The following is a 96,026-nucleotide window of genomic DNA, read 5'->3' as shown; positions in this document are numbered from 1 at the left end:
TATAAATCATAATTGGCACTGGCTTTACAAGCACCCTGTTGAGTTCTCAAAGAACAACCACACACCGACCAGAAGCCCCACCTCAGTGGAACCCCAACCGGGGCTTTTCGTACCGTGTCCCCGTCGCTCTCGCGCCGGGCACTTTTACTACGTTACCTCACCGTCTTCGCCGTGTCAAACCGTGTGTCCCGGTCTGTCATGCTTCGTACGGCTTAGCGCCGGCGCACTCACGCAGCAGCAAGCCGCTGCGTCAGGTCGTCGGATTTGGCAGGCCGGCCGCTGCGGTTTCCCGCAGTCTCGCCCGGTTCCCTGCCGGTCGTGAACCTTACCCGGTCGGCTTCGCTGCACCAAATCCGCCTCGCGGCCGATCCGGCGAGCACCGCCCGGACCGTGTCTCGCAGGAGCGAACTCCTCCGTGACCCGGTTGCCAGTTCGTTTCGGGGCCCCAGGACTTCCGTCCCGTTTGCCCCGTTCCGCGCTGGCAGAGAGAAAGTTACGCGTCTGCGGGTTTGATCGTCAAATCCGCGGGTAGCGGCGCGCGTCACACTCGCGTCGTCGACCGGTTGCCGAGCGCGCCTGAGGCCCGATCGGTTCTGCAACAGCCGCTGCCACCGAGAGGCGGGGCAGGTCAGGACGCCGGCCGTCGGCGGGCGGCGAGCCAGGCCCGGATGCCGAGGACACCGGCTGTCGTCCCGATCGCCAGGGACGCCGCGATCAGCAGTGCGTGCACCCACAGGAAGCTGGTGGCGGAGCCGTCGCCGACGGTGCCGGATGTCCAGGACCGCGGGTCCTGCCAGATGGCGACCGCGAACCTCGGCCAGATAACCCAGGTCCAGACCCCGACCCCGACCAGGAAGACAGCCCACCCTCGCGACAGCACCATGGCTGCCGAGTATGCCAGCGCACCTGTTCACCTGGCCGTTCGCGGACACCCGCCCGCCACCACGTCGGCACGGAAGCGCACACCCGCCCGCCACCACGTCGGCACGGAGGCGGACACCCGCCCGCCACCACGTCGGCACGGAGGCGGACACCCGCCCGCCACCACGTCGGCACGGAGGCGGACACCCGCCCGCCACTGGGCCGCGATCGACGACGTGACGGGTCAAGGTTCGTCGGTTCGTTTCGATGCCGGCGCGGTGGGCACTGCAGAACAGGACGGCTGAGGACCATCCCCCGGAGGTGCCCCATGCAACCCACGATCTTCAATCCCTGGGCCTGGCGCGACCCGTCCGCCCTGGCTGGCGGATACAACGAGACCACCCCGTCGGTCACCCCGCCGGAAGGCCCGGACGGTGGCCACGACGGTCCGGACGCTCCCGGCCCCGGCACGCCTGTGGACCTGGTGGGCTACCACGTGCAGGCCAGTGACGGACGCATCGGCACCATCGACGAGGCGAGCAACGAGACGGATGCCGGGTACCTGGTGGTGGACACCGGCCCCTGGATCTTCGGTCAGAAGGTGCTGCTGCCCGCCGGCACGGTGGAGCGGGTGGATCACCAGGAACGCGTCGTTCATGTCGACCGGACCAAGCAGCAGATCAAGGACGCACCGCCGTTCGATGCGGATCCGGCCGACCCGGAGTACCGGGACCGCGTTGGCGCCTACTACGCCGCCAGCCAGCTTCCACTGCCCGGTGCCGCCCCGCGGGTAATGTGAGGCCGTGGTTCGGACGGGCAGTTGCGCAGCGGAGGCGGTCGACACGGTCGACGGCCTCCGCCTCGCCGCGGCGCCCGATGTTCCGACCAGCTCCGGCGATGGCCGTGAGCAACTCCTGAGTGTCCTCCGTGCCGGTGGTCTGCGGTTCCGCGCCGGCGCGCGATGGCGGACGGCTCGCTGAGCCGATCCCGCTGACCGAGGGGGCTGACCTGCCCCGCTCGGCGCGCGCCCACGCGTGACCCACCAACGGAACGAGAGGCATCACCATGTCCGTCGCACGAATGCTCACCGGCGACCGGCCGACCGGCCGCCTGCACCTTGGCCACTACGTCGGCAGCATCGCCAACCGGGTACGGCTGCACCGGCGCTACGAGAGCTTCTTCATCATCGCCGACCTGCACATGCTCACCACTCGCAACCGCCGCGAGGACATCGACCAGGTCTCCGGCAACGCCCGGGAGATGGTCACGGACATCCTCGCCGCCGGCGTCGACCCGGAACGGGCCACCTTCTACCTCCAGTCGGCGATCCCCGAGGTCGGCGACCTCAACACCCTGCTCCAGAACCTGGTGACGGTTCCCCGGCTGGAACGGGTGCCGTCCCTCAAGGACATGGCCCGCGACGCCGGCAAGGAGGAGATGCCGTACGGGTTGCTGGGCTACCCGGTGCTTCAGGCCGCGGACATCCTCTGCGTGAAGGGCGAGGTGGTCCCGGTCGGTCGGGACAACGCCGCGCACGTCGAGGTGACCCGGGAGATCGCCCGGCGGTTCAACCACCTGTACGGCCCGGTCTTCCCGGTGCCCGAGCTGATCGCGGCGGAGACGCCGAGCCTGGTGGGCACCGACGGGGCGGCCAAGATGAGCAAGAGTCGAGGGAACACCATCGCGCTCTCCGATGACGCGGCGACGGTGCGTCGCAAGGTGCTCGGCATGTACACCGATCCGAACCGGGTGCGCGCCGACGTGCCGGGCACGGTGGAGGGCAACCCGGTGTTCGCGTACCACGAGGTTTTCAATCCGGACCGCGACGAGGTGGCCGACCTGGCCCGGCGTTACCGGGCCGGGCGGGTCGGCGACGTGGAGGTCAAGCAGCGGCTGATTGCCGCGCTGGAGGGGTTCCTGGCGCCGATTCGGGAGCGTCGGGCCGAGATCGAGGCGGACCGGGGGTTGGTGGACCGGCTGATCGTCGAGGGCACGGAACGGACCCGCGAGGAGGTACGCCAGACCATGGTCGAGGTACGCCGGGCGATGGGGCTGACCGGCGCGTACCAGCAGGTGCGGCGGCGGGCTGAGCGGAGCCGGCGCCGGACGGACGCCTCGACCTGAGGCCGGGGCGTCCGGTCGGCGACGTGACGTCGGGTCCGCTGCGACGCCGTCGGGGTGTCAGCGGATCCGGACGTCAGCCAGGTCCAGGGTGATCGGCGTCCAGGAGAGATCCGGGGTGCGGTCCTCCTGGCGGATGTGGATCCGGCGTCGCGTCGGCACGACCAGCCCGTCGACCTCGATCGCCCCGCTCACGTAGTGCGCGGTCGGGGAGGAGCCGTTGACCACCGGCTGGTAGTCCATGCGCCGCAGCAGCCCGCTGTCGTCGAAGTAGTACAGCTGGGTGTCGTTGTGGGTGTCCAGGCTCTCGGGGTACGTGACGCGCAGCCCGCGCCACGACTCGCCGCCCTCGACCCACGGCTCGACCTCGTGCGCCTCGACGCCTGGCCAGGTGAACAGGAACGGCTCGACGAGGTAGTGCCAGGTGGCGTAGCCGCGGAAGTAGGCGGCCTGGGCGAGCGTCCACTGGCTGTCCCGGGTGTAGCCGGCGAAGCTGGCCCGGGGGTTCGTCAGCTCGTCGATGAGGCTGCCGTCGGCTGCGGTGACGGTGACCCGGTCGGTGTCGCGGTCGTACTCGGTGACCCGGCCGGTGCCCTCCTGGACGTGGCGGATCCGCTCCCGGTGCAGGTCGGCCTCGACCAGTTCGGTGCCGTCGAAGTCGGGGCGGCCCTTGAACGCCCAGAACGGTCCGCCGTAGGTGAGCCGGGTGGTGAGGGTCGACGCGGCGTTCCAACGGTCGAGGCCGCCGTGTCGCTCCATCACCTTGACGAGCAGTGCATCCATCACTTACTCCTAAGTTAGGACTAGATGGTTCGACGTTAGCACTGTTCGGTGGACGCCGACTACGATGGCGATGTGACTCAGCGGACTTACCAGGACGCCTGCGGGGCGGCGCGCACGATGGACATCGTCGGCGAGCGCTGGGCTCTGCTGATTGTCCGAGAGCTGGTCTTCGGCCCGAAGCGTTTCGGCGATCTGCGGGCCGGCCTGCCGAGGGCCAGCCAGAACGTGCTCAGCCAGCGCCTCCGGGAGCTGGAGCAGTCCGGCATCGTCCGGCGGGTGCAGCTCGGGCCGCCGGCCAGCGTGCACGCGTACGAGTTGACGGAACGCGGTCAGCAACTGGAGCCGACGTTGATCGAGTTGTCGCGGTGGGGGGCCGGCCTGCCCGCGGAGCCGGACGTCGAGATGAGCACCGACGCGTTCATGCTGCTGCTCAAGGCCCTCTACCGGCCGCCGGCCGACGCGCCCGTGACCACTCGCCTCCGGTTGCAGGTGGGCACCGACGCCTTCGAGGTGGGGGTGGCACCGAGTGGGGTCAGCGTGGCTCGTGGCCGGTCCGGGCAGGTCGACGTCACGCTCACCGGCACGGTGCACGCGCTGCGGGACCTGATGTTCGGCGGCACGCCGCTGCGATCGGCGGTCTCGGCGGGCGATATCGAGGTGCACGGCGACATGAGAGCGGCCGAGCGGTTCTTCCTGCTCTTCAGAGCGACGCCGGGCGGGTAGACCGGATGGGCCAGCGGCCCAGATGGCGCAGAATGCGAGTATGAGGAGGATATTCGACATTCGTCCGGTGCCGGCGGGGGTGACGCACCGGACCACGATGTTCGAGATCTTCTTCGACCTGGTCTTCGTCTTCGCGCTCACCCGGGTCATCACGTTCATGGCGGTGTCGCCGAGCGCGCTCACCCTGGCCCAGGGGCTGCTCCTCCTGCTCCTGCTGCTCTACTCCTGGTCGCCGTACATCTGGGTCGGGAACCTGGTCCGGCCGGACGTCGGCCCGGTCCGCGCCATCACCCTGGTCGCGATGGCAGCGATATTCGTGGCCGCGCTGGTGTTGCCGGACGCGTGGCAGCAGAGCCCGGAGCTGTTCGACGCGCCGCTGACGCTGGCCCTGGCCTACGTCGTTGGCCGGGCCGTACAGCTCGTGATTCTGTTCTGGGCGAGCGCGACGAACCCTGCCTTGCGCTCGACGCTGCGGTTTTTCACCGTGCCGGTGGTGCTGGGCTGGATCCCGCTGATCATCGGCGCCCTGCTCGGCGGTGCGGCCCAGACGGCGCTCTGGACTGTCGCGTTTCTGCTGAACATCGGCGGTGCCCGGATCGCGTCCACCTTCCGGCCGTGGCAACTGCGCAGCGTGGACCACTTCAGCGAGCGGTTCGGCCTGGTGCTCATCATCGCGTTGGGTGAGTCCCTGATCTCTGCCGGCGCAGGCCCGAGGGCGATGGCGCCGGTCGGCTCCGCCCTACTGGCCGCACTGCTCGGCCTCACCAGCACGGTCTGCCTGTGGTGGCTCTACTTCGATCGGCTGGCGTCCGCCGCCCGGGAGGCGGTCAGCAACGTGCCGGGTGAGCGACGAGCCCGCGTTGCCGGCGACGCGTACGGGCTCGGGCACTCCACGCTGATCATCGGCGTCATCTACGTCGCGCTCGGCATCGAGGAGGTGATCGCCCAGCTCACCGAGGGGTCCACGTATCCCGGCCGGCTGGGTTGGGAGGCCGCGACCGCGCTCTACGGCGGCACCGCCCTCTACCTGCTCAGCAGGTTGGTCTTCCGTCGGCTGACAGTTGGCGCGGTGCACCCGGGGCAGGTCGTCGCCGCGCTGCTGTCGTTGGCCCTGCTGCCGATCGGCCGATCCCTGCCGCCACTGGCGGCGCTCACCCTGCTGACCACCTTCCTGATCGGGGTCACCTGGTTCGAACGACGAATGGACCGACGTGACCTTGCGACGGGTGGACCGACGTGACCCGGCGTCGTGAAGTCCCGGCCGAAAAACCTGATCCGCCGTGTCGATATCCGCGGGCCTCGACCGTCGTCATGCTGTACGGCGACACGCCGCACCGAGAGGAGCCGAACGTGAAGTACATGCTGCTGTTCATGAGCCCCATGGTCGACGGGGAGGTCGTCGACAACGGGTGCAGCTTCGAGGACTGGATCCGCTACGACCGGGAGATGAAGGACGCCGGGGTCTGGGTCTCCGGGCACCCCCTGCAGGACCTGACCACCTGCACCACCGTGCAGGTCGGCCCGGACGGCGACCGCACGATCACCGACGGGCCGTTCGCCGAGACCCGCGAGCTGCTCGGCGGGTACGACATCATCGACGTGCCGGACCTCGACGCCGCGTTGGACTGGGCGGCCCGCAGCCCCGGGGCCGTCGGCACCGGATCGGTCCAGGTCCGTCCGATCGCCGAGATCGACGTGCAGGTCTGACCGTGCCGGGTGAGGCGGCAGCAGTCGGGTCGTCGGTGGAGGCGGTGTTCCGGGAGGAACGCGGCCGACTGCTCGCCTCGCTGGTGCGCCGCTTCGGCGACCTCGACCTGGCCGAGGAGGTCGCCTCGGAGGCCATCGAGGCGGCGCTGACGCACTGGCCGACCGATGGAGTCCCGGGCCGGCCCGGCGCCTGGCTGCTCACCACGGCCCGGCGTCGAGCGGTGGACCGGCTGCGTCGCGACCGGGTGCTGGCGACGCGGCTCGCCGTACTCCGGGCGGAGGCGGAGCGGGCCGACCACGCGCCGCCCGCCGACGCGGACCGGGACCTGCCCGACGACCGGCTGGCGCTCTTCTTCACCTGCGCGCACCCGGCCCTGGCCGCGCAGGATCGCGGCGCACTCACCCTGCGGTTCCTGGCCGGCCTCACCACCACCGAGGTCGCGCGGGCCTTCCTGGTGCCGCCCGCCACCATGGCCCAGCGACTCGTCCGGGCCAAACGGAAGATCCGCGACGCCCGCATCCCGTTCCGGGTGCCCGGCCCCGACGAGCTGCCCGGTCGTCTGCCCACGGTGCTCCAGGCCGTCTACTCGGTCTTCACCGAGGGGTACGCGGCCAGCTCCGGCCCGGATCTGCAACGGATCGACCTGGCCGAGGAGGCCATCCGGCTGGGCCGGATCCTGCGGCGGCTGCTGCCGGCCGAGCGGGAGGTCGCCGGGCTGCTCGGCCTGATGCTGCTGGTCCACGCCCGACGGGACGCGCGTACCGGGCCGGACGGCGCCCTGGTCCTCCTCGACGACCAGGATCGGGGACGGTGGGACCGTCCGATGATCGAGGAGGGGTGCGCCCTGGTGGTGGTCGCGCTGACCGGCCGGGCGCCCGGCCCGTACGGGGTGCAGGCCGCCATCGCCGCGCTGCACGACGAGGCCGCCGACGTGGCCAGTACCGACTGGCCGCAGGTGGTTGCGCTCTACGACGTGCTGCTCGGCCTGATGCCCTCGCCTGTCGTCGCGCTGAACCGGGCCGCCGCGGTGGCCATGCGGGACGGGCCGGAGGCGGGGCTCGCGCTGCTCGACGAGTTGGCCGACGATCCGCGCCTGCGCGGCCACCACCCCTATCCGGCGGCGCGGGCCGCCCTGCTGCGCCGGCTCGGTCGGTACGACGAGGCCGCGGCCGCGTACCGCAGCGCGTTGACGCTTGTCGGCACCGAACCGGAGCGCGCGTACCTGCTCAGCCAACTTGAAGAAGTCACGACCGAGTGAGCTGTGTACCCTTCCCCGGATGAGTCTGCCGCTGCCAGCCGGTGAGTTCGCCGCGTACCTGTTCGACTGCGACGGCACGATCGTCGACTCGATGCCGCTGCACTACGTGGCGTGGCAGCGGGCCCTGCACGACTGGGGTTGCGAGTTCCCGGAGGACCTCTTCTACGCCTGGGGTGGGCGGCCGACCGCCGACATCATCGTCGCCCTGAACGAGCAGCAGGGGCTGGCCATGCCGGTGGCGACAGTTGTCGAGCGCCGGGAGAGCTACTACGAGGAGCTGTTGCCGCAGCTCGCCGCCGTGCCGGAGGTGGTGGCGCACATCCACGACGCCCACCGGCGGGTCCCGTTCGCCGTGGTCTCCGGCAGCACCCGCGCCTCGGTCACCGCCTCGCTCGACGCGCTCGGCCTGCTGGACCGGTTCGACGTGCTGGTCTGCGCCGAGGACTACACCCGGGCCAAGCCGGACCCGGAGGCGTTCCTGCTCGCGGCGGAACACCTCGGCGTACCCCCGGGGTCGTGCCTGGTCTTCGAGGACACCGACCTGGGCATCCAGGCCGCGACGGCGGCCGGCATGGCATCGGTACGCGTGCCGCAACAGCGCACGGCGCGCTGAGGTCTCAGGACACCGTCAGCAGCAGCTTGCCGGCGTAGGAGGTTTCCAGGCGCTGGTGCGCGTCGCGGACCTTGCCCAGCGGGAACTTCTCCGCGACGTGCACCACGAACGGGCCGGCCTCGATGAGTTCGTTGAGGCGCTGCAACTGTCGGGGGGTCGATTCGCCGTCGTACGCCCGGACCACCACGCCCGACCGTTCCTGCGGCTCCGGCTGCACCCCGTGGGCGAAGGCGACCACGCCACCGTCGGTGAGTGTCTCGGTGAGCCGGTCCAGCGTCTTGCCGCCGGCCATCGCCAGGATGGCGTCCACCCCGCCCGGTGCCGCGTCCCGGATCCGGGCGAGCACCTCGGTCAGGTCGGCGTGGCCGTCGAGGGACACGTCGGCGCCGAGCCGGGTCACCAGCGCGACGCCGTCCGCCCCGGACGCCACGGCGATCACGTTCAGGCCCTGCCGCTTGGCCAACTGCACGGCCAGGTGACCCTGGCCGCCGCTCGCACCAAAGATCAACAACCAGGAGCCGGCCGACAGGCTGACGGTGTCGAGCCCGGCCAGCGCGGTCAGCGCGTCGGTGGGCATGGCCCCGGCGTGCTCGGCCGGTACGCCGTCGGGCACCTTGGCCGCGTACTCCGCCCTGACCGCCGCGTACTCGGCGTAGAAGCCGCCCTTCGGGCGGGTGGTGGCGGAGACGTAGACCAGGTCACCGACCCCGACGTTTGACACCTTGCTGCCGGCGGCGAGGACCGTGCCGGCACCGTCTGAGCCGGGCACGATCGGGAGCGCCGAGCCCTCCGGCACCAGCATGCCCTGCCGCTCGTACACGTCCCACACGCCCACGCCGGCGCTCCGGACCTTGATCAGGATCTCGTCGTCGGCGATCTGCGGGATCGGCAGCTTTCGCAGCGTGATCACCTCCGGCCCACCGAACTCGTCCAGGGCCGCGGCCTGCATCCGCTCTGGCACATCCCCGTCAACCATGTGGATTCCCCCTCTGTGCCGGCGTCACCGTCGCAGCATGCCGGCTCGGGGACCGGCGTGGGCCGGAGATGAGTGCCATTCCCCCAAAAGGCCCCGGCGCGATCTTGCGGTTTCGGTTGCCGATACGCGTGGAACGCCCCCTGCGCCGGGGCGGCACGTGCACGATCGCGGGAGGAGGGAAGGGGGCGCCGACATGCGGGCTCCGTCGACGCGGGCCGCGGCCTGGCTTCTGGTGGCGTTGGCCGCGGCCTCCGGCTGCATCGACGTGATCTGCCTGACCAGGCTGAACGGGTACTTCGCCAGCGTGGTCACCGGCAATCTGGTGCACTTCGGCCACGCGCTCGCCACGGCGGACGTCCGGTCGCTCGCGGGTGCGGTGGTGGCGGTCGGTGGTTACGCCGTGGGGGTGGCCGCCGCCACGGTGCCGTTGCGCCACATCCCGCCCGGGTGGAACGGCCGTACCGCTGTGGTGACGTCCGCCGAGGCGGTGCTCCTGCTCGGTTTCACGGTCGGCTGGTGGGCCTGCGCGGCACGTCCCGGGTACGGCTTCGGGCTCGTGCTGCTGGGGATGGCGGCCGTGGCGAGCGGCATCCAGAGCGTGATCACCATGGGCGCCGGCGTGCCGGGCGCGTCGACCACCTACCTGACCGGCTCGCTGACCGAACTGGTCCGGCGGCGCATCGTCGACCCGCACCGGTTCGCCGACGTGGGTGGCGTCGGCCGGCTGGCCGGGCTCGTGGTCGGCGCCGTGCTCGGCACGGTCGTGCTGCGCACGGCCCCGACCTGGGCACCGGCGCTGGCGGCGGTGCTGGTGATCGCGGTGCTCATGGTTGCGGTCGGCCTGACCCGCCGCGCCGTGACCACCGGTGGGAGGGCCACTCGGTGAGGCGACCCACTCCGGCGGCGCGGTGGACGACGGCCGTCGCGGCCCCCGGTTGAGCGATCAGGAGGTCTGCGGCTCCTGACCACGCAGCGCCTGCGCGACGGCGTCACGTACGCGGGCGTCCTCGCGAACCGCGCGCCGCGTCCGGTTGCGACGCCGGTACAGGTACGCCCCGACGACCGCGGCGACGAGGACGACGAGCGCCAGCACCAACATCCACGGCAGCGCCCAGCCGTGCGCGGTGACCGTCACCGGCTTGAGCGAGGTGGTGGAGCCCGAGGCGTCGGTGAGCAGCGGCGTGAGGGTCACGGTCGCGGCCAGCGAGACGGCGGGGGCGACATCGGCGATGGGCACGGTCACGTCCCAGCTCTCCCCCGGGAGCAGCTCCGGGGGCGCGGCGATGTCCTTCGCCCCGACCCGCAGCACGCCGAACGGCCCCGAGACCGATACCGTCTGCTGCCCGGAGAGTGCCGCGTTGCCGATGTTGTGGATCTTGTAGGTGACGGTGGCGTCGCCCTTGCGGAACGGGTTGGCCGAGCCGCCGTACGTGACGTGCGGGTCCTCGATCGCGAGGTTCGGCTTCAGTTCGCCGCCGACCCGCAGCTTGATCCGGATGCCGAGGCGCCTGTCGACGTTGATGCCTTCGGCCTGGTCGGCCTGGGTGAGCGTGGTGAGGATCCCGCCCACGTAGTCGCCGGGCGTGGCGTTGTCCGGGACGCTGACCGTGAAGGGGACCTGCGCGGTCTTGCCGGGCTGGATCACGACACTGCCGGCCTTCGGCTTCGCCCAGGCGCCGATCGCGACGGACTTGGCATCCCTGGTGAGCAGGTCGAGCTGACCCGCGTCGGTCGTGAAGCCGTCGGCGGCGTACACGGAAAGGGTCAGTGGCGCCTTCCCGCGGTTGGCGACGGCCATGGCGTCCTCGACGGCGCCGCCGGGGTTGACGTTGTAGCTGTAACTGGACCGAGCCTCGCCGTAGCCGTTGGAGGCCGTGCGGACCGTCCAGGCGACGTTGCCGTCCGCCGCCAGGGCGGGGCCGGCACCGACGCCGACGGTCGCGACTGCGGCGAGCAGGGACAGCGCGGTGGTACGAGCAAGCTTCTTCCAGCGCGTTACGGACGGGTACATGTCGGATCCTTGAGGTGATCTTGGGAGGTCTGCACATGGGTGGCGGGGTAGGCCCCCGAAGGTGCCTACCCCGCCCGGTTGGAACAGTTCGGTCAGCTGCTCAGCGCGGTGATCGTGAGCGTGGTGCGGTAGCTGCCCTTCGCGATGCTGTCCGGGATCTTCAGATCCAGGTCGGCACCGAGGCGGGCGCCGCCCCGCGGGTGACCCTGCGCGGCCGCGGCGAGGGCGCTGGAGACCGAGAGGCCCTTGCCCTGGTCGTCGAAGGACGACAGGACCGGAGCACCGGCCTCGGCGCCCGCGCCGCCGTCGAGCACGTACGGGTTCCAGCCCAGGTAGGAGCCGGAGAACTTCTTGTCGGCGTCCTGGAAGTCACCGACGTTGGCCGAGATCGACCACGGGGCGAGCGAACGGCGGCTGTCCGACACGAGGATCGGGTTGATCTTGCCGGCCGCCTCGAAGTAGGTGCCGTCGCGCTCCTGGGCGGTGCCCAGGTCGACAAGGCCGTTGTAGCCGTCGATCGTCCAGCCGAACTCACCCGGAGCCGGGTTCGGGACGTTGACCTGGATGGCCTGACCGTCACCGTGGTACGGGTGCACGGTCACCTTGTCGGTGACCGAGCCGACCGGCTGACCGTCCGGGGTGTTGACGCAGGAGAGGCCCTTCTCGACGGCCGCGTTCGGTGCCGCGCAGGTGCCACTGCGAACGTTGGCCAGGACCAGCTTGTCGCCACGGACCTGCACCTTGACGTAGCTGCGGACGTGCTCCTGGTTCTGCGACGAGTTGTACCAGTACTTGTTCGGGTCCAGCGGGTCCGGGCCGTTGCCCCGGATGCCGGTGCCGGTGGCGTCCGGCTTCTTGATGTCGTAGTACTTCGAGCCGGAGGCCGAGTTGGCCGTCACGTAGATGACGCCACCCGGGCCGGGGAAGACCTCGGCAGCACCGGGCTGCTCGGCCGGGTTCTCCTTCTGGCCGTTCTTGATCGAGTAGCTGCGGGAGTAGCTGTGGTCGTGGCCCTGGAGCACCATGTCCACGCCGAGGTTGGAGAACGCGGTGGTGAAGTCCTCCCGCCGCTGCTTGTTGTCGGTGTCGGTCGCGTGGCTGGCCGGCGAGTAGATGGAGTGGTGGTAGACCAGCACCTTCCACTTGGCCTCGGAGCCGTGCTTGTTGATCACGTCGGTGACGTACGCGACGTGCGCCGCGTCGCCGCCGGCGGATCCGTCCGCCGGGTTGGCGTAGCTGTTGCTGTTCAGGTCGATGAACAGCACATCCTTGTGGATGAACCAGTAGTCGCCGCCGGACCGGGTCGCCTGGTCGCCGTTGTAGTACTGCGCCGAGCGGTCGGTGTTCGGGGTGAAGTGGTGCTGCTCGTAGGACTTGCCGCCGACGTCGTGGTTACCGATGGTGGCCACGAGGGGGATCTGACGCAGCTGGTCGGGGGCCAGGAACGAGGTCCACTGCCCCTCGTCGTTGGCGCTCTCCACGTGGTCGCCGGCGGACACCAGCAGCTCGGCGTTCGGGTTGGCCCCGGTGGCGACCTTCAGGGTCTCCTCCCAACCGGCCTGGTCCTTCAGCCGGTCACCGGAGGAGCCGATCTGCGGGTCACCGAAGAACAGGAAGTCGTAGTCGCCCTCGAAGTCCTGGGTCTTGAAGGCGTACGCCGGGGACCAACCGCCCTCGGCGCCGACCCGGTACGAGTACGCCGTGTTCTCGCGCAGGTTGCTGATCGTGGCGTGCCGGTTGAAGCCGGTGGTGGAGGTGTTCGCCGCGCCGACGGCGTCGAAGCTGACGGCGCTTGCCGGAAACTCGCCGTTGACGATCTCGGCGGTCGGGGCGAGCTGGATCTTCTGGGCGGTGTCCGCGGAGGAGTACCAGCTCACGATCCGCTGGGTCTCGTTGGCGCCGACGCCGAGGATCACGCCGGTGATCGTGGTGGACTCGGCCGCGCTGGCGGTGGCGGTCAGGCCGCTACCGAGGGCCGCGCCCATTCCCAGGAAGCCGGCTGCGACCCCGGCGACCACGCGCCGCCGCACGAGCCCGGGGGCCCGTGTCGAGGTGCTCAATGTCATCGACATTGTTCCCTTTTCAAATAGAGAAATGGATGGTGACTTCACCCGACGCGGGGAAGCAAATCAACGCTTTCGCCGCCTGATGAACCAACCATGAACGTGATCTTGCGAAAGCCTGCACTTCGCGAACTACTTAGCCTTACTCAGGACCCGGAAACGCGCTGGACAAACCAGATCAGCCCCATGACGGACACGGCTGCGGAAACAACACCGGTCGCCCAGATGCCGGCTTTCGGCGCACGGCGGCGCAGGACGAGCAGGAGCGGGAAGACCAGCGCGATAATCGTCAACTGAACGACCTCGATGCCGACGTTGAACACCAACAGCGACCACAGCAGGGTCCACGACCACGCCTCGTCGATGCCCAACGCGCCCGCGAAGCCCAGGCCGTGCACGAGGCCGAAGCAGAAGACCACGCCGAGACGGATCCAGCCGGCCCGGTCCAGGCTGAAGTGACCGTGCCCCGCCGTCTCCAGGTCGGTCGCGTGCCTGCCGCGTCGCCAGATCCCCCACAGGTGCCAGCCGGCGACGACGGCGATCGACAACGCGATGACCGGCTCCACGACTGCCCCCGGCACCTCGACCAGGCCGAGGGCCGCGAGCATGAACGTCACCGAGTGCGCCAGGGTGAAGCTGGTGGCCGCGAGCACGATCTCCCGCAGGCGCCGCGATCCCGCGATGAGCGCCAGCAGGAACAGGATGTGGTCGATCCCGGACAGTAGATGTTCGGCGCCCAGCAGGAAGAACTCCCCGAACCGCTCGTACCACGCCTGGGCCGTCGAGAAGCTGGGGTTGGCGCTGTCCAGCGCCGCGCTGCCCGAACGGCTGTCGATCTCGTAGGTGACGATCGTCTTGGTGCCCTTGACGTAGCCCTCGTCGTCCGGGAACAGCGCGCTGCGCACCTCGTGCTGGTCGAGCCGCTCGGGGCAGGTCCAGTCGAGCAGCAGATTCGCGTACGGCACGCCCTCGCGCTCGCCGATCGTCGCGTCGCCCACCTGGGTCGGCTGACAGTCCGTGTTGCGAGCGGTCACCGCGAACCGGTCCGAGACATACCTCAGGACCGTCGACGAGTGGCTCTTCAGTGCCGCGGCCTGCGCGTCGCTGTCACCCGCGTCGAATGCGGCGGTACCCGCCTTAAAGAGTGGGTCATCGTCACCCGAATCCGCGGCGGACACGACGAGAAGGTCGTATTCGAGGTCCAGCGCCGTACGGATGTGACCCTCGTCTCCGGCCGTTATTTTCGCGTACACAGTCGACGAAAACCCGTGCGCGGACGCGGTTCCGGCGCCCAAAAATGGAAGCACCACTGCGGCAATACCGACAGCGGTGCAGATAACGGTACGGCGGACGCGCCCCAACATACGACTCCCTCGGTTGGCCAGTGCACGTTGCATGGCGTGGGTGAACACCAGCCCGCGCGCCGACGAACCGCCGGAAAACAACTACCGCGAAGGACCGCCCGCGGATAAACGGTGCGGGGAATTGAGATAGGAATACGAGGCTGCCGCCACCACCCGAAAGGACGACCACCTTGCGCCCCCCGCTTCGGGCCGTCGCCATGCTGGCCGCGACCGCCGCGCTGGTCGCCGCCTGCAACTCCGGCGACGACTGGTCCCAGCCGCATCCCGCACCCAGCGCCGTGGGGACTCTCGGCCCCGGATTCGTCGACCCCTCCACCACCCCCGCTCCGGAGGCGACGATCACGCCGCGACCCGGCTCGTGGGCCGGGGTCCACCCGCCGAAGGACTATCGGGTCGTCCTGCTCACCGCCGGCACCGACGACCCGACCAAGGCTCTCGTGACGGCCGTGCGGGAGTGGGCCGACGACGAGCACGCGGATCTCCGGACCATCACCGTCGGCAACGCCCACGATGCCGTTCCCAGCATCGCCAAGGCCATGGAGATGAAACCGGATCTCATCGTCAGCGCCGGCGGTGACCTCATCGATCCCCTCGCCCTGGTCACCCCGAACCACCTGGACGAGAAGTTCCTCGTCGTGGGCGCCGAACTCGCCGAGCCGACCCACAACGTCACGTCCGTCGACTGGGAAGGCGCGTCGTTCCGCGGCGAGGGGCTCGGCATGTCCTCGACGTACGACCCCAAGTCGTTCACCGGCGAGCGCTGCGCGGCAGCCATCCGGGCGGGTGTGGCGGCGGTCCTCAACGACCTGACCGGGATCGTGGTCTGGCTCTGACAGCGAAGGACGGGAGCTGTCCGCCCGGGGGCCGTAACGGTTCGTGGCTCAGCGCGGGGCGGGCTCACGATCCTCGAACTCGTACGTGGTGGTGAGGCCCTCGGGCAGGTCGGGGACCAGGGCGTTGGTGCCGTCGACCACCTGGACGTAGCGCTTCCCCTGAAGGATCGAGTAGCTGCCGTCGGCGACCTGCTCGATCCGGAAGCGGTGCGTCGAGGCGGCGGCATCGCAGGTCCGCCCGCGCACGCTGCCCGGCGTGGCATCGAGCTGCCTTCCCGGGCGGGCCTCGGCGCCGCAAGGCGGTGCGGGCACCTTCGCCGGTGATCGAGGACACGGTGCACTGGCTCGTCCGGCAGGGTGAAATCAGATGTGTGAGCAGAGCAGGCACCTCGGGTGACGCCGTGAAGTGCACTCTGCCCATCCGCCATCCGGCTTCCACCAGCGGGAACGGCACTCCCTTGCCGGACGAGCCGGTGCGGACGACGACGGCCCACCGGCAGCGCTGGGCAGTGGAGACGATGGCTGTCGCGCCCGACGACACGGTGCTGGAGATCGGCTGCGGTCGGGGAGCCGCCGTCTCCCTGGTCGCCAGCCGCCTAACGACCGGTCGGATCATCGCCCTCGATCGGGCTGCGACGATGGTGCGACTTGCCACCAACCGGAACGCTGCCCATATCAACGCCGGCCGAGCTGACATTCGCTGTGTCGGGTTCGAGTCGGCAGACCTTGACCCACTCGGTTTCGACAAGATCTTCGCAGTGAACGTCAGCATGTTCTGGCTGGGCGACGCGACACAGCAGATCGAGCGAGTGCGGGGCCTGCTGAAGCCCGGCGGGCGGCTCTACGTCTTCGGCGAGCGGCCCACGGCCGCGCACGCCACAGCCAACCTCACCTCGACCACGTTGCTGCTGGAAGCCCACGGTTTCGCGACAACCACGGCGAGCGCCACTCGCGGTAAGGGGCAGGTGCTCACCTGCGTGAGCGGCACACCCCGCCCCACCGAGTGGCGCGGGTGACGCAGGATTGACCGCGAACGTCGTTCATCCCAGCGCGGGAAGCAGCGGCAGTTCCAGGGAAGGGCCCGTGGCGGGAGTTGTCCGCCACGGGCCCTTCATTCACCACTTCGACTACCTGCGGTGTCCCGACCCGCCGTGGAACGACGGTCTCGGGTCACTGCTCAGCGCTGGAGGGTCAGCAGACCCGGCCGGTACGGCAGGAGGCCGTAGTCGACGCCCTCGGAGCTGGGGGAACGACCCTGGTAGAGCAGCTGCAGGTTGCACGCGTCGACGGTCATCGTCTGGTCGGCGTTGGTACGCAGCAGCTCACCGTGGCTGATGTCGTTGGTCCAGGTGGCACCACTGTTGACCTTGCCGGCGAACGGGTTGCTCTGGGACGCGGCCTGCGGCGTCCACGTACCGTTCAGGCTGGTGCTCGTGAACGAGCGGAAGTAGCGGCCCGTCGAACCGATCGCCTCGACGATCATGAGATACTTGTTCAGACCCTGCAGCTTGTAGACCTGCGGCGCCTCGAACAGATTGTTCGTCGTGTCACTCATGATCGTCGTGTAGCTGCTGCCGAAGCTGCCCGGGAAGTTCCCGATCGGCATGCTGGCCCGGTAGATCTTGCCGTTGTCGCCCGCGAAGAACAGGTACATGTTCGTGTCGTCGGCGATCAGCGCCTGGTCGATCGGCCCGGTACCGGAACCGGTGATGCTCCCGGTGAACAGCGTCTGCGGCGCCGACCAGCCGTTCGGGTTGGTCGGGTTGGTCGAGGTCCGATACGAGAACGCCGGCCCACCCCACTGGTAGGCGAGCACCCAGATGCTCTTCGGCGCGAAGTAGAACAACGACGGCGCGACGGTCCCCGAGTTCATCCCGGTCTGCGTGGCCGAGGCCATCTGCGAGTAGTTCGAGAACAGGCTGAAGTTCATCGAACCCCAGGAGCTGCCGAAGTCGTGCGTGGTCGCGTAGACCAACTGCTGGCCGTTGAAGGGGGCCACGGTGAAGTCCTTGAGCGACACCCAACCCGACTTCGGAGTCGCCAACACGCCACTCGACGACCAGCGGTACGTCGAGGGAAGGTCACACACGCCACCCGGCGGCGGGGACGACGGCGGCGGCGTGGTGGGGTTGCTCCCACCGTCGACGCGGACGAACTGCCACTGCTGGTTGGTGCCGTTCCAGTCGTCGTACTGCACGATGTTGCCACCGTCGGCGGTCGAGGCGCCCTGCACCTCCATCACCTTGTTGCTGTTGCGGTTGATCAGCCGGACGTAACCGCTGTCCGAGTCGGCCAACCGGAACTGCTGGTTGGTGCCGTTGTTGTCAGACCACTGCACGATCGGCCCGCCGTTGGCGGTCGAGCGGCCGGAGACGTCCAGCACCTTGCCGGAGAGCCGCGACTTCACCCGGTAGTAGCCACCGCCGGAGTCGACGAACTGCCACTGCTGCTGGTTGCCGTTGTTGCGCGTCCACTGGGTGATCCGGGCACCGTCGTTCGTGGCCAGGTTGTACACGTCGAGGGCCTTGTTGCTGTTGCGGTTGATCAACACGTACCACGCGCTCGTGTCGACAGTCGCCGCGGCGGCGGGTGACGACACCACCGCTACGGCAGCACCGCCAACCAGTACCGCCGCCGCGCCAGCGGCGAGAACGCGGGGCAGCCACCAACGCCGCCGCGAGGGCGGCGCGATCGATGGAGACCTATCGAGGGCAGACATGATCCTCCTTCAATGACCAAAGCCGAACGGCCTGCCCGAGGGTGGGCGCACCGCGACACGTGTCCGGGCGATGCGTCGGGGAAGTTAGCGCTAACAACACGCATGCATGCCCTGGCGCACGACCGATTCGAGGGTCGACGAAGCAGGCTTCCCCGGTAAGCCATAGATGTCGTCGTCCTTAGCCATCGACTGTGAGCGATAACATGCCGTTCGTCAAGACGTAACGTGCTGGGAACATCAGGCGGTGACGGGTCGTGCCCCAGGGCGGGATCCCCTCCCACCGGACCTGGGCAGGCATCCGCCCCAGCTCGTCGGCACGGACCGCGACCGGAGCCCTTGAGGAGCCGATGCGTTGGCGCTAACATCGACGGTTGCCCATTATTCGGGCAACGTCAACCCGCCCGCCGCAGCCGGTCGGACCGCCGCCACAGCGCACCAGGCCTAGGTTCAGCAGACGTGGGTCAGGCAACGATGGCCCCTGGGTGGGGCTCGGCGACTCGGGCGGGGTACGCCCGCCTCAGACCGCGCCTCGGTCGACCAGGCTGAAGGTGGTGTCGACCGGGGCGTCACCCATGAACTCGACGTAGATCTCGGTCCTGGTCTCGTCCCACTGCACCACGCCGTACTCCTCGTTGACGATGACGTAGGAGGTGCGCCCCTTATCGTCCTTGCCCTCAGGAGCTATCGAGAACAGGGTTGCCTTGGTCGGCCGACACTCGGCTCCCACCAACAACTTGTTGCCTTCCCCATCTCTCTTGACCCCGAGGCACGGTCGATGGGCGATCTCCGGGTTCAACGATTTGATCATGTAGTCCACACCTACCGGTTCGAGCACGAAGAGCGCGTCCTTGCCGGTCCCGCCGCCGACCGCGATCTCGCCGTCCGACGGCAACGACAGATCGCGGTCGATCTCCACCACGTGCACCAGGATTCGCCGCTGTCCGGCCAGGATGGCCTCGGTAGGGTCCGCGGCGGCCGACGGCGAAGCGGTCGGCGTAGCCGCTGGTGTGGACGCGGCGGCCGACGCCCCGCCCGCCGCCTGGCTCCCCGCCGCCGTCGAGCCGGTCGGGGCGGGTCCGGCCTGGTCGTCCAGCAGTCGCGGGCCGAACAGGAAGGCGGGCACCAGCACCGCGATCACCGCGACGACCGACCCCAGAGCGATGAGCCAACCACGCCGGCCCGAGCCCGTACGCCCGGCGGACGGCTTCGAACGCCGCCCCTGGTCGGCACCATCGTGCGCCTGTGCCGCACGCACCGTGGGCGACTCCGCCAGGCGTTGGGCCGTCTCGGCAGCACCCCGCTGATTCGCGACGGTCAACAGTTCGTCGAGCAACTCCCGGGCGGTGGGCCGGGCAGCGGGATCCTTCTCCAGCGCCCGGGCGACCAACTCCCGCAGCGCACCGCCGAGGCCGGTCAGGTCCGGCGGTTGGGTGAGGATCCGCATCGCGACGGCGGTCGGGGAGTCACCTCCGAACGGGTTGCGGCCGGTCGCGGCGTGAGCGACCAGGGCGCCCCAGGCGAAGATGTCCGCGGCCGGACCCACCGTGTGGCCGGACGACGAGTCGAACCGCTCCGGGGCCATGTACGAGACGGTCCCGACCATCTGGTTGGTCCGGGTGTGCTGGCTCGTCGCCTCGAAAGCTCGGGCGATGCCGAAGTCGATGACCTTGATCCCACCCGGTGCGACCAGGACGTTGGCCGGCTTCAGGTCCCGGTGGATCACCCCGGCGCCATGGATGGCGGTGAGCGCGGTTGCCACCCCGACCGCGATGCTGTGCAGTTGCGCGGCCCCCAGCGGCCCTCGATCCCTGATCACCTGGGCCAGGCTGGGGCCCTCGACGTACTCCACCACCAGGTACGGCGGGTTGTGGTCCGGGTCGGCGTCCAGGACCTCGGCGGTGCAGAACGGTGGAACCTGGCGGGCGCGGTTCACCTCGCTGCGGAACCGACCACGGAACTCCTCGTCATGCGAGAACTCCGGCCGGACGACCTTGACCGCCACCTGCCGACCCTGCGGAGACCGGGCCAGGAAGACAGTGCCCATGCCCCCGTCGCCGAGCCGGTCGAGCACGTCGTACCCACCGAGGCGGGCCGGGTCCCCGGGGCGCAACCCGTCGCTCACGCCGGATGCCCGCAGACCGCGATCACCGCGCGAACCGTTCCGCCTGTCACCCGTTCCCCTTAGGTCACTCGACTGCCGCCCGCAGCCTATCGTCCGCCCACCAAACCCTGTCGATGCCGTCCACGCCTCGGGTGCCCCCGCCGGCGCCTCGGGCGCGGACGCCGCGGCGGGCGCGGGCGTGGTCAGGCGACAGGTTCGGCGGTGGCCCGGGAGCTTTCCCCGTGATCCCCGGCCACCGGGCCCGGTGGACGACTTCCGATCCGCGTTGGCCGCGGAGATTTCCGGAAAGGTGCAGTCCGGTCCGGTTCGGGGTGCTGACCTTGGGTCGGGCCACCGACGGACGGAACGGTCGAGGCAAGGGAGTGTCATGGGACAGGCTCGACGGGCCGCGCATGCCTTCACCGGCGGCGCGCTGGCGTTGGTGGTCGCCGGGGTGGTCGCGCTCGTCACCCACCAGCCGTGGCTGTTCCCCAGCCTGGGCCCGGCGGTGATGCTGCACGTGGAGAAGCCCCGTTCACCGCAGTCCTCGCCCCGGAACACCTTCATCGGCCACGGCGTGGCGCTGCTGGCCGGGTACGGGTTCCTGCTGGCGTGCGGGCTGACCGACGAGCCCTCCGCGCTTCAGGAGGGCATCAGCGGACCCCGGATCGTCGCGGCGGCCGGATCGCTGGCGGTGACCCTGCTGGTGCTGGTGTTGCTGAAGGCGTCCCATCCGCCGGCCGGCGCGACCACACTCATCGTGAGCCTGGGTCTGCTGCGTACCTCGACTCAGTTGCTCGTCGCGGCCGCCGCGGTGGTGCTGGTCACCGCCGTCGACTGGTTGTACGGGCGGGTGTCGGGCCGACCCATGCCGCTGTGGGCGGCACCCGAACAGTCCACTGAAGGAGAGCGTGACGGTGGACCGGATCGCCCAACCGTGAGGTGAGCGCCCCCGTGCGGCGAAGGAGCTGACCAGCACCGCCTGGGACCCGGGCTCGGCCCAACAGCGACGGGTCTTCCTTGGCGTCGTCCCCGCGGCGACGGGAGGCCGGCCCCCGGCAGGAACTCTATGATGAGAGGCCCACCAGCACCGATGTCAGCGAGCAGGTCCGCGTTGCCGACTCTCGACTGATGTGAACAGGAAGGGTGACCGCGTCGGTGACACCCACCAGGACTCACCGCGAGGACCTCGCGGAAGTCGCGCCGGCAGTCGTCGGCCGAAGCGGTGCAGCTTCCCGCGCAGAACACGAAGCAGGCTCGTGACCTTTCGCTACATCGCTCGGACGGTTCGCGGGCTGGAGTGGATCTCGGCTGCGGAGATCGAGCGTGACATCGCCGGCGCCGCCATGATCACCATGGCGGCCAGAGAGGTGAGCTTCGAAACCGAGCGCCCCGAGCCGGCCGCCGCACGCCTCAAGACCGTCGACGACCTCTTCATCCAGGTGGGTGAGGTCGGCGGTGTCGGACATACCAAAGCGGATCTTTCGCCACTCGCGACCCAACTGGCGCGGCTGGAGTGGAGGTCCTCGATCCCGGCCGTGACCGCGCTCCGTGAACTTCCCGAAGCGCTCAGGTTCGATGTCGTCGCGAGCCTCGAAGGGCGGCGGACCTACAACCGGTTCGACGTGGAGAACGGCACCGGACGTCTGCTCCAGGACCCGCTCGGAGGCACTCACCTGCCGCGCACGGACAGCGTGCGACCCAAGGATCCCGACCTGACCGTCCGGCTGTTCCTCCGCGGGTCGACGGCTGTCGCGGCGCTCCGGCTCGGGCAACGCCCCCTACACCGGCGCGGCTACAAGGAGGAGGCGGGACCTGGGACTCTGCACCCTCCAGTGGCCGCGATGCTGGCGATGCTGGCGGACCTCGCCGCCGACCAGACGATGATCGACCCGTTCTGCGGAGACGGCACGATCGCCATCGAGGCCGCCCTGCTCGGAACGGGTGCCGACGTGTCCGCCAGCGACATCGATGCCACTCGGGTCGGTAACGCACGCCGGAACGCCGAACGCGCAGGAGTGCGGGTCCGGTTCTCGGTCACTGACGCGGGGAAAGCCGCCTGGGCACCGGGATCCGTCGACGCGGTGGTGACAAATCCGCCCTGGAACGTTGCGGTTTCCGGCAGCGGTGAGCTGCGCCGGTCTCTCGACCCCTTCTGGGCGCGGCTGTCCGACGCCTTCACCGCGCAGGGCAGGATCTGCGCGCTGGGCGACGCGGAACTCCAGATTCCGGCCAGGATCGCAAGCCTCGGCCATGTCGTCACCATGAGCACACAGATCCGTCTCGCCGGGAGGATCTCCGAGGTTGTCCTGGCCCACCCTGCCGCTGCGGAGCCATTCCACCTGCCCGCCAACCTGGCGCGGTGGCGTGCGCGTGCCCGGCGTGCCGGCATCGTCACCGAAGCCGGCTGGTAGAGCGATCAGGGCCGCTCGGCGCTGAGGGGAAGCTGCGCGACCGGCACGAGCCGCCGGACGCCGCGGCTGGGGCTGGGCTGGTCGGTGCCCTTGACGGTGGCGATGTCGGCGACAAGTGCCTCGATCTGCTGGCGGGTGACACCTGGCATGCAGATCAGGTGGCTGATGCCACCGTCGGCATTGGAGAGTCCGTGCCGGCGGGCGATTGTCAGCGGTGGGGTGGTGAAGTACACGGTGAAGGCGTGGACGTTGCGCCAGGCTGGCCAGCCGATGCTGGCCAGGAGCGAGTGGGCGTAGCGGGCTGTCTCACGGGCCTGTTCAGCGCGCTCGCGGTGCCCGTCCTCGCCGAACAGCCGCATCACGTACCACATCTGCACGGCGAGTTGGCCGGTGCGGGATCCGCCGATGGTGGTGTCGGTCGTGGCGGTGTAGGCGATTCGCCGGGCGGCTCGTTGTAGTGAGCGGCGGGTCAGGACCAGTCCGCCGGTGATCGTGGTGCCGTAGAACTTGTGGCACGAGATGGCCACCGAGTCGATGACGGCGTCGAGGTCGAGGGCCACCGGCCGCTCCGGCAGCAGGACCAGCGGGACGCCGGCGAGCGCGCCGTCCACGTGCAGGTGGTTCTTACGGATGGCCAGGTCGGAGAGGATGGAACGGATCCGGGTGGGGTCGTCGACCGCCTCCGTGACGGTCGTGCCAGCGTTGGCCACGACGATGGCCGGGCGGTCCCGGCGTCGGGCGAGCTCGCCGCGCAGATCGTCATAGTCGATCTCGCCGGTGTTGTCGGTGCGGATGACCACCTCGGGCAGGCCGAACATGCCTGCCGTCTTGTTGATCCAGTAATGAGTGGCCTGGCTGTAGTAGAGCACCGGATCCGCGCCCGCGAACCTGTCGCGTGCCAGCAGGATCGCCGCCTGGTTCGCCTCGGTGCCGTCGCCGGTCAGGTAGCCCCACCGGTCACCGGTTGGAGCGCGGAACAGGTCGGCGTGCCAGTTGAGGACCTCCCGTTCGTACGCCTTGGTGTGGGCGGTGTCCGGTGCGGTCTCCGGGTCGCCGACATTGTTGATCAACATCTGGAAGAGCGGAAGCGTTGGCCCGTAGTCGATGTCCCGTGCGGCCGGGAAACCGATCGAGCGATCCTTCGCCAAGCTGGCGAGAAGGTTCTCGATCTGGGCGGCGAGGGACAGATTGTCGGGGACGCTGGTGGGAGCGCTCATCGCGGACCCGCCGTCGTGGCACTCACGGCATCACGGACCAGCAGACCGCATCGCTGATGGCAGGGGGTGGTCACGAGCACTCCGTTGTTAGGCAACCAAAAACACAAAGTGGACCATGATTACGCCTGGTGGGCAACCAGTCCCGTGTAGAGCAAACGAAAGGACTGGTGGTGTGCGGTTGATCGCGGTGCGTGTGCGATGAGAGGCTATGGCGACGGTTTTTCGGGGAGGACTACATCGTGGTGTATGACAGGCGAGCGACCCAGCCAGGTCCTCCTGAGTGGACTCCGGAGAACTGGAGGGCGTCCGCCAGTGGCGGTTGGACGACGGCGGCGCCCTGGGACCAGCAGCCGGACAACCAGACGCCCTACCAGCAGGCGCCTGCGTCGGACAGCCGGCATGCCTGGGTGGCGCCGACGAGTGCCGTGCCGTCGCCGGCAGCTGAGCGGTACCCGCCGGCCTCGTGGCATTCGGCACCTCCCGCGCAGCCACCACCACCACCCGATCCGCCGCCGGCCGCGCGAGAGTCGCCCCCCGCCGCGCCGGTCAGTGATCCCGAGACACGACGGATCTGGGCCTCGCTGCGGTCTTCGGCGCTGAGCCGAGTCGGGTTGATGAACACCATGCACGGCCGCCACGCCTGGGCCCAGCGCCGGCGTAGTCCGTTGTGCCCGTACGGCTTCGCGTTCCTCTACGCGGTGCCGTTCCCGGGCTCCACGCCGGACCGGCCGGTCTTCGAGGTCGGGGCAGCGACACGTCTGGACAAGGCTGGCGAGGACGTGTCAAACCTGCCCAGGTTGCTGTACGACCTGACCGAGACGGCGCAGCACTACCTCGATCACGGCGGGCTGGACCCGCGTCAGCCACCACAGATGTGCAACCGCGTCGACGAGCGCGTCAACGCCGACTCGACGTTCATCGGCATCGCGGTGAGTTCGCTCGATGGTCCGCTGGGCACCTGGGAGCAGACGATGCGGCAGGTGGAGGGCGAGGATCAGATCCCGGGACGGTTCTACATCCAGCTGATGGACCCCGAGGAGACGCGGATTCTCGTCGATCGGCCCACCGACCCGTGGAGGAAGCCGTTGATTCAGTCGACGACGCCGACGTACGAGGCGTGGCGGCCGTTGCAGAGCCACCCGGGAGACGCGCCGATCTGGACTGGCATAGCCCGGTTGGCGACCCTGGTTCATCAGGGCGCTCAACGGATCGGGAAGGGCAGAGGCGGGGCAGCGTAGCCAGCTCGACAGAGCAGAGGCGGGGCCGCACACGCGGCCCCGCCTGCACTGTCCTTCGAGGACGCTCAGAGCGTGAGGTGGCCCAGGTCCTCGTCAACCTGCCGCGTCGGGTTCGTCTCACGCACACCGACGGAGGCGAGCAGGTCCGGCCGGCGACGCCGCAGGCTGACCGCCCACAGCACGCCGACGAGGACGAAGGCGCCCACCGTCCCGGGCACCAGCCACGCCCGATGCGACCCGGGTGGCGTACCCAGCGCGGCACTGATGTTGATCAGCGTGACCAGCAGGATCACCGCGATGGCGACGCCGCCCAGCGTCGGTGCGATCTTCCGCGCCCACAGCGACTCGTTGCGCCCACCGCCCCCGGCGAAGAAGCGAACGGTGGCGAGTGAGCTCACCGCCATCAACAGCATCAGACTCACCGCAGCGATGTTGGAGAGCCAGGTGAACATGGTCAGCGCCTCGGCGCCGCTCATCACGAACAGCAGGAGGACGATCAGAGCGGTGATCGACTGGGCGACCGATCCGCCCTGCGGCGCACCGGAGCCGCCCTCACGGATCGTCGCCAGACGCGCTGGCAGCAGACGGTCCTTGCCCAGCGTGAACACGTACCTCGCCACGCTGTTGTGGAAGCTGATCATCGCCGCGAGGACGCTGCTGATCAGCAACAGGTTGCCCAGCGCCACGAGCAGCACGCCGGCCGTACCCGCGCGGGAGGTGGAGAAGACCTCGAACGGCAGCGGCACCGACGGGTCGCGGGCCAGATCAGCGACCTGGTCCGCACCCACCGTGGCCACCATCGCCCACGCGCACAGGGCGTAGAGCAGGCCCAGGCCGAGGATCCCGCAGAAGATGCTGCGCGACACCGCCTGCGGTGAGCGGGCCTCGGCGCCGTACGCGGCAGGGGTTTCGGTGCCGAAGAATGCGGCGATACCCAGCGGCAGGACCGCGAGGCCGGCCACCACCCCGCCGCCGAACAGCTGCGTCGGGTTCAGCGCCTCGAACGTCAGGTGACCACCCGCCGGGTGAGCCAACCCCATCAGCACGAACACGAGCAGCAGTGCGACCTCGACGACCAGGATGGTTCCGAACATGGCGGTGCTGATGCCGGTGCGTTGCATACCGAATGTCGCGACGATGGCCCAGGCGAGGAGCGCCCACGCCCACCACGGACCGCCGATCAGTCCACTTGCTACCGATCCGAGCAGGCCGTACAGCGAGATCTGAATGGTGTTGTAGGCCAGCAGCACGACCGGCGCACCGGCGACGCCGACGGGCCGGGACAGCCCGGCAGCGAGGGCGGTGTAGAAGATCCCGCTGGGCGGCACGTACCTGGCAATGGCGATGTATCCCGGCGCCCAGAGAAGCATCACGACGGTCAGGAGCAGGAAACTGCTGGCCACGCCGGTGTTGCCGGTGGCCGCGTAGGTAGCCACGATGCCGCCGACGAGAACGGCCATTGGGGACGATGCGGTCGCGCCGAATGTGACAAGCGAACTCATCCGCAGTGTCTTGCGTGCCAGCCCTCGCTCGGCGGACACCGTCAGGGGGGTCACAGGGGACGTGACCATCACTCAACCTCCCCAGGTCTAAGGCAAATCGGTCAGGCGACGGGACTCGATGACCTTACAGGTGATTTCGCCGTCACAGCGAGCAGCGAAGCACAGATGTGATCACCCACCGGAGGCAGGAGTTGCGCCGCGTGTGTCCGCGGCGCTGGCCACCGCATGGGGCGCTGTCGGCCACCTACCGGTCACCTGATCGCAGGACATCGCCGAGCAGACTCCGGTCGATCTTGCCGTTGGCGGTGAGCGGCAGAGCCTCGAACCGCGTGAGCCGGCGGGGCACCATGAACGGGGCAAGCGTGGACCGCAGCATGGCCAGCAGTTTCTCCTCGTCGGTCACCGTTCCCTCGTAGGCGAGGTGCAGATCCACACCACCCGCCGGCACGGTGAGGGCCAGGGCGACCGCCTCCGCGACCTCCGGGTGCCGCCGGGCAACCGCCTCGATCTCGCCGAGTTCGACGCGGTATCCGGACACCTTCACCTGGTGGTCCAGCCGGCCGAGGTGGATCAGCCGGCCGTTCTCGTGGCGGACCCGGTCCCCGGTCCGATACCAGTCCGATTCGGACGGTGTGCCGTGGCGGAGGCGGTAACGGCCGGAGGCGCCGGTGACGAACCGGTCGGTGTCGTCCGCCGGATCGAGATAGCCAGGGAACCGCTGCGGACCCCGGACACACAGCTCTCCCTCGACGGCGGGGCGCAGGTCTTCGTCGAGCAGCAGCCAGTCGACCGCCGGGTAGGGCTCCCCGATGGGCACGGTGCCGTTGGTGGTGGCCGGCCAGTCGGCGGGCGATGCCGGCAGGCGGTAGCCGGTGCAGGTGACGGTGAGTTCGGTGGGGCCGTACATGTTCTCGATGACGCTGTTCGGCGCGGCCGCCTGCCAGGCGGCCGCGGCGTCGACGGACAGCGGCTCGCCGCAGAACATGCTCCATCGCAGCGTCGGCATCCGGTCCGGGCCGAGTTGCCGTAGCCGCCGCGCGATGGCGATCACCGACGGCACCGAACTCCAGTGGGTGATCTCGCGTTGCCGGACGAACCGGACCGCCGCCATCAGGTCGGCCGGTTGCGGCACCACCACTGTCGCTCCCGCGCCCCAGGTGGCGAAGAGATCGAAGATCGACGGGTCGAAGGTGAGATCGAACATCTGCGACACCCGGGCGTCGCTGGTCAGCTCCGCGCGCCCGGTCACGGCCCGCAGGAAGGCGAGCACGTTGGCAGGGGTGACCGGCACACCTTTCGGCGTCCCGGTGGACCCGGAGGTGAACATGATGTACGCCGGACTGGCCGCCTCCCCGCGGTGTGCGGGCCTACCGTCGCCCGTTGGGAGCGCGGCGAGAGCACGATCGTCGACCGGTAGCACCGGCACCGCACCGGCGCTGCCGCCGGCGTCGGCGAGGACCAGGTCCAACTCGGCCGCCGCGGCGACGGCTGCGGTCCGCGCGGGCGGATACGCCGGATTGAGCGGCACGACCGTGGCGCCCAGCCGGTACGCGGCGAGATACCCGGCGTACGCACCGGCGCTGCGTGCCGCGAGCAGCCCCAGCCGGCGCGGGGGCTGTCCGAGACGGTGCACCACCGCGGCGGCGACCCGGCCGGCGAGATCGTCGAGTTCCCCGTACCGGAGCCGGTCGGCTCCGAGATCCAGCGCGATTCGGTCCCGATGCCGGGCGGCGGACTCGGCGAACCAGTCGTACAGGGTGTTCACGCGGTTGCCCCCTCGGTGATGATCCGGTCGAACGCGGTACGGACCAAACCCGGCCGGGGCCGCCCACGGCCGGCCGACTCCACGGCGAACCGCAGAGCCCGGGGCAGTTCCTCCCACGCGGACACGGCGGCTGCGGCGACCGCCGGGTCGGTCAGCCCGGCGGCCGACCGGACCCGGTGGCGGAACACCTGGTGCCGGCTCGCCGCCCACAGGTCGTCGGCCAGAGCGGCGAGCCGTGCCCGGTCCTCGACCGCCGCAGCCAGATGCGTCACGGCCTCCGAGCCGGTGAGCCATCCCGGCTCCGCGGGAGTACGCACCGCAGCGGTACGGGTCAGCCACCGGTAGTGCGACGGCGGTGGCACCTCGACGGGCTCGCCGAGGGCGTACCGATCGCGGTTGGCGACCTCACCGGACGCCGTGGTGACCGGCGTGAGCAGCACCCGCAGCCCGCCCTCGGTGACCTGTCCGTGGTACGGCCGATGCTCGCCGTGCGGCGTCGTCGCGGCGAAGTGGTCCTCCACCTGCCAGCAGCCTGCGGTGCGGCCAGTCAGCAGCACCCAGTGCGGCGTCGCGCGCCGCCGGTATTCGGGAGACCAGGGCAGATGTTCGGTGTTCGCGACCGCCAGGACCGCCCCGTGGGTCTCCAGCTCGGCGGCGATCCCGGCCGTGGCCTCCGCCCACCGGCCCGTCCCGAGATATCCCAGGCTGCCACCGTCGATACGACCGTGATGCGACAGGGCCGTCGTCGCGGGGAGGACCGCGAGGCGTACCGCGTCGGCCAGCTCGGACCGCAGGTGCGGCCGCCCGGGTGCCAGGTAGGCGGCCAGGTTGCTGGTGTAGCAGCTCAGATCCGCCCAGTTCGTCATCGTTCCCCCTTCGCGTGGGCCACGGCCAGCGGAACCTCCGACAGCCCACGCAGGCTGATCCAGCGGTGGTCACGCCACTGTCCCGTGCGTGGGTACGGCGGCACGTCGACCGCCCACACGTCCGTGTCCACCTCGACCGCCGTCACCAGGCGAGGCCGTGCAGGAGGTCATCGACACGATCGGCGAGCAGCTCGCGGGCCACCTCGCCGACACCGCCACCGATGCCGAACACCGCCGCCTCCGTGCGCAGGCGCTGGACGCCGCCGTCGAGGAACCCGGCCGCGCCGTGCAGGCGAGCGCACTCACCGAGCACGTGGTCGACGGTGTCGGCGGTGGCGATCTTGACCCGGGCCGCGGCTGCGGGATCGTGGCGCTCGGCAACCCACGGGCTGGCGGTCACGCACACCGCGCGGAGTTCGTGGACGCGGGCCAGGCATCCGGCCACGTTCCGCCGTACGCCCGGGTCCTGCCAGAGCGAGGTGCCGCCGTCGTCGGGCCGGCGCAGGCGCTCCACGGTGTCGGCCAGCACACGCCGGCACAGGGCGACCGCCCACAGGCCACCGGCCAGCCGCTCGGTGGCGATGTGCCGGGCGAACAGGGCCATCCCCCGGCCACGGCCGCCGGTGACGGCGGTGGCGGGAAGCTGCACGCCGGTGAACGTCACGTCGCCGAGCCCGGCCCCGTCGAACAACTCGGTACGGGTCGGGGTCACGGTCACGCCGGGAGTGTCGGCCGGGACCAGCACGAAGCTGAAGCTGGTGAAGTGCCGGCCCTCCTCGTGCCGGGCCAGCACGAGGAACGCGTCGGCGGTACGCGCATTGGTGATCCACCGTTTCACGCCGGTCAGGGTGAGCCGGTCGCCGTCGATCCGGTAGCCGCTGCCCAGCGAGCTGAGCTGCGAACCGCGGCCGCTGTCGGTGGCGGCAAGGGCCAGCACCGCCCGCCCGGCGGTCACCTCGGCCGTCAGCGGATGATCCGGCAGGGCCGTACGCAGCAGCGGCAGGGCCGCCGCGACCTGCACGCAGACGCCCAGGGTTACCCCGATCGGCTGGGACGCGTCCACCGCGGCCAGCAGCCGACCGAGCCGTTCCGAATTGACGCGTCCGCCCGACTCGTACAGTGCCGCGATCAGGCCGGACGCCCCCAGAGCCGACCACACCGGGCGGTCACCGGTGAGCGCCCGGGCCACCGCGTCCCCGGACCCTGGCGTCCGCTCACCCACCGACATGGGTGACTTTTCGGTCGAGCAGCACGTGCCGTCCGTCGGCGAGGTCGAGGCGGTCGTTGTGGTAGTTGAGCGCCGCCGACCGCAGATCCCGCAGGACCCGTTCGAGGTAGGTGTCCGAGTCCTTGAAGTAGCCGTGCCGCAACCCGACCGCGTCGACGAGTTCCTCGACGGCCTGCCGGCACGACTCCGCCGCGGTCACCTTCAGGCCGTTGAGCAGCATCTGCACCGGCGCGGCCGACAGATCACCGCCGTCCTCGACGATGTGCTGGGTGTGCCGCAGCAGCGCGTGGACGGCGTCGATCCGATGCCGGGCCCGCGCCAGCCGGGTCAGGAGCAGCTCGGACCGGTGGTCGAACCGTTGCCGGCCGTCGGGGCTGCGCAGCAGGGTCGCCACCCGGGACAGCGCCCCGGCGGCGGCACCCAGCCAACAGGCGGCCCAGCCGAGGTGGGCCAGCGGCGAGAAGAGGGCCAGCGAGATCTCCCGGAACCCGTGCTCCGCGCCGATCAACTGGTGGCGAGGGACCGTGCCGGTGAGCCGTAGCGCCACACTGTGGCTGGCCCGCATGCCCATCGGCTGCCACTGGCCCGACTCGGTGATCCGCAGTTGCTCGCGCTCGGCGTAGACGAGACAGACCTGTCCGGGTGCGTCCGTGCCGGGGCTGCCCATGGTGATGAGGAAGCCGTCGGCGTGGGCGCCGCCGGTGACGATCGGCGCGAACCGCTCGATCAGCAGCCCCTCCCCGGTGTCCCGCAGCGGCGCGGTCGCGGACAGCAGGTGACCACCGGTGCCCGCGGCGGTGGTCACCGACGCCAGATAGCGCTCGCCCGCGGCGATGCGTGGCAGAAGAGTGGCCCGCAGCTCATCGCCGCCATACCTGACGACGGTGGCGACCTGCTGGCAGTGCATCGCGAAGATCAGCGCGACCGACAGGTCGGCGCGGGCCAGCGACTCCGCACAGTCGATCAACTCGGCCGGGCCGCCACCCAGCCCGCCGTACGCGGCCGGCACGACCAACGCCAGCAGCCCGGACGCGCGCAGTTCGGCAAGCGCCTCGGTGGGGAAGACCGCCTCGTCGTCGGTGCGCCGCGCATGTTCCCGGGCCACCGCCGTGACCCGTTCCACCCGCCCGGCCAGGTCGACGGCCGTGGCCGCGACCGCCGTCATGGGGCGTCACCGCGAGCGGTACGCACGGCCGCCCAGAGGCTTCCGGCAGTGGCGAACGTGCTCTCGGTCAACGCCTCGTCGGGAAGGCTGACACCGAAGTCGTCCTCGATGGCGAAGAGCAGCTCGATCGACTGCATCGAGTCCAGGCCCAGATCGTGAAGTGCGGCGTCGTCGGTGATCTGGTCAGGGGTGGCGTACTTGAGGAAACGCGACAGCAGCGCGACGAACTCCGGATTCACAGCGGCTCTCCCAGGGAGATCGGGGTACGGACCAGGTCCATCCGGGACACGTGCCAGGTGGCCGGGTCCGGGGCGGTGGAGTCGAGAACCACCTCGGCCGGCAGCGGGTGGCCCAGGAAGGCGAGCAGGCTCGCGTCCAGGCCGTAGGCGCCGACGTTGGGTACGGCCAGCAGGTCGCCGGGTTCGAGTCGGGGCAGTTCGACGCCCCGCGCCCAGACGTCCAGCGGGGTGCACAGCGGGCCGCACACAGTGGTCGGGACGGTGTCCGCCGCAGGCGCCGCCGTGTCGACCGGGACCAGGTACGGCACCAGCGGTGGGAGACGGCGCAGCCCCGACAGGCCGCCGAGGTGGTTGATGCCTGACTCGAGGACGACCAGATTGCTGCCGTGCGACGGTTTCGCGTCGAGGACCCGGGTGAGCAGGGTGCCGGCGGTACCGACGAGGTAGCGGCCCGATTCGAAGGCGACCCGCGGCCGGCCGTCCCGCCAGTCCGGTACCTCCGCATCCAGCAGGGCGGTGAGCGGTTCACGCAGCCCGGACAGGTCCAGGCGACCGCCGGCCCGGGCGAACGGCGCACCGAATCCGCCGCCGAGATCGAGCACGTCCAGGCGTACGCCCTGGGCGCGCAGCACCTCGCGCAGGTCGGCGGCGGTTCGCAGGCTGCTGGTGAACTGGGCCAGCAGATCGTCCACCGTGGTCAGGTTGGTGCCCATGTAGAGGTGCAGTCCGGTCACGGTCACGTGCGGCCGGTGCCCGAACCGTTCCGGGGCGGTCGCCACCCAGCGGGCGTCGGCACCGAACGGCGACGACACTCCGGTCATGGTCAGGCCGGGCCGGGACGCGGGCGCGTCGGCGTTGATCCGCAGCAGGCACCACACCGGCACAGCTGCCGCCTCCGCGCACCGGTTCAACTGGTCCAGGGCGTACGGCGAGTCCACCGAGAAGTGCCGCACTCCGGCGGCAAGCGTGGTGCGCAGATCGAGGTCGCGTTTGCCGGGTCCGGCGTACAGGATGGTGTCGGGGTCCCAGCCGGCCGCCAGGGCGGCGGTGAGTTCGCCCGGCGAGCAGACCTCGGCACGGCTGCCGGCGTGGTGCAGCGCCCGCAGCAGTTCCGGGTGACGGTTGGCCTTCACCGAGTAGTACGTGTCGGTCCGCTCGGGCAGCGCGATGCGCAGGGCGGCGAGGTTGTCCCGCGCGGCTGCCAGGTCGTACACGTAAGCCGGGGTTCCGGCCGTGGCCGCGACGTGCCGGGCCAGGGCGGGATCAAGCATGGCCGGCCACCAGGGTGGTCAGAGCCTTGCGGTCGATCTTGCCGTTGCTGGTCAGCGGCAGACCGTCGACGACCACGCACCGTTGCGGGATCTTGAACACCTCGAGATGGTCACGCAGCCGGTCCAGCACCGCCTCCGGGGCCAACTCCGTGACGGCGACCAGCACCGACCGCACGCCGTCGCGGGGCGGCAGGACCGCGACGGACGCGACCCGCGGTATCCGGCGAGCCGCGGCCTCCACCTCGGTGGCGCTCACCCGGTATCCGCGTTCCTTGTAGATGTCGTCGGTACGACCGTCGACGTAGACCCATCCCCCCGGGTCCACCCGACCCTGGTCGCCGGTACGCAGCTGGGTGGTGAGGCCCTCCTCCACCCGGAACCGGTCGGCGGTCAGCTCCGGACGCCGCCAGTAGCCGGACATCACATGCGGACCACGGACCACCAACTCACCGACAGCGCCGTCGGGCAGACGACGTCCCTGGCGGTCGATGGCGAACACCTCCGTCCCGGCCAGCGGCCGGCCGCTCGACCCGGGCCGCTCCCGATCGCCGTCCGGGGGCATGATGGCGACCCGCTTGCACTCGGTCAGGCCGTACATCACCTGGGTCCGCAGCTGCGGCATCCGGGACCGGAGCGTCTGCAGCAGGTCCGCGGGCATCGCCGCGCCGGTGGTGGTGAGCAGCCGCAACGTGGGCGGCTCACCGCCACGGCCCAGCAGCCGGGCCAGCATCTCGGCCGCCGACGGGACTGCCGCGAACACGGTCGCGCCGGTCGCGGTGAGCGCCGCCGACAGGCCGGGTCCGGTCGCCGTCAGACCGGCCAGGTGTATCCGAGCGCCGCTGAGCGCACCGAGGAAGAGCTGGTACAGCCCGTAGTCGAAGGAGACCGGTGACGGGCAGAACACCACGTCGCCGCGGCGATAGCCGACGGCCTCCTGAATGGCCGCGACAGCGAACAGCATCTGCTGGTGGGTGGTGACCACCGCGTTGGGCCGAGCCGTGGAACCGGAGGTGTAGACCAGACACACCGGGTCCACGGTCAGCGGCTCACCACCCGGCGGCAGGCCGTCCAGCGGTGCCCGCGCGGCCAGTCCGCTCAGGTCGCCCGCCGCGGAACCGGACTCCGCCGCAAAGGTTCTGACCTCCGGGTCGTCGCTGAGGACCAGGGCCGGCTCACAGTCCTCGAGCACATGCCGCAGCGGATCACCGCGGAGTTGTTCGTGCAGGACGACGAAGACGACACCGACGCGGGCCGCGGCGTACAGGACGGCGGGCAGGACCACCGACGGCGGTGACACGATCACCAGCCGGTCACCGCGGCGCAGGCCGGCCCGGAGCAGCCCGGCCGCGATCCGGCGACCCGACGTCACCACCTCGGCGAAGGTGGTCCGGTCCGGTCCTACGGTGACGGCCACGTCGTCGGGGGCACGCCGGGCCGCCCGGTCGAAGAGTTCGTGCAGCAGGGTCATGGGGCGCCGATTCCGGCGCGGGCGACGATCCGGCACAGGCCGTCGAGGTCCTGCAGGTTCTCCGGTACGAGATCGTCGGCGGACAGCTCCACACCGACCACCCGTTCCACCAGCTCGACGATCTCGACGATCCGCAACGAGCCGTACTCGGGAGAGGTGTCGAACCGGGCGCCCCCCAGCACCGCGGGCACGGGCAGGCCGAGGACGGACGCGGCAGCCTCGGCGACGTGCTGCCGCCACGGCTGCCCCCCGGCCGTCGGTACGGCGAAGAGCACCTGGTCCCGGTGCAGCAGGTCACCGAGTCGCCGTAGCGGAGCCTCCGGCGCGGGACGGCCGCGCTGCACCATCCGCCACGCGACGTAGGTCTGCTGAACCAGCCCCTGCCAGGCCCCGAGATGTTCCCGGAGCTCCATTTTGCGGCAGGCGGCGTGCAGCAGCCGGGACCGGGCGAGCAGCCAGGTCTGCAGGGTCAGGCGGGCGAACGCGGCTGCCGGGTCCGGGGCGTCGGCGTACGCGGCGAGGTATTCGGTCGGGTCGTCGAACTCGACTGTCGGCCGCGGTTCGGGCAGCGCCGCCGAGCCGAAGCTGATCACGTCGGCGGTGTCGCCGAGTGCCGTGATCAGGTCCTTCTCGCTCAGGTCCCAGTGCCCTGGCACCGCCGGCCCCCATCGGGTGTCGTTGCGATAGGCGTCCCAGACACGTACGCCGTCGTCGTGGGAGTGCACGAGGAAGCTGTGCCGCAGGTGCTCCTGCCCGGCGTAAGGAAGCCACGGCAGGTGGTAGGCGTCGGCGACGAGGTAGAGGGGCTCGCGGCGGGCGATCAACTCGGGCACCCGGTCCGCCGGGCAGGCGTCCCAGCGTTCGTCGACTCCGAGTCCGAGGAGCCCGGCCGAGTGCTCCACCTGATCGGCCACGACGGGTTCGACGGTCCACCAACCGTCGTCGAGTCGGGGTCGGAAGGCGAGCCGGGCGCCGAGCCGCAGATGGGTGCCGGGTCCGTGTCGCACGTCGGCCAGCAGCGCGAGGTTGACCTGCACGCAGTCGAACAGCTCGGCGGGCAGCGCATCGAGGGCCGCGCCGAACTCGGCGGCGGGGCCGCTCATCGGGCGGTCCGTTGCACGAGGTCGACCAGGTCGCCCACGGTGCGCGGCAGGGAGGCGGAGAACAGGTCGTCGGGCAGCGTGACACCGAAATCTTCTTCGATCTTGAGCAGTACGGCCAGCAGGCCCAGCGAGGTGACGTCCAGCAGCGGCCCGGCGAGCGGCTCTGCCTCGGTGATCCGACCGGTGCTGATCGTCAACTGGGACTGTGCGATGACGATCCGTTTCACGGTGTCCGCAACGGTGTCGCGGTCGGCGGTTCCGGTGGGCACTCTGTCGCTCCTTCCCGAGTGGACGGTGGTGCCGGATCGGGCCGGCGGGCACGCCCGTACCTCACCACGGCGTCGTGCTGTGCCGAGGCGAGGCGGGGACGTGTGGATCAGTCGCCGTAGAGGCCGGCGACTTCCAGCGAGCGCAGCCGGTCGTAGTCGGCGATGACCTGCTGCCGGTCCGGGGCGCACAGGTACAGCGTGCCCGGGCAGGTGGCCATGTCGGTGGTGGGCGACAGGTGGGTGCCCTCCGGAATGTTGAGCACCAGGCTGTCGAAGGACGGGAGCGCCCGGACAGCCGCCCAGGCGTCGGCACCCGGCATGACGCCGTCACGCTCGGTGATCAGGTTGACGCAGCGCAGGTAGGCGTCGAGCTGATAGCCGCTGGTCCCCTGACGCGTGAACACCTCGGGGTCGGCGATGGCCAGGGCCAGGCTGTCGACCTGGTTGGTGCCTGTGCAACGGGTCAGCAGTTCCGGCATCTGGCCGCCACCGAGGCGGGCTCCGCACTCGACCAGCACCGGTCCGGACGCGGTCAGCATGACCTCGGTGTGCCCCGCGCCGGTACGGATCTCGAGCGCGTCCAGGACCGCCAGGGTGTAGTCGGCGATCTGCCGGGTGGCAGGGTCGTCCCAGGCCAGCAGGTCCTCGTAGTCGTAGAGCGTCCGGCCGCCCGTGGAGCGCTTGTGATAGCGCCAGACCTCGACGATCCGGTGCACGCCGTCCCGGCTGACCGAGTTGACGTAGTACTCGGTGCCGGCCAGGAACTGTTGCACCAGAACGATGCGGTTCTGCCGGCCGTACCGGTCGATGTTGCCGGTGATGCGCGCGTACGCGTCCCTGATCTCCTCGGCGGAGTGGCAGACGTAGACGTTGTCTCCGCCCGCGCTGGACGGCGGCTTGAGGACCACCGGCCACTGCCCACGGTCACCCGCCCAGCTGAGGATCGCGTCGACCGACTCGGACCGGAAGCCGTCGGCGGCGGCCAGGCCGGCGTCCCGGATCGCCTGGTGCATGGCGAACTTGTCGCGCCGCGCCAGGGGATTCCGCATGCCGTTGCCCGGTGTGCCCAGGGCTGCCGACAACTGGTCGGCCAGCAGCACCCCGGACTCGGCGCCGGCAACGACGATGCCGACGCCGTGCTCCCGCATCCGGGCGACGGTGGCGTCGAGGTCGCCCTCGTGCTTCAGGTCGACAGTGAATTCCTCCGGCCGGTAGCTGAGTCGCCAGTCGGGCGCGTCCGAGCGGATGTGGATGAATTCCATGCCGTGCCGCAGCAACGCGGCCGGCAGGTGCCGACCCGCGCCGTACGCGTCGACGATGGCGCATTTCATGGAGGACTCCTTCATCGGCGGTCTCCGACGGTGTCGTAGGCCGACGGCATGGTCGCGGCTTCCAGTCGGCTGTCGTGGCGTGCGCGGGCCAGGGTCCCGGCGGTCGCGAGTGCCACGATGCCCACGATTCCCACGATGGTCAGCGAGGAGGGCTGCAAGCGCCCGTCCAGGAATTGCATGAAGTAGGCGAAGATCGGTGACAGCGAGACGATCAGTGCCGTGGTGATGGGCTCGGTGTGCCTGATCCCGATCTGCAGTACGTAGATCGGGAGCCCGATGCCGATGACGGCCACCACTGCGCCGGGCACGAGCGCGGCGGTCACCTCTTCCAGCGAACTCGTCGCGGTCATCGCCCACCCGATCGCGATCATCAGGAAGAACCGCACCGCCAGCACTTCCTGCGGACTGCGACCGCGATCGCTGAGCCGCTTCATGTAGGTGATGTTGGCCGCCGATCCGATCGCGCACACCACCGAGAAGACGAGCCCCCAGGCGGCGGTGCTCTCGCCGATGTCCCCGACGGCGGTCTCACCGGTGAAGGAGCCCCACACCAGGACGCTGAGGAAGACGCAGATCCCCAACGCGACCACGACCTCCGCGGCGATGACGGACGCCCCCCGGCGCAGGATCGCACCGGTCAGGAGGATGAACACCGGACCGAGCGCCAGGCCGACCACGTTCACGACCGCGGGCTCCAGGTTGCGGAGGGCGTAGAAGGTGGCGAGCCACGTCACGGCGGTGGTGATGTTGATGGCGATGACGTCGTGGCGTGACTCACGCAGCATGGTCAGGAACGCGGTGCCGTTACGCGCCAACTCCAGGACGAGGAAGAAGACCGCCGTCAGTGTGAACGAGACCGCGGTGAGGCTCTCCGGACTGACCACCTGGAGCCGGTTGCTGCCGTACACGTCCATCGCGGCGGTCAATGCGGCGAAGATCAGTAGCGGCACAATGCCACGCCGAATCGTCGCCGATTGCCTGGTCCCCGACTGTTGCGCCATATCCTGGCCTCCCCGTAACTGGCTGTGGCCCGCGCCAGACCGACCGAAGTGTACTTACCTCGGTAGGTTACGAGGCGACCGAATTCCAGCCATGTACTAGATCATCGGCCTATGGCACATATTCCTGACAGACGACTCCGTTGGCGGACAGGAAGTCCAACCAACTGTCGATCGAATCGGGGTCGGAGGTCGCCTGGTGCAGACCGGCGGACAACCGGCCGGCCAGCAACTCGGCGAGCCCGCCGGCGAGGGCCACCGAGACCAGGCGAGGTGTCGCGTTCTCGGTGGCATTCCCCTGGACGTCCATGGTGAACTCCCCGGCCCAGCGCGCTCCGTCGCCGGTCACCGCCTCCAGCCGTACGAACATGACCACCCGGTCGTGGTCCTCGCTGGTGGCCGGGTACTGCTCGGCCAACCGCGCGGCCAGGGCGGTGATCTCGTCGGCGGTGCCGTTCTCCAGCTGAGTGAAGACCGGCTGCCAGGCGTCGGTCCATCCGTCGAGCCGGACGGTGCCGCGAACGAAGGTGTCCACCTCCCAGGACTTCGGGAACTGATACGTGGTGAGGTACGGGATGCTGTCCCGGTTGGCGTAGACCTCGAACGGTTCGCCACCGAGGGTGATCTTCTCCGCGGCGCGGTACGGCCGGTCGACGGACCGCTCGCGGCCGCCCTCCACGAAGCGGGCGGGAGTGCCGAGTGCGGTCAGGACACCCCGCGGCGCCCAGCTGAACCGGTAGCGGAAGTCGTTCGGCACCGCCGGGAAGCTCCCGCAGTACGAAGTGAACGACACCGTCGCCGGAGTGTCGCCGAGGGCCTTCTCCGCGGCCTGCACGAGCCGGTGGGCCAGCAGGTGATCGATGCCGGGGTCGAGCCCCGCGTCGGTCAGCACCACGAGTCCGGCCCGTCGCGCATCGGCGGCCAGCTCGGCGACCTCCGCGGAGACGTAGCTGGAACTGGCGAAGTGCGCCGACTGGCGCAGGCAGAGCCGGAGCACGGCCGGGTGCTCGGCGGCCGGCAGCATGGAGACCACGAGGTCACCCGGACGTACGGCCTCGGCGAGGGCTTCCCAGCCGAGTTCCCGCGCGTCGGCCTGGCCGCTGAGCCCGAGCCGCTCGAGACAGGCCTGCGCCTTCTCGCGGGTGCGTCCCCAGACCGTGGTCCCGGTAGCGGTGGCGCAGACCAGGGCGAGCCCGCTCCCGGTCGACAGGCCGGTGCCGAGCCAGTGAACCCGTCCGGTCGGCTGGATGAGGGTGGATGTCACGACGGGCTTCCCATCAGGTCGAGTTCAGAAGTCGCGGTGGCGAACCGGTCGTACGCCCGTCGCCAGACCGGCGTGTCGTCCCGCAGGGTGCGCAGGTGCGGCAGCAGGTCGGCGGAGAAGGCCACACTCGCCTCCCGCGGCAGCAACGAGGGCAGGTTGTCGATGGCGAGCAGGTCGAGTGCGGGCTCGGCACGCAGGTGGTGCACCGGCCGGGCCCAGTCGGTCGGGGTCCGGTAGATCGGCAGCAGGTTGAACTCGGACGTCACGTCGCAGGTCACATCGCTGATCACGGACAACGTGCGAGCCGGGTCGTCGAGATCCTCCGGGCGTACGAACGGAGGCGCGAGTTCGTTCGACAGCACGGTGTTGACCAGCACGTCGTGGTCGAGGATCGCCCGGCGGTCGAGCTCGCGGGTCTCGGCAAGGTCCCACGCCGTGGGCTCGACCCCGCCAACGGACAGCGCGTCTCGGGCGCCCCGGCCGCACCGGCCGAGCGCGCCGATCACCAATGCCCGTACCCGGGTGTTCCCGGACGCGGCGAGAGCCTCGTCCAGTTCCGGGCGGGTCATCGCGTGCAGGGGCGGAACGAGCCGGCCCCGGAAATGCAGGAGCGCCAACGCCGCGCCGACGTAACCGGCCCAGTAACCGAACGCGGCCACCCGGCGGCCCGTGTCGTCGGTCAGGTATTCCAGGTCCAGCAGAGATCCACCGGCCCGGAAGCGGCGCAGCAGCGCCGCCCCGTCGCGCTGCCCCTTGTAGGCGTGCCCGAAGAAGATGTGTCGATGGTGCAGCGGTTCCGGCTCGTCGGCGGGGGCCTTGAGCCCCACGACGACGGTCTCGGCTGACGCCTCCGGCCAGGTGCCGGCCGCGACGATCCGGGCACCGACGGCCGCGTACTCGCCGGTGTCGAAGATTCGGTGCGCCGACTCCTCGACGGTCAGCCGCACGCCGTCGGCGATCAGCACCCGGGCGTCGTCGGGGGTCAGGACGGTACGGTGCTCGTCCGGGTTGATCTCTTCGCGTAACCACAGCTCATGAACGCTCATCGCAGGCTTCCCGATCACGCGTGCAGCTGTGCTACGACCACGGACCGCCGGCGGGGACCCGACTGCGGGCGCCGGTAGTGGAAGTGCTGGATCTCGACTCGGTCGAAGCCCGCAGCGAGCGCCTGCTCGCCGAGGTAGCCGGCGGACAGCCAGTAGAAGCCGTTGACGTTCGAGGCCGCCTGCGCCCAGGAGCCGTTCTGGGTGTCGTCGTTGGACGCCACGAACGACGCCACGCCGGCAGGTCCCGGTTCGAGCCAGGTGAGGATGCGCTTCAGGATCGGCTGGAGTCCGTTGTCGGGGTCGTACAGATGCCCGAGCACGCCGTCCATGTAGACGACCGACCACTTCTCCTCGGGCGTCCAGGTGTTCAGGTCCGCCTGCACCGCCTCCAGACCCTTGGCCCGGGCGAGATCGACGGCCTCCTCCAGCGCGTCCACCGCAAGCACGCGGTAGCCGGCCTTGGCCGTGTCCGCCTCCACCACGGCGTTGCCGCAGCCGAGGCTGAGCAGGCCGGTGGCCTTGTTGCTCTCCAACCGGCTCACCAGGATGTCCGTCATCCAGCCGCGGTACTCGGTGGAGTAGGTCGACGGCGTCACCGAGTCGCCACGGGCCCCGCCCTTCTCCCAGATCTCGAAGAGATTCGGCTCTCCGTCGCCCTGCGGACGATAGAAATCCAGAAGTTCCGTTTTCTGCCGACTTTCCGTGCTCACTCTTATTCCCCCGCTATTCGCCGGTCATTCACCGAACCACGCGACGAGGACGAGCGCATGAGCCAATGACACCCATCGGCGCGCTGCATCGCCTTGGCGATTCAAGTGATTAGTCGGAATTCCCCCAGGTAACGAGATGACCAGAAGCACCAGGCCACTCTCGCAAATTCGGACCACGGCCCGACAGATATCGATGCAAGCACATGCACCCCCGGCTGTGCAAGCATGCCTTCCTAAGATGTGGGAACGCGGCGCGAAACCCAGGCGAAATGTCGATCATCGGCTTGGAGAATGCGGGTGCGTACCCCACACCGGACTCGCGATGAGCTACCGTGCCGAAGGTCCGGTAGGCGACATCCCCGCAAACTTGCAGCACCTTGGCCCGCCGCGTACACGCGTTTTCCCAGCACAGGAAGCACCACCTTTGGTGATCACTCGCATCGATGCCAGTGGAGACACCCCCAACGTCGCCCGCGCCACCGCCGCCGCACGACGGGCACCCTGTGTGACGAGAGCCACACAGAGGGGGGCAACGAATGTGAGGATGATGTCGGATCATGCGTTTCGTCCAGTACTGAGTCTGCACTTCGCCCCTCCTGACCGGTGATCACCACGACCGGAGCCGCTCGGTGGTGAGCCGCGAATCATTGCCGGAGACGCTCGTGTCGCAAATGATCAATCGGGTTCACCTCGACGACGTGGTGCGCACCTACTACCACCGGGTCGACGCCGATGACATCGAGGGAATGATGCTTCTCTTCGAAGCGGATTCCATATACGACCGGCCAGGTCGAGAATCCATTGTCGGGCGATCGGCCATCGAAGCGTTCTACCGTTCTCAGCCACCAATTCGCCGCCGCCGGCACAACCTTTCTTCCTTGATCATTGAAGGGCCGGAGGCGGCAGTGCACGGCACTGCCGACCGGATCACCCTGGACGGAGAGCACTCGACAATCGGCTTCGCCGACTTCTTCACCGTTTCCGGATCCGGCCTGTTCTCGTACCGCCGGACCTTCTTCTTCGTCCCATTCGCCTAGCGACTCCCAGGGAGAAACCAATGAGCGCAGCTGAGGGCGCGGCGCGCGCCGGCGCGGAACTTCTGGTCGAAGCGCTGGTGCGGCACGGTGTCGACACGATCTTCGGATTCCCCGGAGACACCAGCATCCACTTCTACGAAGTCATCGCGAAACGCCCGCAGGACGTCCGGCACGTGCTCGCCCGCGACGAACGCCACGCCGCGTACATGGCCGACGGCTATGCGCGTACGCTCCGCCGCCTCGGGGTCTGCGAGGCGCCGAGCGGCGCGGGCGCCGTCTATCTGGCCAGCGGCCTGGGCGAGGCATTCGCCTCCGGCATCCCGATCCTGGCGATCGCCACCGACAACCCGCATCGCAGCCGGGGCACCAGCGCCATCAGCGAGATCGACCAGATGGCTCTGTTCAGCGGCGTGACGAAGTGGCGGCGAACGGTGGACCGGACGGCCGACCTGCCCGGCGCGGTCGCGGAGGCGATCACCGCCGCGACGAGCGGCCGTCCCGGCCCGGTCGTGCTGATCATCCCGGAGAACGTTCTGGAGGAGACCGCCGATCTCCCCGTCGGCACCGGCAGCAGCACGGTTCCCGCCGCACGCCCGCTTGCCCCGGCCGAGGCCGTGAACACGGTGGCCGAACAGATCGCGCAGGCCGCACGCCCCGCGATCGTCGTCGGCGGCGGCGTACACCTGTCCGGTGCCTGGCGCGCCCTCACCGACCTCGCGGAGCACGCGGCCATTCCGGTCGGCACCTCCATCCACGGCAAGGGCGCCCTCCCCGAGGACCACCCGCTCGCCCTCGGCGTCGTCGGCGCCAACGGAGCCCGGGAGTACGCCAACGACTACCTGCGCAACTCTGACTTCGTCCTCTTCGCGGGAACCCGCGCGAACGCCACCGACACGGCCAGTTTCACCGCACCGCCACGCTCGGGCACCCGGATCGCGCACATCGACCTCTCTCCGGAGCGGGCCGGACGCAACTATCCCGGAAGCACGCCCCTGGTCGCGGACGCCGGGGCGGCTCTCGACCAGCTCCGCCAGGCGGTACCCGCCGCCGACGAGCAGACGCGCGACAGTCGGATCCGGGCTCTCGCCGCCGCCCGGCAACTGTGGGTCACGGCGAACTCCTCACCACTGCCGGACCCCGGTGACCAGCGGCTTCAGCCGCGGGACGTGGTTCGTGCGCTGCACGCCGAATTCGGCGGGTCCACCTGGGTCGTGGCGGACGCCGGCACTCCCACGCCGTTCCTCGCCTCCTTCTGGGAGTCGTCCGGTGACGGGTGGCGAGTCGTCATCCCGCGCGGTCACGGGCCACTGGGTTTCGCCATCTCGGCCGCGATCGGCGTCGCCGTGGCGCACCCCGGCGAGCGGATCCTCTGCCTCACCACCGAGGGCAGCGTGGCGATGGGTCTCGGCGACTGGGAGACCGCCGGCCGGCTCGGGCTGCCGATCACCTACGTGGTCCTGGACAACACCTCGCTCGGCTGGATCAAGATGATCCAGCATCTCTACGCCGGCGGGCGCTACTTCGCAGTCGACCCCGGGCGTATCGACCCCGTCCTGCTCGCCAACGGCATGGGACTGCCCGCGGCACGAGCGTTCGACATGGAACAGCTCAGCGTGATGATCAAGGAGGCGGCCACCGGAGGTGGTCCGTCGGTCATCCACGTCCGGGTCCCCGAACACATGGACAATCCGCCACCGGTGGAGGCGTGGCAGGCAGCGCTCGCCGGCACCGCCACGCAGCGCCCGATCCACTGACAACCTCCGTCCGCCCGCCGGCGCGCCTGACCCGGGAACGCGCCGATATCGAAAGGAAACGTCGTGGCACGCCGCCTTTTCACCTCCGAGTCGGTCACGGAAGGCCACCCGGACAAGATCGCTGACCAGATCAGCGACGGGATTCTCGACGCCCTACTCGCACAGGACCCGCGGAGCCGCGTCGCGGTGGAGACCCTGATCACCACGGGCCAGGTACACGTGGCGGGCGAGGTCACCACGCAGGCCTACGCCGACATTCCCAGCATCGTTCGCGACACGATCCTGCGGATCGGTTACGACTCGTCGAAGAAGGGCTTCGACGGCGCCTCCTGCGGCGTGAGCGTCTCCATCGGCTCGCAGTCGCCCGACATCGCGCAGGGTGTCGACGCCGCCATCGAGGCGCGCGAGGGTGGGGCCGGCGACTCGCTGGACAGCCAGGGCGCCGGGGACCAGGGCATGATGTTCGGGTTCGCCTGCTCGGAGACGCCCGAGCTGATGCCGGTGCCGATCGCGCTGGCCCACCGCCTGGCCCGCCGGCTCTCGGCCGCCCGTAAGGACGGCACGATCCCCTACCTGCGTCCGGACGGCAAGACGCAGGTCACCGTCGAGTACGACGGTCTGCGTCCGGTGCGTCTGGACACGGTCGTGGTGTCCTCGCAGCACGCCGCCGACATCTCGTTGGAGTCGCTGCTGACGCCGGACGTCCGCGACCACGTCATCGCTCCTGAGCTGGAGACGCTCGGCCTGGACTTCGAGGGTTACCGGCTGCTGGTGAACCCGACGGGTCGGTTCGAGATCGGTGGTCCGATGGGTGACGCCGGCCTGACCGGCCGGAAGATCATTGTGGACACGTACGGGGGTTACGCCCGTCACGGTGGTGGCGCCTTCTCCGGTAAGGACCCGTCGAAGGTGGATCGCTCGGCGGCGTACGCGACGCGCTGGGTCGCCAAGAACGTGGTGGCGGCCGGCCTGGCCGAGCGGTGTGAGGTGCAGGTGGCCTACGCGATCGGCAAGGCCCATCCGGTGAGCCTGTTCGTCGAGACGTTCGGGACCGAGAACGTGCCGGTCGAGCGGATCGAGAAGGCGATCAAGGAGGTGTTCGACCTGCGGCCGGCCGCGATCATCCGCGATCTGGACCTGCTGCGTCCGATCTACCAGCAGACCGCCGCGTACGGCCACTTCGGCCGTGAGCTGCCGGACCTGACGTGGGAGAGCACCGACCGTGCTGCCGATCTGAAGAGCGCGGCGACCAGCTGACATGGGGCGGCTCTACGTCACCGGGTCGATCGCCACGGATCACCTGATGCGCTTTCCCGGCCGCTTCTCGGACCAGTTCCTCGCGGACCGTCTGCACGCGGTGTCGTTGTCCCTCCTGGTCGAGGAACTGGTGATCCTGGTACGCCCGGCAACACGAAGGTGGCCAAGAATACGACTTGACCGTCGAACAGCTCTGCGCCGAGCTCGCCAAGCATTACCGTATCGACCTGGCCGATGCCGTACGTGCGGCCGCCGGCCGCACCGACGCCGGCTGAACGCCCTACTGTCGAAGGCACTGCGCACACCTGTTGCTCGATGGAGACGCTTTGCACGAGATCACCGAGACCCGTATCTCCTATCACCGGGGTGAGACTGCCGCGGAAGCGCGGATCGAGGCCGTCCTGCCGGCCGGCTCCGGGCGCTGGGCCGTCGTCACCGACGCGACCCCGTTCCACCCGGTCGACGCCGCCTGGCCGGACCAACCGGGAGATCACGGCAACCTGACCGTGGGCGATCAGGTCATCCCGGTCGTCGACACCCAGATCGTCACCTTCCGGCCGGCCGACGGTGCGGTGTCCATCGGGCCGGAGGTGACCGCACGCCGTGGCGACACCGAGCACGTTTTCGCGGTCGCCCACCTCATCGTCAAGCACCCGGATGAGTCCTGGGTGGGTCGGACCGCCCAACTGACGGTGGACGATCACCGGCGGCGGTGGTTGAGCGCTGCCCACACCGGGTGCCACCTGGTGGCGTACGCGTTCAACGAGGCCACGGACGAACTGTGGAGCAAGGACGCGCCCCGGGACTCACGGGGAAGCCGCAACTTCGACGCCGCCGCGCTGATCGACAGCCGCCACGACCTGGGCAGCAGCGTGGACCGGTATCGCCTGGGAAAGTCTCTGCGGCGCAAGGGTTTCGACCACGCCCGGATGCTCGCCGGCCTCGACACGTACCTGGCTCGCGCCAATGATCTGCTGGCCTCCTGGGTCGCCGCCGATGCCCCGGTTCATCTCACCGAATCGTCGGACAGCTTCACCGCGGAGCGGGTCTGGCGCTGTGAGATCTCGCCCGTCGCGACGATGCCGTGCGGCGGCACACATGTCAGCAGCCTCGGGCAGCTACGTTCCATCGAGATTCGAGCCGAGTACCTGGAGTCGGAGAAGGAGATGCACCTGGTCGCGGCCTCTCAGCCGCGATGAGCGGAGGCGGTCAGACCTCCAGGAGTGTGCAGAACCAGTGCATGCCGTACCCGATGCCGGCCAGCGCCACCACGTCGCCCTTCCGCAGATCGCCGCGCTCGACATAGGTGTCCAGGCAGATCAGCTGGTCCGCAGCACCGCAGTGGCCGATCGACGCCCCCAGCTCGAAGTTGGTCCGATCGAGCGGCAACCCGACCGCCTCGGCCACGTCGACCATCGCCTTGTAGTTGTCGTTGAGGTAGATCAGCCGGGTCAGCCGGGCCCGGTCGGTACCGGAGCGTGCGAAGGCGTTGTCCACGACGAGGGCGACCCGTTGGTTCAGCTCGCGGGTGAACCGGGTGAAGTGGTCGGGGTCACGGCGGAACTGCCGGTAGACGGCGGCGAGCCGGTCGAATTCGAGGTTGCCGAGGCCCTCGGGGGCGATCGGTGCCGCCGCTCCGCCGTACTCCACCCGGAAGAAGTCGACGCACTCGGGATCGGTGAACTGGTCGGTCGCCAGCCACCGCAACGTTGCGTGGTCCCGCCTCAACACCGCGGCGGCGGCCCCGTCGCTGGAGACACACGTGTTGGTGTTCATCCGGTTGGCGTGCCCCTCGCTTACCTGGTTGATCGCGACGAGGAGGACGGTCCGCACGTCGTCACGGACGGCGAAGGTCCCGGCGATCTGCTGGAACGCCGTCACGGTGGCGGCGCAGGCCTGGGTGAGCAGCAGGGTCGGCGTCCCGATCATCCCCAGCTCGCGGGCCACCGCCGAGGAGACGTCCCACTGCAGGTAGTCCGGGACATCACTGGCGGCCACCACGAGCAGGTCGATCTCGCCGACCTCGGTCCGCGCCCGCTCCAACGCCCGGGTGGCCGCTCGGGCGCCGAGATGCGCCGACGTGGTTCCGTCGACGACCCGATGGAACGTGCGATAGCCCCACGCCATCACCCGCTCGGGATCCTTCACGTAGCTCGGTGCCACCTCAGCGACATCCTGAGGTTCACCCAACGCGGCACCGAGCGAGACGACGCCGAACTGCACAGGCGGCATGGCACTTCCTTCCTTCACGGCGTACGCCACGATCGGGTCAGGCCTCTGCGGCCCGGCTGCGCACCGCGGCGTCACCGGGTTCCCGGGAACGTGCCGAACGCTGTGTGAGCATCGAGGTGACCACCCCGGTGACGAGGAGAACGGCTCCCAGGACCAGCCAGCCGACCGGCCCGGGACCGACGACGGCCACGGTGAGCAGCCCTGGGCCGATGACCGCGAAGCCACCCGCACCGAGGTTGTAGAGACCGAGATAGAAATTGCGGCGATCCACCGGGGACAGCCCGAAGGACACCCCCCATCCCCCGGCCGACTGCCACAGCTCCCCGAATGTCAACGCCACCGCGGCGAGGAGGAGCACAGCCGTCGTGGCCACCGGACCCAAACCGGCCGACACCGCGGCCAGGACGCAGAACACCGCGAGAGCCACACCCGCGCGGCGCTGGAGCCGACCGGCATGAGCGAGATCGTCACCACCACGGCTGAATCGGACCTGCAGCGCCACGGCGAGGACGGTGTTGATGAGCAACACGACTCCGACGACCGGCTTGGGTGCCGACGTCTGCGTCACGATCCACAGCGGCAGTGCCACACCCAGGATCGCAACGTGCAGGAACAGGATGCCGTTGAGCAGGGCCAGCGACACGAAACGCAGGTCCCGCCAGGGGAGCGCCCCGACACTGGCGCCGCGCTGCCGTACCGCGACACCCCGTGGTAGCTCTCCGCGCACCCGCAGCAGCAGAACTGCGGTGATCAAAAAAGCCACCGCATTGACCAATACAAACCCGATGTACGCCGACGCGTCGGCCAGGGTGATGAAGAGTGTGGCTGCCAGCGTAGCCAGGGAGTACGCCGTGTTGCGCACCACCGAAACCGCCGCCATCGTGCCGACCGGCGTATCGTCTTCGGCGATCGAACCAGCAATGGATTGCAGCAGGGGGGTGGCCGCGTTCTCGGCCATGCCGATGAAACATGCCGCTATCAGGAATCCGCTGAAATCGTCGACCAGTGGATAGGCCAAGAAGCCGGCCGCACGCCACAACTGGAGCGCGATGAGCATCCGGGGCGCTCCGACCCGATCAGCGAGCCGGCTGATGGGTACGACGCAGACCAGCCCGCAGAGCGCCGCGATCGACAGCCCGGTACCCACCTGCGTGCTGGTCAGTCCGATCACCTGCGTGTAGAAGAGGACCGACCCGGTGAGGAAGATCCCCCGGCCTGCGGCGTCGATGAAGACCGCCAGCAGGAAGGCTCGGGCGGCTCTGCTGTGGGACAGCCGGCGGATCAGATGCAGGTCGAGTCCGAGCAACTGGTTCAATGCCGTTGACCGCGCATAATCATGCCGGGCACATTGCACCGGGCCGCCATATCGACGCTCCCCCGAATGAAGCCCGCAGGGCGGTCCGCACGTGAGCCCATTCGAACAGCCAAGCGCGAATATCGCATCATTCGCCGAGCCTTCCCCCGATGTCCGGCACCTCAACGCTCGCGGAAACCATTTCCAAGGCAACGACTGATTGACCCACCGCGATCCGTGTTCGGATCCTAGGTCGGCCACGCAGCGGCCACAATGGATGTCCCACCGTGCCGCTGTGAACTAACTCTCACCGTGTGCGACGGTCCGGCGACGCGCGCGAGCGCGGCGTTATGGGCCCGCCGTCCCGGTCGCCATGCACTCGACATCGGGACGGCCGGCCCTGTCTCATGCCGGTTGGCGTCCTGCCAGGTCCTGTCGAGTCCGAGCCTGTTGCTGTCACTCGTTGCTGTCAGGATGTCCGCCGACCGGTGGGCGGAGGGTGAGCGGTGGGCGAATGGTTCGAGACTATTGCCGACGTCGAGGCGACCCCCGAAGAGGCTGACCACCTGGGGGCCGAGGTGCTGTCGTGGCTGGTCGAGCAGGGCATCGTCCTGGCCAATCCGACCGACTGCATCCTCGGCAACCATGGGCACCGCCCCGGGCCGAACTACGCCGCTGCGACCGTCGAACCATGGGACGGCCTACACGACTTGCTACCAATGGGTTCCGCGTGGTCACGGGGCAGTCGGTGTTCTACTCGGTGGGCGTCGACCAGGTCGTCTGCCCACACTCGTCGACCGCGTGTGGCGCACCCGCTCCGACGCGGAGGAGACGATGACGTCCGCAGCGCGGCCGGTCCTGGGGCGGCCCGTGACCGGGCGGGGAACACGAATAGCCCTCTCCTCCAAGTCCCCGCACGTAACTGCTCGAACCCGTTTGCGGGCTCAGACGGTCGGGACTGTTCCGCCATCGATCACGTACTCGGCGCCCACGATGGCCGAGGCGCGGTCCGAGACCAGGAATCCGACCAGGTCGGCGATCTCCTCAGTGTTGGCAAACCGTCCCAGGGGTACGCCTCCGAGGGAGTCGTAGATGCTCTGCTTGGCTTGTTCGCGGCTGATCCCGTTGCCCTCGGCGATTCGGTCCACGAACCTCTCGTAGGCCTCCGTCTCGATTCCGCCGGGGCTGATCGCGTTGACGCGGACGCCCCGCGGGGCGACCTCGTTGGCGAGCCCCTTGCTGTAGGTGCGCAACGCGGCTTTCGCTGCCGCGTAGGCCAGAGACGCGTCGTACTGAGGAAGTTCACGCTGGATCGAGGTGAAGTGCAGCACCACCGCCGACCCGGACTCGATCATCGCCGGGAGGAGAGCTCGGTCGAGCCGCACCGCTCCGAGGAAGTTCAGGTTCAGCTCGATCATCCACTGCTCGTCGGTGATGACCGCGAACCCACCGGACGGCGTCGAGGCACCTCCGACGACGTGCACCAGGATGTCCAGTGCGCCGCCGGTCTCGGCGATCCGGTCGGCCACCGCCTTCGCGCCCTCGACCGTCGAGGTGTCGGCCTCGATGAACCGGTCGGGGTGCTCGTACCCCTCGGGCATTGTCCGGGCCGTCACGTAGACGTCGGCGCCCATCTCCCGCAGTCTCTCGACGACCGCCTTGCCTGAGCCCTTCGATCCGCCCGTGACCAGCGCACGACGTCCATCGAGACGATCGCGATCTGAGGTAGGCATTCTCTCTCCTCTGAAGATTGACGTGATGCGGGTCTTGTCAGGATCCGTGGTTGGCGATGACGAGTTCGGCGACGGCGTCCCGACGGATCGTGAACCGGTAGTCGAGCTCGGCGACGCCGCCTGGAAAGGTTCCCTCGAGCCGCAGGGTCACCACCCAGTGGCCGTCGTCGATGCGAGTGGTGCCGATCCGCTCGGTCGTGTACTCGAACTCGGAGCCGGCGTCCCGCAGGAACGCGTGGATCTGCTCTCGGCCGCGGAAGGACTCGCCCTGATCGACGGCCACCGCGTCCTCGGCGAAGAACGACGATGCTGCGTCGGCGTCGCGGACGACGTGAGCGGCGAGGAAACCGCGGACAGCGGCTGGGAGTAGATCGGACCGGAGGCTGTTGTGCTGTGTCATGAGCCCACCGTGTGGCCTCGCCGTGCAGGAGGGTCAAACGCTGGACTCTCCCCCTGGGGGAGACTTCATACTGCGAAGGTGCTGACGATCGGGGAGTTCTCGCGCCTGACCCACCTGAGCGTGCGGACCCTGCGTCGGTACCACGAGGGCGACCTACTGGAACCCGCCGTAGTGGACGAGACCTCCGGCTACCGCTACTACGCCGTCGAGCAGATCCCGACCGCCCAGGTCATCAGCCGGCTCCGCGAACTCGACGTCCCCCTGGGCGACGTGCAGCGGATCCTGCGGTCCCCCGACCCCGGTGTCCGCGCGACCCTGATCGCCGACCACCTCCAACGGTTGGAGGCCGAACTCGACCGCACCCGAGCCGCGGTCGCGTCGCTGCGCCGCCTGCTTCGGCCCGACCCCGCGCCGATCAAGGTGGAGCTCCGTGCCGAGCCCGCCCGCACGGTCGCGGCGGTGGCGGCCGTGGTCGACGAGGGCGAGGTCGAAGCCTGGTTCGCGGGCGCAATGGCCGAGTTGGAGGTGGCCGTTGGCGACGGGGTGACCGGTCCACCGGGTGGCACCTACGACAACTCCCTGTTCGAGCAGGGCCGCGGTCACGTGTTGGTCTACCTGCCGACGGCCGCTCCACCTCGTACCGGGCGGGTGCACGCCGCGACCCTACCCGCTGCGGAACTGGCAGTGGCCACCCACGTTGGCGAGCACGATGGCATCGAGGTCACCTACGGCGAGCTCGGTACCTGGGTCGTGAAGAACGCGATGTCGGTGGCGGGGCCGGTGCGGGAGGTCTACCTCGTCGGACCTCGGGACGCAAGCGATCCGGCCGCGTGGCGCACCGAGATCGGGTGGCCGGTGTTCCGAGTGACCTGAGTGGGTCGGCGGACCGACGGTCGAGACCTTCACAAGGGGGCCCGGTGGAACGGGGCCGACCTTCGAGGCGTCACCGCCGAGCGCGTCATCGGGTGGCCCCAGGGCCTCTCAGACTCCAGGGTTATCTCCGGTTGACGTGTCAGCACCCGAACAGAACAACTCCTAGCCCTCACGGCGCGCGCAATGCCGCGCTACGGCGATTCCGCGACGAGGCGAACAAGCTGATGCAAACCCGCCCCCGGCGCATAGACCGGAAGGCCACTCACGTCGATGGAGGAGCATCCACCGAGTAGCCAAGCCTCCACGAGGGACCATAAGCAAGAGAGCCTGACCTGCGTTTCCGCAGGTCAGGCTCTCTTGATCTTGTGCGCCCGAAGGGACTCGAACCCCTAACCTTCTGATCCGTAGTCACAGGTTTATCCACAGTCTCCTACAAATACCACTCTACACCAAATAGAGTCGACCCGCAACCCCCCTAGTCCAACCCCGTCCAGCCACGTCCTTGCTGGTCCAGGCGCTGCAGGCAATGGCCATCGCTAGCGGTCGATTAGTGCGAGGGCTAGCGGTAGCTGATGAAATCCGGCTGCGTCCCGGTAAATCCACGCCCGTCCCCCGTCGCCCGAGCAGCCACCGAGCAGCCACGGATCAACCGCTGCCCCGGCCGACGTCAGCCCGCCGGCGCTGGGTGTCCGATCGATCGGCGCGTAGATCGACCGCCTCGGCCAGAAGTCGCCTTACGCCGCGCGACGGGTCTAGACACGCAGTGTGGTGATCCGGTTGGCTCTACACGTGACTCAGATGATGGTCCGGCACGCCAGCCTCTGGCAAGACGCGGTTCGGCTCCTGTTGTTGATCGACGCAGCCGCGAAACCGGTGGGCGACGACAGCGAGGCACCACCGAGTGCCGTAGGCATCGTTCGGACACAGGTGCGCTTGCAGAAGCTGGACTTCTGGGTCCGCTACCCGGACTACCTCGCCAACGAGCTTCTGAACGAGTATGAGTCCCACCCGGACTCACCAGGACTTGTCGACGAGGCGGAGCGCATCCTGTCGTCGCAGGAGCCCGACCTACGCCGTTTCCCCATGCTGCGGCACCGCTTCGGCGCCTTCGAGCAGCTGGACAACGCCCTGTCGGTCCTCGTTGAGAGGGGCCTGGCGCGTAAGCACGACCGGCTCGGCGAACGCAGAGTCCTTCAGCACAACTATTACCTGCTCGAGAAGGGGCAGAGGACCGCCGTCGACCTCCTGAGGGAAGCACCCGCGCTCGGCTGGTACGGCGATCGGACCCGAACCGTGGTGGCACTCGTAGACAGCTTGGGTGGCAGCCACATCAAGGCTCGCCAGTACCTGCAGCGCGAATACGCCGACACCCCCATCGGCTCCTACATCCCGGCGATCACGGAACAGGCCCGCCGCCGGCTGGCCGAAGTCCGGGCGGCTGTCCCGTCCCCCACTGCCCGAGAGGAGCTGGTCCGGTGACGGCCACTGTGAGCCCGGCGGCGGTGCAGACCTGGACGCCACCCAGCCCCGGCGAGCTGTTAGCGACCGCCGCGACAAAGTCCTCGGCGACGGTGGCCGATGTAGAGACGGTGCTGCGGGAATTCGGTATCACCCTGCCCAGCCCGATCCCGCCGCATCGGCGCATCAAAGTGCTGCGACTGCGCGTCGAGGGCGTCAAGAAGACCGGCGAACAAATCAACATCGACCGGCGCTTGGACGCCGGCGTCTGGGCGATCATGCACCCGAGCAACTCCGCCGGGAAGACAAGCCTGCTGGAGTTCTTGGTATGGGCGCTGCGGGGCCGAACACGCGATCTGCCTAACCACGTCAAAGCCTGGGTCCGACGCATCGCCGTCGACGTCACCGTCAGCGGCCAGCACGTCCGCGTGGTGATCAACCAGGACGTGTCGAGCGGGCGACCCCATGTGACCGCTGTGCTGCTGTCGGCCGATACCGAGGGCCAAATGCTGGCCGCGACCGACGGCGAGCTGCGGATGTTGGTCAGCGCCGACGGCGAGGAGCCGGTGGAGCAGCTCATCGGGGCCTTCATGCGGGAGTCGCTTGGCTTGGATTCCACGGAGCTCTGGAACAAGAGTGGCGGGCTAGACGGCGAGGGTGCCGCTCAGGTGCACGGCTGGCCGGCGTACTTTGGCGCCGTCTACCTCAACCCGGGCGGAGACAAACTCCTGCTTGGAGACGTACCAGGGGCGCTGCCAGCGAAGTTGCTAGAGCTGTTCATCGGGATCCCCTACACCTCCCTGCTGACTCACCTCTCCGCCGCGAAGAAGCGGCACACAAAGTCCACGAACCAAGCCGCTCACCGTGCCGATCAGGACCGGACGATTCGCGGCCAAGAACGCGCGCAGTGGAAGCGGGAACTCGAGGGCACTCGCCGGCAGCTGGCGGCAGCGCAGCGGGCCGTCAGTCCATTGGCCGAGGTGGCGCTAGCGGCGGTTGATGCCGCGCTGGCTGACCTGCGTGCCGCCCGGGATGCCTACACGGCAGCCGAGGATGCTCAACAGGCCGCCGAGCAGGTGTGGTTGCTGTCTGAACAGCAGCTGATGGATGCCCGGGAGACGGAAGAGGCTCGGCGGGTGCTGGGTCGTTTGTCACCGACCTGCTGTTCGCGCTGTGAAATGCCCTTCGAACAGGACCGGTACTCCGTTGAGCGCCAGGACGCCTCCTGCGCTGTCTGCACCCGCCCGCTACCGCCGGTGGATCCGGAGCTGACGGCCGCCAGGCTCGTCGAGCTGGAGGAGCAGGTGCGCGACTCTCGGGAAACACGGCAGCAAGCCAAGGCGCACCTCGATGCCTGCGCTGGAGAAGCGGCGGATGCCCAGCGTCGCCATGAGGCTGCCGTCCTTGAGCTCAACAACGTCAGCGTGGCGCGGGCGTATCAAGCGATGCGCGATCTGGACCTCAAGGCGGCGCGGTTGGAGGGCCAGCTTCAGGCGACTGGCTCTGACGATGGCGGCGAGCCGGCCCAGCCGAACCGCTCGGAGCAGATCCTCCTCACGTTTCACTCCGTGGTCGAGGGCACGGTCCAAGAGGCGGCGAAGAACCTCTTTCCTGACCTGAACCAGCACATCGTCGAGCTGGCGCGGACCTTCGGGGTCGCAGACCTCGACTCAGTGAACATCCAGCGCAACGGACGGATCAACGCGATCAAAGACGGCGAAAAGACGCCCTTTGACGACTTCAGCCGCGGCGAGCGCCTGCGGATGCGGATCGCCACCGTCATCGCCATGTTGCGGATCAGCACTCGGCGAGGCGCCGCCTCCCACCCAGGGCTGCTGCTGATCGACGCCGTCGGCGCCGAGGAAGTGACAACGGAACCAGGCCGCAAACTGATCATGGCTCTACGGGACCTGGCAGAGGAACTTCCGGCGCTCCAAATCATCCTGACAACGGCGACACCGCCGCTGATTGACGGCCTACTCTCCGACGAAAGGATCATTACCAATGATGGTGATCACATGTTCTAGCGCGAAAGTGATCTACTGAGCCAGGGCCCGAGCACGGCCGGTGCCACTGACCGGGGAGCGCAGGATGACCACGGTGGAAAACGCCCTCGCGGAGTGGGCTACGGCCGCGACCCAGGAACAGCTCGATCAAGGCCCGAGCATCTCGGACCTCGGCGGCCTGGACGCCGTGCTGGTGGAAGCACGGTCCCTGGCTAAGGGCCCGCTCTTTCCCTACCTGCTGCAAGCGGTGGCACAGGACGCCTCGCAACCCCCTGCTACCCACACGGAGCCGCTCTTCGCTGCGATCAAGGCCGGGATCCATGAGCCTCACGCAGCCTGGGTCCTAGCCGAAGCCCTCGACGTCCTCTATCAACACCCCGAACTGCTAGGCACGTTCGGCAAGAGCACCGCACAGTCTTTGGCTCGTCATGCCACTGACGCGCTGCAGGGTGGCCTCGACCCGGCGTACGCCCACACTGCGATCGCTGGCCTGCTGCAGCTGTCCATCAGCGAGTACGCAAACCCCCACCAGATCCTGTGGATTCTGACCGAGATCGACGGCACCGAGCCTCCTGAGGCATTGGAGCGCCTGCCCCTGCTCATCGGAGTCGCACACGACCACTACGACGACGAGAATCTTGTCGCGGTGTTGCAGACCCTTGAGACACATCTTGATCTACCACCAGCCACCCGCAACGACGCTCGGTACGAATTGGCCGTGATTGCCCTGCGGGCCGGCCTGCAAGCATCTGACCGAGCCGAAGTTACGCGGCTGCTCCGTGACGCAGCGATGCTCATGCACAGGGTAGACGGCGCCCAGGAGGCGCGCCTCGACGCGCGCGCCTACGCCCACGCCGTCGACGCCGTGCTGCTGTTCACGGGTCTTACCTCGGGACCGGACCCCGCAATCCGTGACCGCATCGCTGCCGCAGCCGACTCCCTCGGCGCCGTGGTCATGCAGCGCGGCGCCTGGTCCAGCCGCATGCATCAACCGCGTTGGCTCGAAGCACGAGGCCAGACCGAAGCCGCCTGGGCCCGGCTCGTGACAACCCTGACTACCACCGCCACTCACCTGCATGAGCCGAGCTGGTACGACGCCAGTGCCGTGCTGACCAGCGTGTTGCAGGTCTACGAAGCCAGCAGGGCTGTCCACACGCCCGCAGGCGCAGGAGGGCTTGAGCGCCTGGTGTCCCCCTCAGTGGAGGCCGCTTTCATTCACGAGATGGGTCTACTCCATCACCTCGAGCAAGCGCTCAAGGTCGATCCAGTTATGGCCGCACATCCTGACGCCAACCACCTACACGCCGCCATTGGCGTTCGCCGAGCAGCCCTCGGCGCTGGATCACCAGCGGAGCCGCCGGGAAAATCGTCGGCTGGGCAGCCGGTCCTGGAGCTGCTCGAAGCCGTCGAGGACCCTGACCTTCAGGAGCACCTCCGCAAGATGGTGCTTGACCACGAGCGCGGCTACGCCCTCACAGGGAACGTCCTACTTGATCAGAAGCTCGAGCGCGTCCTCGAAGAATTGGGCGGCAGTTCTGGCTGGAATCACCCAGTAAGCGCTCATTTCACCACACTTCTAAGCCACGTCCTGCAGTTCGTTCACCATCGCTTCGACGCCCAGGCTGACTACCTGGGCTCCGTGACCGCGTACCTCGGTCCTCCCCCGTCGGGGAAGCAGTGGCCGGAAAAGGCTCTGCAGAACGACTGCCTTCAGCACCTGATCTCCAGACTTCCCAACGGGACGGTGCATCGCGAGGTGGTCGACGTTGCCTCCGGGCGTACTGACATCACCTACACCCCGTCGCCGGGAATGCGGTTCAACGTCGAGGTCAAGCGCCACACCAGCGGCTGGACCGCACCAAGCCTGGAAGACAAGTACATCGCCCAGGCAGTCAACTACACCGCCACCACACCACCTTTCGGCATCCTGCTGATCGGGGACCACAGCAACCACGCGAGCGGCTACACGAGCTTCGACGACAGCGTGTGGGTGGCCTCGCGATCCCGAACTCCCACCGAAACGCCCCGGCTGATCGTCGTGGGCGTACTCCCAATAGGTCGTCCCACGCCCTCCGCCCTACGCTGGAACCTGTCCGACGGCTTGCAGGACCAAAGCCCCGTTGCAACCGCAGCCGAACAGGGCTAGATGCCGAACGTCAGGGCGCCGATTCGGCGCGCCGAAGATCCGGCACGAGTTCGTGATCATCGCTGATCTTGTAGATTTTGGCGAGGTAGGGCTGACCGCTACGGAGGCGCTCGATCGCACTCATAGCCAGCACGGCACTCCAGCCTAATGCGAGGGCCTGCTCGGGATCACGGCCGCCGACTCCGTCCGGTCGCAGTGCGGGCGTCTCGCGCTCTCCCCGCCACTCAAGGTAGGTGGTGAGCGTAGCGAGGCTGACATGCACGGCGCCGCTGAGTTGCCGGTGCAAGCCGTAGATGGCTCCAGTACCGCCGTCGAACCAGTCTGAGACGGCGAGGATGTGGACCTGCGGCTCGCCTGGGTGGCAGAAAAGGAACTGCCGCGGCTGATCGAGAAGGTGCCTGTGCCCGCGTCGTTGGTGGTCGTCACCCACGGGGACGCGGTCCTGATGATGTTCGACAGCTGGCGAAAGCAGTGGGAGCTTCCCGGGGGTATGCGGGAGTCGGGTGAGAGCGCACGCCAGGCCGCGGGACGGGAACTACGTGAGGGGACTGGCCTTGACGTGTCGGACCTTACCTTCGCCGGCGTGGCGGAGTTCGGCCTTACCAAGCCGAAACGCCGGGAAATCCTCGCTGTGTATCAGGTCCAGTTAGAGGCTCCGCCCCGGTTGACGGTGAACGATGAGGCGCTGGGTTTCCGGTGGTGGCCGCCGTCGGAACCGGTGGGCGACGACATGAGCCCGTTGGACGCGGAGATCGCCAGGCGGGTTGTCCGCTGGTCGACTACCTGAAAGGGCGCACGGCCAGGATGATGTGGTGAAGGCGGTGTGCGGCCGGTACCGCACGGATGCGGGTCAAGGCATCCCCGTATGCCTCTTCTACTTGAGGTCCGGCGTTTTCAGGCGCGGCCGGAGAGATCTATGGCGGCTCGCAGGTCGACCGGTCGGGCCGTGATCGTGATTGTCGCCGTGGCGGCGTTGACCCGGGCCGGACGGTCGTAGCGGTCGAAGGTGACCATCCATCGTTGCCAGGCCGGTCCGGAGAACCGGGCCATCGTCTTCGGGTAGATCGGCTCGGCGTCGCCGGTGGTGACGTGTATCGAGAGGTTGTCGGTCTGCGGGTCTTTCCATGGCCCTGTTTGCAGGGCGCCGGTGGCGTCCTCGTCGACCACCTCGACGACGAGCGACAGCCCGTGAGGGCCGTCGACGACACCCCAGTGCAGCAGGGCGAGACCGGCGGCCCGGCTGAGCACGGCCGGCGGGCGCAGGAGGCGGGGGTCTGCGATGGTCATGTTGTCACGCTAGCCGTCCGCCTCCTGCCGCACGGTCACATCGAGCAGCGCAGGATGGGTTCGGTCGTGCTGAGCACGTTGCCGATGTAGATGTTTCGGGCGTACACGTCGGTCGACAGCCGGTACTTGCGGCGGTCGGAGTTGTCGCAGCCGAGGCCCCCGAAGGCGTTCGCGACCCGGGCCATGCGCCACTGCGAGTCGACCGACCCTTCGTCCTGGAAAATGATGCACCAGATGTCGGAGCAGGTGCTCTGCAACTCGACCACGATCCGGTGTGGCCAGTCGCGGGCGTTGTCGCAGGTCTGCGCCCCACCGAACTCCAGCGTCGACGAGCCGAGCATCCGCGGGTCGGTGAAGTTCCCGTAGCAGTAGGACACCGGGTAGTTCGGCGTCATCCCGGACTCGGTGGCCTGCTGGATGCGCCACTGGCCGGTGTCCTTGTCGACGGTCAGGGCCAGACCGGCCTGGGCTGCGGCGTCGCTGGTCGTGGCGGTCCAGGCGGTGCCGGTCGGCTCGGCGGGTGCCGGATCCGGAGCGGCTGCCTGGGCAGAGGATGCCGCGAGCAGGACGGCAGCGGCCATGATCGGTGCCACCGCGAGCCGAACGAGAGAGAGTCTTTGCACGTGCTGCCTCCTTGTAGCGGGCTAACCCAGGCCGTCTGGCCGATACACACAGCGTTACCGCCGGGCTGACGGTTGAGAAGGGAGCCGGTGTTGCGGCAACATCGACGTCTTCGGATCGAAAGGTCGGTCGTATGGAGGCAGACAGCGACGCCGTGCGCCACGTGTTCGGCGTGGTCCTGCATCACCTGCGCACCGAAGCAGGCATGAGCCTGCGCGCCCTGGCCGCGCAGGCCCGCTACGACTACACCCGGCTCAGCCGCGCCGAGCACGGCGAACATCTGCCCGCCACCGAATGGGTCCAAGGCATCGACACCGCCCTGAACGCCGGCGGCCTTCTGAAGCTGTTGCGCTCCCTGGCCCCGGCCGACGGGGCGCCAGCGAAGAGACGCACGATCCTTCCGCTGGCTGGCCTGCACACCGATGATGGCGATAGCGTGACCTTGGAGTTGCAGACACCGGACGGGAGGACGGTGCTGGTGAAGCTGTCCCGACGCCAGCTCGGTGAACTCATGGCCAGTGGCCTGCTCCGCACTGTCCTGCCCGGAGGCGTGACCGATCCTGATCAAGCCGACCGCGTCGTCAAGGTTCTCGCCGGCGAAAACGCGGTGGATTCACAGGCGCTCGACTACTTCGGGCGGCTGCTGAACGAACACTTCACCGCGGACAAGATGCTCGGCCCCCGGCAGCTCATCGGAACGACCCTCGCCCAGATCCGAGTCCTTGACCGGCTGCGGCGCACCGCCCCACCCGACACCACCGCACCCGTGCTACGACTGCTCGCACAGTACGGCGAGTTCGCCGGCTGGCTGCACCAGGACCTCGGTGACACCACCGCAGCCCGCTACTGGTCAGACCGCGCAAGCCAGTGGGCGCAGGCCACAGGCGACTACGCCACGGTGGCGTACCTGATGATCCGCAAGTCGAACATCGCGCTACTCGACAACGATGCTCGTGACGTGATCGAACTCGCGGCCGGCGCCCGGAGGGTGCCCGGAGCGACAAGCCCTCGCCTGCAGGCGCTGGCCGCGCAGCAGGAAGCCCGCGGATGGGCGCTCTACGGCGACGCCACCCGATTCCAGCGGAAACTCGAAGACGCTTTCACACTCCTCCACGACCATCCCGACGACGTCGACCCCGACGCGCCGGTCTACCTGCACCAATACAACCTCGACGTGCTGGAAGAACAATCCGCTGGCGGCTACCTGGCCTGCGGACAGGCAGCCACGGCCGTCCGCATCCTCGAAGGCAAGATCGAAGCAACAGGCGAGCACCTGCGCCGGGATCATGGGCATCTACTGGCCAAACTTGCCAACACCGTCCTGGCAACGAAAGAACCGGAACCGGAGCGCGCCGTCGCGCTCGGGATGCGCAGCGCCTCAGCGGCACACCTCACCGGTTCCGCCCGCATCGGCAAAGAACTCCGCACGCTCGACACCGTTCTAGCAGCACGCTTTCCGACCGTGCCGGCCCGCCGCGAACTGCACGAGGCGATCGCCGCGCTCGGCTAACCGCCCGACCCGTCCCCGGCGCAGCGGCCAGAATTGCTACGGCTTCGGACGCCTCACGGTGTAGTCCCGGGTTGGTCGAGCCACTGGGCACCAGGCCGTACCACCGTTGGGCGCTGGGACCGGCAGGGCCCGCCCGCATTCTCAGGCAACGGGGCTCGATCGCTCATAGCCAACGGCTTCGCCGGTAGGTGCGACACGCGGTTGCGCCACATGGACTCGCTGCCGGCATGCCCGCCCGCCCGCTCGTGGTTGGTCTCGACGCGGTCCGGACTGAGAATCCAGACCAAGCTCACTCACGGCACGGGCAGGCGCGAGGACAGCCGGAAGAAGCTGGGCGAGGACCGCGATTGCAGTGTTTGGCGGCCCAACACAACCGACCGAACGTAACTGTGCCATGCGCCGTCCGGCCGTCGCGACTCTTGCTGGTTGATCGCTACGGTGCTGTCATGCAATTCACCGTCCTCCCGGTTCGCGGGCAGCCACCTGCCGGCGCGCGTGGCGCCTTCCTTGAGAGGGACAATTGGGACGATTACTCGTTCCGGACGACCTTCCGACTTCACTACGCAGACGAGAACGGCGCGCGATACGTCGGCCAAGTAAAAATCGCTCGGTTTGGTATGCAGGAGCTGGAGACCACGAGCCTGGAGGATCGCTTCCAGGTGCTTGGCGAGAACTTCTTCTCGCTTGGTCAGGACGACTCCTATTACGAGCAGCTGCAGCTCCTGGGTGACGATGCCCGCGAGGCGATACTCGAAGCCTTACGGGATGTGGCTTACGACTTAATCCTGTTCCAGCGGGCTTGGCACGAGCAAGCGATGCAGACCTCCCTTCTTCGGGCAGTCGACGAAACCACAGTTAGAGGGCAGTACCATCGGATCGCGACAGGTGGACAGGTGCAGGTCGAATACCAGTTCACCTATCAGTCACCCGGCATGGCATTGCCTTTTGAGGTGAAGCCAGGCTCGCGTCCACCTACGAACATTCATGCCCTCATCGGCGCCAACGGTGTCGGCAAGACGCGCCTACTGAACAGTCTCACGCACCTGATCGTCGATGAGGCGCCCGAAGACGAGGGTTCCGGCCTCCTTACCCTAATGGCGACGAGCGACGGAACCTTCTTTGCCAACGTCATCTCGATTAGCTTCAGCGCGTTCGACTCGATTACACCAGTCCAGGCAAGCGGGCCGATCAAACACACCTATGTCACCCTTAACACCGAGGTAGCGCCAGCGACACGTGGCCTCGGTGCGGACTTCGTGGTAACTGCGTCTAGCCTTACCGGTGCCCGTCGCAGGCGCTGGCTACGCGCCTTGGCCACACTGGAGACCGACCCACTTTTCAGAGACATCCACACCTCGATAACGGGTGATAGCCCCGGTGACGGATCGGCGGCAGCAGTTGTCTTCGATAACCTGAGCTCGGGACACAAGATCGTTTTGCTGGCCGTCACACGGCTCGCCGAGCTTGTGACGGAACGGACGCTGGTGCTCATTGACGAACCCGAGACACACCTGCACCCACCGTTGCTTGCCGCGTTTATTCGAGCGCTCTCCGACCTCCTGATAAATCGAAATGGTGTGGCGATCATCGCCACACACTCACCAGTCGTTCTACAAGAAACTCCACGTAGTTGCGTATCCATTTTGAGACGATTTGGCAACGCGACGCAGGCACTGAGGCCAGAGATAGAAACCTTTGGTGAGAATGTGGGAACGCTGACCCGCGAGGTCTTCGGGCTGGAGGTCACGAGGTCCGGATTTCACCGCGAGTTAAGCGAGGCAGTCGCGGATGGCCGATCCTACGAAGAGGTGGTCCGTGACTTCGGCGGCCAACTCGGCGGCGAGGCTAAAGCGATTGTCCGCGCCCTAGTCGCGGTGCGGGATCGCGAGGGTCGACAGTAATGTGGCCCGTCCGGAAGCCGACAATAAGCGCACGGGACTCCTACGTGACCTGCATTAGCAGGAGCAGACAGCCGGACAGAGCTTGGTTGGAGGGCTTCGCGGAGCGCGTTACCGAGGCAGCAACACAATTCGAGGCCGCAGTCCAAGCGAATTCCCTACACGTCTTGGACGACAAGGATTTCAAACCGCCATATCCTCCGGCGAGCCACACAGGCCCATGCGACAAGGCCTGCCAAGGGTTCTGCAAGAGGGATTGCGACAAACTCGTCAAGGTTTACACTGACCGGATGGCCAAAACCGGTGCTCCCGGGCGGGAGATTTACGAGACACTGAGAATGGCAGCCCACAGGTGCCCGTTATGCGGTCACCGGGACGTAACGACCCTCGACCATCACCTACCAAAGTCCCGGTACCCATTCCTAGCGGTGACACCCGCCAACCTGATCCCTGCCTGCATCGAATGCAACACGACAAAGACCGACACCACTCCAGCGATTGATGTGGCGCACACGCTCCACCCGTACTTCGACAATATAGACGAAGACGAGTGGTTGCAGGCAGAGGTCCTCGAAGGCTCCCCGGCCGCGCTCAGATTTCTCGTCTCCCCACCAGAGAAATGGTCGCAACTCATGGCAACACGGGCGCGCTGCCACTTCACGGAGTTCGACCTCGACAGGCTATATGCGGTACAGGCCGCTGATGAGCTGGCCGCGATTGCCGGAGCGCTTCAGGTTCAGTTTGATGCAGCGGGGCAGGCGGGCGTGGAGTCTTACCTGCTCGATCAGGCAGATAGCCGTAGCGCCACTCGCCGAAACCACTGGACGACTGCGATGTATCGCGCGCTAGCAAGAAGCCCATGGTACTGCGCGGGCGGTTTCGCCCTGGAACTAACTACCTAGCCAGGCGACTCAACCGCTCCCGCCCCAGAATCGTCTGAGCTGCCGCCCCCACCAGCCGGCGACGCTGTCGACGCTGCTACAGCACCGTGTGCACACCGTCGCTCAGCGCCTCCTGCAGGGCCGTATCGGCGCGCTCGCGGGCGGCGACGAACTCGCTGCTCCTTCCGCGGCGGCGGCCGAGGCTTCTTGGGTGGCGGCTCGATTTCAGGCATGGCACTGGGCGGTAATGCGCAAGGAGCCAGCGGCACTGCCCGGGTGTTCTCCTTTACACGGCGCCGGGGTGCTGGCGGAGCATGGCGAACCAGACCAGGAGTTGGATTCGGGCCTCGGCTTCGTCAGCTGAGATATTCAGACGGGCTGCGGTCTGCTGGCGGGCTCGGCCGGTCAAACGCAGCAATAGCTGTTGGAATGGCAACGGGTCTGCGACCGGGTCGAGTAACTGCTCCGGTCTGGGTGGCGCCCAGCCGCTTAGGTCAAGGTGGGCGCGGCGCAGGCACCGGTCTTGGTCGAAGTCTGCTTGGGCGTCGGGCCGGTCTTCGAGGTGGCAGTAGACGATGTCAGATGAGTCGTCGTCGCTGTGGATCCGGAAGCAGAAGATCGCGCCCTGTTGGTGGTGTCGTTCGGGGTGGATGGCTCCGGCTGGCAGTGGAAGCGCGTTGAGTGCCTCAATGGTTCCGGGAAGGCGCAGGGCGTTACCGAGGATGGCCCGTTGGTGCTCGCGCTCGGTAACGGTGGTGGCGCGAGGGTGGTCGAGCCCGTCGAGGGCGGTTGCGAAGTCCAGGGGTGTCGCGTGGGTGCCGGGGAGGATTGCCGAGGGCACGCCGACGAGTGCTGCGGCAATGGCGATCTTGCCGTGGAGGGTCTTCAAGAGATTGAGGAGAATGTCCAGGCCGGCGTCGGGTAGCAGAGTTACGCAGGCGACGGTTGGGCGTTCGGCACCGTGCCGGTCGACTCGCCCAATGCGTTGTTCCAGCGCCTGCGGGTTCCAGGGCAAGTCGTAGTTGATCACGATGGAGGCTTGCTGCAGGTTGTGACCCTCGCTGAGGACGTCGGTGCCGATCAACATGTCGTAGAGGTTGGGCGAGTGGTGTTGGCGCACGCTGCGCCTCGGGCGGGCGGCCGTGCGGGGGGCAAAGCGCGCGACGAGGTCGAGCAGTTCGTTGGTGCTCAGTGGAGGCAGGGGCGCCGCGTTAGCGATGTGGTCCTGAAGGTGGCGCAGCCGTGGGTCGAAGGCTACGACGCGCTGGAGACGGTTGTATAGGTCGACGGCGGTGTGCCGAGAGCTGATGAGGACAAGAATTTTCTCGCCCGGCCGGTCGCGGGCAAGCTGGGCTAGCTGGTTGGCGAAGGCCAGGAACTTCGGGTCTTCGCGAGCGGCCAGGCTGGCGTCGGCTGCGAGCCTGCGGAGTATCTCACGGTCATGAGTGAGCGCGGCTCGGAACGCGACAACGTCGAAGTCGGTGGCGGGCAGGACGTGTTGGGCGGCAGGGGGTACCGGATTGTTGAGCAGCAGGCCATCGATGTCGTCGTCCTCGGCGTAGGGCAGGCTGTGCTCTACGTCTTCGTCGATGGGTAGGCCGGTCCCGAGCGCGGCCAGGAGTCGGCGGGCGAGGCTGGGATGCGGCAGGCAGACACGTCCGTTGTCGAGGTCGTAGAGGGCGAGTTCGACGCGGGCGGCCATACGCCGGGCAGTGGTTGCCAGGGCCGCGGGTGAGGATTCCAACCGCTTGAGCAGCATGATCTTGATGAGAGCTGCCATGGGGCCGAGCGGCATGGCCGGCATGTGCTCGTTGGCGTACTGCTGCGGCAGGTACGCGGAGAGGTTGAGTGGCCGAGTTTGTGGTCTCGGGCCGCGCAGCTCCCGGAGTTGGCGGGCCGTTTCGGGGGCCAGGAGGGTCGTTGCGCCGAGTGCGTCCATGACGTCCGCTGTGAGGCGGCGCAGGCGTGGCGTGAGGGTGTACTCGACCCGGAGGTGTTGCCGTTCGGGAAAGGATTTTGCCGACCCCGGGTACTCGCGCTGAATCAGCCACCGGGTCCGCCGGACCATCCGCCGGTCGAGTTCGTCGTGGAAGCTGCGGAGCTTGCCTGAGTCGGGCGTCCAGGTGTGGGCGTCTCGGCACCCGTTCAGTAGAGGCCGTGCGACCGAGCTACGAGCGTGGGCTCGCTGCGGCGCGGTGGCCTTGACGGGCTTCCACTGCGGCTCGAGCGTCTGGTCGGCGAGGCTCAGCAGTTCAAACAGGTCGAGGCCGGTGTTGTTGACCGGGGTGGCGGTGAGCAGCAGGAGCCGTGGCGGCTCGGGCTGCGCGGCGATCACAGTGCGTATGGCGGCGATCCTCTTGACTTTGGGATTGCGCAGCCGGTGGGCCTCGTCGCAGATGATCAGCCCGTAATGGTGGAACTCACCGGCTTCGGCTTCCACCATCCGGGTGAGGCTTTCGTAGCTGACGACGTCGAGAGGCAGCACCCACCGTTGACCGCCCTCTTCCCACCAGCGCTTGAGGCCGGCCGGGCAGACCAGGAGGACCCGCCCAGGATAGGTATTGGTGACGTGTCGAGCGATGGCGAGTGCCTGATCAGTTTTGCCGAGGCCGACGTCGTCGCAGAGCAACGCACCGTTGATCCGGGCGAGGATCGATAGTGCCTTGGCGACGCCGTCGCACTGGTCTTCTCGCAGGTAGCTCCAGGAGGGGGCATTGACCTGGTCGCCGAAGGCCAGTTGCAGCATGCGCAGGTAGATGAGCTGTGGTTGATGGGGCAGGAACTTGACCCGGATTCGGTCGGCCAAGGCGTACTCGGCGGCTTGGGTCCACCACTGGTCGGCCCAATGAACCATCTCGGGCTGCGCGGCTGAGGTCAGAGCACCGAGCCAGCCTCGGTTGCTGGTCAACGCCGCGGCGGCTAGCCGCGCCGATCCGAGCATCCCCGTGTTCTGGTGCGGCAGCACGACACCAGTGGCGTCGAGAACCCGATGCTCCTCGCGGCGACATCGAACCCGTCCAGCATCGAGAAAGCCCACCAGCTCGATCAGCGCGAGCGCTACGGACCTCGACAGTGGCATCTCGTTGATCTCGGCTCGGATCGTCCGATCTGCCGCTGCGAGCAGCGCACCCAAGTCGCTTGGCGTCTGGGTCGGATTGAACGGCACCGTAACGGTGGCGCTCTCATCGTGGGTGACTCCGAGGAGCACCCGTAGTTCGGTGCCTGATTGCGCCAGTCGCCGGAGCGCGGGGAGAAGTAGGAGCAGTCCACGCAGGGTCAAACGCGCGGTGACAATGGTGACCGGTTCGCGGCTGCCGACCTCCTTCGAGAGGGCTTCGACCAGGCCGTCGACGATGCGTTGCTGGTCTTCGTTGACCAGCAACAGCCGTCGCTCGTTCGTCTTCATGTCGTTCCCGGTCAGTGGCGGTCCGTTGGGAAGAGCGCGTTCTCCTCCCACAGCGGCCCGATATCCTCCAGAAGAGTGTCGATGGTGCGGGCGAGCAGAGGTCCCCGTTCCTTGGCAAGCCAGTCAGCAACCTCATCGGGTTTGATGCCCTTCGGAGGGATCGGTAGCTGGTGAGCCGCGCGCACCGCATCGTCGGGCGAAAGTTCGTCGTAGGCATGCCGGGTCCAGCCGTGGTGGGCGGCGATCACCTCGGCGGTCGCGTCAGACATGAACGCATGATGGATCAGCAGTCCACGAACCGCGTTCTCGCAGAGGGGCAGCAGCGACATCCTCCGGTCAGGGAAGGCGACATCTGGATCGCGGAGGTCTCGCACAGTCCCTGCCGTGCCGGTTGCGCTCGCCATGGCGTAAAGACAACCCACGGGCCCCCACCCTTGCCAGGAGCGCGAGGGCACGTGTAGACGTGGCTCCGGGAAAGTGGCGGGCCGGCCGGGCGGCGAAAGGGCCGCCAATCGGGAGCATATGTCCTCGTACGAGCCGCCTTGGGCGATCGCGACAAGGGCGGTCGTGACAATGCTCGGCCTGCTGAATTGCAGTCCTCCTGCCACCGTGTGCACGATCCACCGGAACGCGAAGTCGTCAACCTGGGCATGCTGGAAGCGATCAAAGAGCGCGACGAGCACGTTGAGGACGGAGGGCGACGAGATCAATCCGTCTCTAATGAGACCACGGGCCGCCAAGTACCGAAGCGCGGAATCCGTCGCCGTCTTCAGCCGGTCCGCGGCGTCCTCGACGACCGCTGGTTGCGCAGACACGGCGGCCCTTCCGCTCACTGTCTGAGGAAGCATCCGCTGGAGCATATGATTGAGCCGACGGAGCGATATCGTGGCACTCAGGTCATGTTTCGACGCGGACTCGATCATCGGGTCGATGTAGTCAGGCAGCAGTGGTTCAAAGGAATGGGCAAGAACTGACAGCGCGAGTTCCTCGGGACGAAGCCCGATCTGCGTGGACTTCTTGTTGCGGTTGACGAAGTGCTTGTACGCCTCTTCAAGATCGCTGTGCAGCCACTCGCGCAGCACCTCGACGTCAAGTATATGGCGCACCTTCTCCTGCACCTGCAGGGCGAAACCCATGTCGGTCGGAAGGTTGCCCGCAGCCAAGACACCCTCGATCTCACTTTCAGAAGCTCCGTGCACCGCCCCCAACGACACGTAAGGTCCGTGTTGACGTGGCCGCACTAAAGCTGGCTTTCCGCCTCGGGTGTTCGTGATGCCCATCTGCAGCAAGGGCCCGCCGCATCTCTCCCACTGCTCCGTTGACATCCACGGGGGCTGCAGCCCGAAGGCAGCGGCGATGGCAGTGATGCGTTGCTGTCCATCTACGATCCACAGCGCCGAATTCGGTGCTCGGCGATAGCGTCCGGCGATGCGCTCGCTGTCATCTGTCGGTTGCCAGATGAGGGCGGCACCGATACGTCCACTACCCCACAGCGTTTGCATGAGGACTTCCACCCATCCCCGGTCCCGCGAGAACATTCGCTGGAACTGGGGGACGTCATATACCCCCTGGCGAACCTCTTCCAACAGCTTGCCTACTCTGATGCTGTCGTACGCCTCGCTCATGCCTACCCCCGTGTTGTAGCAACGGCGCAATTTTAGGAGGCGCGGCCCTCAAGCGAGGAGGAACGGCGAATCAGGTATCCGTGACTTTCGGCCATCCCGAAGATTGGAGGCGCGCCAGGCGCTGCGAGCCCTTCTCCTAACGTGAACCTTAAACAGGAACGGGTTCGGGGCTGTCTTCGGTCCAAGGCAATGGCGCTAAGAGCGCGTTTGGTTTGTAGGTCGGTCGGGTGTGTCGCACAGTGGGCCCGGTCGGTGGACGTAGCTCGGTCGGTAGACGGGTATGGATCGAGTGCGGCGGTACCCGTCTGACCTGACCGACGTCGAGCGGGAGATCATCGAGCCGATGCTGCCGTCTCCGCAGTGGATGGGCAGGCCGGAAAAGCAATCCTGTCGGGCCGTCATCGACGCCATCTTGTACGTGGTGCGTACCGGTTGTGCGTGGCGGTACCTGCCGGTCGATTTCCCGCCGTGGCAGACCGTGTACGCGCACTTCACGAGGCTGAACAGTTGGGGCGTGACCGAGCGGATCCTGACCGAACTACGTGAGCAGATCCCGGGTGGCTCACGGCCGTGACCCGGAGCCGACGGCGGGGATCATCGACTCGCAGAGCGTGAAGGGCGCCGACACTGTGCCCCGCGCTACCCGTGGTTACGACGCCGGCAAGAAAATCAACGGCCGGAAACGGTTCATCGTCACCGATACCCTCGGCCTGCTGGTCACCGTCTGGGTCCTGGCCGCGTCCTGGCAGGACCGCGACGGCGCCAAAGGCGCTCTGCTCGCCACCTACGCGGCGACCCCGATCCGGCATGTCTTCGCCGGCTCCGGCTTCGCCGGTCGCGTCGTCGACTGGGCCCGCGACCTGCTGCGCACCACCGTGGAGATCGTCCGTAAACCCGCCGACCAGCAAGGGTTCGTCGTGCACCCGCGCCGCTGGGTCGTGGAGCGGACCCTGGCCTGGATCACCGCCCACCGCCGCCTGGCCCGCGACTACGAAACCCACCGCGCAACGTCAGAGGCCATGATCCGATGGGCCGCCCTCGGCGGCATGCTCCGCCGCCTCACCCGAGGCAAACCCGCCACCCGCCAACAACGCCTCACCTTCAACGCACCCGACTGACACCAATGTGAAACGCGCTCTAACTGAACGGCGTTGGGACTAGCCGACCACAGTCCCTAGTGGAATCAAAGGCTCACGTCGCTGAAGTATTGGCCTCCTTCTTTACTGTTGTTACGCTCAGTTGGTGCGCGCACACAGTCTGGTCGAAGGATCGATTCGGGGAGCTGAGAGGAGCGCGTTTTGCGAGTCAGGACAACTGCCGCAAAGATCAAGCTTGTTGTCGGAGCGGCGGCGCTAGTAGTAGGCGGGCTTGGGCTCGCGGCGCCAGCGCAGGCCGCATTCAGCGATTGCGACGCCAACAAAGTCTGCATGTGGGGGAGTAACGGATTCGTGTTCATGATCGGAGAACGCGACGGCGGCGGCGGCAACGAAAACCTGAGTGGCGACGCGAACAACTCGATGGACAGTTGGGGCAACCGAAGCACGGGAAACGCGCGCGGCCGGCTACGATAACGCGAATAGTTCTGGTTCGTGTCAGACATTCTGGGCCGGATCTAACGACGACAACGTCTCACCGCTCAACAGTGACGAAGTTTCCTCGTGGAAGACCAACGGTGGTTGCTGATTTGTACGACGCCAGTCCAAACGCCCTGCTGAGCATTGCCGACGTCAGCCGGTCGTTTGTATCTCAGGTTGAAACGGTGTGGGCTGTCAGGGAAGTTAGCCTGACGGCCCACGCCGGCCAATTCGTCTGCATCTACGGGTCCAGCGGGTCGGGAAAGACGACGTTAGTCAGCCTGTTGGCGGGCTTGGACGTCGCCGACTCAGGGCTCATCTCGATCGGCGGACTCGATGTCGGTTCGCTTGATGAGACAGGCCGCGCCCGTTTCCGCCTCGAGACCGTCGGCGTCGTGTTCCAGGGTGACAACCTCATCGATGAGTTCTCGGCGGTGGAAAACGTCGCGCTGCCTCTTGAGGTGCGCGGTATAGCTGCGGCCCAGGCGTACGCGGAGGCCAGGTCCCAGCTTTCTCGGGTAGGTCTGGCCCGGCTGGAGGACAGGCTGCCCGGGCAGCTCTCTGGCGGACAGCGTCAGCGAGTCGGCGTCGCCAGGGCGCTGGCCGGCGATCGTCGAATTCTGTTGGCAGACGAACCGACTGGGGCGTTGGATTCCACGAACTCCCGTGAGCTGTTCGAGTTGGTGCGGGGGCTGTGCAGCCAGGGCACACTGGCCATTGTGTGCTCCCACGACATCATGTGCCAGGAGTTCGCCGATACGGTGTACGAGATGGTCGACGGTCGCCTCCACCCGCGAGCCTGCAAACGACCGGAGCCAGACGAGGTGGCCTCGTGGCCTCGATAACGCTGACGGCGCGGATCGCGTGGCGTCTCATGCGTAGCCGGACCCTTCGAGGCACGACCCTTATCGTTCTGGTTGCAGCCACCTTCCTCGTAGCCATGTTCGTTACCCTCAAGGCGTTCACGCTTTCAGGCGAACAGGTCGCTGAGCGCGATCTCGGCAGATTCAGCCATTCTGCCGAGCTGAGCGGTCTGACCTCGATCAAGCCCGGCGAAGGCGAGATCGACGCCGATTTGCGTAAGGCAGTCAGTGAGACTGGCGCGACCGACGTCATGGTGGCCTACACCTCAATCGATGTGCGGCCGTCCATGGTCGACCCGCCTCACGTCGTGTTCTTCGAGGCGGAGTGGGCCAATCAGCCTTTCGCGGGACGGTACAACCTTGAGGCAGGCACCTGGCCCACCCGCCCCGGCGAGGTCGTTGTCACGCGATCACCGGACCTGGCGCCCGTGATCGGCGCCGCTATGCCAGTACTCGCGGGCGGCGAACAGTTCAAAGTCGTCGGAATCGCCGAGGATCGCTACGCGCGTTTCTCGTCCTTCTTGGCCGCGCCCGGCACGTGGGCTGCGATGCGCCCAGAGCTCCTAGCCGCATTTCCCTCTATGGAAGCGTCCGCTGCGGTGTACTGGGGACGCGGAGACCGTTACCACGTGACGGCGGCGATCAGCGCCCGGCTAGCCGCTCGTGAGGGTGCTGATGAGGCGAGCGTCGTGGAGGCGGTTGCCGCGAAGACACGCTCCGCCCAGGAGATAATGGGCGAGCCGGAGGCGTCGTGGATCGACCGGGTTCCAGCCGCGTACCTCGCACCGTCCCTCACGGTGCCGCTGCTCGCGGTGCTTCTAGTCTTCGCGCTCAATGACCGCCGATTCCGGCGCACCCTCTTAACGCTGATATCGGTAGGGGTTCGACCATCACAAGCGGTCGTGAGCGTCGCTCTGGCCGCGTGCACGTCGGCTATTTTCGCTGCTCTTGCCGGGGTTGTTTTCGGGCTTGCGCTCGGAGTTGGCGCGAGGCAGATTGTTCAGCGTTTTTGGGATCAACCCATCTCGCCGATGGCATTTCCCGTAGACCCAGCACTGCGCGTCATCTTGATGACGCTGCTAGGGACAGCGTTCTCCGCCGTCGCCCTCCGCACCGCGCTGCGCGCCAAACGCCAGGCGACAAAGACGGACCTGGCGACCGGTAAACGACGCGGCACTATCCGGATGCGCACACGGGACCTGCGCCACGTCGCAGCTATCGTCGCCGGCTGCGGCGCCGTGCTCCAGTCCGCGAGACTCGCTTCATCAGCCGATGCGATGACGCTCGCCGCGACCATGACGGTCGCAGTCCTGCTCGTCGCGCCAGATATGGTCGGATGGGCGCTGCGAAGACTTCCTCGACGAGGGCCACGCAGCCGGCTAGGGCGGCAGCAGCTTCTCAACGACAAACGGCGAGCCACGATTGCCGTCCTCGTCTTCGCTACCGGATTGGGCGTACCTCTCGGATTTCTGACCCTGCTCGATACCATGCTGGTCACCGCAGACGCCGGGATCTATCCCGATGTGGCGCCCGGCCAGATCGCCGTAGCCGGACGCGGAGGATTCCTAAAGCCGCCGCCGGAGGCCGTGGTCGCTGCAGCCAACAAGGACCTGCCGGCCGACCAACCCGTGACTCAGCTGCGGTATGCGTACTCCGACGACACATCCGTTTCCCTCGCCGAGTCCAGCTGGGGCTTCATTATGGCAATCGATACGCCAGACCAGCTCGGGAGCCTAATGAATAGAAGGCTCTCGACGGCCGAAGCCGCGACCCTGCAACGCGGCGGGCTGCTTGTCTGGGAAGAGCCCCGTCAGCCCACCTACCACGTTCTCATTCAAAAGGAGGGCGAAGCCGCTCGCAGGAGCGACCCCATACCCGTCACCGCAGCCCCACTGAATTCAGTGGCCTGGAAACAGAGCATAGTCGGGGTGCTCCTCACATCCACCGCGCAACGCCAACGCCTGCCACTGTCCGCCGGAGCCCTGTTCTACACTGGAGTCTCCGCGGACCAGGCCGCCGCCGCACGTGACAACGTCCTCGCGGCCGGACTCGACCCGACGAATGTCATGATCTACGAAGATCCACGCTCCGCAGTTGCCCCTGCAGCGTTCTACGCCGGCGCGGCCGGTCTACTTCTGCTGCTACTGCTCACCAGCATCGCCGTCGCGCGCACCCAGGTCGCCTCTCTTCGAAGCTACCTAGGCACGCTCATCACTATTGGACTAACTCCAAAATGGGCAAAACAAGTTCTTGTCCTGCAACAGTTGTCCATCCTCGGCCTCAGCGTGGTACTCGCCCTCACTATTGCGGTGCCGCCAGTCATCGTATCCGCATGGAAACTGTCCGGATTCGTGTTCAGCATCCCATGGAGTTGGCTTACAGCAGTAACAGTTGCGTTTATCGCCGCGGCAATCATCTCAACGCTCTTCTCCACCAGCCGCCTGCGCGCAGCCGACCGCGCCACCGTATGACGGGTCTACGACGTGGTGCCGTCTGCGGTGGGTCTGTAGAAACAACGGTGTGACTCCTGATCAAGGAGCAGCACTTGATCAGTGACATGACGATGGCCGTGGATACTTCCGCGGTGGCTGAGAGGACGTCTGATTCACGTATTTTGCGTGTGTTGTGGTTTTAGTCGTCTCGCCAGGTTGGGGTGGTTTCGGTGGTGAGGCGTTTGGTGAGGTTGTCGATCATGCCGAGGGTGATCATGCTGGCGGAGTTGTCGGGTCGGGTTTCGTAGTCGCGGACGAGTCGCCGGTGGTGCATGAGCCAGCCGATGGTGCGTTCGACGACCCATCGGCGTTTGACCACGCTGAAGCCTTTGACCTGCGGGTCTTTGGTGACGATTTCGACGTCGACGCCGAGTGCGGCGCCGTGTTCGACGACGCGGTTCTTGAATCCGGCGTCGACCCAGGTCTTGGTCAGGGTGGGGTAGGTGGTGGTGGCTCGGTCGAGCAGGTCCATGCCGATGGTGTTGTCGCTGGCGCTGGCGCTGGCGGCGGTGACGATGACGGCGAGGAGCAGGCCGAGGGTGTCGGTGATGATGCCGCGTTTGCGGCCGACGATCTTCTTGCCGGCGTCGGTGCCCTGTGTCGACAGTGGGACGCTGGTGGAGGTCTTCACGCTTTGGCTGTCCATGATGGATGCGGTGGGTTGGATGGTGCGGCCGTGGTGGTCGCGGACGAGGCCGGTGAGCTGGTAGTTGAGCTCGGTGAAGATGCCTTCCTTGCTCCAGGCGGCGAAGTAGCCGTAGACCGTCGCGTGGGGCGGGAAGTCGTGGGGCAGGTAGCGCCAGGCGATGCCGGTGCGGTTGACGTAGAGGATGGCGTTGAAGATCTCGCGCAGGTCGTGGGTGGGGGTGCGTCCGCTGACGCCGGCGTCGGTGCGGGCCTGCCGCCAGGCGGTGAGGCGGGGTGCGATCAGGGCCCATCGGGCGTCGGACAGGTCGGACGGATAGGGTCGCCGTGCGGTCATGACTCAGGCGTACGGCGCGAGGACGCGGGCGTGACGGACCTCATGTCCGTCGATGTCGGGGTAAAAGTGAATCAGACACGATCGCGGGGCGGAAGCTCTGATTCCGGTCAGGGCTGAATCGACCGGGATGCGTCCTTTCCCGGTCAGGTCGGGCACCTTGCGCCATCGAGGCCCGAGACGCAAATCGGCCGCTACAGGCGCGAAGGCGAAGCAAACGTCCAGTTAGGCGAACCGCCGGCACCGGGGGCGGTCGAGCAGGTCCGCGCCGTGCTGGACTCAGCGGCGGTCGACGGGACGGCGGCAGCAGAGCGTTGATCAACATGTCGATAAGTGTCGGAGCCACCGCCTAGAGTGACATCGACCAAAGGCGCACGTCCGGCCTTGGCGGTGATCGACGAAGGTGGTGCAGCCTGTGGGCAGACCGGATCTGGATCATCATGAGGAAGCGGAGCGGCTCCAGCAGGTGCTGCGTTCGAGCCACGAAGAGCTTGCTGCGACGGAGTCCGGGACGACCACGTACCGCACGCGGCGGTCGGAAGTTTTCGCCGCCACGACGCAGCTGCTGGACTTCGAGGCGCGGATCCCGGTGTTGATTGATGAGCGGCGCAGGCGGATCAGTAGCCGCGTCGTCTACGTCGGTGGCGCAGTTGCGCTTGCGGCGATGCTCGTCATCGGCGGGCTCATCGTAGACGGCCGGTTCAGTCGTTGGTACCTGGTGCCGGTCATCGTGGTGTGTCTGCTGGCCGGTGTCATCACGCTGAGCGAGCCGCGCGCCCGGCGCCTTGGGCACCGTAGTCGGGCCGTCGGCGCGCTCATCTTGGTGGCCGGTGCCGCGTTGGTGGTCGTCGCGGTGCTTCGGGTGGTGTCGGCGATCTGGCTCTTGGCACTGTTGCCGCTGCTGGTGGCGGCGTTGGCTTGCTGGCTGCACGACGGCACCGATGTGGAGGACACGAAATGACGCACTCCACCTACCCGCAGGCGGATCTGCGGACCTTGACCGACACCGTGGAACGGCTCAATCGCCAGGTGTCCTCCACGTCCAACGATGTCTATGAGCTGCAGGAGAAACACGAGTCCCTCGACGGACAGGTCCGACTGCACGACGAACGGCTCGATGGGCTCGACCAGACCACGCAGGAGATCCGTGAGGCGCACGACGGGCTGCGCGAGGAATTGGCCGACGACGTCGCCGAGGTCGAGGCCGCCGTGAAGTCGCTGACCGCCACGATCGGGTGGCTCGAACGGCGGGTCCGCGCCGAGCAGAACCTCACCCCTGTGGACATCGACCACGCTGACAAGGCCGTGCGCGACCTCGCCGAGCGCGCGCTGCGCGGCCGGCAATCCGCATCAGTACTTCTTTCGCCCCACGATCGAGCGATCTACGAGCGCCAGGTCGAGGCGCTCGGTCGGCTCAGGCAGCGCATCCGTTCCAGTGGCGAGGACGCGTTGCGACATAGCGCGACGTTGGCCACAACCGCGCGCAACAGCGCTGAGCACCGCCAGGCCGGGGTCGCCTTCCGCGCCGCTCACCAGGGGTGGAGCACGGCCAGGGCACAGCTGACCGCCACGACCGAAGCCGCCGAGCAGGCGGGTCAAGCGCTGCAGAACGACGACGAGCGGCGGGCAGTGCACGGGCCAAACGTGATGACCGGCGAGGCGGCCCGCGCCACCCTGCAGGGCAAGCTGCGGGAACGCCTGTCCACCGCGATCGCCGGCGCAGCGCTTCTACCGTCATGGTTCACGATCGTGCTCGGCCACCAGCCATCCGCCACTGACACCCAGCGCTGGCTCGACACAGCAGTGTCGTTGCTGATGTACCGCATCATCTACGCGGTGAAGGACCCGGTCGTCGCCCTCGGGGCCCCACCCGGCGACGACGAGGATCGCAGAGCCTGGCACCGCAGTCTCACCGAGGACCTCCGCAAAACTCGGTACTAGCTGAGGAATCTGGCAGTGTTGAAGCTGTCGAATGCGGCCGTAGCCGGGTCCCGAGGTCATCGCGCGGATGGTCAGCGACAGTTCTGGCGGTGGGTCGCCGACTGATGGCGAGCAAGGGGCCGCGCGGGCCCTGCAGTGTCTTGTAGCAGGTGGGCGGACGGCGCAGGCTCCGATATCCGGCTGTCAGTCCGTCGCGTCAAGATCGAGGTCGAACTGCACGAGCCATTCGATGTCTCCATCAGCCGCGGTTGCCACCATGCCGGCTACGAGCCACACCAGCGCCGGCAGGAACGCGTCGCCCAGCCGGTCGAGGGCTTCCTCCATCGTCAGGTTCGGTGCCAGCGGGCTGCCCAACAGGCCGGCGAGCTGGAACGCCTGGTCGGCGGGTTCGTCGTCCAGGTGCTCACGGATCCACTGCATGGCGGGGCCGGCAAGGTCAGATGCGGCTGCCTCCTTGGCGCCGATCAGCCAGGCCATCAGGACGGAGACCAAAGCGGCGCCAGCGAGGCCGGCCTCGTCGGAGTCGCCGGTGTGGTCGAGGGCTTCGGCCAGTCGCCAGGCAGGCTCCTCCATCCCGCTGGTGATCGTTTCGTCGATCAGGTCTCGAAGCCCGTCGGCTGACAGGTCGACCGTTGCGCCGAAGTCGAGGTCGTCGTCCTCATCGACGGCTTCGCCGCTGTGTCGGGCGACCGCGGCGGCGTACGCCTGAATGTCAGCCGCGCTGAACAGATGCTGGTTCTCCTGCGTCACGAGGTAACCGACCTCGCGCCATGCATGTATGGGGGCCGCGTCAGCTCCGCTGTCTTCTGCGGCTTGCAGTAACTGGACCATCATTTCGTCGAGGTTCCGCTGGCCCAACGGCGTCGGCTCGTCAGCATCCGGGTCGAAGAACACCGGGTCTGTCGGCCCGGGTTCACGGCCGAACTTCGCCCGAAACGCGTCGAACTGAGCCTGAAAGCCGTCACGCAGTTGCGTGCCGGCCTTTGACGCGGCATCCCACGTCAGACTTACGGTGCCGTCCGGGCCGGTGACGCGCTGCACGAACCTGGGGTCTCCCGACCGCTCGAGAACAAGACTGGCGTGCTGCTCATGGAACCGCTCCTGCCGGGCAACCTCCAACCGCTGCTGCAGACGGGTGCGCTGCTGAGCGGCGCGTCGCTGACGAGGTGTGCGCTTCTTCGGCATGAGCCGGCTCCTCCCCTCACCCGCCGATCGGGCGGCACCGAAATTATCGCGCACCCCGGGCGATCCGACGCCGCGACACAGGCTCATCGCTGTCGAGTGCGAATTGACGTCAACGGTCGAGGCTAGCCGGCTGCGGGTGGATCGCGTCCTGGCCGATGTCGGCGTAGCGAAGGCGCGGGCTTTGGAAGCCAGCGGCGCTCGGTCCGACTAGCGATCCTGGTTCCGACGGTCTGCCATGGACGGCATCCTATGCCTTGCGAGCAGGCAAAGGACCCGCACCGGGATCCGTGAAGTCGGTTCGTATCCTCGGAGGACCGACTCCCCCGTTGCTGGAGGTCCTGCCGCGTATGCCTCTCCCGGTCATCACCCTCACCGTCGACCGCCGGCCCGGCCTACAGGTCTTCTGCGATGTCGCCGGCTGCGTCAAAGTGCCGGTAGCGGCGTGGCAGGTCACCCGATCCGGGAGGATCTTCGGAGAGCGGTGGATCGCGGGGGAAACGGTCGAGTTGTGCCGAGAGCACGACGAGCGGGCGGCCCGGGTCACCGGCGCCGAGGACGGCCGCTGATCGGTTCGTTCGGCAGAGCGCGTTACCAAGACGCTGCTGCCAACGGGTCTGAGGGCCGATCCGAAGCCGGCAAGGCCGGTACGATCAGCTCAGTTCGACCCGCGTTCGGCGGCCCCCAACCTGACGCGGGTTGGGGGCCGCACCGCATTCATCGCTCGCCTGAGGGTGGGCTGGGCCGAGTCGTTGCCATCACCGCAGCGGTGACCCGTACAGTCGCTGTCGAGCCGCGGTCATCAGGTCGCTCAGTGCCTCCTGCCGCGCGGTTGCTGGAATCCCTATTAGACACGCCATCGAACGGCGGCGAGCACCGCCCCAAACGTCAGACATTGCTCGACGGCACCGGCGGGTTACCTCACTGCCCTTACCGTGACGGGGGTGGGGAAGCATCTGAAGCCTGCAGACTGGTACGCCAGCCTGCCGAGCTTTCTGGCGTCGGCCAGCGTGTTGATCACGGACCCTTCGCAGGGTGCCGTGCTTGCCGTCAAGCCCAACTACCGTCCGTGGTGGAACGTTCCCGGCGGTATTTTAGAAGCTGATGAGGCACCGCACGATTGCTGCGCACGTGAGGTAACCGAGGAACTGGGTCTCCAGGTTGCCGTCGGTCGTCTTCTGGTAGTCGACTGGGTTGCGCCCAATGAGCAGCGCAGGGCGTGGTTCGGATACGTCTTCGATGGCGGGGTCCTCGAAGACGTATCAGAAATCAAGATTCAGTCCGCTGAGCTTGATGGGTTTGCGTTTGTCGCCCGTCGGGACTTGCGGGACCGGTTTACGACGAACACCGCGGACCGCGTCCATGCCGCCCTGCACGCTCGAGCCACCGGCGGCCTGGCTTACCTGCACAATGGGGTACCGGTCGAACAGGCCTCTGCTCAGTCCTGACGAGTTGGTTGACTGGCGCACCGTCAGTGCTTGGCGGCTCATACCCTCTGCTAGCAATGCCTCGGCGTCCGTTCCCAGGCCCATACGCGATGCCAATCGGCTGTGCGGGCAAGCCCGGGCGTCGTAATCGCGGATGGCGGTCCCGCAACCGGCGTAGTCACCACCTGAAGGGTGCGCAGGCGGCGCCTCCCGCAGTGCGCCTCACTGTCGAGCCGCCCGACCTGGCGGCGGTCTCGACTCTTGGATCATGTGCCCTTGCCGTCCGGGACCAACGTGATGACGATGTCTTGGCCCGATCTACCCGCAGTGGTGACCCGATGTTCGAGCCGCGAGAGGAAGTCCCGGAAGGTACGGCATCCGTAGTTGGCCTGGTCGAACGACGGGTCAAGGGCGAGCATCTTGTTCTTGACTGTACCTGCGGTCGGTGTGTCGGTCGTGAGCTGCTCGAACGCCCGGATAAGAAGTCGCTCGGCGTCTTTTATGTCGAAGGCTGCGGTGACGGCGGGACGGCTGGCGGGTTCGACGGCAGCGACGATGGTGCCCCAGAACTTGTACTCCGAGCAGACGGACACCAGACGTTGACTGGCGCTGGCTTGAGTACCGACGCCGACGACGTGTTTGCCGAATTCCCGCAGGCGATGCACGAGTGGCGAGTAATCGCTGTCGCCGGTCACGAGGAGAAACACCGCCACGTCTGGGTGGGTGATGAGAACCTCCATGGCATCGACGGCCATCCGAATGTCTGCGGAGTTCTTGCCGGTGCCGCCGATGCGGGCGATCTGGACGAGGTCGACGCCGTTGTTGGCCAGCGCCTGCTGATACTTCCCGAAGCCTGAGTTGGCCCAGTCAGCGTAGGCGCGGCGAATGGATGCGTTGCCGTGGAAGCCTCGGCACAGGTAGGTCAGGGCGGAGTCGGGAATGGGGTCGCTCTGTCCGGGTAGACCCTTACCGGCACCGCACACCAGGTTCTCGAAGTCGATGAAGACCGCGACACGCTCCTGCGCCTGGTAGGTCACGAACGGCTGAGACCTGCGCCACCGAGCCAGCGAAGAGGACTTGCTGTCCAGATCCTGAGTCATCTCTCACCAGCCGGTCCGTCACGCCGATCCCGCATGGCCGGAACCGGCGGTTCATGGGCTCCCTCGTCCGCGCGTAACGTCTTGGCGCAGGCGAAGGCAGCCCAGTCCGCGGGGTTGTTCGTCGCCCACGCTCCTGCGCCGGCAGAGTTGACTGGCGCACCCGTGTCTCCGAGATGGATGGCAAGTCTGATCGCGATCGCCTCGGCCACTACAACCGGTTGGGTAGAGGCGGCATCGCTAACGAGCCTATGAACGGCCCTGTCTCCTTCCTCTACCCCTGTCTGAGGAAGCCAATCCACCGGCAGGGGCGAGTAGGTTACGGGACCGCCGACGACCTTGGCGCCGGTCCGATGCATCGCCATGCCGTGTCCATGGTTGGAGTCCTCACCAATCCAGCTCCGCTCCTTCAGTAGCCGTCCACGCCAACCATTCCGGCCGGTCCCTATGCCGATGTAAAGGGCGGCCCCCTGCATAGGATTGGCCAACTCCTGCCCGAACCCGGCAGCCACCCAGCAGTACAGACCGACCTCGGTCCCAGCCTCGTCGTGGTCATCGCTCTGCGCCGACCAGCGGAGGCCGAGCAGCGCGAGACCGTTGCGAAGGGCGGTCGGCGTCGCGAGCCGCAGAGTCACCAGCGACGTTAACGGTGCAGACGCGGCAGCTTCGTCGGCGGCAGTTCGGGGCAGATTCACCAGAACAGTATGCATACGGTCGGCAGTTTTATCGACACAGGCAGTGAGCAGTGGGGCTCCTAGTCCTGCCCCGCATCCACGACGCTCATCGACGATGTACTCCAACGACCGACGGCTGGGAAAAGTTCTAGCAGAGGGGACTGGTTCTCTGCTTGGGCCGCCGGTCACGGCCGCATTGTTGGGGAGGCGGCGGAGGGCTCGCGGAGTTGTCACGGTGCCGGGTTGTTGAGCCTTTCGAGGCGGGCGAGTGTGTCTGGGTTGTGCGCGAAGCGGCTGGCCAGCGTGGTGGCGATGTCTCGGGCTTGCGGTGTGTTGTCGAACCGTAGGTGCAGGTCGACCCAGGCGGGAACGGCGCCTGGGTCGGTGACGTCGGGTCGCAGATGGCGGTATGACGTCCATGCCGCGTCCCACCGGTTTTGGTTGAGTTGAGCGATGATCAGCGCCCAGGCGTGATCGTGATTGGTTGGTTCGTCTTTGAGCGCTGCCCGGCAGCACGCCTCCAGGCCCGCCCAGTCGTTTCGCGTGGCTCTGCGCTCAATGAGCCGGCGGTGCAGGGCTGTCCGATGCTCGGCTCCAAGTTCGCCGGTGGCGAGTAGATCCTTAGCGCACTCGTCGGCGGCGTCGAGGTCGCCCCGGATAGCCAGGATGTTGACCTTCTCCTGGAGCGCTTTCAGCGCCCCGTAGGCCGCCCAGATCTCGTCGCACACGGCGAGGGCGGCGTCGTAGCGTCCCGCCTCACGAAGGATCTCGATCAGGATCTCTCCGGCAGCGGGTGACCAGGCAGACCGAAGCAGCGTGACAGCTCCGTCGAGGTCACCGCCCCCAGCGGCGATGCGTGCGGTGAAAACGACGCGGTCGCCGTCGTCGAGATTCGCCAACACCTCCACCTGGTCAAGGTCGGTAACGTTGAGTGCGCCCCTGGAGGCGAGCTGGTTCAGACAGATCCTGGCCGCGAAGGCGGTGTCCGCGTTGTCGAGCGCGATTCGCCACATGGCGACCGTAGCCGTGGCGGGTTGGCTCGGGTCCGCAGCGAGCGCGCGAATCAGTGGCTCCGCGGGTGTCCCGCGCATGGCGTCACCGAACCGAACGGCACGAATGCGGTCATCCAGGGCGATGCTGGCTTGGGCGCCCACGATCGCGACGACGGGGTCGCCCGCTTCTCGGTCGGTCGCCTGACCGCCGAATGCCGTCGGCGTGGCCAGCTCGACGACCTCCTTGAACGCGCCGACGAGCATGCGCTCCTGCACGAGAAGGCGGTGCATGGTCTCGCTCGGCCCAGCCCATCGCCGTACGTCGTCGCGGACGGACATGGCGAGCGCTGTCACCTCCTGCTGGTCACGGAATGGCAAGGCCGTGGTCCCGCGCAGCATGCGCTCCATGAGCGTCCGTGCCCGGCCGAGTCTGCCACCGGTGCTGGTCGGTTGCCGTTCGCAGACGCGTTCGTATAGGGCCAGCGCCTGGTCGAGGTCTCCCCGGCCAAGAGCGCGCTCGGCGAGGAACAACAGGCAGGTGGGTTCCGCGTCGAGCTCGCCATCGGGCCGATCGCGTAGAAGTTTCTCCAGCAGATCCTCTCTGCCCGATTCATCGGCTTCGAGCGCGCAGACGGCGACGTCCATGAGCAGGTTCGTCGTCCCTGCCTGATGCAGGGCATGGACCGGACGGAGAAGGCCGGCGGCTCGGCTCCTGTCCCCCACGGTGATGGCCATGATCGCCGCGACACCGCGCAGCCGTAGCTGGTTGTCCGGGTCCCGTTCGGCCGCCAGCGCGAACGCTTCCATCGCCAGGTCCCGGTGGCCGTGGTCGTTGGCGTACGCCCCGACGGTCGCCAGCCGCGCCGCGGTCGCGTGAACCCAGCCCCGGCTCGCCTGAACGAGCGGTTCAACGACCGCCCTGGGGTCGTCGCGGCTCCCGCTGAGCATCCGCGCGAGACGCCGTGCGCCCTCGGGGTCGACCAGTCTGAGAGCCGACAGCGCATCCACGGTGGAGGGTGACAACAGAGGCAGAACCTCCTTGACAGGATCCGGGTTGGCTGAGGGAGCGGCGAGCGCGATGTCACGCAGGGTGGCATGCGATGAGGCGTCGAGGACGTTCGCGGACGGCACCTCGATCGACCAGCCGCGGTCGGTCTCGTGCACCGCGTCGGCGGTGATCTGAACCCAGTATCCGACTCGGGTTTGTGGGTCGACGATGACGAGCACCACGGGCATCAGGTTGGCCAGCCAGTAGTTGAGGTGCCGAGGCTTTCCGGGAAAGCGCCACCCGTGCCGGGTCCTTCGTTTGAAGAACGTTGACCCGCATTTGATTTGAACGGCGATGTATCGGCCGGTGGGGTTTGTTAGACCGTCGAGCTCGACTTGAGCGTCGATCCCCTGATCCGCTTCGCGTTGCTCCCGAAACGCCCAGTTCAGATTGGCGAAGGCGAGTTGCACCTCGGCGACGCCGCGGCGTTCCATCCCGACCGACGACGTCACCCTTCAGCCCCTATTCACTCCGTTGCCGGCCTGCACGGCCGGCTGTCATCGTGCGCCTCGTCGACATTTCCCGCCCACGTCACGCGGGCGGCTCCGTCACCGTCTCGGTCACCCGGGGCACGGCGTCCATCATCGCCCGTACAAGCAGCCTTCGGCACCCCGTACGGCTGGGGTGGAAGCGCTGCAGGCGGGGGTACTGCTGCGCGGCGCGACGCTGAGGAGATATGCGCTTCTTCGGCGTAACCCGCTCCTCCCGCCACCCCTTCGACAGGCGACCGGAGCATTATCCCTATGCGACAGCCCGAGCCGACTCCGCGACACAAGCTCTGCCGCACGGGCCTATCTGTTCATAACTCGGCAGCAGATCCGCTTCGTAGCGAGCTTCCTGGTTGCCCACGCACCTGCCGGCTATCGTGCGGATGGAGCACCCCCACAGGAGGACGCGTGCGTCGGATGACCAAGTTCCAGGAAGCCGTCGAGCGGCTGCGCGAGGAAAGCCGCCGCCGGGGCCTGGACATCTCGGAGGTCACCGCGCAGGACATCCTCGCCGACCTTGTCACCAGCACCGCCGCCACCCTCGGCATCCGCGAAGAGACCTACGTACGGTCGCACCTTCCGAACGTCGACCTCGCCGACCTCGTGACCCACCTCAGCCAAGCGGACGACGCGCAGAGACGCGAGGTCGCCGAAGCTTCCCCCGCGGTCGTCAGCATGCAGGACACTGGCCGGCTTATCGCGTCGCTCGCCCAAGCGGTGCGGTGCGTCAGCCTCAACCACGAGCGACTCGCGCAAGGGCACCGCGACAAGTGGGAAGCCGTCGGCGTCCTCGACGACGCCAGCAACTGCTTGACCCTGCTCGGCGAAGCCGTGAGCAACAGTCACACCTCAGCACAGGGCACTGCCGTGCTGTGGAGCGACGAGAGCGTCGTGTACGCACGGCGCGCTCTCACCCAGACCATCACCAACATCCGCGACGGCGGCTGGACCTTCGCCCACGGCCCGCAACTCGACGCCGACGTCACCACCCGCATGAACGCCGACCTGAAGCTCCTCCCAGCGGAGTAACCACGCCAGGCACCGCATATCGCGCAGCCCAGCAGCGTCGCCTCAGGCCGCGGTATTTGGTCCCACGGCTGCTGCCGGTGCTCCCGGACGTCTCGGATGCCCTGCATCGGCCCCGCGAAATCCCGGCCGAAGAATGCCTGGTAGCCGGCCGGGTCAACGTCGAGCGCCCGGTCGTACCAATCCTCATCCCCGGCCGTGCTTCCTCGTCCTGCATCACGGGAGGCTTGAACCCGGGCGAGCCGCTTGCCGTCACCTCGGATGGGCCGGCTGAACCGACCCTGACGCACAGCAGAGCCCCGGTCAGCAGGTGCTTGGGCGTCGGGTCGCACCGGCCCCCAGCCGAGCAATGACAGGCACGAGGGCGCCGAAGGGGCTGACACGCCACCCGGCGAGTCACGAGGACCAGACGACTCTCCGCTGCCCTGATCACCGGCGAATCTGACGGCGGTCGCGAAAATTCTATGAATTACATATCCGACATGGCCCGCCTACAGAAGGTGACGAACTACGCCGGCCGCCCTGGGCTACAAGCGGCGCGGGACGACAGCAGCATCCGTCGGTCGCGGACCATGACTGAAAGCGATTTGCCGTGCACCTACCGATGACGATCGCATGACGCGACTCGCAATAGACGTCCCTGCCGCACCACTGCGAGGTCGCCGCAAGGGGACAGCACCCTGCTTTTACTTTCGCAGGGAGCAGTTTGCGGGTTACTGTGCTATCAGCTACCTGCCGATTGGTTTCGAAGGAGTATTGACGTGGCCAAGCAGATCATTCACAAGCTGCTCGATGACCTGGACGGCGGGGACGCCGACGAGACCGTCAGGTTCGCCCTCGATGGGGTTCATTACGAGATTGACCTCTCGAGCGCTAACGCCGGAAAATTGCGCGAGGTCTTCGGGCCGTACACCTCGAACGGGAGCAGGGTCGGCCGGGGCGGTGTCATTGGTGGCGGACGGGCACGCGGCCCTGCAGGAGCTGGTGACGGACGAGTCACCGGAGGGCAGGTCAGCGCGGCCAGCTCCCCGGAGCAGAACAAGGCAATTCGGGCGTGGGCCAAGCGGGCCGGCAAGAACATCTCTGACCGAGGACGGATTCCCCAGGAGATCGTCATGGAGTTCCACGCACAGGCGGGTCGTTGACCTGCCGCACGTGCGAACCACGTTGTTCGAGCCACCACCACACCGACTAGCAGCGTTCCTGCCGTTGCGGCTAACTGGACGTCGCGAGTCGCCGAGCTCTGATATTCGAGTCCGGTCGCGTGGTTGGCGAGCCGGGGACGTGTTGCACTAGGCCAGTCGCTGCTAACACGGGCTGACCCTGACTGAAATCGCCTTGCCGCAGGCAGCTCGGCAATTCGATGCAAGTTTCACACGTCCCCGGGCCCCTTTGCCCCAGCGCTAAAAGCGCCACGGAAGAGATTGCATCACTACGGCTTCGCTGTGGTGGGCCGTAGGGAGACTTCGTGCAGGACACGACATGCCACAGCGATCAGCGCCCGTCATACGCCACGCTCACGGTCTGGATCAGCGGCGGCGCTTTGACCAGTAGCGCCCACGTCGGTGTCGCTGCAACCAACGGCCATAGCTGAGTCGCTCGGCGTTGAACATCGGCCATCCCCTGAGCATTGACCACGGGCGGAGCCGGTCGGTGTTGGACCAGCAATATTCGGGCGCATGCTTGAGCTTGGGTCGCACTCGGATCCACTGTTGCCACCAGGAGGGGCCACCGATGACCCTCGTGATCCTCCTGTCAGGTTCGGGATCGGAGCGACGCCAGGCAAGGGGCAGCCGCGCGGCAGGAGTTTTGTGCATAACTGCTTGCCTTCCTATGTGCGTGCTGCAGGGTTGAGAAACGCCTGCGAGCATGGGTTGGAGTCGGCTAGAGGGAGACCACCGGTTCGGCGGGGCGCCTTGCGGTGGGGCTGCTGTTGCGCATGCCCGCCTGATGCGCGTTCAGGTGCTGGGTCGGATCGGAATCCTGGCGGAGCGGGTTCGTAGCGGGTTGGCCCTGCAGGTTCCAGTACGCGTACAACAGGACCGTGATGGCGCGTTGCCGCAGCGTCGGATCGTCGAGGCAGTGGTAGCCGGGGGGCGCTGACTCCTGGGCATGGTCGGCCTGGCCCGGCGCTTCGGCCAGGGCGATCAGGGGTGTGTCGGCGGGAAAATCGGCGAGCGAGCTGAGGATGTAGGGGCCGAGTTGGGCGGCGATGGTGGGAGCGTCGGCGAGTTGTTCCCGCCGGCAACCGGCAGCTGGGTCGTTGGGGGCATCACGGTCTGCCCAACCGGTGACCCACCAGCCGGTGCGGCCGGTTTCAGTTACCCGGTACGGCGCCCAGGCGATCGCGCCGATCGAGGTGACGTGGCCGAGTGCGTCGCGCTGGTAGATCGGCTCGGGTAGGACCAGGACACCGGCGTCGCTGGGTGCGCTGTCCGCGTCGACGACGCGGCCGGTGAGGTCCATAGCCCGTGCGGCGGTGGCGAGCGTCGTCGTCAATTCGGGTGCGAGAACGTACGGCTGTCCGCTACGCCATGGCTCGTGTGCGAGCCGGTCAAGCATCGCCGTGACGGCGGCAACCCGAACCGGGTCCTCAGAGGTGGGGTCGTTGGCGCGGGCATGGAACGCCTCGATGTACTGCCGGGCGAAGCCGCTGCTGGCGTACTGGACCATGCTCGTGACCACGTCGGGCACCACAGGACCGTCGTTGGCCAGGGCGAAATCGCGGTGGAAATTCAAGAATGCCTCCAGTGCATTCAGGCGGATTGACGGATCTGGGCCGGCGCGATTGGCCATGCGCCGGGCCAACGGACGCCGCCCGCGGCCGGCGGGAGGATCGCCGCCGTCGGGTCCGCTGTGGGCGGCGGCCGACGTCCAGTGACGCTCGACGACCCGCGCTGATCAAGTCGGTCCGCTCTACTGCCTGCCATGCTCGGACAGGCGGTTAAGGGCTTCGAAGCCGCGCGCGGTGGCTGTCGTAACTCGACGAGCCGATCGACGGATGTCGAGTGTGCAGATCGGCGGCCGATCGCGTGAGAGGTGCGTCGCGCGTGTCTTCCGCCTCCAGGCTTGCGCTCGTCACACACTGCTTGGGTGAGCAGTGACGGTGAGATGCCCCTGGCGGCCGTGATCCGGGTTCAACGGCGCGATGATCCAGTTGGGGCGGTAACCGAGCAAGATGCCGTCCTCAGCGCGGTGGCGTATCCGCTCATGCGTATCGGAGCACCGCTGTTCGGACACGCTGTCGAGCTTGGCGACGGGCGGTGGCAGGTGCACGGCTTGACCGAATTCAGCCCGCAGGCTGCTCGCGATGAGATGGCGCATAGCTTTCGCGAGCGACTCGTCGAGACCAGTGATCCGGTGCTGGCCGCCGAGCTGACCACCGTGATCGGGTTGTTGGACCGGGAGAGGGTCGACGAGATCGTCGCCGACGGCCGGAGGCACCGGATCGTTCGGGCGGACACGTTCGCCCGATTCGGCGACGAGGGGCCGGAGCCGCCGCGGCCCACAGACCTCGATCCACGTCAGGTCATCGCTGACGTGAGCTTGCACGACGAGTCAGTACTCGTCGACCCGAGCGAGCCGACCGACGTCGGAGAGGCCCTGCTGAAGGTGGAGCTGCTCAGCGCGCATTACCCTCGCGGCCAGGTGCCGGCCGCCGTCTACGACGACAGCGTCGAGGCCACGCGTTCACACCCGAACGGGATGCTGCTGCCAACCCGTTACGCCGCGGCGGAGTGGGCGAACGGAGTGTGGCGACCCTTCAGCCGACCGGTGGCAACCCCACAGGAGGCACGTGAGGAAATCGCGTTCGCCTTCCGCTACATCGAGCCGCGGATCGCCCAGCTCAGCGAAGACGACACCGCGACGTACCGGCGAGCTGCCGACGATCTCGACGCCAGCCGCGCAAATGAAACCGCAGTGCTGGGGCGCCGCTTCCGGGTCGCTCGCATCGAGGCGTTCTTACGCTTCTCACCCGGCGGCCCTGAACGGCCGCGCCCGTCGGACTACGAGCCCGACACTCCGTCGGAGGACCAGGGCGCCCGGCTGCCCGAGTAGAGCGTCCTTCCAGACCCACTACCCGGCAGCCCAGTGACCCGTGTCCGCCTGGCGGGCTGGTTGACCGGTGCGCTTCCTGAGGAGGCAGAGCGCATGAGGGCATGTGACCGCTGGACGGGAATCGCACCGCCGCCCACCTGACCACGTTCGAACGTGCGTACGATTCAGGTTGTGGAAGAAGTAGCGCGGAGGTGGTGGAGCGGATTATGGGGTCGCCTCGCGCGCCGTGATGTTTGGCTGATCCGCCAGACACGCTGGAAGGTCGTCGCCCGGACCGAAGACAGCGAGACAGGCAAGGTGCTGCGTTGGGAATTCGAGACACAAGCCGAAGCCCAAGAGATCGTGGACCGCCTGCTGCGTGCACACTCGCCCGGGTCGTGGCGGGAACACCTGACGCCCGATTGATCGGGCGGCTCAGCGGAGACGGCCAAGGGTCAAGGGTGAGCAGTGCCTTCTCGGTTAGCGGGTCGTCAGCGGCATGACGTCGGCGTGGACGAAGAACGTCTCGACGCTGGCGTGGTGCAGATGTCCGGCAGTTCACTCACCTCGACCAGCTTGTCGGTCTACTCAACCCTGGTGCCCTCCAACTCGGCGATGATCTGCTGCGACAACCGACCTGGCCTGACGACCACCGATGCCGAGTCGACGCGTTCCTCGAAGACACTCCACACCAGCGCGATCTGCGGCCGGTCGTCCCGCGATGGGCGCGCCCGAGGCCTACCTGACGACCAATGCGCAACGCGGTCACGGGCCGAGGACGGCGACCGAGGCGAGGGCGCCGGCGAGCAGATACGGGCCGAAGGCGATGTCAGGATCGCCGCGCAGCGCGAGGCGGGTCAGCGCCTCGGGAGCGGCGAGCGCGTAGGGCAACACCGCTCCCACGAACACCGCGCGCCAACCGAAGGGTCCCAGCGCCGCGCCGAGCAACGCGGCCAGCCGGACGTCGCCGAGCCCCAACCCGCTGCCGCCGACGATGGCCAGGAGCAGGAAGGCGCTACCAACCGCTGCGGCTGCCAGCGTCGCGCTGATCACCATCTGCGCCTCGCCGATGGCGACGGCGTAACCGGTGAGCAATCCGGCCACGGCGAGCGCGGCCACCCCGATGACAGGTGTGGGCAGCCGCCGCAGTGCGAGATCGACGCTGGCTAGCAGTATGCCGGCATAGAGCATGACGAGCCACACCCCGACCATCCACAGCCCTCCCAGGCCGGCGCTTATCCGCCAGGTGAGGCCCGCGGAGATGGCGGCCAATCCGAGACCGCTCAGACAGGCGCGTGCGGCCCGCCAAAGGTAGCGGCACGGGGCACTCGCCTGCGTCGTCATCGGTGCCTCGCCGTTGTGGCACCCGCCCAGGTGCGCCACGAGCCGGACGCACACGTCCGGCAGGGCGGCACCCACCAGCGCGCCGAGCAGGGCAGCGGCCCAGTACAAAGCCCCATCCGTCACGCCAGACCTCACCTCCTGCCACGCGTCGCTCACGGATGATCACGGAGCCGCGCCCAGCACTCGGAGCGGACCTTCAGCCCGTTCTCCGCAGCGCTCAACCAGCGAGGCGCCCCCGCCTCCGACCACGCGAGCGCTGGTCAACTCTACTTGCGCAAAGGGCGAACTGTAGTTGACGCCCCTCGAGGTTATGTGCTTAGCTCGCAAAGTCACAACACAACTGTGGTTTCGGATCTAGTCAACCACAGTTGCCGACGACCGGATGGTGCCCGGTCGAGTAGCCGATGAGTCCACATCGGGGGTTGGACCAGCCCACCGCGAACCGTCGGGAGAGGGTGAGGCCCCGTTCCCGGCGTGACGTTGAGGGCCGAGGGTGAGTTCCTGCAGCTTCTGGAGGCGCGGTTAACCATGACAATCCATGCAAGGCGGCGAACCATCGCTGGTTCAGCGTCGACTCTCGGGATCGCGAGATTGGCTGGCCTGGCCATCGCCGTGTGCGTCAGTACTGGGGGCTGCGGCGCAAGTGAGCCTGAGGATCCTGCTCCGACGGCGTCTGTCACCTCCCCGGCATCAGCTCGGCCGTCGCCGGCATCCGCCAACGAAGCCGCACTACTCGCCTACGGGCAGATGTGGGCTGCGTACGCGCGGGCGGGCATGACGGCCGACCCCGACGATCCCGAGCTGACGAAATACGCCACCGGTCAGGCGCTCTCGACGCTGAGGGCCGGATTGGCGAAGCTGCGCACCGCTGGCGAGGTCCTCAAGGGCGAATACCAGTCGACGCCGCGAATCGTCGCGGCGTCACCCTCGGCGCAACCGGCCTCCATCTCCGTCCAGGACTGCTTGGACACCACGCGCTTCCTTACTTACACGGCGTCCACCGGCGAGCTGGCCAACGACATCCCGGGCGGCAACCGCGCCGTGCGAGCAACGGTGGTCCGCGACGGCGACGGCTGGAAGGTATCCAGCTTCGGCGCGCAGGCGGTAGGCACATGCTGAGGCAATCAGTCCGCGACGGATTCCTGATGCTCTTCGCTGCCGCCACCGTCGTCGCGACGATGCCACCCGCTCTGGCCGACGACGGGATCGGCCACGTCAGCTGCAGCCAAAGCCCTTTGGCCCCGGAATGCGAGATTACCGCCGGTGTTTCTGGCAGCCCGGGCGGATCGAGCGGTGCAGCGGATAACGGCAGCGGCGAGTCAGACAAGGACAATGCGGACTCGGATGGAGCCTGTTACTGGACGCCGGTTGAGGGCGATCGACCGCCGCCTGCGGGTAAGGGCCCGACCGGCGGCTGGTACGCGCGGACGTGCGCGGCCAACGGGCGTGGGTCGCAGGAAACGCCGGTGTGGCTCGACCAGGCACCCGGGGTGGATCTGGCCGCACTGGCGCAGACAGCACGCTCGCGGCTGCAGCTGCCCGCGCCAGGGATCCGCACGAACCCCGGCACGACGCCGTTTCTTCTGGTGCGGGTGCCGGTGTGGCTGTGGGCGGACCCGATGACCTGGGGATCCCGCTCAGCCACGGCCTCGGTGCCCGGGGTGACGGTTACCGCGACGGCCACACCCACAACGGTGCGGTGGTCCTTCGGTGACGGCAGCGCGGATCTGACCTGCGCCGGCGCGGGCGAACCGTTCAAGGCCGGGACGGATCCACGGGCGTCCTCGCCCTGCGGACACACCTACACCCGGTCATCGGCTGCCGCACGCAATGAGAGGTTTGCGCTGCGGGCGACAGTGACGTGGTCGGTGACCTGGTCGGGTCCCGGCGGTGCAGGCACCCTCACACCGCTGACGACGACAGCTTCGGCGGCGGTACGGGTCGCGCAGTCGCAGACCGTCGTCGAGGGTGCCCGATGAGCGTCGCGACGGAGCGCCCACAGGCCACCGGCGGCAGCACTGTCCAGGCGGCGGCAGGGGCGCGGCGAGGTGGGCAGCGCAGTGGCCGGCGGGTGGCAGCCGGGGTGCTGCTGGTGCTGGCGACGGTGGTCATCTTCTGGCAGGTCGATCTGCGTCGGCACGCGGAGGAGCGGTTCCTGGCAGTGGCGCGGCCGGTCAACGCGGGTGCGGTGATCAGCGAGACGGACGTTCGTGTGGTGCGGGTGGCGAACCCGTCGGGCCTGGCGCTGATCGCCGCGGATCGCCGCGACGAGGTGGTGGGACGCACCGCTGCGGTGCCCCTGGCCGCGGGCAGCCTGGTGGTGTCGTCGCAGGTAGGGCCGCCAGCGTGGCCAGCAGCCGGGCAGGCGGTTATCGCGGTGCCAGTCAAGGCTGGCCGGGCCCCTGCCGGCTTGGACACGGGGGCACGGGTCGTGGTCCTGGTCGGACCGGCGACCGGCGCGGACGCGGCGGCCGGGACCCCGGCGGGCAGTCAACCCGCAGCAGGGCCGCCCAGGGCGGTCGCCACGGTGGTGGCGGCAGACGCGGATCAGGCCGGCGGTCACGTGGTGGACCTGCTGCTGGCCGTCAATGAGGCAGAAGCGATTGCCTCGTCGGCGGGGGACGTGTCACTGGTTCAGCTGGGACCGGGCCAATGAGAGACGGGACGGTGCGCAACATGTTCACGGTGGTCGCCTCGGTGTCCGGCGCTGCGGGCGTGTCGACGACGGCCCTGGGCTTGGCCGCGTTGTGGCCCAACCGCCCGGCGCTGCTGGTCGAAGCCGACCCCTGCGGCGGGGTACTCGCCGCACGGTTCGGTCTCGCGCAGGATCCCGGCCTGGCCGCGCTGGCGGCGGCAGCCCGCCACGGCGCCCCGGTCAGTGGGCCGGTGCCGTTCATCCAGTCCCTGCCGCTGGGGTTGCACGCGCTCGTCGGTCCGGGCGCCGCCGAGACCGCCGCGGGCGCGGTATCGGTCCTTGCCGGTCACCCACAGGCCCTGGCGGGCTTGGCGCCGGTTGTGGTCGCAGACGCGGGCCGGTTGTACCCCGGCAGCCCGGCGCACGCTCTGCTGGGCTGCGCGAACGCGCTTGTCCTGGTCACGTCAGGGGCAACCGAGCACCTCGACCACCTCGACAGTCGGTTGACGGCGCTGCGGACGATCACCTCGCCGGGTGATGTCCGCGTCGCGGTGGTCGGCAAGTGCGCCTACGAGCCGCAGGAGATCAGCGAGCGGCTCGGGGTGCCGGTGGGGGCGCACCTGCCCGGCGACAAGTGGGGTGCGGCCGTGCTGGCAGGGCGGATGACCGCGCCGGGGTGGACACGGACCCGGCTGGCGCAGGCGTTGCGGTCGCTGGCCGCGACCGTCGCGACGTCGCCGCAGCCGCGGCACGCCCGCACGGTGCTGGAGGTCGTGCGATGACCGCCCCCGCGCCTGGCGGCAGCACCGCCGACGTGGAGCCGGAGCTGGTGGCGCGGCTACGCGCCAGGATCAGCGATCGCCTCACCGACAACGGCGCGCAGCTGCCCGACGCGCAACGACTCGCGCTGATCGCCGGTTACATCGCCGAGGAGCTCACCGCCCACGCCCGGGAAACCATCAGCGCGGGGCGTCCACCATTGGGCGCGCAGGCCGAAGCCGCGCTGGCGCGGGCGTTGCACGACACCTTCACCGGACTGGGCGGGCTGCAGCGGCTGATCGACCACCCGGCGGTCGAGGACATTTTCGCCAACGGCTGCGACAACGTCTGGGTCCGCACCATCGAGGGGCGGACCGTGCAGGTGCCACCCGTCGCCGCTTCCGACGAGGAGCTGATCGACCAGGTACGCGTCGCGGCGGCGCGCAGCGGCCAGGAAGAGCGGCGCTTCGACCGCGGCTCCCCCTCGGTGTCGCTGCGCCTGCCGGGCGGGCAACGACTCTTCGCGTCGATGGCCGTATCCAAGCGGCCCAGCGTGTCGATCCGCCGCAACGTGCTGCACCGGGTCACCCTCGATGACCTGGAGCGCCGCGGCGAACTCACCGCCGGACTACGGCAGCTGATCACGGCCATGGTGGTAGCGCGCAAGAATCTGGTGATCTGCGGCGGTACTGGTGCCGGGAAAACGACTCTGCTGCGGGCCGCCGCCGGGGCGATCAGCCCGAGCGAGCGGATCGTCACCATCGAGGACGCGTTCGAGCTCGGCCTCGACGAGGACCGTGACGCGCATCCGAACACCGTTGCCTACCAGCAGCGTGAACCGAATCTGGAGGGTGTCGGCGGCATCGACATGGCGACGATGGTCCGCTGGGGGCTGCGTATGCGTCCGGACCGGGTGATCGTCGGCGAGTCCCGCGGCGCTGAGGCCGTGCCCATGCTCTTGGCGATGTCACAGGGCAACGACGGGTCAATGTGCACCCTGCACGCCTCGTCGAGTAAGCAGGCGTTGGCGCGGCTCGCGTTGTATGTGATGCAGGCGCCGGAAGGCTTGACCTTCGACGCGGCGAACATGCTCATCGGTCAGGCCGTCGATTTCGTCCTGTACCTGGACGTCGCAACCGACGGCACCCGAGTGCTGTCCTCCATCCGGCAGGTCCTGGAGACCGACGGCACCCAGGTTCCCTCGAACGAGATCTACCGCCCCGGCAACGACCGCCGCGCGGTGCCAGCCGCGCCGCTGCGCGCCGACACCCTCGACGAGCTCACCGCCGCTGGCTTCGACCCCAGCCTCACAGGGGTGCGGTGGTGAGCGTGGAGCTGTCGCCGATCCTGCTCGGGTTGGGCTGCGCCCTCGGCTTGATCCTCGTCGCCGACGGACTACGCCGCCGCCCGCCCGGCGCTTCGCGCACCCGCTCGCGCCGGCGATGGACGCCAGCCGACCGGACCCGGCTGCTCAGCGCCGCCGCGGGTGGGATCGCGGCGGCGGCGCTGACCCGCTGGCCGGTGGCGGCGCTACTGGCCGCCGCCGCGGTGTGGGCGCTGCCCCGCGTCCTGGGGCCCGACCGCGAGCACACCCGCGCGGTCGCCCGCATCGAGGCGGTCGCCACCTGGGCGGAGCTGCTGCGCGACACCCTGTCCTCGGCCGCCGGGCTGGAGCAGGCCATCACCGCCACCGCCCCGGTCGCCCCGCAGCCGATCCGCGCTCACGTCACGGCGCTGGCATCCGCCGTTCGCGCCGGGGCTCGGCTGCCCGACGCGCTGCGCCTGTTCGCCGCAGACCTCGCCGACCCGGTCGCCGACCTCGTGGTGCGCGCGCTGACACAGGCTGCCGGCTACCACGGCGGGCAGTTGTCGCAGTGCTTGACCAGCCTCGCCGCCACCGCCCGCGAGCTGGCCGGGCTCCGGATGCGGGTGGCCACGAAGCGCGCCGCGACCCGCACGGCCGCGCGCGTCATCACCGGCACCTCAGTGGCGATGGTCGCCGGGCTGATCCTGCTCAACCGCGGGTTCCTCGCCCCCTACCGCAGCGTCACCGGACAACTAGTCCTGCTCGTCGTCGGGGCGGTGTTCGCCGCCGGCTTCTGGTGGCTGGCCCGCGCCTCCCGCGTCACCGAACCCCCGAGAGTTCTGGCCAACCCGGGGCGGACCTCATGAGCGTCGTGCTCGCCTGCGGTCTTGTCGCCGGGCTTGGTCTGGTCCTTGCCGGCTCCGGGCTGATACCGGCCCGGCCCGGCCTCGCCGAAGCCCTCGACCAGTTGCGCCGCGCACCCGTGCCAGTCGAAGAGGCGACGCCGGCACGCGCGCGCCTGCTGGCCGCTCCGCTGCGCGCGCTCGGCCTGCCCCGGCAGCGGATGCGCGCCGACCTGGCCGTACTGGAGCGGCCCGTCGCCCTGCACCTGGCCGACCAGAGTCTCGCCGTGCTCGCCGGGCTGGTCCTGCCGCCGGCAGCCATGGCGGTCCTCGCCGCCGGCGGGTTCAGCTTCGCCTCCGGCATGCCACTGTGGGCGTCCCTGGCTGGCGGGTGCGGCGGCTGGTGGCTGGCCGAGAGCACCGCGCACGCCGAGGCCAGCCGGCGCCGCGACGAGCTGCGCTACGCCCTGTCCGCCGTGCTCGACCTCGTCGTCATCTCCCTCGCCGGCGGCGCGGGCCTCGAACAGGCCCTCGACGACGCCTGCACCGACAGCCACGGCTGGGCCGCGCAACGGCTGCGCCGCGCGGTGGACACCGCCCACCTGCTGCGCGTGCCGCCCTGGCAGGCGCTCGGGCAACTCGGCGAGGACACCGGCGTGATCGAGCTGCACGA

At 68.2% G+C, this 96,026-nt stretch carries 84 protein-coding genes and 2 pseudogenes (1 of these 86 only partly in view); 44 read left to right on the top strand and 42 right to left on the bottom strand.

Going from position 1 to position 96,026, the window contains the following annotated elements; genetic code table 11:
- Positions 1-628: 628 nt before the first annotated feature.
- Positions 629-883 (bottom strand): hypothetical protein, encoded by a 255-nt coding sequence (locus tag AB0C25_RS28305; protein WP_357377154.1) that lies wholly within the window; start codon positions 881-883, stop codon positions 629-631.
- Between the two features lie 306 nt (positions 884-1,189).
- On the opposite strand from AB0C25_RS28305, the gene AB0C25_RS28300 reads away from it, so the two are divergent.
- A complete protein-coding gene (locus AB0C25_RS28300) occupies positions 1,190-1,660 on the top strand; it encodes a PRC-barrel domain-containing protein (RefSeq protein WP_357377153.1) in 471 nt (156 codons plus the stop codon).
- A gap of 266 nt (positions 1,661-1,926) precedes the next feature.
- Positions 1,927-2,985, top strand: a complete 1,059-nt coding sequence (gene trpS, locus AB0C25_RS28295; protein ID WP_357377152.1) for a tryptophan--tRNA ligase — start codon at positions 1,927-1,929, stop codon at positions 2,983-2,985.
- A gap of 57 nt (positions 2,986-3,042) precedes the next feature.
- On the opposite strand, the gene AB0C25_RS28290 is transcribed toward trpS, so the two are convergent.
- Positions 3,043-3,765 carry a hypothetical protein gene (locus AB0C25_RS28290; RefSeq protein ID WP_357377151.1) on the bottom strand — a complete coding sequence of 241 codons (723 nt, stop codon included), beginning with the start codon at positions 3,763-3,765 and terminating at the stop codon, positions 3,043-3,045.
- 72 nt (positions 3,766-3,837) lie between these two features.
- Between AB0C25_RS28290 and AB0C25_RS28285 the strand changes: the two genes are divergently transcribed.
- The 5 genes from AB0C25_RS28285 to AB0C25_RS28265 all read left to right on the top strand — a co-directional run bounded on the left by AB0C25_RS28285 (position 3,838) and on the right by AB0C25_RS28265 (position 8,067).
- Positions 3,838-4,488: a winged helix-turn-helix transcriptional regulator gene (locus AB0C25_RS28285; protein WP_357377150.1), complete on the top strand. Its 651-nt coding sequence runs from the start codon at positions 3,838-3,840 to the stop codon at positions 4,486-4,488.
- 40 nt (positions 4,489-4,528) lie between these two features.
- Positions 4,529-5,728 carry a low temperature requirement protein A gene (locus tag AB0C25_RS28280; RefSeq protein ID WP_357377149.1) on the top strand — a complete coding sequence of 400 codons (1,200 nt, stop codon included), beginning with the start codon at positions 4,529-4,531 and terminating at the stop codon, positions 5,726-5,728.
- 119 nt (positions 5,729-5,847) lie between these two features.
- Positions 5,848-6,195, top strand: a complete 348-nt coding sequence (locus tag AB0C25_RS28275; protein ID WP_357377155.1) for a YciI family protein — start codon at positions 5,848-5,850, stop codon at positions 6,193-6,195.
- A gap of 2 nt (positions 6,196-6,197) precedes the next feature.
- The gene (locus AB0C25_RS28270; protein WP_357377148.1) at positions 6,198-7,454 is read left to right on the top strand and encodes a sigma-70 family RNA polymerase sigma factor; all 1,257 of its coding nucleotides are present in this window, start codon (positions 6,198-6,200) and stop codon (positions 7,452-7,454) included.
- A 19-nt stretch (positions 7,455-7,473) separates the two neighbouring features.
- The gene (locus AB0C25_RS28265) at positions 7,474-8,067 is read left to right on the top strand and encodes an HAD family phosphatase (RefSeq protein ID WP_357377147.1); all 594 of its coding nucleotides are present in this window, start codon (positions 7,474-7,476) and stop codon (positions 8,065-8,067) included.
- A 4-nt stretch (positions 8,068-8,071) separates the two neighbouring features.
- Here AB0C25_RS28265 and AB0C25_RS28260 read toward each other — a convergent pair whose 3' ends face one another.
- Positions 8,072-9,043: an NADP-dependent oxidoreductase gene (locus AB0C25_RS28260; RefSeq protein ID WP_357377146.1), complete on the bottom strand. Its 972-nt coding sequence runs from the start codon at positions 9,041-9,043 to the stop codon at positions 8,072-8,074.
- Between the two features lie 193 nt (positions 9,044-9,236).
- On the opposite strand from AB0C25_RS28260, the gene AB0C25_RS28255 reads away from it, so the two are divergent.
- Positions 9,237-9,929, top strand: a complete 693-nt coding sequence (locus tag AB0C25_RS28255; RefSeq protein WP_357377145.1) for a YoaK family protein — start codon at positions 9,237-9,239, stop codon at positions 9,927-9,929.
- Positions 9,930-9,986: 57 nt separating this feature from the next.
- Here AB0C25_RS28255 and AB0C25_RS28250 read toward each other — a convergent pair whose 3' ends face one another.
- From AB0C25_RS28250 to AB0C25_RS28240, 3 genes are all read right to left on the bottom strand, one after another.
- Positions 9,987-11,054, bottom strand: a complete 1,068-nt coding sequence (locus AB0C25_RS28250; RefSeq protein WP_357377144.1) for a DUF916 domain-containing protein — start codon at positions 11,052-11,054, stop codon at positions 9,987-9,989.
- Between the two features lie 92 nt (positions 11,055-11,146).
- On the bottom strand, positions 11,147-13,120 hold the full coding sequence (locus AB0C25_RS28245) for an FN3 domain-containing metallophosphoesterase family protein (protein ID WP_357377143.1): 1,974 nt from the start codon (positions 13,118-13,120) through the stop codon (positions 11,147-11,149).
- Between the two features lie 143 nt (positions 13,121-13,263).
- Positions 13,264-14,295, bottom strand: coding sequence for a HupE/UreJ family protein (locus AB0C25_RS28240; RefSeq protein WP_357377142.1), 1,032 nt, complete (start codon positions 14,293-14,295; stop codon positions 13,264-13,266).
- 356 nt (positions 14,296-14,651) lie between these two features.
- Between AB0C25_RS28240 and AB0C25_RS28235 the strand changes: the two genes are divergently transcribed.
- Positions 14,652-15,314, top strand: a complete 663-nt coding sequence (locus AB0C25_RS28235; RefSeq protein ID WP_357377141.1) for a hypothetical protein — start codon at positions 14,652-14,654, stop codon at positions 15,312-15,314.
- A 48-nt stretch (positions 15,315-15,362) separates the two neighbouring features.
- Here the strand turns inward: AB0C25_RS28235 and AB0C25_RS28230 are convergent, their stop codons facing one another.
- On the bottom strand, positions 15,363-15,560 hold the full coding sequence (locus AB0C25_RS28230; RefSeq protein ID WP_357377140.1) for a hypothetical protein: 198 nt from the start codon (positions 15,558-15,560) through the stop codon (positions 15,363-15,365).
- Positions 15,561-15,787: 227 nt separating this feature from the next.
- Between AB0C25_RS28230 and AB0C25_RS28225 the strand changes: the two genes are divergently transcribed.
- On the top strand, positions 15,788-16,330 hold the full coding sequence (locus AB0C25_RS28225; RefSeq protein ID WP_357377139.1) for a class I SAM-dependent methyltransferase: 543 nt from the start codon (positions 15,788-15,790) through the stop codon (positions 16,328-16,330).
- A 161-nt stretch (positions 16,331-16,491) separates the two neighbouring features.
- Here the strand turns inward: AB0C25_RS28225 and AB0C25_RS28220 are convergent, their stop codons facing one another.
- Together AB0C25_RS28220 and AB0C25_RS28215 are read right to left on the bottom strand one after the other, a co-directional pair.
- The gene (locus AB0C25_RS28220; RefSeq protein WP_357377138.1) at positions 16,492-18,033 is read right to left on the bottom strand and encodes a non-reducing end alpha-L-arabinofuranosidase family hydrolase; all 1,542 of its coding nucleotides are present in this window, start codon (positions 18,031-18,033) and stop codon (positions 16,492-16,494) included.
- Between the two features lie 517 nt (positions 18,034-18,550).
- Positions 18,551-20,155 (bottom strand): serine/threonine-protein kinase, encoded by a 1,605-nt coding sequence (locus AB0C25_RS28215; protein WP_357377137.1) that lies wholly within the window; start codon positions 20,153-20,155, stop codon positions 18,551-18,553.
- A gap of 367 nt (positions 20,156-20,522) precedes the next feature.
- On the opposite strand from AB0C25_RS28215, the gene AB0C25_RS28210 reads away from it, so the two are divergent.
- Together AB0C25_RS28210 and AB0C25_RS28205 are read left to right on the top strand one after the other, a co-directional pair.
- Entirely contained in the window at positions 20,523-21,080 is a 558-nt protein-coding gene (locus AB0C25_RS28210; RefSeq protein ID WP_357377136.1) for an HPP family protein, read from the top strand.
- A 400-nt stretch (positions 21,081-21,480) separates the two neighbouring features.
- On the top strand, positions 21,481-22,548 hold the full coding sequence (locus tag AB0C25_RS28205; protein WP_357377135.1) for a methyltransferase domain-containing protein: 1,068 nt from the start codon (positions 21,481-21,483) through the stop codon (positions 22,546-22,548).
- A gap of 5 nt (positions 22,549-22,553) precedes the next feature.
- Here the strand turns inward: AB0C25_RS28205 and AB0C25_RS28200 are convergent, their stop codons facing one another.
- Positions 22,554-23,765: a histidine decarboxylase gene (locus AB0C25_RS28200; RefSeq protein WP_357377134.1), complete on the bottom strand. Its 1,212-nt coding sequence runs from the start codon at positions 23,763-23,765 to the stop codon at positions 22,554-22,556.
- A 614-nt stretch (positions 23,766-24,379) separates the two neighbouring features.
- Here AB0C25_RS28200 and AB0C25_RS28195 point away from each other — a divergent pair.
- Positions 24,380-25,003: a hypothetical protein gene (locus AB0C25_RS28195; protein ID WP_357377133.1), complete on the top strand. Its 624-nt coding sequence runs from the start codon at positions 24,380-24,382 to the stop codon at positions 25,001-25,003.
- Positions 25,004-25,068: 65 nt separating this feature from the next.
- Here AB0C25_RS28195 and AB0C25_RS28190 read toward each other — a convergent pair whose 3' ends face one another.
- From AB0C25_RS28190 to AB0C25_RS28115, 16 genes are all read right to left on the bottom strand, one after another.
- Positions 25,069-26,574, bottom strand: coding sequence for an APC family permease (locus AB0C25_RS28190; protein ID WP_357377132.1), 1,506 nt, complete (start codon positions 26,572-26,574; stop codon positions 25,069-25,071).
- A gap of 175 nt (positions 26,575-26,749) precedes the next feature.
- Positions 26,750-28,270, bottom strand: coding sequence for an amino acid adenylation domain-containing protein (locus tag AB0C25_RS28185; protein ID WP_357377131.1), 1,521 nt, complete (start codon positions 28,268-28,270; stop codon positions 26,750-26,752).
- Positions 28,267-29,136, bottom strand: coding sequence for a hypothetical protein (locus AB0C25_RS28180; protein ID WP_357377130.1), 870 nt, complete (start codon positions 29,134-29,136; stop codon positions 28,267-28,269). Before AB0C25_RS28180 ends, AB0C25_RS28185 begins: the two co-directional genes overlap by 4 nt.
- Positions 29,133-29,282, bottom strand: coding sequence for a hypothetical protein (locus AB0C25_RS28175; protein ID WP_357377129.1), 150 nt, complete (start codon positions 29,280-29,282; stop codon positions 29,133-29,135). Before AB0C25_RS28175 ends, AB0C25_RS28180 begins: the two co-directional genes overlap by 4 nt.
- Positions 29,279-30,364, bottom strand: a complete 1,086-nt coding sequence (locus tag AB0C25_RS28170; RefSeq protein ID WP_357377128.1) for an acyl-CoA dehydrogenase — start codon at positions 30,362-30,364, stop codon at positions 29,279-29,281. The genes AB0C25_RS28175 and AB0C25_RS28170 overlap by 4 nt, the downstream gene beginning before the upstream one ends.
- Entirely contained in the window at positions 30,351-31,529 is a 1,179-nt protein-coding gene (locus AB0C25_RS28165) for an acyl-CoA dehydrogenase family protein (RefSeq protein WP_357377127.1), read from the bottom strand. The genes AB0C25_RS28170 and AB0C25_RS28165 overlap by 14 nt, the downstream gene beginning before the upstream one ends.
- Entirely contained in the window at positions 31,526-31,768 is a 243-nt protein-coding gene (locus AB0C25_RS28160) for a phosphopantetheine-binding protein (protein WP_357377126.1), read from the bottom strand. Before AB0C25_RS28160 ends, AB0C25_RS28165 begins: the two co-directional genes overlap by 4 nt.
- On the bottom strand, positions 31,765-33,039 hold the full coding sequence (locus AB0C25_RS28155; RefSeq protein WP_357377125.1) for a type III PLP-dependent enzyme: 1,275 nt from the start codon (positions 33,037-33,039) through the stop codon (positions 31,765-31,767). The genes AB0C25_RS28160 and AB0C25_RS28155 overlap by 4 nt, the downstream gene beginning before the upstream one ends.
- Positions 33,032-34,507: an AMP-binding protein gene (locus tag AB0C25_RS28150; protein ID WP_357377124.1), complete on the bottom strand. Its 1,476-nt coding sequence runs from the start codon at positions 34,505-34,507 to the stop codon at positions 33,032-33,034. The genes AB0C25_RS28155 and AB0C25_RS28150 overlap by 8 nt, the downstream gene beginning before the upstream one ends.
- Positions 34,504-35,610, bottom strand: a complete 1,107-nt coding sequence (locus AB0C25_RS28145; protein WP_357377123.1) for a hypothetical protein — start codon at positions 35,608-35,610, stop codon at positions 34,504-34,506. Before AB0C25_RS28145 ends, AB0C25_RS28150 begins: the two co-directional genes overlap by 4 nt.
- On the bottom strand, positions 35,607-35,879 hold the full coding sequence (locus AB0C25_RS28140) for an acyl carrier protein (RefSeq protein WP_357377122.1): 273 nt from the start codon (positions 35,877-35,879) through the stop codon (positions 35,607-35,609). The genes AB0C25_RS28145 and AB0C25_RS28140 overlap by 4 nt, the downstream gene beginning before the upstream one ends.
- 107 nt (positions 35,880-35,986) lie before the next feature.
- On the bottom strand, positions 35,987-37,210 hold the full coding sequence (locus AB0C25_RS28135) for an ATP-grasp domain-containing protein (RefSeq protein WP_357377121.1): 1,224 nt from the start codon (positions 37,208-37,210) through the stop codon (positions 35,987-35,989).
- An 11-nt stretch (positions 37,211-37,221) separates the two neighbouring features.
- Entirely contained in the window at positions 37,222-38,160 is a 939-nt protein-coding gene (locus tag AB0C25_RS28130; RefSeq protein ID WP_357377120.1) for a DMT family transporter, read from the bottom strand.
- A gap of 160 nt (positions 38,161-38,320) precedes the next feature.
- Positions 38,321-39,472, bottom strand: coding sequence for a saccharopine dehydrogenase family protein (locus tag AB0C25_RS28125; protein WP_357377119.1), 1,152 nt, complete (start codon positions 39,470-39,472; stop codon positions 38,321-38,323).
- The gene (locus AB0C25_RS28120; RefSeq protein ID WP_357377118.1) at positions 39,469-40,518 is read right to left on the bottom strand and encodes a saccharopine dehydrogenase; all 1,050 of its coding nucleotides are present in this window, start codon (positions 40,516-40,518) and stop codon (positions 39,469-39,471) included. The genes AB0C25_RS28125 and AB0C25_RS28120 overlap by 4 nt, the downstream gene beginning before the upstream one ends.
- Positions 40,519-40,532: 14 nt before the next feature.
- Positions 40,533-41,228 carry a class I SAM-dependent methyltransferase gene (locus tag AB0C25_RS28115; RefSeq protein WP_357377117.1) on the bottom strand — a complete coding sequence of 232 codons (696 nt, stop codon included), beginning with the start codon at positions 41,226-41,228 and terminating at the stop codon, positions 40,533-40,535.
- A gap of 629 nt (positions 41,229-41,857) precedes the next feature.
- Here AB0C25_RS28115 and AB0C25_RS28110 point away from each other — a divergent pair.
- From AB0C25_RS28110 to AB0C25_RS28090, 5 genes and pseudogenes are all read left to right on the top strand, one after another.
- Entirely contained in the window at positions 41,858-42,265 is a 408-nt protein-coding gene (locus AB0C25_RS28110) for a nuclear transport factor 2 family protein (RefSeq protein ID WP_357377116.1), read from the top strand.
- 20 nt (positions 42,266-42,285) lie between these two features.
- Complete coding sequence (locus AB0C25_RS28105) at positions 42,286-44,019, top strand: thiamine pyrophosphate-binding protein (RefSeq protein ID WP_357377115.1); 1,734 nt, start codon at positions 42,286-42,288, stop codon at positions 44,017-44,019.
- Between the two features lie 63 nt (positions 44,020-44,082).
- Positions 44,083-45,276 (top strand): methionine adenosyltransferase, encoded by a 1,194-nt coding sequence (gene metK, locus AB0C25_RS28100; protein WP_357377114.1) that lies wholly within the window; start codon positions 44,083-44,085, stop codon positions 45,274-45,276.
- A gap of 1 nt (position 45,277) precedes the next feature.
- A pseudogene (locus tag AB0C25_RS28095) lies at positions 45,278-45,409 on the top strand (carbohydrate kinase family protein); the annotation flags it as partial.
- Positions 45,410-45,602: 193 nt separating this feature from the next.
- The gene (locus tag AB0C25_RS28090) at positions 45,603-46,475 is read left to right on the top strand and encodes a hypothetical protein (RefSeq protein WP_357377113.1); all 873 of its coding nucleotides are present in this window, start codon (positions 45,603-45,605) and stop codon (positions 46,473-46,475) included.
- 10 nt (positions 46,476-46,485) lie between these two features.
- On the opposite strand, the gene AB0C25_RS28085 is transcribed toward AB0C25_RS28090, so the two are convergent.
- From AB0C25_RS28085 to AB0C25_RS28070, 4 genes are all read right to left on the bottom strand, one after another.
- On the bottom strand, positions 46,486-47,508 hold the full coding sequence (locus AB0C25_RS28085) for a 3-oxoacyl-[acyl-carrier-protein] synthase III C-terminal domain-containing protein (protein WP_357377112.1): 1,023 nt from the start codon (positions 47,506-47,508) through the stop codon (positions 46,486-46,488).
- A 37-nt stretch (positions 47,509-47,545) separates the two neighbouring features.
- A complete protein-coding gene (locus AB0C25_RS28080) occupies positions 47,546-49,063 on the bottom strand; it encodes an MFS transporter (protein WP_357377111.1) in 1,518 nt (505 codons plus the stop codon).
- A 683-nt stretch (positions 49,064-49,746) separates the two neighbouring features.
- On the bottom strand, positions 49,747-50,535 hold the full coding sequence (locus AB0C25_RS28075; protein WP_357377110.1) for an SDR family oxidoreductase: 789 nt from the start codon (positions 50,533-50,535) through the stop codon (positions 49,747-49,749).
- 37 nt (positions 50,536-50,572) lie between these two features.
- Positions 50,573-50,935 (bottom strand): nuclear transport factor 2 family protein, encoded by a 363-nt coding sequence (locus tag AB0C25_RS28070; RefSeq protein ID WP_357377109.1) that lies wholly within the window; start codon positions 50,933-50,935, stop codon positions 50,573-50,575.
- A gap of 78 nt (positions 50,936-51,013) precedes the next feature.
- On the opposite strand from AB0C25_RS28070, the gene AB0C25_RS28065 reads away from it, so the two are divergent.
- The 4 genes from AB0C25_RS28065 to AB0C25_RS28050 all read left to right on the top strand — a co-directional run bounded on the left by AB0C25_RS28065 (position 51,014) and on the right by AB0C25_RS28050 (position 57,418).
- Positions 51,014-51,808: a MerR family transcriptional regulator gene (locus AB0C25_RS28065; RefSeq protein ID WP_357377108.1), complete on the top strand. Its 795-nt coding sequence runs from the start codon at positions 51,014-51,016 to the stop codon at positions 51,806-51,808.
- A 765-nt stretch (positions 51,809-52,573) separates the two neighbouring features.
- Entirely contained in the window at positions 52,574-53,287 is a 714-nt protein-coding gene (locus AB0C25_RS28060; protein ID WP_357377107.1) for a hypothetical protein, read from the top strand.
- Complete coding sequence (locus AB0C25_RS28055) at positions 53,284-55,293, top strand: ATP-binding protein (protein WP_357310307.1); 2,010 nt, start codon at positions 53,284-53,286, stop codon at positions 55,291-55,293. The genes AB0C25_RS28060 and AB0C25_RS28055 overlap by 4 nt, the downstream gene beginning before the upstream one ends.
- A 64-nt stretch (positions 55,294-55,357) precedes the next feature.
- Positions 55,358-57,418: a hypothetical protein gene (locus tag AB0C25_RS28050; protein ID WP_357310305.1), complete on the top strand. Its 2,061-nt coding sequence runs from the start codon at positions 55,358-55,360 to the stop codon at positions 57,416-57,418.
- A 10-nt stretch (positions 57,419-57,428) separates the two neighbouring features.
- Here the strand turns inward: AB0C25_RS28050 and AB0C25_RS28045 are convergent, their stop codons facing one another.
- Positions 57,429-57,704, bottom strand: coding sequence for a hypothetical protein (locus AB0C25_RS28045; RefSeq protein WP_357310302.1), 276 nt, complete (start codon positions 57,702-57,704; stop codon positions 57,429-57,431).
- 51 nt (positions 57,705-57,755) lie between these two features.
- Between AB0C25_RS28045 and AB0C25_RS28040 the strand changes: the two genes are divergently transcribed.
- Positions 57,756-58,205 (top strand): NUDIX hydrolase, encoded by a 450-nt coding sequence (locus tag AB0C25_RS28040; RefSeq protein WP_357310300.1) that lies wholly within the window; start codon positions 57,756-57,758, stop codon positions 58,203-58,205.
- Positions 58,206-58,312: 107 nt separating this feature from the next.
- Here the strand turns inward: AB0C25_RS28040 and AB0C25_RS28035 are convergent, their stop codons facing one another.
- Positions 58,313-58,705, bottom strand: coding sequence for a hypothetical protein (locus tag AB0C25_RS28035; RefSeq protein WP_357310298.1), 393 nt, complete (start codon positions 58,703-58,705; stop codon positions 58,313-58,315).
- Between the two features lie 35 nt (positions 58,706-58,740).
- Positions 58,741-59,328, bottom strand: coding sequence for a hypothetical protein (locus AB0C25_RS28030; protein WP_357310296.1), 588 nt, complete (start codon positions 59,326-59,328; stop codon positions 58,741-58,743).
- Between the two features lie 131 nt (positions 59,329-59,459).
- On the opposite strand from AB0C25_RS28030, the gene AB0C25_RS28025 reads away from it, so the two are divergent.
- The 3 genes from AB0C25_RS28025 to AB0C25_RS28015 all read left to right on the top strand — a co-directional run bounded on the left by AB0C25_RS28025 (position 59,460) and on the right by AB0C25_RS28015 (position 63,636).
- Positions 59,460-60,836: a helix-turn-helix transcriptional regulator gene (locus AB0C25_RS28025; protein ID WP_357310294.1), complete on the top strand. Its 1,377-nt coding sequence runs from the start codon at positions 59,460-59,462 to the stop codon at positions 60,834-60,836.
- A 446-nt stretch (positions 60,837-61,282) separates the two neighbouring features.
- Positions 61,283-62,737, top strand: a complete 1,455-nt coding sequence (locus tag AB0C25_RS28020) for an AAA family ATPase (RefSeq protein ID WP_357310291.1) — start codon at positions 61,283-61,285, stop codon at positions 62,735-62,737.
- The gene (locus AB0C25_RS28015; RefSeq protein ID WP_357310289.1) at positions 62,737-63,636 is read left to right on the top strand and encodes an HNH endonuclease signature motif containing protein; all 900 of its coding nucleotides are present in this window, start codon (positions 62,737-62,739) and stop codon (positions 63,634-63,636) included. Before AB0C25_RS28020 ends, AB0C25_RS28015 begins: the two co-directional genes overlap by 1 nt.
- A 265-nt stretch (positions 63,637-63,901) precedes the next feature.
- Here AB0C25_RS28015 and AB0C25_RS28010 read toward each other — a convergent pair whose 3' ends face one another.
- Both AB0C25_RS28010 and AB0C25_RS28005 read right to left on the bottom strand, forming a co-directional pair.
- Positions 63,902-67,021 carry an SNF2-related protein gene (locus tag AB0C25_RS28010; RefSeq protein ID WP_357377106.1) on the bottom strand — a complete coding sequence of 1,040 codons (3,120 nt, stop codon included), beginning with the start codon at positions 67,019-67,021 and terminating at the stop codon, positions 63,902-63,904.
- 11 nt (positions 67,022-67,032) lie between these two features.
- The gene (locus tag AB0C25_RS28005; protein WP_357310285.1) at positions 67,033-68,646 is read right to left on the bottom strand and encodes a hypothetical protein; all 1,614 of its coding nucleotides are present in this window, start codon (positions 68,644-68,646) and stop codon (positions 67,033-67,035) included.
- A 252-nt stretch (positions 68,647-68,898) separates the two neighbouring features.
- Between AB0C25_RS28005 and AB0C25_RS28000 the strand changes: the two are divergent.
- The 3 genes and pseudogenes from AB0C25_RS28000 to AB0C25_RS27990 all read left to right on the top strand — a co-directional run bounded on the left by AB0C25_RS28000 (position 68,899) and on the right by AB0C25_RS27990 (position 73,554).
- Positions 68,899-69,775 (top strand): annotated as a pseudogene (locus AB0C25_RS28000) (IS5 family transposase).
- A 543-nt stretch (positions 69,776-70,318) separates the two neighbouring features.
- On the top strand, positions 70,319-71,065 hold the full coding sequence (locus AB0C25_RS27995) for an ABC transporter ATP-binding protein (RefSeq protein WP_357310282.1): 747 nt from the start codon (positions 70,319-70,321) through the stop codon (positions 71,063-71,065).
- 95 nt (positions 71,066-71,160) lie between these two features.
- Positions 71,161-73,554 (top strand): hypothetical protein, encoded by a 2,394-nt coding sequence (locus AB0C25_RS27990; RefSeq protein ID WP_357377105.1) that lies wholly within the window; start codon positions 71,161-71,163, stop codon positions 73,552-73,554.
- Positions 73,555-73,714: 160 nt separating this feature from the next.
- Here the strand turns inward: AB0C25_RS27990 and AB0C25_RS27985 are convergent, their stop codons facing one another.
- Positions 73,715-74,557, bottom strand: coding sequence for an IS5 family transposase (locus AB0C25_RS27985; RefSeq protein ID WP_357310277.1), 843 nt, complete (start codon positions 74,555-74,557; stop codon positions 73,715-73,717).
- Positions 74,558-74,969: 412 nt separating this feature from the next.
- On the opposite strand from AB0C25_RS27985, the gene AB0C25_RS27980 reads away from it, so the two are divergent.
- Entirely contained in the window at positions 74,970-75,515 is a 546-nt protein-coding gene (locus tag AB0C25_RS27980) for a hypothetical protein (RefSeq protein WP_357310275.1), read from the top strand.
- On the top strand, positions 75,512-76,495 hold the full coding sequence (locus AB0C25_RS27975; RefSeq protein ID WP_357310273.1) for a hypothetical protein: 984 nt from the start codon (positions 75,512-75,514) through the stop codon (positions 76,493-76,495). The genes AB0C25_RS27980 and AB0C25_RS27975 overlap by 4 nt, the downstream gene beginning before the upstream one ends.
- 183 nt (positions 76,496-76,678) lie before the next feature.
- Here the strand turns inward: AB0C25_RS27975 and AB0C25_RS27970 are convergent, their stop codons facing one another.
- Entirely contained in the window at positions 76,679-77,680 is a 1,002-nt protein-coding gene (locus tag AB0C25_RS27970; protein WP_357310271.1) for a hypothetical protein, read from the bottom strand.
- A gap of 347 nt (positions 77,681-78,027) precedes the next feature.
- Between AB0C25_RS27970 and AB0C25_RS27965 the strand changes: the two genes are divergently transcribed.
- Together AB0C25_RS27965 and AB0C25_RS27960 are read left to right on the top strand one after the other, a co-directional pair.
- Positions 78,028-78,246, top strand: coding sequence for a hypothetical protein (locus AB0C25_RS27965; RefSeq protein WP_203146461.1), 219 nt, complete (start codon positions 78,028-78,030; stop codon positions 78,244-78,246).
- Positions 78,247-78,621: 375 nt separating this feature from the next.
- Complete coding sequence (locus AB0C25_RS27960; RefSeq protein WP_357310268.1) at positions 78,622-79,125, top strand: NUDIX hydrolase; 504 nt, start codon at positions 78,622-78,624, stop codon at positions 79,123-79,125.
- A gap of 245 nt (positions 79,126-79,370) precedes the next feature.
- Here AB0C25_RS27960 and AB0C25_RS27955 read toward each other — a convergent pair whose 3' ends face one another.
- The 3 genes from AB0C25_RS27955 to AB0C25_RS27945 all read right to left on the bottom strand — a co-directional run bounded on the left by AB0C25_RS27955 (position 79,371) and on the right by AB0C25_RS27945 (position 83,367).
- Positions 79,371-80,204, bottom strand: a complete 834-nt coding sequence (locus tag AB0C25_RS27955; RefSeq protein ID WP_357310266.1) for an NYN domain-containing protein — start codon at positions 80,202-80,204, stop codon at positions 79,371-79,373.
- Positions 80,201-80,896: a hypothetical protein gene (locus AB0C25_RS27950; RefSeq protein WP_357310264.1), complete on the bottom strand. Its 696-nt coding sequence runs from the start codon at positions 80,894-80,896 to the stop codon at positions 80,201-80,203. The genes AB0C25_RS27955 and AB0C25_RS27950 overlap by 4 nt, the downstream gene beginning before the upstream one ends.
- Before the next feature lie 209 nt (positions 80,897-81,105).
- Positions 81,106-83,367: a DUF4365 domain-containing protein gene (locus AB0C25_RS27945; protein WP_357310261.1), complete on the bottom strand. Its 2,262-nt coding sequence runs from the start codon at positions 83,365-83,367 to the stop codon at positions 81,106-81,108.
- 444 nt (positions 83,368-83,811) lie between these two features.
- Between AB0C25_RS27945 and AB0C25_RS27940 the strand changes: the two genes are divergently transcribed.
- On the top strand, positions 83,812-84,432 hold the full coding sequence (locus tag AB0C25_RS27940) for a hypothetical protein (protein ID WP_357310259.1): 621 nt from the start codon (positions 83,812-83,814) through the stop codon (positions 84,430-84,432).
- A 758-nt stretch (positions 84,433-85,190) separates the two neighbouring features.
- A complete protein-coding gene (locus AB0C25_RS27935; RefSeq protein WP_357310257.1) occupies positions 85,191-85,574 on the top strand; it encodes an Lsr2 family protein in 384 nt (127 codons plus the stop codon).
- A gap of 739 nt (positions 85,575-86,313) precedes the next feature.
- On the opposite strand, the gene AB0C25_RS27930 is transcribed toward AB0C25_RS27935, so the two are convergent.
- Positions 86,314-87,237: a hypothetical protein gene (locus AB0C25_RS27930; protein WP_357377104.1), complete on the bottom strand. Its 924-nt coding sequence runs from the start codon at positions 87,235-87,237 to the stop codon at positions 86,314-86,316.
- Positions 87,238-87,522: 285 nt separating this feature from the next.
- Here AB0C25_RS27930 and AB0C25_RS27925 point away from each other — a divergent pair, with 285 nt between their 5' ends.
- Together AB0C25_RS27925 and AB0C25_RS27920 are read left to right on the top strand one after the other, a co-directional pair.
- Entirely contained in the window at positions 87,523-88,488 is a 966-nt protein-coding gene (locus tag AB0C25_RS27925; protein ID WP_357377103.1) for a DUF5954 family protein, read from the top strand.
- A 171-nt stretch (positions 88,489-88,659) separates the two neighbouring features.
- Positions 88,660-88,893 (top strand): hypothetical protein, encoded by a 234-nt coding sequence (locus tag AB0C25_RS27920; protein ID WP_357310253.1) that lies wholly within the window; start codon positions 88,660-88,662, stop codon positions 88,891-88,893.
- Between the two features lie 339 nt (positions 88,894-89,232).
- On the opposite strand, the gene AB0C25_RS27915 is transcribed toward AB0C25_RS27920, so the two are convergent.
- A complete protein-coding gene (locus AB0C25_RS27915) occupies positions 89,233-89,934 on the bottom strand; it encodes a peptidase A24 (RefSeq protein WP_357310251.1) in 702 nt (233 codons plus the stop codon).
- A 651-nt stretch (positions 89,935-90,585) separates the two neighbouring features.
- Between AB0C25_RS27915 and AB0C25_RS27910 the strand changes: the two genes are divergently transcribed.
- From AB0C25_RS27910 to AB0C25_RS27880, 7 genes are all read left to right on the top strand, one after another.
- Positions 90,586-90,930, top strand: a complete 345-nt coding sequence (locus tag AB0C25_RS27910; protein ID WP_357310248.1) for a hypothetical protein — start codon at positions 90,586-90,588, stop codon at positions 90,928-90,930.
- Positions 90,931-90,956: 26 nt separating this feature from the next.
- Positions 90,957-91,790 (top strand): hypothetical protein, encoded by an 834-nt coding sequence (locus AB0C25_RS27905; RefSeq protein ID WP_357310246.1) that lies wholly within the window; start codon positions 90,957-90,959, stop codon positions 91,788-91,790.
- A 92-nt stretch (positions 91,791-91,882) separates the two neighbouring features.
- Positions 91,883-92,467, top strand: a complete 585-nt coding sequence (locus tag AB0C25_RS27900) for an SAF domain-containing protein (protein WP_357310360.1) — start codon at positions 91,883-91,885, stop codon at positions 92,465-92,467.
- A gap of 20 nt (positions 92,468-92,487) precedes the next feature.
- A complete protein-coding gene (locus tag AB0C25_RS27895) occupies positions 92,488-93,228 on the top strand; it encodes a hypothetical protein (protein WP_357310358.1) in 741 nt (246 codons plus the stop codon).
- The gene (locus AB0C25_RS27890) at positions 93,225-94,532 is read left to right on the top strand and encodes an ATPase, T2SS/T4P/T4SS family (RefSeq protein ID WP_357310244.1); all 1,308 of its coding nucleotides are present in this window, start codon (positions 93,225-93,227) and stop codon (positions 94,530-94,532) included. Before AB0C25_RS27895 ends, AB0C25_RS27890 begins: the two co-directional genes overlap by 4 nt.
- A gap of 2 nt (positions 94,533-94,534) precedes the next feature.
- Positions 94,535-95,377 (top strand): type II secretion system F family protein, encoded by an 843-nt coding sequence (locus tag AB0C25_RS27885; protein WP_357310355.1) that lies wholly within the window; start codon positions 94,535-94,537, stop codon positions 95,375-95,377.
- Positions 95,374-96,026, top strand: partial view of a type II secretion system F family protein gene (locus AB0C25_RS27880; protein ID WP_357310242.1) — the 5' portion only. The gene runs 217 nt beyond the window's last position; 653 of the gene's 870 nt are visible here — the first part of the coding sequence; its start codon is at positions 95,374-95,376; its stop codon lies off the right edge, out of view. The genes AB0C25_RS27885 and AB0C25_RS27880 overlap by 4 nt, the downstream gene beginning before the upstream one ends.

The sequence above is a fragment of the Micromonospora sp. NPDC048839 genome (genome assembly GCF_040649915.1).
In the GTDB taxonomy this organism is placed as follows: Bacteria; Actinomycetota; Actinomycetes; order Mycobacteriales; family Micromonosporaceae; genus Micromonospora.
This window is presented reverse-complemented; position numbering and strand designations above follow the sequence as displayed.

What these genes read in the sequence shown, in the direction of transcription:
- AB0C25_RS28305 (WP_357377154.1), bottom strand. Translation starts at nt 883, where the DNA reads ATGGTGCTGTCGCGAGGGTGGGCTGTCTTCCTGGTCGGGGTCGGGGTC.
- AB0C25_RS28300 (WP_357377153.1), top strand. Translation starts at nt 1,190, where the DNA reads ATGCAACCCACGATCTTCAATCCCTGGGCCTGGCGCGACCCGTCCGCC.
- trpS (WP_357377152.1), top strand. Translation starts at nt 1,927, where the DNA reads ATGTCCGTCGCACGAATGCTCACCGGCGACCGGCCGACCGGCCGCCTG.
- AB0C25_RS28290 (WP_357377151.1), bottom strand. Translation starts at nt 3,765, where the DNA reads ATGGATGCACTGCTCGTCAAGGTGATGGAGCGACACGGCGGCCTCGAC.
- AB0C25_RS28280 (WP_357377149.1), top strand. Translation starts at nt 4,529, where the DNA reads ATGAGGAGGATATTCGACATTCGTCCGGTGCCGGCGGGGGTGACGCAC.
- AB0C25_RS28275 (WP_357377155.1), top strand. Translation starts at nt 5,848, where the DNA reads ATGCTGCTGTTCATGAGCCCCATGGTCGACGGGGAGGTCGTCGACAAC.
- AB0C25_RS28265 (WP_357377147.1), top strand. Translation starts at nt 7,474, where the DNA reads ATGAGTCTGCCGCTGCCAGCCGGTGAGTTCGCCGCGTACCTGTTCGAC.
- AB0C25_RS28260 (WP_357377146.1), bottom strand. Translation starts at nt 9,043, where the DNA reads ATGGTTGACGGGGATGTGCCAGAGCGGATGCAGGCCGCGGCCCTGGAC.
- AB0C25_RS28255 (WP_357377145.1), top strand. Translation starts at nt 9,237, where the DNA reads ATGCGGGCTCCGTCGACGCGGGCCGCGGCCTGGCTTCTGGTGGCGTTG.
- AB0C25_RS28250 (WP_357377144.1), bottom strand. Translation starts at nt 11,054, where the DNA reads ATGTACCCGTCCGTAACGCGCTGGAAGAAGCTTGCTCGTACCACCGCG.
- AB0C25_RS28245 (WP_357377143.1), bottom strand. Translation starts at nt 13,120, where the DNA reads ATGACATTGAGCACCTCGACACGGGCCCCCGGGCTCGTGCGGCGGCGC.
- AB0C25_RS28220 (WP_357377138.1), bottom strand. Translation starts at nt 18,033, where the DNA reads ATGTCTGCCCTCGATAGGTCTCCATCGATCGCGCCGCCCTCGCGGCGG.
- AB0C25_RS28210 (WP_357377136.1), top strand. Translation starts at nt 20,523, where the DNA reads ATGGGACAGGCTCGACGGGCCGCGCATGCCTTCACCGGCGGCGCGCTG.
- AB0C25_RS28205 (WP_357377135.1), top strand. Translation starts at nt 21,481, where the DNA reads ATGATCACCATGGCGGCCAGAGAGGTGAGCTTCGAAACCGAGCGCCCC.
- AB0C25_RS28200 (WP_357377134.1), bottom strand. Translation starts at nt 23,765, where the DNA reads ATGAGCGCTCCCACCAGCGTCCCCGACAATCTGTCCCTCGCCGCCCAG.
- AB0C25_RS28195 (WP_357377133.1), top strand. Translation starts at nt 24,380, where the DNA reads ATGAACACCATGCACGGCCGCCACGCCTGGGCCCAGCGCCGGCGTAGT.
- AB0C25_RS28190 (WP_357377132.1), bottom strand. Translation starts at nt 26,574, where the DNA reads ATGGTCACGTCCCCTGTGACCCCCCTGACGGTGTCCGCCGAGCGAGGG.
- AB0C25_RS28180 (WP_357377130.1), bottom strand. Translation starts at nt 29,136, where the DNA reads ATGACGAACTGGGCGGATCTGAGCTGCTACACCAGCAACCTGGCCGCC.
- AB0C25_RS28170 (WP_357377128.1), bottom strand. Translation starts at nt 30,364, where the DNA reads ATGTCGGTGGGTGAGCGGACGCCAGGGTCCGGGGACGCGGTGGCCCGG.
- AB0C25_RS28165 (WP_357377127.1), bottom strand. Translation starts at nt 31,529, where the DNA reads ATGACGGCGGTCGCGGCCACGGCCGTCGACCTGGCCGGGCGGGTGGAA.
- AB0C25_RS28155 (WP_357377125.1), bottom strand. Translation starts at nt 33,039, where the DNA reads ATGCTTGATCCCGCCCTGGCCCGGCACGTCGCGGCCACGGCCGGAACC.
- AB0C25_RS28150 (WP_357377124.1), bottom strand. Translation starts at nt 34,507, where the DNA reads ATGACCCTGCTGCACGAACTCTTCGACCGGGCGGCCCGGCGTGCCCCC.
- AB0C25_RS28145 (WP_357377123.1), bottom strand. Translation starts at nt 35,610, where the DNA reads ATGAGCGGCCCCGCCGCCGAGTTCGGCGCGGCCCTCGATGCGCTGCCC.
- AB0C25_RS28135 (WP_357377121.1), bottom strand. Translation starts at nt 37,210, where the DNA reads ATGAAATGCGCCATCGTCGACGCGTACGGCGCGGGTCGGCACCTGCCG.
- AB0C25_RS28120 (WP_357377118.1), bottom strand. Translation starts at nt 40,518, where the DNA reads ATGAGCGTTCATGAGCTGTGGTTACGCGAAGAGATCAACCCGGACGAG.
- AB0C25_RS28105 (WP_357377115.1), top strand. Translation starts at nt 42,286, where the DNA reads ATGAGCGCAGCTGAGGGCGCGGCGCGCGCCGGCGCGGAACTTCTGGTC.
- AB0C25_RS28085 (WP_357377112.1), bottom strand. Translation starts at nt 47,508, where the DNA reads ATGCCGCCTGTGCAGTTCGGCGTCGTCTCGCTCGGTGCCGCGTTGGGT.
- AB0C25_RS28075 (WP_357377110.1), bottom strand. Translation starts at nt 50,535, where the DNA reads ATGCCTACCTCAGATCGCGATCGTCTCGATGGACGTCGTGCGCTGGTC.
- AB0C25_RS28070 (WP_357377109.1), bottom strand. Translation starts at nt 50,935, where the DNA reads ATGACACAGCACAACAGCCTCCGGTCCGATCTACTCCCAGCCGCTGTC.
- AB0C25_RS28050 (WP_357310305.1), top strand. Translation starts at nt 55,358, where the DNA reads ATGACCACGGTGGAAAACGCCCTCGCGGAGTGGGCTACGGCCGCGACC.
- AB0C25_RS28035 (WP_357310298.1), bottom strand. Translation starts at nt 58,705, where the DNA reads ATGACCATCGCAGACCCCCGCCTCCTGCGCCCGCCGGCCGTGCTCAGC.
- AB0C25_RS28025 (WP_357310294.1), top strand. Translation starts at nt 59,460, where the DNA reads ATGGAGGCAGACAGCGACGCCGTGCGCCACGTGTTCGGCGTGGTCCTG.
- AB0C25_RS28020 (WP_357310291.1), top strand. Translation starts at nt 61,283, where the DNA reads ATGCAATTCACCGTCCTCCCGGTTCGCGGGCAGCCACCTGCCGGCGCG.
- AB0C25_RS28015 (WP_357310289.1), top strand. Translation starts at nt 62,737, where the DNA reads ATGTGGCCCGTCCGGAAGCCGACAATAAGCGCACGGGACTCCTACGTG.
- AB0C25_RS28010 (WP_357377106.1), bottom strand. Translation starts at nt 67,021, where the DNA reads ATGAAGACGAACGAGCGACGGCTGTTGCTGGTCAACGAAGACCAGCAA.
- AB0C25_RS28005 (WP_357310285.1), bottom strand. Translation starts at nt 68,646, where the DNA reads ATGAGCGAGGCGTACGACAGCATCAGAGTAGGCAAGCTGTTGGAAGAG.
- AB0C25_RS27990 (WP_357377105.1), top strand. Translation starts at nt 71,161, where the DNA reads ATGTTCGTTACCCTCAAGGCGTTCACGCTTTCAGGCGAACAGGTCGCT.
- AB0C25_RS27985 (WP_357310277.1), bottom strand. Translation starts at nt 74,557, where the DNA reads ATGACCGCACGGCGACCCTATCCGTCCGACCTGTCCGACGCCCGATGG.
- AB0C25_RS27975 (WP_357310273.1), top strand. Translation starts at nt 75,512, where the DNA reads ATGACGCACTCCACCTACCCGCAGGCGGATCTGCGGACCTTGACCGAC.
- AB0C25_RS27970 (WP_357310271.1), bottom strand. Translation starts at nt 77,680, where the DNA reads ATGCCGAAGAAGCGCACACCTCGTCAGCGACGCGCCGCTCAGCAGCGC.
- AB0C25_RS27965 (WP_203146461.1), top strand. Translation starts at nt 78,028, where the DNA reads ATGCCTCTCCCGGTCATCACCCTCACCGTCGACCGCCGGCCCGGCCTA.
- AB0C25_RS27955 (WP_357310266.1), bottom strand. Translation starts at nt 80,204, where the DNA reads ATGACTCAGGATCTGGACAGCAAGTCCTCTTCGCTGGCTCGGTGGCGC.
- AB0C25_RS27910 (WP_357310248.1), top strand. Translation starts at nt 90,586, where the DNA reads ATGACGGCCGACCCCGACGATCCCGAGCTGACGAAATACGCCACCGGT.
- AB0C25_RS27905 (WP_357310246.1), top strand. Translation starts at nt 90,957, where the DNA reads ATGCTCTTCGCTGCCGCCACCGTCGTCGCGACGATGCCACCCGCTCTG.
- AB0C25_RS27895 (WP_357310358.1), top strand. Translation starts at nt 92,488, where the DNA reads ATGTTCACGGTGGTCGCCTCGGTGTCCGGCGCTGCGGGCGTGTCGACG.
- AB0C25_RS27890 (WP_357310244.1), top strand. Translation starts at nt 93,225, where the DNA reads ATGACCGCCCCCGCGCCTGGCGGCAGCACCGCCGACGTGGAGCCGGAG.